Raw genomic sequence first — 85145 nt, 5'->3', positions numbered from 1 at the left:
TTTGGCAATGGATACAATTTAGAGAATTACCGTTGCAAATGGGATTAGATGCAATGCAAGATGCTGAGGCATTGGTTGATATCATGATTTCTAGTTCTCAAATTCGAGATGTTGCTCTAACACTGGCAGTCGAGGCAAGTCATTCTTTCTACGATACATTATTCGTGGCAGCAGCAATTCAATGTGATACTCAGGTGCTGACTTATGACCGGAAACTGGCGGCTAAGTTTGGTGATAGGGTTATATTGCTGGAATAGATATCGCTTTTATTCACGTAATAAACTAGATCCCCGACTTCTTAGAGAAGTCGGGGATCTCAATACTAGGATCGCCTAAAATCATCCTATTCCCAAAAGAGCGATCGCCTAAATCATCCTTTTATCGAAAGAGCGATCGCCTAAAATCATCCTATTATGAAAGAGCGATCGCCCAAAATCATCCTATTATGAAAGAGCGATCGCCCAAAATCATCCTATTATCAAAGAGCGATCGCCTAAAATCATCCTGTTATCAAAAGTTAGAAACTAGAAACTAGATCCCCGACTTCTTTAAGAAGTCGGGGATCTGAAGAAAGTGCGATCAAAAGTGCGATTGCATAACATGAAATAAGCTAGTCAAGCAATAATCTACTTCCGAATAAACGGAACTGGACCACATTTAAGTCTCCCGATTTAGTTTTCTGAAAATCATACTGTCCTCCACCTGCTAGTTGACGCTCAAGTACATACCGAGGATTACGTCCATATTCAGTATAAAAAAGAAAAGTAGAAGCACCAGAATAAGTACCACATTGACGAGAACTTAAATATTGCACCTTACCGTTAAGTTTAAAGCTTGCTTTACCACCACCAGGTATGCTGCTACAGATAACAACCGAATTAGTTGGAATTTGTTGAGCATTGACAGTCAGTGGTACAAATCCTAGCAGAGTGCTGAAAGTAGTCAAAACAGCAGCACAGGCAATCTTACGCATTTGAATAAATCCTTCTTTGATGGCTAATTTGTTGCTTTCACCGATAGTATTTTTCCCCACCAAAAAAATCAATGTGTATCCCCGCAGAAAAATGTGCGAACTCCCGCAAATAAAATTGCGAACATCCGAACCCATCTAAAAACCCAAATCTGATAAGTGTGAGAACATCATTTCTCCACCTGTTCAGACAGCAATTATGAAATTACCTATCCAAACACTGCATATCATCCTCACAGCGTCCTTACTGTGGGGACTCAGTACACCCGCTTTAGCTCAACAAATTTGGTCAGGAACAGGTAAAATTGTCAGTGGTACTGGTGAAGGTGGCACAGTTGGGTTAAAATTGGAGATTACAGACAACAACGTGCAGTTTCTCTCTGGTCCATCAAAAAATGAACCACCATTTCAGCTAAATAACACTACAGATATCAATGGAACTGTAGAAACAAAAGCCGGAACTTGGCAATTTGTCCAAACAGGGAAAGAACTTCCAACTCTTTCTCATTCAAGTTTAATTCTTGACGTAATTCTCTAGGCAGTTTCAATTCTCCATTCAGCGCACTTTCAACTCCTGCTAAAAAATATTTGCGTCGTTCCATCTTATTTACCACCACAAACCCACCGCAGTGATGATTAATAGATTTGACAAATTTGATCATCCAAGCTGGTTCACTGCTATAGATGAGAATATTCAAAGAGGTATAAGTATCAATAATTAACTCTAATAATTCTAAAGAAGATTTAGCCGATTGAGAGCCAGATGGTGAAGCAAATTGTAAATCAAGGACAATTAAATCTGGTGTTTCTATTTTCAGACGTTGTATTGCTTCTTGGGGAGTAGAAGCGATGCTACAAATAGCAGAAGAATCGAATTTTTTCAAAAAATCACAATTATTTTGCGCTACTTCTGGATGATCTTCTACAACGAGAAACCGCATTGGCTTGATATTCATGTCCTGGATGATGATTAGATACGTAGAGCTTACATTAAGCGTGTGTATTTGATCAAGACCTAGATCCCCGACTTCTTAAAGAAGTCGGGGATCTGAAAATTATCGTTTTTTGGCATTTACCGCCCAAGATTACACTAACTAACAACTAACAATTAAGGTAATTCTACAGAATTGGGTTTAGCAATATGTGGTAAACCCCAACCGAGTTTTTCCCGTAAAACACGGAAAAATTCTGGAGATTGTAAGCGAATAAATCGGGCGCTGTAGGGCGATCGCTCCAAATATACTCGATCCTCTGGTAAAACATAACATCCACCATTGCCATCTACCACCATCACCAACCGGGGAATATTCACAGGATAGATATTGACTGGTTCGCTATCGGGAAACACCAAGGCCCTAGAAGCCAGAGAATGAGGACAAATAGGTACTAACTGCAATACAGGCACACCGGGAGTAATTACTGGACCACCTGCACTTAAAGAATAAGCCGTTGAACCAGTGGGAGTAGAAACAATAATTCCGTCAGCCGCAATATCCACAGGTGAATGTCGTCCCACCGCAATTTCAAAATGGCACATACAAGTTAAAGGTTCTCGATGTAGCACCATTTCATTTAAACAGAGGGCTTCCCACTTCACCGTATCTCCCCGCATAACTTTAACGGTGAGCATAGCTCTATCTTCAACCTGATATGCACCCGCCATTGCCTGTTCTAAGGCTTGGGGCAATTGGTTAAGATAAATTTCCGTCAGAAATCCCATGTGACCAGTATTTACTGTCAGCATGGGGATACCAGAGGGGGCTACCAGGCGTGATGCTGCTAATACAGTTCCATCACCTCCTAACACCACAGTAAATTTCATATCTGAGTCAAAGCCAGGGGGCGTAAGACCTTCAATGGGGGTGTGAAAGACAGGACTATCTGGTTGAGAATAGCCCAATATCCCACCGATACTAGCTGTGATGTACACATCCCAACCAGCAGCGGTAAGTTTGTCTTTTAGTTCAATAGCGACACTACTCGCTATCGGTTTAACGTCGTTATAGATAATGCCTGCTTTCGGCACACTCAAATATCCAAGTCTAAGGGCTGTTTTTTATGTATCTCATAGTTACACATTTTGGACTAATGTAACCATAAGTCTCATATTTATTGACTATTGGCTTTAGAAGATTCTTTAAAGGGAGTCTTTTTACTTTTGAGCTTTTTGCTTTTAGCTTTCTCGTAATCTAACTGTTTCAGCTTGTTCATAATCCGGCTGAAATATTCTTGTAGATATACTTCCAGTGTGGTAGTTTGTTGTTTGTCTAAACCAAAAATAGTATATACTTCGTCCATATTTTCTGCGTTTAAAGCTCTTCCACTAGCTAAAACTTCCGTAAAAGCTAATCTATCAGCAACATTCCATCCCCATTGAAAGCACCGCAGTAAACTCCGTACAGCCCGTAATAATCCAATGGGCATTCGTGTAACTTTTGCATCTCTATCAGACAAGCGCTCGCAAAGATTAATAATTTCCTCGGCACTCCAAGCACGAGTTCCCACGACTGGGAAAGCTTGCTTTTCTGTTTCTGGTACTGTCAAAGCCCGCACTGCAAATTTAGCAATATCTTGAGTATCCATGTAGCCAATGGGTGAGGATGTTCCTGTCACCCATACTGGTTGTTTTTCTAAAATAGGTATGCCGTATTGACCAATTAATCCTTGCATAAATCCAGCTAAACGTAAAATTGTGTAGTTTAAACCGGATTCTACTAAGTATGCTTCTGTACATCCCTTAATTTCCATCAGCGGTACATTGGGATATTTATCAGCATCGAGAATGGAAAAGAAGATGAATCTTTCTACACCAGCGGCTTTGGCTGCTTGAATTAATGCTACTTTTCCATCCCAATCTACCTCTTTAATAGTTAAAGAATCTGTAGCACGAGACGTAGCGGCATCAATAACTGCTGTTACTCCCGTCAATGCTTCCGTCAGGGTTTGCGGATTGCACAAGTTTCCTCGTACCAGTTCTGCACCCCATTCTTTCAAAAAAGCTGCTTTTTTAGGACTCCGAACGAGACAGCGGACTTTGTATCCTTCATCAATTGCGCGACGGGCTACTTGTCTTCCCAGAGTGCCAGTTGCACCAACTATTAATAATGTCATGGGGTTGGTTATATATCTTATTGTTTATGAGAAGAATCTTAACAGAATTAGTTATGTAAATAAAAATTTACATCATTTTAATAAAAGATTTAGGAGTTCAGGAGTTCAGGAGTTCAGGAGTTCAGGAGTTCAGGAGTCACCGAGTCAGGAGTCACCGAGTCACCGAGTCAGGAGTCACCGAGTCAGGAGTCACCGAGTCAGGATGAAGAATTAATTTTTTCCCCTACTTCCCCTACTTCCCTTACTTCCCCTACTTCCCCTACTCCCCTACTACCCCTCTACTCTTCTGCGCCTTGAATTTTGAGTAACAAAGCACCGATCGCCCAACCTACGAAGATTAGACCGAAAGATAGCATAGCTGCATTTAATATTTCGCTGCCCATTTGCTGTAATGCTCCTTTGTGGATTGTTGATTTATGTTTCCTGTTTTTCAGACCGCTGAATTTGATTTGAAGGCTCAAATCTTATTTTCAACTTTGAGGATTCAGATAAACTGGGTCTATCAGAATTATTGAGATTAAACCTCTATCAATAATTCTAAACCAATTTAGGGATGATATTCGGGGATAGACGACGATGGGCAGGGATACAAGATCATGATTAATCAAGATAAACGTCCGCGTTTGGTGCTGACAGTGGGAGATCCGGCGGGTATTGGTTCTGAGGTAATTTTGAAGGCTTTGGCTGATCCTGAAGTTACTCAGAATTGTGATGTGGTGGTGGTGGGGAATAAAATTTTATTAACTCAAGTTTATGAAAATATCAGTAAAAATATTGATAATTCCCTCTTTTTGGTAAATCCTGCTAATTTGTCTGTAGTTGATGTGCCTAGTGCTGGTGAAATTATTACTGGTGTGGGGAATGCAGCTAGTGGTGCGGCGAGTTTTGCTTATATGGAATATGCTATATCTCAAACTTTGGCGGGTGAGTTTGATGGAATTGTTACCGGACCTATCGCTAAATCTGCTTGGAAGGCTGCTGGTTACAATTATCCAGGACAAACGGAACTTTTAGCCGCAAGGGCTGGTGTGGAGCGTTTCGGGATGTTGTTTGTGGGGCGATCGCCTTTTACTGGTTGGACTCTGCGGGCTTTACTTGCTACCACACATATTCCTTTACGTCAAGTAGCTGAGGCATTAACACCGCAGTTGTTGACACAGAAATTAGATTTGCTAGTGGAGTATTTAGAAAATGATTTGGGGATTAAAAATGGGAGAATTGCGATCGCCGGGTTAAATCCCCACAGCGGTGAAATGGGACAACTAGGAACGGAAGAAATAGATTGGTTAATTCCCTGGCTGGAGTCAGAACGCCAAAAACGCCCCCATTTACAGCTAGAAGGACCTATCCCCCCAGATACAATGTGGGTGAAACCGGGTATGGCTTGGTATGGTAATTCTTCAGTTAAAAATCCCGCTGATGCTTACTTGGCACTTTATCACGACCAAGGTTTAATTCCCGTGAAGTTGATGGCTTTTGATCGGGCTGTCAATACTACCATTGGTTTACCGTTTGTGCGGACTTCCCCAGATCATGGTACAGCTTTTGATATTGCCGGCAAAGGCATTGCTGACGCAACAAGTATGAAAGCAGCGATTAATTTGGCGGTTGAAATTAGTCGGGAGGGGTAGAAACAGGAGTGTCAAAGGAAAATAAAAAAGGTGAGCCTATTCAGCCCACCTAACAAAATTAAAAAATATTCCGTGAAGATTAACGTGACATACTCCACACACTCCCTTTCAGGTGAGTGTGGGCTTCTCGGCGACTCTTCTATGAAGACATTAACCGAGCTTTAAAGCCCTATGCCCTAGGGACTTTTTGAGATAATTTTTAACTCTTTTGATAGGCTGCTTTTGGTGCATTTAATTGAGTTACACCTACTGTTGAAAATTATATCAAATATTTGAAAAAAAATCAAGAAAGTGTTCATTCCGCACTTCGTGCCGCTTGCGCTAACATCGCCCAACAACACTGATTAAGCTGCGCTTAATTTTGCTCGTTGGGCAATTCGTCACTTACGCGTATTCATCTCGTCACCTCCCTATCGGGTAAGTGAGAGGCTTCTACTGTTTAACCTAACAATGCTTTGGCTTTAGCTAAAACATTATCAACAGTGAAGCCAAACTTCTCCAAACAAATACCACCAGGAGCAGAAGCACCAAAAGTATCAATACTTACTGTGTCGCCTTCACTACCTGTATATTTGTGCCAACCGAAGCTACTAGCAGCTTCTACTGATAGACGCTTAGTAACAGCTTTTGGTAGAACAGATTCTTTGTAAGCTGCATCTTGTGTATCGAACAAGGTAGAAGAAGGCATAGAAACTACACGAACCTTCTTACCGACCGCAGTTAATTTTTCTGCTGCACTTACACAGAGGCTGACTTCTGAACCAGTACCAATCAAGATGATATCTGGTGTACCTTGGCAATCAACAATTGTATATCCACCCTTAGCGACACCTGCAATGGATGTACCTGCCAAGTTAGGAACGTTTTGACGAGTGAACGCCAATAAAGTGGAAGCGTGTGCTTTAGACTTCTCAATTGCGACTTTGTAACCACCAGAGGTTTCATTTCCGTCAGCAGGACGAATTACGGTTAAATCAGGAATGGCACGCAAAGAAGCAAGGGTTTCAATAGGTTGGTGAGTAGGACCATCTTCACCTTGACCAATGGAGTCGTGAGTCATGACCCAAATTGAACCAGCTTCAGAGAGCGCAGCCAAACGGATAGCAGCCCGCATATAATCTGTAAAGATGAGGAAGGTTGCACCGTAAGGAATCAAACCTGAGTTATGCAATGCCATACCATTACAGATTGCACCCATTGCGTGTTCCCGTACCCCAAAGTGGATGTTACGGTTGGCGAAATGTCCTTTTTGGAAATCCCCAGCACCTTTGAGTTCTGTGAGGTTGGAGTGGGTTAAGTCAGCAGAACCACCAATTAATTCTGGTAAAACAGCCCCGAGTTTGTTGAGACAGTTTTCTGAGTGTTTGCGGGTGGGTAATGCTTTGTCTTCGGGTGTGTAGGTAGGTAATACTTGGTCCCAACCGTCTGGTAATTTGCCAGTAATGAAACGGTCAAATTCCGCTGCTTCTTGGGGGTATTTAGCTTTGTAGTTAGCATAAACTGTATTCCATTCGGATTCGTAACCTGCACCGCGTTCTACTGCTTTACGAGCATGATTTAGAGCATCTTCAGGAACTACAAAGGCATCATATTCCCAACCTAAGTTTTTGCGGGTAGCGATGGTTTCTTCAGGACCCAAAGCCGCACCGTGAATACCAGCGGTATCTTGTTTGTTAGGAGAACCATAACCAATGGTGGTTGTCACCTTAATCATGGTGGGTTTGTCGGTGACGGCTTTTGCAGCTTCAATCGCTTTGGCAATTCCAGCTAAATCGGTGTTACCGTCTTTAACGTGGAGAACGTGCCAACCGTAAGATTCAAAGCGTTTGGAAACGTCTTCGGTGAAAGCTACATCTGTAGAACCATCAATGGAGATGTGGTTGTCGTCATAAAGAGCAATCAGTTTACCTAATCCCCAGTGTCCAGCAATGGAAGCAGCTTCACCGGAAATCCCTTCCATGTTGCAACCATCACCCAGAAGTACATAAGTATAATGATCAACTATCTTAGCATCTGGTTTGTTGAACTTAGCAGCTAGGTGTGCTTCTGCTACTGCTAAACCCACTGCATTGGCAATTCCTTGACCTAAAGGACCTGTGGTAACTTCTACACCGGCTGTAACAAAATTTTCGGGGTGGCCTGGGGTCTTAGCACCCCATTGACGAAATTGCTTGATGTCGTCTATGGTAACGCTATCGTAGCCAGTTAAGTACAGTAGGGCATACTGCAACATTGAACCATGACCAGCGGATAAAACAAAGCGATCGCGGTTGAACCACTGAGGATTTTTGGGGTTATAGCGCATGAAGCTATCCCAAAGCACAAAAGCCATTGGAGCCGCGCCCATAGGTAGTCCAGGGTGTCCCGATTTAGATTTTTCTATGGCATCTACAGCCAAAAAGCGGATCGAATTAATACAAAGTTCTTGGATGGATTGGGTTGCAACAGCCATAATCTCTTATTGTTAACGACGGGTTAGGACTCTTTTTAGCTTGTTCTGGTTGGGTTCATTATCAAGTGATCCCACTTTTCTCATCATCCCATTCCTAATTGTCAATGGACAAGGGGGATATTGTGAGTTTTTGGTGATGAATAAAGCCAATAATTTGATCTTGCTGTTCCCAAAGCGTGGCATAAGCCATACTAACGGTTCAGCAAAGGATGATCTCTATCATACTTGCCACAGGTTCACTTCTAAAAAGCCAACCAGTAACAAAATTACAGTAGGAGTTCAGGAGGTAGGGGCGCAGGGCCTGCGCCCATTCAGGAGTATGGCTAACGCCACGCTGCGCTATCAGGAGTTCAGGAGTTCAGGAGGTAGGGGCGCAGGGCCTGCGCCCATTCAGGAGTATGGCTAACGCCACGCTGCGCTATCAGGAGTTCAGGAGTTCAGGAGTTCAGAAGGAAGAAATTTCTCCCCTACTCCCCCTGCTCCCCAACTCCCCCAACTCCCCCAACTCCCCCAACTCCCCCAACTCCCCCAACTCCCCCAACTCCCCCAACTCCCCTGCCCCCCTGCCCTAACAGCGATAGGATATTTTTTATTTGCAAATCACTAGAGAGTAAATTTCTTGAATGCCAGGGTAACATTATGACCACCAAAGCCAAAAGAATTAGATAAAGCCACCTCGACTACCTGATCACGGCTAGTATGGGGAACATAATCTAGGTCACATTCAGGATCAAGATTTTCGATATTGATGGTGGGGGGAATTTTGTTATGAGCGATCGCCAAAATTGTCGCTACAGCTTCAATCCCACCAGAACCACCTAACAAATGTCCTGTCATGGATTTAGTCGAACTAATCGCCACCTTATAAGCATACTCCCCCAAAGCTTTCTTAATAGCAGCAGTTTCATTCACATCATTAGCTTGTGTACTAGTTCCATGAGCATTGATATAACTAACCATTTCCGGTGTCAGCGCCCCATCTTTTAAAGCTAATTCAATTGCTCTAGCCGCACCTAAACCACCGGGAACAGGCGAAGTCATGTGATAAGCATCACAGGTCATCCCGTAACCGACAATTTCCCCATAAATCTTTGCACCACGACTAATGGCGTGTTCCAATTCTTCAAGAATTAAAATTCCTGCCCCCTCACCCATAACAAAGCCATCCCGATCCCGATCAAAAGGACGACAAGCATGGGCTGGATCATCATTGCGAGTTGATAAAGCGCGAGCAGCCGCAAACCCCGCCACCGACAAAGGTGTAACTGCCGCCTCACAACCACCGCAAATCATCGCCTGGGCATATCCGCCTTGAATTTGACGAAAAGCATCGCCGATAGAATTAGAACCAGCAGCACAAGCCGTTACAGAACATGAATTTGGACCTTTTGCACCCGTATGAATTGCTGTTAATCCTGCTGCCATATTGGCAATCATCATGGGAATCATGAAGGGACTACAACGATCCGGTCCGCGATTCAAGTAAGTGGTTTGTTGGTCTTCTAATACCTTAATTCCACCAATACCAGAACCGATGATCACACCAACTTGTTCTGCATTGAGATCATTAATCACCAAACCTGCATCTGCTACAGCTTGAATAGCTGCCGATACACCCAATTGGGCAAACCGATCCATCCGCTTGGCTTCTTTGCGTTCTAAATAACTCTCTGGATCAAAGTTTTTAACTTCACCCGCAATGCGGCAACTATGTTTAGACGCATCAAAAGCAGTGATATAGTCAATTCCATTGCGTCCGCTTAATAATCCTTCCCAATATTCAGCAGATGTGTTACCAATAGGTGTAATCGCACCCACACCTGTTACAACAACGCGATTACGTTTATAGTCTGTCATGATTACATTAAATATGGCGAAAAAGCAGCAGGGGGAAACAATTAAGAGTGCTGAGTTCCGAGTTAAGTATCCTTAGCTAAGAGTATACTATTTGCTCAATATTATGACTTTTGGGGTTTTTCTCGCAGTCAAACTTACAGTTTAGACACTCAATACTCATGTACCGGCGGGTTTATCCAGTTAATCTGTGTACCTTCAAAATTTCTCTTTAAACCCGCGATACCGATTCATAGCTTGTTTATGCTGACGCAGCAACTTGCCTGTTGATGTAGTCTACTGCGTCTTGAACAGATGCAATCTTTTCAGCAGCTTCATCAGGAATTTCTATCTCAAATTCTTCTTCCAAAGCCATAACTAGTTCAACAGTATCCAAAGAATCAGCACCTAGATCCTCCATGAAAACAGATTGCGGTCCAATCTTTTCAGCCTCTACACTGAGTTGTTCAGCGACAATTGCTTTAACTCTTTCAAAAGTTTCTGTTTGGCTCATAAATAAAAGTCCTTAACAAGTTGCTATGATTTGCTCTAAATGCACAAAGTTTTTTTGGGCATATACATCTTATCGGAAAGAGTGAACCTGAGTATAGGTTCTATCATTAAAACTGAGGATTAAATATTAGGGAGATCCTGAAAATCTAGAGATAGAGAGTTGAATAACCCAATTAACTTCCAATAAATGCCCATTACATCTAAAACATTAAACCTAATATAATTCTATGCTATCTAAGACGCTAAAATACGCTTATTATCCAGGCTGTGTAGCTCAAGGAGCTTGTCGAGAACTGTATATATCAACCCAATCTCTCACCCAAGCCTTGGGTATTGAACTCGTTGAACTGAAAAAAGCCTCTTGCTGTGGTTCAGGGACATTTAAAGAAGATTCTCAACTACTAGAAGATACCGTTAATGCCAGAAATATCGCCTTAGCAGAATCATTAAATCTCCCTTTACTCACCCATTGCAGCACTTGTCAGGGTGTCCTTGGTCATGTTGACGAACGTTTAAAAGAATGTCAATCAACAAATCCCGACTATCTCAACAAAGTGAATGGCTTATTACAAAAAGAAGGCTGTTCACCCTATCGGGGGAGTACAGAAGTTAAACATCTTCTTTATGCTTTAGTCGCAGATTATGGTTTAGAAGAAATTACCCAGCGAGTCACCAAAAAATTAAGCGGATTAAAATGTGCAGCTTTCTATGGTTGTTATCTACTCCGCGCTCAAAAATCCATGCCCTATGATGATCCTTTTGCACCGGAAGCAATGGAAAATGTATTTCGGGCAGTAGGGGCGACACCTGTATATTATCGTGGCAGAACTCAATGCTGTGGTTGGCCTTTATCCAGCTACGCGACAACCGAATCTTTCCAAATGGCGGGAAATCATATCCAAGAAGCTTTAGCGAATGGTGCTGATTGTATTGTCACACCATGTCCTCTGTGTCATTTAAATTTAGATTCTCGTCAACCAGAGGTAGAAAAGGTAATTGGTCAAAAATTAGGTTTACCAATCTTACACCTACCCCAATTGATTGCTTTAGCTTTAGGTGTCAGTCCCAAAGAACTTGGTTTAGACAGACATATAGTATCCACAAAACCCATTTTAGAAAAATTAGGTTGGTAAAATATCACCGAGAATTTAGATCCCCGACTTCTCTAAGAAGTCGGGGATCTGTGGATCACTCATTTTTACCAATCACCGATTTCTGATATTCTTCCTCACTAATTAAATCCTGATTGTTTTCTACCCGATCTAAAAATACTAATCCTTCGAGATGATCATACTCATGTTGAAAAATTCGGGCAACAAAATCAGTTAATTCTTGTTTTTGTAAATTGCCATAACGGTCTGTATATTCAACTTCAATTGTTTGATATCTAGGAACTAAACCCCTAATTCCAGGAACACTTAAACAACCTTCCCAATCTTTAACCACTTCTGAAGAATTGGCAACAATTCGGGGATTGATCATTGCTGTTGCTTGCATTTCTGGCGCATGGGGATATCTGGCATTAGGACGGGAAGCAACGATAAATAAACGGTATGATGCTGCTATTTGTGGTGCAGCAATTCCCACCCCATTAGCTTGAGCAACTGAGGTAATTAATTCATCAATGAGGTTTTGAATTTCTTGATTTTGAATATTCTCAACCGCAGCAGCTTTTTGTCGTAATATCGGATTACCTAATTTAATGATTGGTGCTAATTTATTCATTATGTTTCAAATCTATTTTTTTTAATTCCTGTTTCCATCCTGTTCATCCTTTAATCGGTGGACATCCTGATATGGCTTGCGCCACGCTTCGCTATCAGACAGTTTTATTTCAATTTAAATAGATCACCGCTTTTTGAAGTGATAGTGATTATATCATTGATGATGTGCGATCGCCCTCCGATTGCGTCGCCTTCTACCTCGCACCGTCATGAATGCCGTAAGGTGTTACTTTACGCATTAAAAAAAGCGAGACAAGAAGTGGCTTCCGTGCCGTTCGCTCTTTTCTGTGAAATAATTAGGGCTTGCTAAATAAAGCTAAAACCATTGTAAACTTTACCTATTAGCCGGGAAATATGGCTTACGCCAGTAGATGTCAAGTTGCTATTTCCTAATCCCATAAAACCACAAAAAAGGATCATGACAATGAGTACAGAATATCATGTCCAACTTATTCAAGCAGGTAACACCCAAACCTTAACAATTCCTCAAGAATTAAACCTATCAACAACAGAAGTAATTATCCGACAAGAAGACGGAAAACTGATCATAGAACCCTATCAAAAAAAATCCCTCCTGGAAATTTTTGCCACCTTAGATGATATTGAAGAAGATTTTCCCAATGTTGATGAAGGATTATTACCCCTAGATAATATTGAACTGTAAAAATGTCTTATTCTTACTTACTCGACACTAATATACTCTCTGATTTTATTAAACACCCAACAGGGAGAATTTTTTCTCAAATTCAAGATGTTGGTGAAGAAAAAATTTGTACCAGTACTAAGTAGGTTGGCGTTGAAAATTGTCGTTATGGCAAGGCAAAAGGCAAGAGGCAAGAGGCAAGAGTGAAGAGGGTTTGGGCGATTTTACGTTTCTTTACACAGTTTGGTTTTATTGTGTTCACCTACTTATTGTAGCTTGTGAATTACGATTTGGCGCGGAAAAAAGTAATTCATTCCGATTAAAACAAAGAATTGAACTAGCTTTTAGCATTATTCCTGTATTGCCATTAATGGCGGATGTAGATCATAATTATGCCACAATTCGCACACATTTAGAACGTCAAGGAACGCCCATTGGTAGTAATGATTTATTGATTGCTGTGCAAGCGTTCACTCTAAATCTAACTCTCGTTACTGCCAATGTTCGTGAATTTTCTCGCGTTCCTAATTTAAAAGTAGAAAACTGGCTTAAATCTGATTAAGAAAGCTATGAGAAATGAAGAATAAACACAAAAATCACGTGAATTATACTCAACACGGCTTAATTATTTTATTTAAGCGGGTAGGGGTAAAGCAAGAGCTTCATTGGTGTCAACTTAACGTGAAAGCCTTGTAAAATATCAGTTTCACCCTTTCTCGTTCCCATACTCTGTATGGGAATGAATTCTAGAAGGCTCTGCCTTCTATGAAAACAGAGGCAGAGCCTCTGTAATAGCATTCCCAGTCAGAGACTGGGAACGAGATATCATCAGGATTTGAGCTTAAGTTGACACCAATGAAGCTCTTGCTTTACCCCTACAAATCTAGGTTTTTCGTGATTTTATAAAAGTCCATGTCCCAACCGTTTTGAGGATAAAAATTTCGGCATTTCCCTTATAATATGGCGATCGCCATCTGGGCTATTAGCAACGCCAAGTTTTATCAGTTTTGAGAATCTGGGCAGGAAATCCGGGACAACTTACTAAATATCAATTTTCTTTGTTAATTGGTAAAGGTGCAGGTTTAACTAAGAATTCAGAAATTTTGCCATTACGCTCTACTTGCACTTGTAAAGGAATACCAACTTGACTATTTTCTACTATTCTTTGCACCTCATCAACTTTCAAAACGGGTTGATTATTCATACTTTTGATCACATCTCCTGGACGTAATCCAGCAGTGGCTGCGGGTGAGTTAGGAACAATCCTCACTAATAGAATCCCTTGATTTGCAGATAAATTTATTTTCTCTCCAAATCGAGCAATGATTTTTTCCTTAATTTCTGGCGTTAATGTTACCATTTGTATGCCCAAATAGGGATGATCAACTCTACCTTTAGCAATTAGTTCTTCGGCAATTTTTTGGGCAGTATTAATAGGAATCGCAAAACCTAAACCTTGAGCGCCTTGAATAATTGCTGTATTCATGCCAATGACTTCACCACGAGCATTTAGTAATGGTCCACCAGAATTACCAGGATTAATTGCTGCATCAGTTTGCAGATAATCAACACGCTTATCACTAGCGCCAATATCACTACTAGAACGATCTGTGGCACTGATAATTCCAGAGGTAACAGTATTATTTAAACCCAAGGGATTACCAATAGCGATAACTGCTTCTCCGGGTTGCAAAGTATCAGATTTACCTAAAGCTAGACTGGGTAAATTATTGGCATCAATTTGAATTACTGCCACATCTGTTACCGCATCTTCACCTAATACTTTACCTTTAAAAGTTCGTCCATCTTTCAGGGTAACTGTTACCGAATCAGCACCGTCGACAACATGAGAATTAGTTAAAATTTGCCCAGATGAATTAATGATAAATCCCGAACCGCTACCTCTTTCTACTCTTTCTCTTTGTTGAGAAGGGATTCTATTGCCAAAAAAGCCGCGAAAAAAGGGATCAGAAAATTCGTCTATGGGGCTAATTGCTGATGTGCAAATGCCTGATTTAGAGACGAGAATGGCAATTCTGCAAAAAAAAGCTGAGTATGAAAATATTCGTTTACCACGAGAGGTGGTTGAATACATCGCTTCTAATTGTACTTCTAATATCCGTGAGTTGGAGGGGGCGTTAATTCGAGCTTTGGCTTATATTTCTATTTGGGGTTTACCTATGACTGTGGAAAATCTGTCACCGATTTTAGGCACTCCTAGTCAGAAAATAGAAACTACTCCTGAGATAATTTTAAATATAGTTGCAGATGCTTTGAATGTTTCTATTGAGGATTTGAAGGGTAATTCCCGTCGTCGAGAAATAAGTTGGGCTAGGCAAATAGGAATGTATTTAATGCGACAACTTACGAATTTGAGTTTACCCAAGATAGGGGAGGAGTTTGGGGGTAAAGATCATACGACGGTGATGTATAGTTGTGAGAAAATTACCCAGTTAAAGGAGAGTGATCAGAGTTTAATTCAAACTTTACACCAATTGAGCGATCGCATCCAAATGGCTACTACCAAAAATAGAATTAATATCGTTGATGTTTTCCACAACCCAAAAAACTAACTTATCCCATTAAAATCTGCACTATTAAGTCCGAATTTTAAGAAAAATATAATAAATGATTAATTTATATTTAAAATTGCCGCCAAAATCCAATTTTTTGCCGCAAAACTGTGGAAAACTTTAATTTATTACTTATCGGTTTCATGAAGTATTATGATTTTGGGAAAATTTAGGATAGTTTTTCCACAGTTTTTCCACAGGCAACTATCCAGATTATTTGTTTTTTTATATCATGAGTATTGACAAATGGATGAATTTATGAACGCTGCAATTTTCCAGGCTAAACAAGGTAGACAAGAAGGGGGAATTCCCATTGGCTCTGTTTTGGTTAAGGATGGTAAAATTGTCGGACAGGGACACAATAAGCGCGTCCAAGATGGTGATCCTGTAACTCATGCGGAGATTGATTGTCTCCGTAATGCGGGCAGAATTGGTAACTACAGAGGTACAATACTCTACTCTACGTTAATGCCTTGTTATTTGTGTGCCGGTGCTGTGGTGCAATTTGGGATTAAAAAAGTTATTGCTGGAGAATCCAAAACTTTTCCTGGCGCTAGAGAGTTTATGGTATCTCACGGTGTGGAAGTCATAGATCTAAATTTAGATGAATGTGAACAAATGATGAGTGAATTTATTACAACTAACCCGGAACTTTGGGATGAGGATATTGGGAGATAGGAGTCAGGAGGTAGGGGCGCAGGGCCTGCGCCCATTCAGGAGTATGGCTAACGCCACGCTGCGCTATCAGGAGTTCAGGAGGAAGAAGAAATGAATGAAAATTGACACTCTCAGGGAGCCAAGCCACTGAGCTTTACGCTTGCCGGATATTCCTGTAAAATTGTCCAAAAACCTATTACCCATTACCTATTACCCATTACCTATCACCCATTTATTTGACCCCACAATTAAAATTGAGAAATTAGTGTCAATTTTCTCCAGTTGCGTTATGATGGCGATCGCAAGCCTAAAAACCTTGTCGGCTGGATATTGCCACGACTGTTCAGCATAAATAGCGTCTAGTAGTGGTAATTACCGTACAAAACCGAATTCCCAAGCATCTTACTCTTGTTAGTTATGGTATAGTGAAGAAGTTAGAACTAGCTTTACCAAACTATAATTGCTCTACGCGCAGGTAATAATTGCAAGCGGAAGGCTGTTTTGATCAAGAATTTACACACAAAAATCTGAAATACACCGAGTTTATGATTCAGCAAGTAATTCACCCAATGGTGAAATTGCAGCGCAACGTGCAATCACTCGTAGAATCCAATATTATCAAACCCAATGATAGGATTTGGAAGATTGCCTTACTCTATGGCGATGATTGGCAACATTGGAAACAGGAGTTGCTGGACTTTGGATTTAGCACCCAAGATCCAATTGGCGATTTATTAGCGGTAGAAAAGTGGGACGACGATTAAACATCTAAATTAGATTGGCTATATCTAGGATAGATTTGACGTAGATACACCTACCTCCAGCAATGATAGAACTTTATCCTTGTTTTTATGGTGGGTGCAATTTCTTCGTCACCCGATTTTGGATTGACGATTTTGGACTTCGACTTCGCTCAGTCGAACGATTTTGGATTGACTCCACCCTCAAGTGTAGGGCTGGAAAATTTTGGATTTAGAATTGACGTTAGCGAAGCGTACGCAGCGCAGCGAGTATTTTTCCATCAGTAGAGGACGGAGACTGATACCAAATTTTTTAATCTAAAATCTAAAATCTAAAATCTAAAATCTAAAATCTAAAATCTAAAATTCCCCGTCCAAACACACACTCAAGAATTTTTATTAAGGTAGGTAAATTATGGTTCAAACCTTACCTAAAACCCAGTTAGTAACCTTTGAAGAGTTTATTAAATGGAAACCAGAAGGCGGATTTTATGAACTGCATGATGGGGAAATTATTGAGATGAATCCACCATTAGGAAAACACGAAAGCAGAACCGGGGTTTTAACTATAGAATTGGCTATAGAGTGCCGCCGCTTAAATCTTCCCTATTTTATTCCCAAACAGGCATTAGTTAAACCACCAACAACGGAATCAGCCTATTGTCCAGATGTTTTGTTGATAAATTCCACAAATCTAGTCAATGAACCGCTTTGGGAAAAAAAAGCAACAGTAACTCAAGGTGATTCTGTGCCATTAATCATCGAAGTGGTGAGTAGCAATTGGCGAGTTGATTACTATAGAAAATATAGTGATTATGAAGAAATGGGAATTAAAGAATATTGGATTGTTGATTATCAACCCTTTGGTGCTGGTAAATTCGTGGGTGAACCAAAACAACCTACCATATCAATTTGTTCTCTAATTGGTGATGAGTATGAAATTAACCATTTTAGAGACAATGAGCCAATAATTTCCCGCACTTTTCCCGAATTGAACCTAACCGCTAACCAGATTTTGCTAACTACTGATTGATATTAATGCCTGAGCCAACTCCTTTGCAGTATGATAGCGATCGCGTGGTAAAGGTTCTGTCACACAATCAATTACCTGTCTTAATTTATCATTAATGGTTGGTATCCCTTTAACCTCAAAGCGAAAATTACGCCCCCTTTGCCGATAAAATTTTAAAGGATTTTCCCCAGTTAATAAAAAAATTAACGTCGGACCAATAGCATACAAATCAGATTGGGTAAGCGGTTGTCCCCGTTCCTGTTCAGGAGCGCAAAAACCCTCAGCGCCGATTCTTGTCCCTGGTTTTGTGCCAATTTCCTTAACAGCACCAAAATCCAATACAACAATACTATTATTACCACTTCGCACCATCAAATTAGCCGGCTTAATATCCCGGTGAATTAATGGCGTTTGTTGGTGATGAAGATAATCTAAAATATCACAAGTTTGGATCATCCAAGCGATCGCTTGCTTCGGAGTTACAGGTCCAGTTAAGCGAATCCGTTTGTCTAAATCTTGTCCATGAATTAACTCCATAGCCAAGTATTTTTTACCATCTTCCACGAAGAAATCATAATACTTGGGAACTCCCCCATGATTAAGATGCTTGAGAATACTAGCCTCTCGGATGAATAACTCTTGAGCTTTGGGAATTTTCACCATATCAGCATTCATCTGCTTAATTACCAGTAATTGTGGTACACCAGTAATTTCACCAACACCATCCCAAGCTAAATAGGTAGTACCCATACCACCCTTTCCCAAAGTGCGTAATACCTGATAATGACGAATAGTCTTTTGCACCAAAATTGGTTGACCACAGTGAACACAAAACACATTTTGAGGATGATTCCCTTCGTGAGTACAACCAGCACTGGAATATTCTGGAATTATCTTTTGATTAATTTCTCCATTTCCTGAACCTGAAGCTGGGATAAGTAGAGGAGATAATTCCTGAACTTGTACCTTGAGTACAGGACCACCCTGAGCTAATTGCAGCAAAGAATTATCAGCAACAATAGATTTAGTAACCAAAAAGCCATTAAGGAAAGTGCCATTAGTTCCATGACTAATTAACTCCCAATCATCCCCTCCAGCATTAGTAACTAATTTCAGTTCTAAATGATACCGAGAAACTAAATTGTCAGCCAAAACAACGTGATTATCTACCGCGCGACCAATACGAACGACGGTAGAACCCTCAAAGCACCACTGTTTCAGCGGTGTTTTTGTGCTTTTTTCTAATAGGGTCAAAGTAATCACAATACAACCTAAAATTTAAGATCAAAAAACTAATTTTAGAAGCAACTTTGCTGAGATGGTCGGACTTTTACTCGCACCAGTATAGCTGTAATATTGTCATGACCATTGTGTTCATTACCCAATTCAATTAAATTTTGAACCCCTGTGACTAAATTACTAGAAGAACTTAATAAGGGTTGGAGATGGGTTTGCCAATGAGTTTCTAAGCAGTCATTATCTGATAAACCATCTGATACCAATACTAGAAGCATATCTTTATTGATATCAAACAACATCACATCAGGATAGACAGAATCTTCGTTGCGTGGACCCAAAGCTTGGGTAAGTTGATAAGCATCTGCACGTCCATAGGCAATACTAGGTTCTATACCCCTAGCAATTTCTCGTTGACCAACTTCATGGTCTATAGTTATTTGTTCTAGTCCTTGCTTGCGAGTCAGCCAATAAAGACGACTATCTCCCACATGAGCAATTGCCGCTTGATTATCTTGAATTAGTAGCATGACCAAAGTAGTACCCATGCGACCAATACCAGAACGAGCTTCTTTTTGATTAAGCTCATAAATAGCCTGATTAGCCAGATAAACTGCGTGAAGAATAGACTCCTTGCGAGGCAATTCTGTATCTACCCAAGTTTCTTGAAAGTATTGACGGATAGTATTTACCGCTAATTGACTAGCTATTTCACCTCCAGCATGACCACCCATACCATCACAAAGAATATATAAACCTTGTGTTGTAACTTGACTATTTCCTGGTAACTCTATCTTGTGAACTTGACTATCAACACCAAAATAGTCCTCATTATGATCACGTTGACGACCCACATCAGTAGCTGCTGCATATTCCACGCTACTTAGCTGCATGGATAAAACTAGAGTTAGGGCTTCATCACTTTTATTTTTTGTATCATCACCTAGTGCCAAGACAGGTGATGAAGTTGGTTGTTCCTGATGACATTCTTCTGCTATTTCTTGTAAATGCGATAGCAATTGCGCCAGAGTTTGAATATTCCCAGATTCCACATACTCTAACATCTGCACCACACAATCCAATGGAGTGTGTTGGGATTCTCTAAACAAAGTTTGCCACATCCGACCCAAACTTTTAAGAGTTAAAGCTTGTTGTCCATTCTCTCGTATTTTCGTCAAATCTAAAACTTCGGGTGGTTGTGGTGTCAGTAACGGTGTCTCTATATATAGCCGTTGTAATATCAGAGTTTGGTCTTCATCTAAGCGCAAGTTCGACAACTCCAACAAACTTTGGCGACAATTTACAGTTTCTAACAACTCCCAAAGTTGAGTCATTTGATAAAACCAATGTAAAATCTCCAACGGACTTACTGTATCTCGTCGCAAAACATCAAGCAACGTCGGGAAATTGGATCTGTCTTCTAACAAGACTACTTGAAAATGATCTTGCTGCCAAGCATCATGAATAGTTGGTATTCCTGGGTTCTTATCTACCTGCAATTTTAGATAAGCTTCCGCCAGACCTGGAATTGTCTTTATATCCATCTTGGTTTCGTGCAAAAGCATTGCCCCAATCAGTGACATTTCGTAAGGTTGACAATCTAGAACCTTGACTTCTATATAATCCGCAAATTCTTGTGGAGATTCTAACAAGCGATAACGTTGCCAAGGATCTAAATAAGCATCTAAAACAAATTTGGATAACAGACCAGAATCTCCGCCATCATCCGCTATATTTTCTAGATTTTGGCTTAATTTCGCAGTTTCCGCCACAACAGAAACTACCTTATCCACTGCCTGAGTAATGAGCGCGTACCAAACTGTGCTAGATTCTGCACCACATTTATAACAATACTGTGCATCTAAAGCCATATCGGCACTACATTCAGAGCAGATTTTATGAGCTAAGGATATACCACAGCTTTGACAGAACTTATTACTATCACCGTTTTCAAATTTACACTGGGGGCAAATCAGCATAGTCGGACTTCCTTGATTTTCTTGGTAAGGTGCTTTTAGCTACAAATATTCAAACAGTCCACAATTAAATAACTAGGGTTTGCTGATAGCGTAGCGTGGCGTAAGCCATAAAAGTTGTCTGTGAGGGCAGGGAACAGGGAACAGGGAACAGGGAACAGTTTTAACTGTCTGGATATCCTCAATTTTCCAAATCCGACAAAGAAAAATGCACCTATTTTGAGACACCATCAGCCAAAACCTTGCACTTTTTTGTGATAAAAATCCGCGAAACCCTTATTAATAAATGGTTTTAGCTTTATTTAGCAAGCCCTAACTAAAATTAAAATTATGTAACCCAAGAACTAAGTGCTATTGTTGACACTCTTTTTGTATACTGATACTACAGTACCTTAATCTATTTTTCCGGTTAATGATTTAATCTTGTGACTTCTAAGGGAGTGAGTTCTCGCCATTGTCCTGGTGCTAAATCATCTAATTGAATATTACCAATACTTATCCTAATTAACCGCAAAGTCGGAAAACCCACAGCAGCAGTCATGCGACGGACTTGGCGATTTTTACCTTCAGTTAAGGTCATTTCTAGCCAAGCTGTGGGAATACTTTTCCGAAATCGAATGGGGGGAATACGTTGGACTACGGATGGTTCTTCTAACAATAACCTAACTTGAGCAGGACGAGTCCGGTAATCTTGAATTTCTACCCCACTTTGTAGCTGATGAATTGCATCAATATCAGGAATACGTTCCACCTGCGCCCAATAAGTACGTTGATGACCAAAGCGCGGATGTGCTAGACGATGCTGTAACTGTCCATCATTTGTTAGTAACAGTAACCCCTCACTATCCCAATCTAAACGCCCCACAGCATAAACATCGGGAACATCTATATACTCTTTCAGCGTAATATGTTTGGGACTTTCTTGAGTAAATTGGCTCAAAACCCCATAGGGTTTGTGAAAAATAATATACCGATTATTCATAAAATATAGAAGGATTCAGGAGGTAGGGGCGCAGGGACTGCGCCCATTCAGGATTCAGGAAAAAGAAGAAAGGATTAATAAACATCAATTATGACAATTAGCAAAATCAGCCGCAGATCCTTTTTATTTCTGGGTGGGGCAACCTTAGCACAAGGATTAACCTTAACATTACCTAGTTATGCTCAACCAGTCCAAGTAAACAAAAGTCAAATTAATGGTATCCCTTTTTATCAAACCATAGTTGATCTCACAGATCCAAAAACCTTGATTACAATGGGTTTAGCCAAAAATGCCAGCTTTGCCAACACCATTCAAAAAACCAGTGGTGATGAAGAATTTAGTAAATTAGTAGCGCGTTATAAGGCCACTGTGGTTGCTAATGGCACATTCTTCGCCAAAAATCCTCAAAAAACAGTGATGGGTAACATGGTAGCTGGGGGAAAATTTGTCAAATACAGTCGCTGGGAAAATTTTGGGACTACCTTGGGATTAGGAGTCGGCAATAAACCAGAAATGGTAACAGCCAGAGTAGAGGGTAAACCGCAATGGAATAAACATTGGTTTTCCCTAACTTGTGGACCGAGATTATTGCGACAGGGCGAAATATGGATAAATCCCAGTATTGAAGGCTTTAAAGATCCTGTTGTTTTAGGCAATAGCGATCGCACAGCCATTGGTTTTACTCAGGATGGCACAAAGCTGATTTTAGCCAATTTTGAAATTAACCTCACTTTACAGCAGGAAGCAGAGGCAATGAAAGCGATCGGTTGTTATGAAGCTATGAATTTAGATGGTGGAGCATCCAGAGCCTTAGCCAACAAGACTAATATTGTAGTTCCCGCGGGTAGACCTTTAACCAATGTAATCGTCATTTATGATGCCACAAATCCCGCTCCCACAGCCTTAGAACAGGCATGGCTGAAGTTTCAAAAAGGAGAACACCCTTCCATACCTGCCTCGTAAATAAGGCACGGTTCAGGAATTAGAGGAATAATTACCAATTAGCCAGCCCTTGATTACGGAGTCAGGGGTATAGTATTTAATTTTTAATGGGGTTTGACGGCAAATACGACTATAAAGTTACGGTTCACCCCAATTCCTGAAAGTATTAATTCCCATACATTAGTCAATGTGAAAGCACATAAATCCATGAAACCACTAGACATAATTTATAAAATTCACCGTTCCCCTGACGGTTCGGTAAACCACCCTACATGGAATGGCTACCACTGAGTTTATTTCTATTTCTTGCCCTGGGTAGCCTAGTTTGGGATTGTCTTCCCAGCAAAGCCATCAGTTTCTTTTTGGGCAACTGATTGTTATTAGCAGTTAGTTAATGCAATTTTATATTCTCTCTGAGTTCATTTAGTAATTTTATACGGAGCAAACACCCAAAATGGCAAAAGTAGTTGGAATTGATTTAGGAACGACTAACTCCTGTGTGGCAGTAATGGAAGGTGGTAAACCCACTGTTATTGCTAATGCGGAAGGTTTTCGGACAACACCCTCGGTAGTTGCATTTGCTAAAAATGGCGACAATTTAGTGGGTCAAATCGCTAAACGCCAAGCGGTAATGAACCCCGAAAATACTTTTTATTCAGTGAAACGCTTTATTGGTCGTCGTTTCGACGAAATTACCAACGAAGCTACAGAAGTTTCTTATAAAGTTCTCAGCAGTGGCGGTAACGTTAAGGTAGATTCTCCTGGTGCTGGTAAACAATTTGCTCCTGAAGAAATTTCTGCGAAAGTTCTCCGCAAATTGGTTGAAGATGCTAGTAAATACCTGGGTGAAACTGTTACCCAAGCTGTAATTACCGTTCCCGCTTACTTCAACGACTCTCAGCGTCAAGCTACTAAGGACGCGGGAAAAATCGCTGGTATTGACGTTCTCCGCATTATCAACGAACCTACCGCCGCTTCCCTAGCTTATGGCTTTGATAAAAAGAGCAACGAAACTATCCTGGTGTTTGACTTGGGTGGTGGTACTTTCGACGTATCCGTTCTAGAAGTAGGTGACGGTGTATTTGAAGTATTATCAACATCCGGTGATACTCACCTGGGTGGTGACGACTTTGATAAAAAAATCGTTGACTTCCTAGCTGAACAGTTCAAAAAAGACGAAGGTATTGACCTCCGTAAGGACAAACAAGCTTTACAACGTCTGACTGAAGCCGCAGAAAAAGCCAAAATTGAACTTTCTAGCGTTACTCAAGCGGAGATTAACTTACCATTTATCACTGCTACTCAGGACGGTCCCAAGCATTTAGATACAATTCTGACTCGCGCTAAGTTTGAAGAACTCTGCGCTGATTTAATTGACCGTTGCCGCATTCCGGTGGAAGATGCGCTCAAAGGTGCGAAGTTAAATAAGACCAATATTGACGAAGTTGTTCTCGTTGGTGGTTCTACCCGGATTCCCGCAGTTCAAGATGTGGTCAAACGGGTGTTAGGTAAAGATCCTAACCAAAGCGTTAACCCTGATGAAGTGGTAGCTGTTGGTGCTGCTATTCAAGCGGGTGTCTTGGCTGGTGATGTTACAGGTATCTTGTTGTTAGACGTAACACCATTATCTTTGGGTGTAGAAACCTTGGGTGGTGTCATGACTAAGATTATTCCTCGCAATACTACAATTCCTACCAAGAAATCAGAAGTGTTCTCTACTGCTGTAGACGGACAAACTAATGTGGAAATTCACGTTCTCCAAGGTGAGAGAGAATTCGCCAATGATAACAAGAGTCTAGGAACTTTCCGTTTGGATGGTATTCCTCCTGCTCCTCGTGGTGTTCCCCAAATTGAAGTTACTTTTGATATTGACGCTAACGGTATTCTCAATGTTGCGGCTAAGGATAAGGGAACTGGTAAGGAACAATCTATTAGTATCACTGGTGCTTCTACTCTGGATAAGAATGATGTAGAACGCATGGTGAGAGAAGCTGAACAAAATGCTTCTTCTGATAAGGAACGTCGTGAAAAAATTGAACGCAAAAACCAAGCTGATTCTTTAGCTTATCAAGCTGAAAAGCAGTTGGAAGAGTTGGGTGATAAAGTCCCTGCTGCTGATAAGACTAAGGTTGAAGGTTTAGTTAAGGAAGTGCGGGAAGCTGTTGCTAAAGAAGATGATGCTCAAATCCAGAAGTTGACGCCAGAATTGCAACAAGCTCTGTTTGCTATTGGTAGCAATATCTATCAACAAGCTGGTGATGCTGCTGGTGCTGCTGGTACTGAACCTCCAAGCGGTGGTTCTGCTCCTTCTGGTGATGATGTTATTGATGCTGATTTCACTGAAAGCAAGTAGTCATAAATTCTCATCAAGGACGGTGAACCCCCGTCCCTACACGATTAATACCCACCTAGCGCAATAACTGGATGGGTATTTTTTAATGGTAATTAAATTAGTTATTGCGAGATAGTGATTATTAATAAACCCAGTTGCTTAAAAATTCTATTTGTCCCTGCATACCTTGCGTTGATTTAGTGCTAGAACGTTGTCAGCAGCGTTAGTATCTGAGTGCATCACGACCCCATCATGTCCGGTAAACTTGTCACCATTTCTACTACCCGTTAAGGTACTAAATCTGGAGTCAAGTTGTGACGCGCATATACTTGAGCAAGGTTAAGGTGACTTATCCGGCGGGCAATTTCTTCAGCATTTGCACCTTGTTTGTAAAGAATAACCACCCGACTTACAGAAGTTTTAGTCCCTGTAATCATGGGACGACCATTATTCACACCTGGAGAACAGGTTACTAGCGTACCAATGTTAGTAGCAGTTGCCATAGTTGACGGAATTACTTGCTTATTTTACTTCACTTTAGTCTATCATAAGCGTTTCAGCTAATAAGAGACTTCCAATTAAAAAAATATCCTAAAATTTCTTGTGGTGCGGGCATACTATGGCTAACGCCACGCTTCGCTATCGACAAGCTCAGTACAAGTCTTGCCCGCTAATAATACAAGGACGGGCATCCCACATCCCACAAGATTGGATAGCGAGGCGCTGCTGCAAGCAGTTCATCTTTTTTGTGGAGTTCTCTAATGCAAATTGCTTCTTAATAAGTAGTGAGACAGAATTAATTACACAATGTCATTGCGTAATCGTTGCGTGGCGTTAGCCATATGGAACGAAGTGAAATGAAGCAATTCCAAGGGTTGTGATTGCTTCCCTTCGCTCGCAATGACTGTAAATATTTTTGTCCAATTACTTATCAAATCAAAGGCACAAAAAAAGAGGTCTTTTTAGACCCCTTCCAAAATCAAAATAATGTTTGATTTATAGAAATTAAGACAAACCAGCATTAGTACCTTGTTTACCGGTTGCTAATTCCACTTTAACAATCTTGCCACCCATTTTTTGAATCCGTTGTTGTTCACGGAACCAATTTTCATAAGGAACTAACTTAGTAAAGTAAGTATTTTGTAATTCGCGTTGGGTGCGAGTCCGAGATAGGCTAGGAACACAAGCAGTTACTTTAAATAAACGAGCCATTTTGTTTTAAATCTCCTGATATTGTTTGGGAAACTTTTTTATCTCAAATGTCTTGAGTGAAAATCTTTAATTTATCTGTAAGGATTTAGCTATCAGTGGTCAGCTTTTCTAAATTCTATGCCAAAAACTATATTTGATTACTTATCAATATATCAAATATTGTGACTCCTGACTCCTGACTCCTGACAATTATTTTTTCCAAGGCTGGAAATCAACCATCAGCACCAGACTGATAACACTTACAATCAATTAGCAAGAGAACCTTCTAGCAATCATGATTGATCTCCAGACCTTAATAATGCCGCACCTACATCACTAAGTGCAAAGCTAAGTCCTAGCTCAAGCCAGAGGAGATATAGTCGAAGTAAACGCCCATTTCTTTACCAGCGTCAGGACCAACCAAACTAGCAGTTACTTCCTTCATAGCACTGATAGCTTGAATTGTAGCGCCTACGGGTACTCCCAAGGAGTTGTAGGTTTCTTTCAAACCATTTAATACACGCTCGTCCAAAATGGAAGCGTCGCCAGCCAACATAGCGTAGGTAGAATAGCGCAAGTAGTAATCCAAGTCACGGATACAAGCTGCGTAACGACGAGTGGTGTACATATTACCACCGGGACGGGTGATGTCAGAGTACAACAAGGATTTAGCTACAGCTTCTTTAACGATCGCAGCAGCATTAGCACTGATGGTTGTAGCTGCACGAACGCGCAGTTCACCAGTAGCGAAGTAGCCTTTTAGCTTTTCGAGAGCAGCGGTATCAAGGTATTTACCTTGAACGTCTGAAGAATTGATAACGGAGGTAATTGCGTCTTGCATTGTTGTTTTTTCCTTATTTCCAACCTTATTGCTACAGTTTTAGTTTGAGCCGAGTTACAGCTAAAACTTACTGCATTGCACCAACAACGTAGTCGAAGTAAGAACCAGCTTCACCGGAGTCTTCAGCAGACAACAAGGTAGCAGCAACGTTCTTCATAGCGGCAACGCCACCAGCAACTGCATCAATGGGAGTACCCAAAGATTTGTACATTTCGCGTACACCAACGATACCGATTTCTTCGATGGCTGTAACATCACCAGAAACGATTCCGTAGGTAACGAGACGGAGGTAGTAGTCCAAGTCACGCAAGCAAGTAGCTGTCATTTCTTGACCGTAAGCGTTACCACCGGGGGAAACAACGTCAGGACGTTTTTGGAACAGTTGGTCGCCAGCTTGCTTAACAATGCGCTCGCGGTTTTCGGTCAATACTTGAGCGATGCGGAGACGTTGTGCGCCACCTGCAACAAAACCTTTGATTCTATCTAATTCACCGGGGCTGAGGTAGCGAGCTTCCGCATCAGCATTCACGATGGCTTTCGTGACGATACTCATTAATGGATTCCTCCAAAACTAATGGAACCAGAATTTGATTAAACTGGTACGACTTTACGTGGTTGATAGTGACTTGACAACTTGGTTGACATTTTTAGCCAGATTGTCTGGATTTGGTGTAAACCAGGTGGAAAACTCAATTACCTCCCGCAAAATATTGTCCAGTATTATGTTGAGCATTTATTACTGCTCTTAATATTTTGTAACACTTATTTTCAGATTTGCTCATTCTCAGGGAACAGGGAACAGTAAACAGGGGAACAGGAAACAGGAAACAGGAAACAGGAAACAGGAAACAGGAAACAGGAAACAGGAAACAGGGAACAGTAAAAAGCCTGTGAAATCCAGATTAAACAGTCTTTTCTGAATCATGAGGGAGAAGAAAGGAAGAATTATCTTTTGCCTCTTGCCTCTTGTCTCTTGTCTCTTGCCTCTTGCCTCTTGCCTCTTGCCTCTTGCCTTCTTCCTGTCACCTGTCACCTGTCACCTGTCACCTATCTATTAGGAAGACCACCTGTTAAAACAGAAGGAGATAAGCTAGACCAGGATTGCTTCACTAGGTCGGCTTCAGCTTGAACACTGCCTAAATAGTTACCTGCTGGTAAAGATGGATAGCGTTTGTAGGGAACAACGTCTTCACCAAAGTAACGAGCATACTCAGGACTGTTAACAATTGCCTCTACTGCTGCCCGTAAACCGCTATCAGCCAATAGTTTGTTGTACTGACGGATTTCGCCCTGAGTAGCGGGTGCGCGTCCCAAGAGGTGACGGAATAGGAATTCAATTACCTTGGTGTTGGGATAGGGGGTGTAGAACCGTTTGCGATAGATTTCGGAACTGGCTAGTTCGAGAACAAATTCCCGCACGGTAATTTCGCCGTTACGCAATTTGCTGTCTAAGTCAGAACGGCGGAAATAAGCAGGTACTTGACCGCTAAATACGTCCATAACTTGGATATAGATAGCATTGATGACCTGATTGGTTTCTGGGGAATTTGTGCCAGTGGTAGCACGGTAAATCCGGGCTGGTTTGCGACGGCTTGTACCGACACCAACTTCTACAGATTGACCACGACCATCGTTGAAAGAACGACCCAATTCAATAAACAAGGGTTTTGTCTTGTCCATTTTCTTGGCTTGGGCTGCTAAATCTGCGATCGCCTTCGCTAGAATTGGCGTATTCTCAGTTTTAATCCGTGGCTTCACAGTTGCAAAACTAGGAACAACCACATCATCATTTTGCTTGGTTAACTGGTTGTAAAGCTTCTCAGTATTGGGGAAATTAGCCGCAGGTAAAGTGGGGAAGCGACGGAAAGGAACGGTATCTTCACCAAACACCTGACCATATTCAGCACTTTCAACCATCGCGCTAATAAAAGCACGAATCCCTTGAGTAGCTAAAATTTGGTTGTATTTACGAATTTCTGCTTGGTCAATAGGAGCGCGACCCAAGAAATGCTTAGTTCCCAACTCAATTACTTTTGTATTGGGGTAAGGGGTGTAGAACTCTTTCTGATACAGGCTAGAGTAACCCAAACCTTGAATAAATTCCTTAACGCTGATTTCACCGTTCACCAACTTACTTTCTAGAACTGTAAACTCGTTCTTAGAGATGTAAGGAGCAATATCGCGCTCGAAAATCTGCCGATAAGCACCGCTAATCACAATTTCCGCCGCAACCTTGTCATTTTTAACTGCTGTCAGTTTAAAGACTTTGGTTTGCTCACGTTGCTTAGTAACACCTTGGTTAATGCGGAAATCAATATCTGGTTCAGTCCGCATTTCTGTGACTGCACCCAATTCCACAAAGCGAGGAGTTTCTTGTTTTTCAACATTTGCCACATCTTCGCGGATAGTCCCCACACGTAATTGACGTAAAGACACACCCGCAGGAGTTAGATAGCGCTCGTAAGGAACAGTATCTTCATTAAATGCCTGGCTGTATTCATCACTGTCAAGAATGGCATCAACCACTGCATAGAAGCCCTTCTTCGCAGCAATGTCAAAATACTTGTTGTTTTCTTCCCGACCGTAGGTAGGACGACCTAATAAGCGACGGTGAATATATTCAATCGCTTTACAGACATAGAGAGAAGTCCAGTACATCTTGCGGAATAAATCCGACTTCGCCAACATCCGCACAAACTCGCGGACGGTGATATCGCCGTTTTCCAGCTTAATTTCTGCAACCTTCAGACGTTGACCTTCGTAAACATCACGACCGAAAACTTGCAGGTAACAAGCCTTAATTACCGCTTGGGTAGAACTTTCGGAGAACTTGACACTTACACCCTTGGCAGCCTTTTTACCAATAGTTCCAGGTAACTGGTCTAACTTGAACACCTTAGCGCCCAAAGTACCAGGAGCAACACCACGCGCACCAGGGTTGCTGAGTTGGTTATTGATACCAGGTCCTTGGTGAATCAAGATCCGACGGGTATCCTTACTGAATGGTGCAGGGCTGCTGCTGGGGTTGCGGGTTTCTTTCGGGAAAATTGCCCCAAATTGGATTTCCAAGGGGTCATTACCAGAACCGTAGGGATGTTGGTCAGGTAATGGTTGTTCGTAAGCAGCAAAAGTTGTAATAAACTGAGGAACTTTCCGGAAAGGCGCACTGTATTTAAACAGATCCTGCTGTTGTCCCCAGTTACGACATTCTTGGGCTTCTTGACCCAGACCCCGAATGTAGGGAACTGTTTCTTCACCAAAGTAATCGCTGTATTCGGTAGAATCTACCAAAGCATCAACTAAACCGGCTAAACCTTTAAGTGAGACAATGGCAAAGTATTTTTGCACTTCCTCCCGGCTACTTGGACCCCGTCCTAAAATGTGACGGAAAGCCAATTCAATCACCCGGCTATTAATAAAAGGCTGGTAAAACTGTTTTTGGTAAAGGGGGGATTTAGCTAAACGGCGAATAAACTCCCGCATGGAGATTTCGCAATTTTTAACTTTAGATTCTAAGTCAGAAATAGACAAGCTATAAGCACGGGTAATATCGCGCTCAAATACTTGACGGTAAGCCGCTTTGATGATTTCAGTTTTCTCGCTAGAAGACAAACCTGGCTTCATGGCGTACTTAGGACGACGTTCTGCGGCAACAGCGTAAATTTGTGGCAGTTGTAACCCTTGTTGGTCGCCGGAAGAACGTTGACGAACTTTAGTAGAAGGTGTTGGTGCTTTAAATTCTGTCAGCAACACATTCATGTACTCAGTCACAATTTCTGTGGCTGCGGCATCTTTACGGAAATAAGACAGGGACGCTGCTTTAATTTCCTGCAAAGCAACGATGGTTGCTTCCCCAGAACAAGCATTTTCAATAATTTCCCGCAAACCTCTGGTATTTACAGAGATGATGTTGGGGTCGCCAGCGACAATGGCGTAGGTGGCATAGCGCAAGAACCAGGACAAGTCCCGTAAGCTCTTGGCCATGTTGCTAGGCCCATAACGAGCAACGTTAATGGGTCTGAAGCCTGGAGGTGTTGGTCCGCCAGCAGAAGTATTGAAGATAGAACGGAGGTTTTCAAAGAAACCACCACTACTTTCAACGTAGGTGACTGTTCCTAGTTTCATGCCCTCTTGGACATTAACACCTGCGCCGACCATCGCCAATTCTCGTTCTTGGGGCTTTTCGAAGAAAGCCATTGGTGAACCACCAATGAAAATCCGGTTAGCCGCACGAGAAACGATAATTTCGGAATTGTCGGTCAAAATCTTGGCAATTTCTAACCGCTTTGCACCGGAGGCAAAATAGCTGCTAAGTTCACTTAGTTCACCTCTTCCCAAAAAGCGGTCTTGTTGTTCCGCTTGGGAAATGGTAGAGACAGGTAAGGTTTGATATAGTTGCGGACGCGCAACTGAGCTTCCACCGCTTGCCTTAACACTCATGGGTTTTTTAAGACTCCTATCATAACTGTTTATGTGTTAAGCCTGAGTTATTTATTTTAAGGCTTGACATTTGTGCGTATCTATGAATTTTACGCCTATAAAACCCAGTAAATTAACTCGGTCAATTTTTAGATTAGAACGTTTTGCGTTTACGCTGTTGGTTTATTAAGAAGTATGTCGAATCTGTAATCTAAATTTTGATATTCAAGAAGATATATACTTGGATTTTCTTGGCTGAACACAGATTTTATCCCAAATTCTGCACCAATTTAATTCTTAAACTTATTTATACAGCCACAAATAGACCGCAGACAAAAATGAGAAAGGCTATGTTGATAACAGGTTGGTAAACCCCTACCTTATTTTTACTAACATCAGCATTAAATTACGTAAAATTAAGATAAATAAGTAAAAATATGACTCAATATACTGAGATAGTGTTGGTGGCTGATTCTATCTTCATTTCTCACTCCTGACTGGGCGCAGACCCTGCGCCCCTACCTCCTATCCCTAAGTAGGGTTTGCTGATAGCGTAGCGTTAGCCATACTCCTAGTACACTGTGGCGTAAGTGAATGAACCATTCTAAATCCTCCAAAAGCCTATACTGTCTTCATTTTGACTTTTGACTTTTGACTTCCGCCTTGCGGTACTAGGCCTCACAGACAACTTTTTCAGCAAACCCTAATTATGGCTTGCTAAATAAAGCTAAAACCATTTATTAATAAGGGTTTCGCGGATTTTTATCACAAAAGAGTGCAAGGTTCTGGCTGATGGTGTCTCAAAATAGGTGCATTTTTCTTTGTCGGATTTGGAAAATTGAGGATATCCAGATCGTTGAAACTGTTCCCTGTTCCCTGTTCCCTGCCCTCACAGACAACTTTTTCAGCAAACCCTAATTAGTTAAATTTTTACAGATTCCTGAGACTCTACATTGATTGTTTGTAAATAGTCTTCTTTTTGAAAGTAGTAATAGCTATGGGGTTCATTTTTCACAATTACACCATTAACTACCTGTCCTAAGACATTTTGACCAGATTTTGCTAATAGTTCTTTAGCAAAAGTCGCATTCACAGAATCAACTACACCAGGACGCACTACTAATAAAACACCATCAGCCATTTGTCCTAAAGTAACAGCATCAGCAGCCACATTTAAAGCTGGTGTATCAACAATGACAAAATCATACTTATCCGAGAAGTTAGCCATTAAAGTTGCCATGCGTTGTGAGTCGAGAAGAGATGCTGGACTGGGAGGAACTATGCCAGAAGTCAAAATATCTAAATTAGGCATGACTTTTTTAATTATCGCAGTAATTTCTTCCTGTTTGAAAATTAAATTACTTAAACCTTGATTATTTATTACGTCCCAAATTTTATGCTGAACTGGACGGTGCAAATCTCCATCTATTAATAAAACTTGTTTATCCATTTGTGCCATTGCTGTAGCTAAATTAGCTGCTACTGTTGATTTACCTTCCTTGGGTACAGAACTAGTAACAATAATAACTTTTAACTCTTTATCAGCACTGATAAAATTAAGATTTGCCCTCAACATTCGGTAAGCTTCACTAATAGAAGAACGAGGAAAATCTCGAATTATAATTCTTTGACTATAGGATTCATCTGCTTCATTATTTTTAGAGGTTCTTTTCCACTTGGTAGCGGTAGGGATAACTCCTAACAAGGTTAATTCTAGTAATTCTTTGGCTTCATCAATAGTCTTAATAGATTTATCCTTCATTTCTAGGATGTATATAGTCATAATAGCTGCCAATATACTCAATAATGCTGAACTGAGATAGGAAATTATGACAGAAGAAATAGGTTCATCAGGAACTTGAGCTTCGGATATTCTACTTGCATTGCCTAAGTTTTGATTTTCAGCTATTCTACTTTCTTGGAGTTTCTGAAGTAATAAAGAATAGGTAGATTGTCCTACTTGAAGTTTACGTTCTAATTGACGCTGTTGTTCTTCTAATTTAGGTAATGTATTCAATCTTTGTTTATAGGTAGATTGTAATTGTAATAAAGAATTAGCTTGATTGGCTAAACCTAGACGGTTGGATTCTAATTCTACGAGTTTACTAGAGAGTTGTTGCTGTAAAGCACTCAATTGTAAATTGTCTTCTGCTTGTAGTTTATTTTTACCTATGGACTGATTTATCCTTTTGTCAATAACCTTGTTTAGAGAAGCAACTTTATCTTGTAGATCTATGATTTGTGGATGATTTTCCTGTAAAATTGTTTGTCTGTTTGCTAGTTGTGATTGTAGTTGTTGGATTTCTCTAAGAATATCTTGAATTCCAGAGATTTGGCTAATAGAAGTCATTGTTAAGGCTTGTTTTGGGTTCATTCCCAATTGCTGAACAACTACTTGATACTGTGACTTAACATTAGCTAATTGAGATTGAGTATCGTTGATCCTTAATTGTAAATTACCAATAACTCGTACTGCTTCAGTAGCTTCTTCTTGTAAGGAAATAATTTTGTTTTTTTCTTTAAAATCTGCTAATTCAGATTCGGCTTGACTGACTACTAATTCGGCTTTGGGTAATTGTTTTTCTATGAATTTACGTCCTGCGCTTGCTTCGGCTCGCCGTGAAGACAGATTTTGCTCTAAATAAACTTTAATTAGTTCATTTACAACTTGGGCGGCAGTTTTGGGATTAGTATCGTTGTAGCTAATTTGGATAACATTAGTGCCTTTAACTTCTCTGACAACAAGATTTTTGAGAAATAGCTTAGGTTTTAGGGTAAAACCTTGACTATCTTTGAGATTTAGTCGTTTAATAGTTTTTTCTATAATAGGGTAAGAAGTTATTACTTCTACTTCTGTGTTGAGTGGGTTATTTTGTTCCATTAAAGGATCTAATTTGCCTATTTCTGCACCTAATCCTGTGATAGATGAGGCTGTATTGCTTCTTTGAAACCGTAATTTACCTTCTGCAAGATAAATAGGTTTTTTCAAAGATGCAGCTAACTGTGCTATGATAAAAACGGAAATAGTAATTAATAAAGTGGCAAGCCAACGACGCTTGAGAATTGTCCAGTATTTTTGTGGTGATATAGAAGATTGTTGTAGTTCCATAATAAATTAACTCTTTTATGTATGTTTTTCAAGTTGTGGAGTGAATGGTTTTAATGGCATTAATTACTCTTGCTAAATCTTCGTCCGTTAAATTAGAACCAGAAGGCAAACAAAGACCATGTAAAAATAAATTTTCGGCGACTTTACCACCAATACATTCATATTCAGAAAACACGGGTTGCAGGTGTAATGGTTTCCATACAGGACGAGCTTCAATTTGTTGTTTAGCAAGTTGGATGCGAATGTATTCTCGATCTGCACCAAAAGCTTCTGGGGTGATTGTTAAAGCCGTTAACCAGCGAGTAGAATAGCCAAAATTAGCTTCGGGCATAAATTCTATTCCTGGTAGATTTCCCAAAGTAGATTGGTAAATTTCAAAGTTGCGCCGTCTAGCAGTTACCCTTTCATTTAAAACCTGTAATTGACCTCGACCAATACCTGCTAGAACGTTACTAAGACGATAGTTATATCCTATTTCTGAATGTTGATAATGGGGGGCAGGATCGCGGGCTTGAGTTGCTAAAAATTTGGCTTTGGTAATTAGTTGATCATCATCAGAAACTAGCATTCCTCCACCGGATGTAGTGATAATTTTATTACCATTGAAGGAGTAAATACCAAACCGCCCAAATGTACCGGGAGAAAGGCCTTTGTAGGTAGCTCCTAAAGCTTCGGCGGCATCTTCAATTAACGGAATATTATATTGATCGCAAAGTTTGATAATAGGTTCAATGTCTGCACTTTGACCATATAAATGTACGACTATAACTGCTTTGGGTAATTTACCAAAATAGGCGCGTTTTTGTAAAGCTTCCTGCAACAAATCTGGGTTCATATTCCAGGATATGCGATCGCTATCAATAAAAACTGGTTTCGCCCCTAAATAAACAATTGGATTAGCGGTAGCTGCAAAGGTTAAGGTGGAACAAAAAACCTCGTCTCCTCTGGTGACTCCAACTAATTGCAAAGCTAAATGTAAAGCCGCAGTTCCCGAACTCACAGCAGCCGCATAACTAGCACCAGTAACTTGACAAAATTCCTGTTCAAAAGCATCAACATGGGGACCTATAGGGGCAATCCAATTAGTGTCAAATGCTTCTTTGACAAATGCTAATTCGTAATTTCCTATGTGGGGGGTTGAAAGGAGAATTGGTTTATTCATCTGTATGACCTAAATAATGTGCTTGCTGCTGAGTAACTTGCATTTGCCATTGAGGCATTTTCCAGTGTTTAAATCAAACTCGTAGTGATGACCTAGACAGCGGAAAATTCCTCCGGGTAAAACCTCTCCTACTTCCTGCAAGTCAAAACCTGCATGGGGGCAATGGCGCTGTACTAAGTAATTATTTCCCTCGGCATGAATTGTCATTTGCTCTTGGGAATCCATGGAGTTTTCGTAATCCTCTACAGCTTGTAGAGATTGGGGACAAGCAAATTTTAAGAGTCCTAAAAGATGGTCGTTGTAGATGTCTGGATTTCGCCATACCTGAAATCGCAAAGACAAAAAGAAGTCTTCCCAAGGCAAGGAACCATCTAACAAAGAAGGCAGCCATCTTGATGCAAAACGGTATCCATAGCTGCATTCACTCATCTCGTCATATACCCCTTCTAAACCTGGTCGAAAATCAACTGCCCATTTTCCCCCACCAGGTCCTGTGATATCAAAGCCAACTCGCATCCTGATTTTGCTGTTGAAGTAAGGACTCATGGCCAAAAGACGCTGGAAATAGTCGCGGAATGGTAAGTAAAGAGATTCGGTAGGTTGAGGATAATGAGCCTTTAATGCTAGAAGATTGCCAGTTCTAGTTTCAGCATAGTTTTTTAGGTAAGCAGAGCGATCGCTAAAGCGAAAATCATCCCAGATAGGATCGGCTGCTTTTTGATTTGTAGTAATATCAAAAGCATCACCTGGTAGCAAAATCATAGTATTCTTAATTCCCTCCTGCCCTAGCCAGTCTACTACCTGCTGTTGATCTGGGAAAATTCCGGCTTCGATCTGTGCATTTACCCAAGTCAGTTCTGAATCAAGGAAACAGGGAGGACCGGCACAGGGGATAACTGTTACTGGTTCAACAATAGCGATCGCCCGTTCCATGTACTTAAATTTAGCTAGGCGCTTATTCTGGGAAAGTTCTCTTTTACGTTCTTCGGGGTACTCATAACAAATGGGATACCAAGAAGCCCCTGCTCCTTGCAGTGCTAACACATCAATTACTCCACCTACTTTGTTACGGATGCTGCTAAGTTGAGATCCTGACAAGCGAGCATCATTGAGATTAAGTAGAGTCTGCCCATCAGCAACAATGACCACCGCTGAGTCATGGTTCATTGGTGACTGTTCTGATACAAAGAAAATACTAATACTTCCAGCTATTTCTATTGGTTGCCACTGAGGTAATTCGATAATTTCCTTTAAACCAGCAGCAGCAATTTTTCTCTTTAAGACTGGTGAGGGATAGTGAGGAATAATAATAAGTGTATTTGCTGGTATTTGGGACAAAAACCAAGGGTCAAGGTGATCTAAATGCTCATGAGAAATAGCGATGGCCGTTGGTTGCAGCAGTGAGGGGGTGATCAAATGTTGGTTAGCTGGGTACTGAAACCATGAACCCAGAAACGCCCCTTCTGGTGAAAACCAAGGATCAATCAGCACTCTAGCATTTCGAGTTTCTACTTGTAAGCCTGCATGACCGAGAGAAATAATTTTCATACGGAATAGGGAATAGGGAATGTGTAGGGTTAATTCTCCGTAGTTACGCTGATCCTCTTTTGCCTCTTGCGTTAATTGTACTTTGCAATTTTTTATCCTCAATTTATGCCATTGTGGAGTGTATTAGTCTTTACAAATTAGTTTCCGTATTAATGAGAAGCACGATAAGCCGGAAAGAAATCTGATTTTAATAGCTGTTCGGGATGGATATTTAAGTATTTAGCTTGCAAATTGACTAGATGATAGTAATTATCTTCATCTGTGATTAAGCGCATAGTTAAAAAAGGATGTCTTTGTTGAGAAAACCCGGCTTTAAAGCGATAAAGATTGTCTTGAACACTGCCAACTCCTCCTCCCAAATGAAGTACCTCGTTACCATGCTCTTTTGCCCAAAAGCGAACATGATCAAACATCAACTTACTAGGAGCTTCCTTGAGGAAATCGGACTTTGTTCCTCCTAAATGATATTGAACAATACCACTACATTCTGTAAATAAACCAACGCAAGCAATTTGGTTATCCTGTTCAACAATACATAAATGAATTAATTTTTCTAATAGAGAAAGCTGGCGAAAGTAATTATCATCAAAATAATAGTATTTGCTTGCTCCTACTCTATCCATTGTTTCCTCATAAATAGCTATAAAATTGTCAAGATTATCCTTGAAATTAACTATTTTAGCCTGAAAACCACGTCGTTTACATCTATTAATTTTATTTCGATGTTCAGGCTTTGTTTGCTGCCAAATTTCTGCTTCAGAAAGCTTCAAATTAATTGAAACTGTGTTACTATTGATTTGAAAAATTTCAGATGTAAAAATCTCATTTAATTCTTGATTAAGAATTGGATGAAGACGGAAAAAAGCAGAACAAATTTTTCTGGATTTCAGAACTTCTTTGAGTTGCTGCATTGCTAGATTGAGGAAATCTACTGATTGCATAGCTGTCTCACTCAGTAAAATTCCAGAATAGCCATAGGGTGAAATAATATCAAAAATTTCTCCTATGGTTAATTCTCTATTAATATGAATATCACAAGATCGCAGGAGATATGGAATGAAAAATATTTTGTCATAATGGCTAATAATTATAGCTTCAGGTACAGCTTGAATCCGCCTTGCTTCTAATAATAAATATTCAGGTAAATGGTAAATATCATGCCGTAATTTTCTGAGCGTTTCCAGCCACAATGGATTAGCTACATCAATGATTTTAATTTTCATCATAGGAGTGTGGTTTATTTAAAATGGATAGTAAACTAAGTAGGTGAATACAATAAAACCAAAGTGTGTAAAGAAAAGTAAAATCGCCCAAAGCTTCTTCACTCTTGCCTCTTGCCTTCCCATAACGATAATTTTCAATGCTAACCTACTTACTAATTTAAATTCGCTTTAAATTATTACTGCTTTGCGGAAACAACTGGGCTGGACTACCAATATAGACACCCATCTCTTTCGTACTCTTTAAAATCAATGATCCTGCACCAATTACAGACTCTTTTGCAATTACAATTCCGTCTCTAACTGTTGAATTACCACCAAAAAAACAGTATGGTTCGACAGTAACATAACCGGAGATGAGAACATGGGAGGCAAGAAAACAGTGATCTTTAATAACTGTATGATGTCCAATATGATTACCACTCCAAATAATGACGTTGTTTCCAACTTCTACAAATGGTTGAATTACGTTGTTCTCCATAATGAAGCAGTTATCACCTATAACTAATCCAGTCCAGATGCTGGCTTTAGAACTGATATAACTAATTAATCTGTATCCCTTCTCTTTTGCTTCATAATATTTAGCAGCTCTCAGTTTATTAACTTGTCGATAGCTAATTGAGACAAACATTTTGTATTCGTCTGGTCGAAATATGGACTGGACATCTTCAAAAGGCACTATCGGTAGACCAAATAAACTTTCTTCTTGTATGTGAGAGCGATCAACAGTAAATCCTACAACTTCATACGGTGAATCATAAGTTAGATAATAGTAAACTACACTTGCTATTTGTCCATTACCAAACAAAACTACCTTATCCATTTTTACTTACCTATGTAAATGAAATTTGTACATATTTCTCAATCAGTCCTAATCAAAATAAGTAGGTGAACATAATAAAACCAACCTGTGTAAAGAAACGTAAAATCCCTGAAAACTTCTTTACTCTTAGAGGGTGTTTGAAAAGTTATGGTTGATGTATCAAATATTTTTTACCCCTCCCTAACCCTCCCCTTGTAAAGGGGAGGGAACTGGATTTTTATTGTTTCCCCTCTTTACAAGGGCAAAGGGGGTAGCAATGTGATGAAAATTACGGAATACCACTTTTAAAACATCCTCTTACCTTGCTATAACGACGATTTTCAACGCTAACCTACTTAATTACATAGGCGTTACAATTAAATCTTCTACTTCAATAATGATGCTACTTAGAGACAAGCCTACTCCAAACCCAGTCAGACACAGCCGACCACTAATTTTATTAATTCCTTGATTTAAGGCATAGCGATTAATAGCAATTGGGATAGATGCACTACTGGTATTACCTATTCCTTCTACCAAAATGGGAACTTTTTCTTCACTAAGCTTTAATTTTTTACGGATATAATCAACCATAAATTTATTAGCTTGGTGAAATATAAATAAATCAATATCTTCATTGATTAAATTACAATTTTTTAAAGCTAAGTTGACAAGTTCAGGAACTTCCTTAATTGAAAATGAGAAAACAGCAGCACCATCCATAATTAAATCATTTTCACTTCTGTGGCTGCCGTCTTCTTGGATTTTTACAATTTTTGTATGTTCTGTAGTTGGTTTTTTCATACCACCAGCAGGAACTATTAATTTATTATAATCATCAGCAATAGTTCGCCAGCAAGCTGTTAGCCCTTTCCCTTGTTTATCAAATTCTAAAAGACACGCGGCTGCTCCATCTCCAAATAACAACCGCTCTGTTTTATCTTGGGGATTTACTAACCTTGTCAGTGTATCTCCTACCACCAAAAGTCCACATTTAATATCACCATTATTAATTAATTTTCCTAGCACAATTAGACCATGGGTAAATCCGGCACAACCAGCATTTATATCTAGTGTCAATACCTTTGTCTCTAATCCTAATTGGTGAGATAACAGAAATGAATTTCCAGGAATTAAATAATCTGGAGTTTGGGTAATACATACAAGACAGTCTATATTTTCTTTCCTAATATTTGTAGTTTTTAAAAGGTTTTCTACAGCTTGTGACATCAGATTAAAAGCTGTTACTCCCTCACCCGCAACTCTTCTGCTGTAAATACCAATTGTTTGACTAACTCTTTCTATTTCTTCATAACCTAACACATCAGATAATTCATGATTAAATTCAGTTTCTTGAGGTAAAGCGATCGCAATACCTCGCATACTGATATTAGGAATACTTGTTTTATTCATAGCATCTCCTTAACTTGAGAACGAATTTTTTTGTAGCGATGATTGTGATGTTCATTAGAATTTAAGCAAACTTTAACTGGAATTTTGTAACTTTGTAACTTTGGTTGACAATAGGATTGAATGAGCTTTCTCATTTTCCGTTCATCAATTGATAGGTCTATTGGTTTAACTACAGCAACAACTATATTTCCCGTAATTGCATTTGGTTCACCAAAGACTGTTACTTCATCAATTTCCGGCATTTGGATTAAAATATTCTCTATTTCTTGTGGAAATACTTTCAAACCACCTACAATAATCATTTCTGATTGACGACCAAGTATTTTGAAGTAATCCCCTTTCATTTCAACTACATCACCTGTATTCAACCAGCCTTGATCATCAAACGGATAGGGAGAATTTAAATAACTAACCATAGCTGAATTAGTTTTGATCCAGAGAATATTATCTACTATTTTCACCTCGTAATCTTCCCCACCTAATTTAACCCATTTACTATCAGAACTTTCACTTTTAGTGGGTAATATTCCTAATTCTGATAGTCCATAGGTTTGCTTTAATCTGACACCAGGGAAAGCATTAGCTAGGGCAGTTAATGTATTTTCTGGCATTACTTCTGTGCCATAGCTGATGATTTTCAAAGAACTTACATCATAATTTTTATAAGACTCAGACATCAAAAGTAAATTCAGAAAAGTTGGAGAAACTGGTAACAACTCTATCTGACAATTTTCGATTAGTTGGCAAATATTTTCCGGTCTTCTATCATTAGCTAATAGTGTTGTTCCTCCATTAGATAATTGGTATAATAAAGTATTGATTCCTCCAATATGATCCAGGGATAAAAATGCCAATGTATTAAAACTTTTTCCACCTTTAGTATATTTGGATAATAATTTTTCACAATCGTGAAGCATTCCTTTTGGCGTTCCTGTAGAACCAGAAGAGAATAAAATAATTCCCGCAGATTGCTGTTTTATAAAATCAGTCAGAATCTGATTATTTATAACGGCTTTCAAATCTTCTATTACCAACGTTTCTGACTCTTCAATTGACAAAAGATACCGAATATTTGCTATATCAAAATATCTATTTTGTTCTTGCTGGTTAATTACACCTAAAGGGACTAAGATATTCTTGAGCCAAATGAGTGCGAAGAATAAAGCTATAATTTCCGGGGAATAATCTCCTCGAAAACCAACAATAGATTTTTCTATGCCTTCCTCTGATAAAACATAATACCAATATTTTATCCGTTCTAATAACCAGTTGTAACTATAGTTTCGATGATTCAAGATTAAGGCATTTTGCTCACCATAATCTGCAAAATAGGATAAAAATCTCTCAAGATTATTCATGAAACACCTCCAAGATAAATAACTTGTCCTGTAATGTATTGACTGGCTTCACTAGCAAAAAAATCAATAACATTTTCAACATCTGGAAATTCACCCAAACGGCTTAAAGGCATTTTATTAACAAGACTTTGAATTTTTTCTGGAGATACTTTAGCAATCAAATCTGTCATAATTGGTGAAGGTCCAATCACATTAACTGTGATGCCAAATCTGGCGACTTCTCTGGCAAAAATCTGGGAAAATTGTTCAATAGCTGCTTTGCTAGATGCGTAAATTGCCTCTCCTTCAATGTTCATAGGAACAGCAACAGAACTAAAGTTAATAATTCTGCCATAGTTTTTCTTCATCATCAGCTTGGTACTTTCGCGCGACATATTGAAAACACCAACTATATTGATATCAAGTATTTCTTTGGCAACAGTTTCTGGCATCAACAGAGAAGGATTCATTGACGCTATACCTGCATTATTAATCAGTATATCTAAACGGCCAAACTTTTTTCTAATTTCTTTTAGAACTCCTTGAACATCATGAATATTAGTCACATCACCTCGATAATGATAGTATTGATTGTGCTGCAAAGATGATTCAGAACGAGCAAAACCACAAACAATAGCTTGTTGCTCTAAAAAATGTTTTGCTAAATGAAGTCCAATACCTTTAGTTGTTCCAGTAATTAAAACAATGCGGTCTTGATAAAGACTATTCTCAACATTTTTCATAACAGATTACCTACTATATAATCTGTCAATGTACTAATGGATAAAAATGGACTTTTACCCTGAGACATAGTATGCTCATTGGCTAGGGTAATATTCAGATCAAATGTATCTGCGATATATTCTTCTATGATGACAATAATGTTAACAACGTGCATAGAATCAAAAGGCGAATTTCCTCCTAAAATCCTCATTTTTTCATCTATATTTTCAGGTAAATTAATATTTGACTTATCTCCAACTTCTTGAAATGCTTTTTTGATTATTTTAACAACTTCTTCCCTGTTTACATCTAACATATTATTCTCCTTTTTTATGAAAATTACTTACAACTAATTATTTGATTTTCATTCACACAGACAAGATCAATGAGGTCTTTAATCGTTTTACTCTCGACAATAGCATTGACAGGAATAGGTCGGTTAGCATAACTATCAATGATTGATATTACCGATAATATAGCCACTGAGTCCCACGCATCTCCTAAGTTTTCTAGCACTGTTTCTTCCATAAGATTCGCACTGTTAATTTCCAGATGATTTCCTAAAATTTCCAGCATCTTTTGGCGATTTATCATATTTACTCCTAGAAAATTCTCTTGTTTTAAACCTTTAGCTAATAAGTGCCTATCTACATTTATTAATTAGAGGGTGTTTGAAAAGTCATGATTGCTGGATCAAATATTTTACCCCTCCCTAACCCTCCCCGATGCTTTGGGGAGGGAACTAATTTTTCCGGTTTCTCCCCAAAGCATCGGGGGGATTAAGGGGGGTAATTTAACTTGTAGCCATAACCCAACACGCCTGACCATCTTCCCTCTAATGTTGGGTTATGCCTTCGGGACGCTATGCGAACACTTCGTTCAACAACCTACAAAAATTAAATTAATATTCTTGTCTATAAGGGAAGCGGTAGAACCACAATTACAAGATAATATACACTAAATACTTTGAAATAATCTTGTCAGTTTGGCACGATTTTGATCAAGAAATCACTGAATATAAATTGGAAAGTTAAAACCTCAAACTTATGGTAGAACATAATTTATACCGCCATTATGCAACGCTAAAAGTTCTCTATTTTTGTAACTACATCAATATCACTACTTAAGCCAGTCCAGGGTTCTAAGATTTCCGTTAATTGCAACAATGCAATCGGTGGTAACTCAAATTGCTAGTTGTTTAATCAAAGCTAGAAAATGGGGATGCTGATCAGAAATAGGGCAAAAATTCAGAGATTTTTAAAATCAAACTTAATTCCTGATCCTGATTTCTGACTCCTATTCCTAACTAGCAACTTAGATTAATATTGATCTGGACATAGCCACGAGATCAACTTTGCTATTATTAGATTTATTCACAAAAGGTTGCACTGAAATCTGCTGGGCGAGATCGGTTATAGTTGGATATCGGAACAAGATAATTAAGGGTAAATCCACATTAAATGCTGAGAGAATTTCCCTAATTAATGTAACTGCCACTAAGGAATTACCCCCTAGATGAAAGAAATTGTCTTGAGTTCTCACTTGAGGTATCTGAAGCACTTTTTGCCAGATTTCCATGAGGGTTTGCTCAATATCGTTTTTAGGTATTGTTGTATTTACACTATCCTCAGCCTGAACAACTAATAGGGGAGCCGGTAAAGCCTTGCGGTCAACTTTATGATTAGGAGTAAGGGGAAATTTCTCTAGAACAACAAAGTTAGAAGGAATCATATACTCAGGCAATAGAGAGAGCAAGTATTCTCGCATAGTTGCATGAGATGGCTGATACCCTGGCTGTGGGAGTAGATAGGCTACAAGGCGCTGATCTCCGGGTATATCTTCACGAACGATAATCACGGCTTCCCGAACTGCTTCATGGCGGCTTAAAATCGTCTCAATTTCTCCCAATTCAATCCGGTGTCCCCGCACTTTTACCTGGAAGTCCATCCGTCCTAAGAATTCTACATTGCCATCTCTTCGGTAGCGAACTAGGTCGCCAGTCCGGTATAAACGAGCAGTGGCATCATCACTAAAGGGATTAGGTACAAACCTTTCCTGGGTTAATTCTGGTCTGTGCAAATAGCCCCGTGTCACCCCTTTACCGCCGATATATAGTTCACCAGGGACACCAACAGGCACATTTTGCTGATTCTTGTCGAGAATGTATAACTCAGTGTTGGCAATAGGACGACCCAGGGGAACTATACCATCAACTTCAGCTAGAGTATGGGTTGCTGACCAAATGGTGGTTTCGGTCGGACCATACATATTGTGAATCTGTCCGGGAATAATTTGCTGAAGTTGATTTGCTAAAGCTTCAGTCAAGGCTTCACCACCAACCATCATTTGCCGAAGTTGCCCCATAGCTTCGCGGTTAGCTGTTTCTGCCATCAATAAACCCGCCATAGAAGGGGTACATTGCAGGTGTGTTACTTGATGACGTTTGATCAGATCAGCTATAGATTCAATTTTGCCCTGTTCCCGATTCCTGATTCCCTCTTCCTTCCTGTTCCTTCCTGTTCCCGATTCCCTGTTCCCGATTTCCTGTTCCCTGTTCCCTGTTCCCTGTTCCCTGATTTGATAATTAGCCCGTGTCTTCAATTCATTCAGCAGGGGTAGTTGAGATAGCACCGTATCCGTATCTACCCCATAGTCAATCAGACAGGCGATTTCATTGACACCAATGGCTTTAATCCGATCAACCATCTGCAAACAGGTGTCCACTGTTCCAAATAGAGCACTAGTTTCAAAGTACCGTTCAAAGGAGAAATCTAGGACTTCCGCCATATCTGGGTCAGATAGATGAGATACTGCAAACTGTCCTTTGTCGTTGGTGGTTTTCTGTTTAAAAGTGGGGAAAGACCAAGCTGCAAGCTTGATTAAATCGAGGGAACTAGCTAGGTATTGCCGCATGGGCTGACGGACAATCTCTTTGACACTATCATCACTTTCTCCCACAAAAGTATGTATCATCAGGCTGACAATGCCTTCGCCAGAATGTCCGTTTTCTGTATAAGCCTGGCGATAGATGGCAATTTTGGCGGCCAACTCGTCTAAACTTTGCCCCAGTAAGTGCGTCAAAATATTAAAGCCTCTCGCACCTGCCATTTGGAAGGTTTCGGGGTTGCCGGCGGCTGTAATCCAAACGGGAAGGGTGGGTTGAATGGGACGAGGTAGGGTTTGCACCTCGATGATTTCTCCTTTACCGTTGGGATAGGGTAGGGTTTCTCCGCGCCAAAGTGCCTGTACCTCCTCGATTTGCTGGAACATAATTTCCTTGCGCTTCTCGAAGGTTTGGGGAGAGAGGATAAAGTCATTGGGTTGCCAGCCAGTACCAAAGGATATTCCTACCCGACCGTGAGAAAAGTTATCTACTAAAGACCAATCTTCTGTGAGTCGCACGGTATTATGTAGGGGGGAAATACAGCTACCTGCACGAATTTGGATGTTTTTGGTGGTCGTGGCGATCGCTGCACTGCTGACTACAGGATTGGGGAATAAGCCACCAAAGGCATGAAAATGACGTTCTGGAGTCCAAACTGCCTTAAACCCGTTGGCATCAGCAAATTTAGCTCCTTCAAACAAGAGGCGATACTTTTCCGCTGCATCTTGCCCTTGTTCATGGCTAGAAAAGTAAAAGAGACTAAAATCGGTATGTTGTAATTTATTTACAGCTATGGGTTGTTGGGACTTAGACTGCTGCCGTTCTTGCTTGGGGTTATAGATAACTACTTTAAATCCCCTAGCCAATGTCCAGAACAGTTCCAAGACAGAAATATCAAATGACAAACTTGTAACTGCTAACCATACTCCCGGTGGTTCATGGTCAATGACAGCATCCATACCCGTGAAGAAGTTAGCCACGTTACGATGTTCTACCATCACACCCTTGGGTTTCCCTGTAGAACCGGAGGTGTAAATTACATAACTCAGATTTTCGGGTTTAACTCCACTATGAGGATTCGTGGTGGGTTGTTGAGTAATTTCTGCCCACAGCACTTCGGCTTCGCTCAGTGACCGCGTATCAATGGGGATAATGCGGGTCATCCCCAGATCCCCGACTTCTTTGAGAAGTCGGGGATCTTGATCAAGTTTTTCCTGGGTTAAGATGACGGTCGCTTGGGAATCTTCTACCATGAAAGCCAGACGATCTGGGGGGAAATCGGGATCAAGGGGAAGATATGCCCCACCGGCTTTGTGAATTGCCAATAAGCCGATCATCATTTCTAGCGATCGCTCGATCTGAAGACCGACGATTACATCGGGACCAACCCCCTGTAGCCCTAGATAGTGGGCTAATTGATTGGCTTGTTCATTTAATTCTCGGTAAGTTAATTCTCGGTCTTGAAAGGCTACAGCGATCGCATCAGGAGTCCGCTCTACTTGTTCCGCAAATAAATCATGAATACATTTATCTGTGGGGAAGGGTTCGGCTGTGTCGTTCCAATCCACCAAAATTCGCTGTTGTTGGGCAATAGAAAGCAGTGGTAATTGATGCAGAGATTGTTGAGGATCTTCTATACAAGCGGTGATTAAAGTTTGAAGTTGCTGAACAATGGCTTTAGAGTCAGTGTTATTGAGTGACCCAGTATGCACTAATTCCGGTAAAGTTCCATCTTCATAAGCCACCAAAGCTATAGAAGCTCCCAGGGAGTGCCAATCTAGTTGATCAGGAGACGCAACAAGAGCGATCGCCACAGGCAGAAAATTATCATCGCTACCTCCATTCCCATCACCATGCAATTGTGGATAACGTCTCAACAGCGTATGTCTAAAGCTACCCAGACGAACGGCATCATCTAGGGCTTTTTCAAATCGCTGTTGAAAATCATGGAAAGACTCATTAACCTGCACTTCGACTTCGCTCAGTGACCGAGTTTGCACGCGAATAGGAACTCGTTGGGCAAATATTTCGGGGGCAATACTGCGCTGTGCATCGGTTTGCAGTCCCAGATCAAATTCCATTTCGGTTGTCAGTCGCGCACAGTAAGCAGCAAACATAGACAACAGAGATTTAGCTGCTACCTGCGCTGTTAACGACAAAATAGAATAGCGGTACATGGAGATATAAGTACGGTCACTGAGCGAAGTCGAAGTGAGTGTTTGACCAGATGTTGCCAATGGTAAATAGGGATGTCTAAAAGGAGCAAGCTGCATCAAACGTTCTGCCCAAGATTGCTCATGACGACAGATTGCCGCATTCCTCTGGCTAATTGCCTTTCTTGTCTTGGTATCAATTGCCGGTAAGATATCACCAACGCGCACACCATAATCTTCTTCTAACTGTTCTGGGGAAATATCCTTGCCGTTTAATGTGGTTAAACGACTCAACTCAACAGCCCCATCTATGGTAGCGATACACATCCCTTGGGAATCTAGTTTCAGCACTTGTCCAGGAGTACCGTAGTCAGATGTCATTAACCGGGCAGACCCCACAACAATTACTCCGCCTGGTAGCCAGGTTTTGGTCAGACCAAGTTCATTGCGAGTTGGACCAAAATCTAAAGCTTTGACAAGATTGCAGATATCTTTGCTACTAACATCATAAGAGATCACAGAGGCAGCATCTGGGCGATCGCTGGGACTAAAATAACTCCGTTGAGAGAGGTCTTGGGATAATGGCTTGATAATATCTATTGCCAGTTCTTGTACCAGTTCCTCGAAGGAGTTAACTGCTGCATTAAAGCAGTTAACATTCAAAGTAAAAGCCGTATCATCTGGCTCAATTGGAACTATTCTTTGCTTGAAGATGGGACCTGCATCAACTTTTGAGACAATTTCGTGCCAGGTAACTGCGTGTTGGGTTTCACCGTTCAGCAAAGCCCAAGAGGTCGCATACAAACCAGCATACTTTGGCAATGGCGCATCATGGTAGTTGATGCTTGCTTTTTTTGCCCGTCCAATTACATCCCCAGGAATGATCCATTGGGTGTTATTGATACTAAAAAGATAATCGTACTCAACGCCCAGGAGTGTTTTGTGAAACATGGAGCGAGAGGCGGCGTGGGTAATGCTATGTTCCTGAGACCACTTTTGCAATGAATTATCTGTTGAATACACTCCCAGCACTTGCCAGCCTTTCTGCAACAAGATTTTCAAGCAACTCAAAGCCACAATACCATCGCCGACAACAAAACAGGAAAAGCTGGACATAATTTATGTATCCTCATAAATCTGACACAAATCTTCTGAGTATGAATGAGAGATTTAGATAAGTAAGTTAGCGTTGATAAATTTATTTGCGGACAAATTAAGCCAAAAACTCTCTAAAAAAAATTCACTTGCCAGAATTTTACAAATTATTGAAATGATGGCTTTATATAATATTTGGTAACAGCAATCTTCAAGATTATTAGATATTCACTAAATTACTTGGCACGTCAAATTTTGCAGTTTCTCCTGGAGAGTAAACAGCCTCATCTTCCGTATTAGAAAGAATTATTGATCCCGCACCAATAATATTTTCCTTGCCGATTTTGACGTAATTTCTGATAGTAGCATTCAAGCCAATGAAAGTATATTCTCCTACGTTTACTCCACCACCAAGCACGACATGAGAAGCAATGAAACAGTGATCATTAATCACAGAGTGATGCCCAATATAATTTCCACCTGTGAGAATACAGTTGTCACCAATGATGCTGAAAGGTTCGATAATGTTGTTTTCCAAAATTAAGCAGTTTTCACCTACGGTTGTGCCATGATAGTATGCCTTAGAACTAACATAGGAAATAAAACTATATCCCCTTTTTTTAGCATTATAGTATTTTTCTGCCCGCAACTTATTGAGATTTTCATAACCAAGAGGAATAAACAGTTTGTATTCTTTGGGTGAATAATATTTTTCTAGTTTTTGATAGGGTACAACTGGTAAATTATGGAAACTTTCTGCTTGAATATGGTCTTCATCAACAGTAAATCCAACTATCTCATATTCAGAATCGTGCTTGAGATAAAAGTAAATAGTTTCTGCAAAAGGCCTGTTTCCAAAAATAACAACTTTGTCCATAAAATTCTCATCCTTTATTTTAAGTAGGTGAACACAATAAAACCAAAGTGTGTAAAGAAAAGTAAAATCGCCCAAAGCTTCTTCACTCTTGCCTTTTGCCTCTTGCCTCTTGCCCTCCCATAACGACAATTTTCAATGCTAACCTACTTATATCTAAACCTGACCTTTAAAATCTCCAGCAGTTGCATATCCTTCCTGATTGATATTTTCACGCTTCAGCACTTTCCAGACTGTTAACAAGAGGATTTTGAAATCTAACCCAAGACTCCAATCGTCAATATAGGAAACGTCTAACTTAAATTTTGTTTCCCAGCTAATAGCATTGCGTCCATTGACCTGAGCTAATCCTGTGATACCAGGTAACACTTCATGTCGTCGTGCTTGTTCGGGAGTATAAAGTTCAAGATACTCCACACGTAAAGGACGTGGACCAACAAAACTCATATCACCTTTGAGAATATTCCACAGTTGAGGAAGTTCATCCAAACTAGTTTTTCTCAGAAATTTACCAAAAGATGTCAAGCGTTTTTCATCAGGTAATAAATTACCTTCCTCATTTTTTTCATTGGTCATAGTGCGGAATTTATAAAAGTTAAAAACCCGAGCATCTTTACCTGGACGAGGTTGGTTAAAAATAACCGGACGACCATCATGTAAATAAAGAGCGATCGCAATTACTAGCATTAAGGGAGAAAGAATAATTAAGGCTATAATCGCCATAAGTTTATCTAATCCAGACTTAATCAATCTGCTGATTAGATGATGCCTTTGAAAATTTTCAGTCATCATGGATAAACCTTGTATTTAAAGTAATTAAAAACCGCTCAAAACCTGGATTAAACCCAGGAGAATTTTCCAGATAAAACTCAATGCAGAGATGTTGCTTAATCTTTGCATATCTGTTTTATTTGAATTATAAGGAGATTTTAATTGGCATTAGTAGTTTGTTCTAACTTGCTAATTGTTAGCAATAATAGACGAATTTTTAGCCATCATCTAGTCATTTCGGCACTGCTTTTCAGCAACTGATATTAATTTTGATTCAAGTAGTGATACAGTATTAATTACACAATGTCATTGCGTAAGCGTTGCGTGGCGTTAGCCATATGAAACGAAGTGAAATGAAGCAATTCCAAGGGTTGTGATTGCTTCCCTTCCCTCGCAATGACTGTAAATATTTTTGTCCAATTACTTAAACACTGAATTATTAACAACAGAATCCCCATTTCCCATGAGTTTAATAATCAGTTAATTAGGTGAACACAATAAAACCAAACTGTGTAAAGAAACGTAAAATCGCTGAAAACTTATTTACTCTTGCCTCTTTACTCTTGCCTCTTTACTCTTGCCTCTTGCCTCTTGCCCCTTGCCTCTTACCTCTTGCCTCTTTACTCTTGCCTCTTGCCTCTTGCCTCTTGCCTCTTTACTCTTGCCTCTTGCCTCTTGCCTCTTGCCTCTTGCCTCTTGCCTTGCTATAACGACAATTTTCAACGCCAACCTACTTAATGCTTAATTCTTGATAGTATTTTGTCAGTCTTTCAAATACAAAATCTTCATTATATTCGGTTGTTACTCTTCTCCGTCCTTCATTACCATAGGCTTGCCGCAATTCGGGATTAGATAACATAATTGCCAATGCCTCGGCTAATTTATCACTATCTTGAGAAGGCACAATTAAACCTGTTTTTTCCTGTAATACTGCTTCTCGACATCCCCGAATATCTGTAGTCACAACTGGTAAACCCATCGCCATCGCTTCTAAAATAGATCGGGGTAATCCTTCATGAGTAAAAGTAGGTAAAGTAAAGACATCTAAAAGACCTAAAACTTCTGGTATATCTTGGCGTTTGCCTGTGAGTGTAACGTGATTCTCAATTCCCAGATTGCGAATTTTTGCTATTAGTTCTGTTTGGAAAGGTTCAGGATCTGAACTAAGTTGACCACCAATTATCAGAATATGTAAATTAGGAAATTTATCCACTAATTTAGCAGTAGCTTCTATCAGGTATCCACCACCTTTTTTTCGAGTTAACCGCCCAATTGTACCAACAATTAAATTCGCGGTTGTTGGAATACCTAAAGATTGCCGTAATTCACTCTGATGAATGGGATTGAGTCGCTCACGGTGGAAGCGATCAATATCTATACCGTTACCTAAATAAGCCAGTTTTTCAGGTGGACAAAGACCGAGTTTTTTAGCAGTGCTAATATCTTCATAATTTTGGCTGAGAATTAAATCAGTGATTAAAGCAGTCAGCTTTTCAACTATAAAGTAAAAGTAATACTGGGTAGGAGTGGATAGATCATGAAATGGCAGTCCATGGGAAGTGTAAACAATTTGTTTAACCCCAGCAATTTTAGCTGCAATCCGTCCTAAAACAGCAGCAATTGGTGTATGGACATGGACAAGATCATATTGATTTTGCCGAATAACTTTTACAAGGTGATAAATACTTTTTAAGTTGGAAACTAACGATATCTTGCGGTTAATTTTCACAGCATATACTGTGTATCCATTCTTTTGTAATTTTTCTACTGCCTTTCCTGGAGAACAGGCTATACCAACCTCAAACTTTTGCGATAAAAAGTATTTTATCTGAGGTAGTAAAAGTCCCTCCGCCGTATCACCAATTGCACAAATATGTAAGATTTTCATATTTCTGTCTGTGGTCTTTGCTATTATTAAAATTTATAGAAACAGGGGATTTTTTAAACTTGGTAATATGAACGATACCATTTCACAAATCGCTCGATTCCCACCTCAATTGAGGTATTCGGTTTAAAACCCACATCTGTTACTAAGGCATCAACATCGGCATAGGTTGCTGGCACATCACCAGGTTGCATGGGAAGCAAATTTTTCTCTGCTTTGATTCCCAAGCAATTTTCTAAGGTTTCGATAAAGTGCATTAATTCAATCGGCTGATTATTACCGATATTGTAATTTTTGTATGGTGCATAACTTGTAGCAGGATCTGGTGCATTTTCTGACCAATGAGGATTTGATACAGCCACTTGATCAAGAACACGAATTACACCTTCCACAATGTCATCAATATAAGTAAAATCACGCTTCATTTTACCGTAATTAAAGACATCAATTGGTTGTCCTGTTAAAATTGCTTTAGTAAACAGAAACAATGCCATATCAGGACGACCCCAAGGTCCATAAACTGTAAAAAATCGTAATCCCGAAGTCGGCAAGTCATACAAACTACTGTAGGTATGTGCCATTAATTCGTTGGCTTTTTTGGTAGCTGCGTACAAACTCACGGGATGATCTACATTGTCATGAACGGAGAAGGGAATTTTTGTGTTTGCACCATAAACTGAACTGGAAGAAGCAAATACTAAATGTTGGACGTTTGTATGCCGACAACCTTCGAGAATATTCACAAATCCCACTAAATTACTATCTACATAAGCATGGGGATTTTTTAAGGAATAACGGACTCCGGCTTGTGCAGCTAAATTAACGACTTTATCAAAACTAGATTGAGCGAATAATTTGGGGATGCCTTCTCGGTCTGCTAAATCCAATAAATGAAAGCTAAAGTTGGGGTTTGCTAAAAGTTGCTCTAATCTGTCTTTTTTTAAGGTAACATCGTAGTAATCGTTGAGGTTATCTAAACCTACAACTTGATCACCTCTTTCTAGTAAGCGTTGACTGAGGTGAAAACCAATAAAACCAGCCGCACCTGTAACTAAAATTTTTGCCATAATTTCACCTTTTATAAACTCCAATAATTAACATTTGTCGGTATATCCCCAGGTTCAAATATTGATTTGATATCCATGAAGATTCCACCTGGACGAATATGAGCAAATAGTCTCTCTGCTGGCATTTCTAAATATTCTTGATGGGGAACTGCTAAAATTAAGGCATCAAGATATGTAAGTTCTTTCCAATCAGATAATTGAATACCATATTCATGGACTGCATGACTATTTTCCGCTAAAGAGTCATGTACTAGGGGGTCAATCCCAAATTGTTGCAATTCATGAATGATATCGGGAATGCGACTATTTCTTAAATCTGGGACATTTTCTTTAAAGGTAAGTCCCAAAATCCCCACTCGCGCATTTTTGATTGTCACATTGGCTTCTACAAGCAGTTTCACCAACCGACTCCCTAAGAATTGACCCATGTTGTCATTAATCCTTCTACCGGCGAGAATTACCTGGGGATAATAACCAACTTGTTGGGCTTTGGCTGTGAGATAGTAAGGGTCTACACCGATGCAGTGACCCCCCACAAGACCTGGAGTGAAGGGTAGAAAATTCCACTTTGTCCCCGCAGCGGCTAAGACATCACGGGTGCGAATATTCAGGCGATCGCAAATTATTGCTAGTTCATTCATCAAGGCAATGTTAAGATCTCGTTGGGTATTTTCAATGACCTTAGCCGCTTCAGCTACTTTAATTGATTGAGCGCGGTAAACACCAGCTTCAACAACAGTACCGTATACATTGGCGATTTGTGCCAATGTTTCTGGGTCTTCACCTGCGACAACTTTAACAATTTTTTCTAAGGTATGAGTTTTATCACCTGGGTTAATTCGTTCGGGAGAATAGCCTAATTTGAAATCAACGCTCTGTTGTAAATCAGATACCCGCGCCAGAACACTACCACAAACTTCTTCTGTAACTCCTGGGTAAACGGTGGATTCATAAACTACAACATCACCTTTTTTGAGGACTTTACCGATGGTTTCTGAGGCTTTAATCAGTGGAGTCAAATCAGGAACACGATTATTGTCAATTGGCGTAGGGACGGCGACAATAAAGAAGTTACAATCAGCTAAATCAATTGGATCACAAGTTATTTTGAGAGATGTATTTTTGAGTTCATCACTGGCAACTTCACCTGTGAAATCTATGCCTTGATTTAATGCAGCAATTTTTTCCTGATTAATATCAAACCCAATTGTATTGGGAAATTTTTTGGCAATTGCTAAAGCCACAGGTAAACCGACGTAGCCAAGACCAATGACTGCGATCTGATTCATGTTTCTATTTCCTTAAGGGAATTTGAAAAATTTTTGCTTGTTTAACAGGTGTAAAGATTGATGATTTATTCCTAATTTCCGGCTGATTTTTCAGCTAACCAAGCTTGGAACATGAGTATAACCCAGAGATGATGTTGCCAATTGCGATCGCCATTTTGGTGTTCATCCCACTTTTGCCGAATTGGTTGAGGATGAAAATACCCTTCTCTTCGCAATCGAGACTCATCCAGCAAATCTTCTGCCCATGCTCGTAAAGGTCCACGCAACCATGCACCAATCGGAATACCAAAACCCATTTTTGGACGCTCAATTAATTCCCTGGGTACGTACTTATATAAAACCTGTCGTAACAACCATTTACCTTGATTACCACGTATTTTCATGGATAGGGGGATTTGCCAAGCAAATTCCACAACCCGATGATCTAAAAAAGGTATGCGACCTTCAAGACTCACACCCATAGTGGCACGATCTACTTTCACTAAGATATCACCTGGCAAGTAGCTGATTAAATCCAAGTACATCATGCGTTCTGTGAAATTCGGTAAATTTGCCCACAAATTGCCATCACTAAAAACTGTGCTGAGTTGAGAACTATCAATCACAACTTTTTCTGGTTCTTGCAAATGGGATACCAAATCCGCATACATAGTATCGGGGTGGGAAACTGCTAAAATGTTTGCTAACTTATGTAATTTATCGCCAAAATTCAATTTTGCTGGCAATATGGTATTTATAGGTTCAAAACCTCGATTCCAAGTCTGGGCAGAAACACTGGTTAAAGCTTTGGCTGTAGAATGACGAACTGTTTGCGGTATCCAGCCGATCTTCTGCCAGATACTACTTGCCAAAAAATAGCGCTTATATCCAGCAAATAATTCATCACCCCCATCACCAGAAAGACTGACGGTGACATGATTTTTGGCAAGTTGAGATACTAAGAATGTGGGAACTTGGGAAGGATCGGAAAATGGCTCGTCATATAAACTTGGTAGTTTGGGAATTACTCCCATAGCTTCCTCTGAGGTGACATAAAGTGACCTATGGTCTGTACCCAAGTGCTGTGCCACAGACTTAGCATATTCAGCTTCGTTATAGTCTTGTTCGTGAAAACCAATGCTGAAAGTTTTCACAGGTTGCTGACTTTGAGCCTGCATCAAAGCCACAATTGTCGAAGAGTCTATCCCACCTGATAGAAAAGCACCTAAAGGGACATCTGCCAGCATTCGCATTTTTACGGCATCTTTTAGTAGCACCTCTAAATGTACTATAGCTTCATTTTCTGACCCTGTGAAGGGATAAGCAACACCTGATTCTGCGGCAGTTTTTGCAGACCAATAGGGTACTGGCTGAGGGTGAATTGCCGTCCCATTCAAACTTAGAAGAGTTGCGGGTGGTAATTTATAGATGCCTTGATAGATGGAATAAGGTGCAGGAATATAAGAAAACCGGAGGAATAAAGCCAAGGCATCACGGTTGATTTCGGGTTGAAAATCAGGATGGACTTTAAAAGCTTTTAATTCTGAGGCAAATATAAAAGTATGACCGCACCAACCATAATATAGTGGCTTTTCGCCGATGCGATCGCGTCCCAAATGTAAAACCCGTTCTTGACGATCCCATACAGCAAAAGCAAACATCCCATTAAAACGCTTGGTTGCTTCTAAAACTCCCCATTCACAGATGGCTGATAACATTACCTCTGTGTCAGAATGACCGCAAAAGCTATATCCAAGACTTTGTAACTGCTTTCTTAATTCTGGGAAATTATAAACTTCACCATTGAAAACAATTACATACCGACCATCGCTAGATATCATCGGTTGATGTCCTTGCGGTGAAAGGTCTACTATAGATAGTCGCCGATGTCCTAAAGCAATGCCGACCTCTCCATCAACCCAACTGCCACCATCATCTGGACCACGATGAATTAATGACTTTGACATTTGCTGCACAATTATTGGTAGATAATCGGTGCTAATTTGTCGAGATATATCCCAAAAACCAGTGATTCCACACATAAATATTGTTTTAGTTTATGCTTTTTACTTCTTTTTGTGCATTCAGCCAATCTTGCGTACTTTTTCGTACATAATTGTAGAAAGCAATTTGCCTTTCCCGAAGTATTTCATTTGTGTATTCTTTGGCTTTCTCTAGGTTACGGGCTGACATTCGAGCCATGCGTTCTGGGTTAGTCACAACTTCCCGAATTTTGCTAGACAAAGCAGCAACATCACCAGGTGGCACTATATCCTCTGGTGCTAGTAGTTCAGGAATGCCCGCTACTGTAGAACCAATACATGGTAATGCCCGTGCCATTGCCTCGATCATTGCTCTGGGTAAACCTTCTTGATAAGATGCTAAGATAAACAAATCCGCCTGATCCAATTCATCCCGCACAGCTTTTCCTGCGGATAACTGACCCCGAAAATTTACATAATCTCCTAAATTTAATTTCACTGCTCGCATTTCCAATTCTTCTCGATGCTTACCATCACCAACAAGAACTAGTTTAAGTTTCAGTCCCTCCCGTATACAATTAGCGACAGCATCAATTAACACATCTGGTGCTTTATAAAGTTGTGCTAATGTGCCGATAAAGACAATGGTAAAAACCTGATTTTGCTGTTTAGGTAAGCGAGGAACAGAGACAAAAGCCTCATGAGATAAATCTATACTTGAGTAATGTGTGGAAAAAGCATCTTTTCCTGGTGGATACCGCTTTTGGAGAGCGCACTCAGTGACATAGGCTGCACCACAAGCTCTAGCACATTGTCGCCGCAAGATTCGAGGGGATCGCCAGCGGAAAAACGGACGCAAAGGGTGTTTAATCGAACCAGGTGCAAAGACATCATAGGGATCACCAACCACTTCTAGACCGTAGGGATGATTCGTAGCCCGTAGTTTAGGTTCAATACAGGAAGCAATGGTCGAACTTACCCTCAAAATTACGGCATCTTCTGTATTTACAGCTTGTTGGGCAGCACGTTTAACCATGATCGATCGCCATAAATACTGCATAGGTCCAATGTAATAGGGAATAGCAGCAAAAGAAATGCGATCGCCATTGGACTCCCTCCAATCAGAGGGCACTGAGAGGACATCCTGAACACGGGCAACCACCCGCACATGATCAAAAACCTCTAGATACCTCTGCCAAAATGAATATGGAAACTGAGTATGTGTCCAGACAATCCCATCTGGTGTCCGATTAAAACGATGTTCAAGTGCAACGACAACTTTCATAAGGATATGTAGGGGCAAACTTTCATAAGGATATGTAGGGGCAAACGGCCGTTTGCCCCTACTCAAAGACAAAGCGGACTGGAAGTGTCAATTTTTAATTAATACAAGAATTACGTAAAAACATTTTCTCGTAAATAGATGCAATCACCTGAGCATGAAACTGTTGAGAGCGGCTTTTTCCGTTTTCAGAAAATTTCAGCTTTAATTCTGAATCTGTTGTTAGCAGTTTAATAACAGCTTCTGCTATAGCTTCCACATTTGCCGGAGGTACAAGAATACCATTGACACCATTTTCAATAATCTCCCCTGGACCATAGGGACAATCTGTGGCAATCACGGGAGTACCACAGGCCATAGCTTCTACAATCACATTTCCAAAACCTTCATAGAGAGATGACAGCACAAAAATATCTGCCGCTGCCATATATTTGTATGGGTTACTTTGAAAGCCTAGTAACCGGACACAATCATTTAATCCTAGTTGTTGAATCTGTTTTTCTAGCATCCCGCGCTGTTTCCCTTCCCCAATAATCCACAAATGTACTGGGATGACTTGCCGCACCTGTGCTAAAGCATCAATCAAATAGGAAAAACCTTTTTGATCAGTCAGTCGTCCACAGGCGACAATGAGCGGTACGTTTGCTGGTAAATCTTCCTGATGGATAGACTCTTTGGCACCACTCAAGACCCTACTATCCCAGCCAGCGTTATAAATTACATCTAATTGATTGCTAATATGAGGACACAGCGTCATTAAATCCTCTGCTACACCCTGAGAAAGCGCAATTATCTGATCAGCTTGTGGATAAAGTCTGGGAATTAGTGATAACGTCAGCAAGTTAGTGATATGCCAATAGGGTTGATGCTCAACAGTGGGAGGATTCTGAACACAGAGAATAACTTTTGGACGAGTCGGCAGTGTACTAGCAGCTAAAACTGCGACGACATTGGCGTGATCCATAATTGAGCAGAGAATATTAGGCTTTTGGTCCTGGATAAGTTGGCGAAGTGGAGCTATTGAGCGAATATTGCGGATGACGCTGGAATTAGTTTTTCCTGTATTTAAAAAATGCAATTTAACATACTTAGGTAAGTCAGATTCATAAGAACCACCAGACCGGGATAAAGCTAGAGAAAAACGAAACTTTTGAGGATCAAGGTGATTGATGATTCGTAATAAATGCATCTCTGCACCACCACCACCAAGGGTGGGAACAAAGAATAGTATATGTATTCGATGATCAAATTTACTTTGTGGTTGGTTCATGGGTTTTATTTACTTTTTGCTCGAAATGACAACAGTCCAAATACACGGAGAAGTACTACAGATGAAGTGAGAGAAATCATCCCACGGATTATTCCCGGACCAGATGGTTCGATTAGATAGAGGGTGATTACATAGGGAACTATCATTGAAGTTTGAGTGGCATAATTGCGGAAAGTCCAAACTAGCCATTTATGGAAAAGGCCAAATGCAAAGAAAACTATAAATACACCAGGAACACCAAAATTCCAATAGGCTTCAAGAGTAGGTTCAATGGGAATACCTATATCTAAATCAAAAAATGTATTGCCAACAACACCATCTACTAATCCAGGCTTGCCTGGCCAAAGTCCCCGGGGAATCAGAATTGTTAGGGCAGCTAAATAGGATCTACCATAGAGAAAATCAACCTGATTAGGTACTAAAGCTAAAATGGGAATTTCACCGCTGCCATCTCCACTTCGTGATCCTAATTCATCTGTTGCCAAGCCGAAAATAGATTCTGTTGAAGAGGGTTGATTTAATTTATCCCAGTTGATTTCTCCACTCCAGGTACTGTTTCTGAAATCTCCTAATATACCTATTAGAAACAATCCGATTAAAGCAAAAGTTAGGATTTGAGTGAAGGCAACTTTGCGATCGCGGATCATAGATACCATCAACCCAAAAATGATGAAATAAATAACACTTGAACGAGAGCCTCCACTTAAAAAATTAATAACAAGTGAACTTAATGAACATATCCAGAATAGTCCTTGAAAATGAGCTTTAGGATCTTTTGCTAACCATATTAGGCAGGCAATAGCACCAAATTGAATCAAAAATTGCCAGTAGAATTGACCCGCCAGTGTTGCCCGTCGTCCTTGTCCCCAAGAGAGGATGTGTGCAGCAATTCCACCTTGAATTTGCATATAAGCTGCACAGGCTACGATAGAGAAAATTACTACACACAAAACTTTCAGTTTTAGATGACGAGGTGGCAAAAAGGTTAATTGTAAATTACCAAATCTCAGAGAGAAGAAGAAACCACAATAGTAACTAACTAGACCAACTATACTAAGAAATATGTTATCAGCTAATAAGAAAGTTAAACTTTCACTATTCCAATTCGGTAGAGCTATATGTGCTTCAAGTCCATTTATATAAATAGGAGTCTTACGTATTTCATGGATCAGAGTTAGAACAATATTGAATATTAAAGGATGAAACCATCCATAGGAAGGTTGATAAAAAATAAGAGGTATGAGTAGGAGTAAAAAATTTACTACCAATCCTAAATTGACCCATTGTAAGGCAACTGTAGACTTTGGGTTAAAATATACTTGAATAACTACAAAGAGTAAATAAATAACAATGATGGCAATTAGTAGAATTCGGTGAGGCCAGTGCATAGGAACAAAGGGTGATTCATTATTGTATCTATGACTGTCAGTTTTTAATTTTGTTAGTTCGGAATTATTCATTTTTCTAACTCATTTATTTTCTGCTCAGGACAAAGCTGTTTGTAAGTTTCAATGAGTTTATCTACACCCATATCCCAATCAAATGCCTTTGCTTGTGTCCTAGCTGCAATTGCCATAGCATGGCGCTCTTCCTCATTGACAACCAGAAAACGTATTGCCATTGCCAGACTGAGTGCATCTCCAGCAGGTATGAGTTTACCAGAAACTTCATTTTCCACAACAGTTGGGATTCCACCCACATTAGAAGCAATGATAGGAAGACCAGCAGCCATTGCTTCTATAAGAACAGTAGCAAAAGCTTCGTAATAACTGGCTAAGATAAATATATCTGCACTCTGGTATTCTCCAGGAATATGAGTGGGTGATACTGCACCAGCAAACTCAACCCGGTTACTAACACCAAGACGTTCTGCCATATCTCGTAAAAACAACTCATAATCAGGAGATCCACTACCAATAATGCGAAGACTAACTGGAAGATCGAGCAGATGAGAAATTGCCTCAAGGCAAATTTCAATTCCTTTCAAGGGAATTAAACGAGCAACTGTGAGTAAGGCAATTGGTTTTAGGTGAGGGACTGATTCAATGACTCCTTGTTGATAATCCGCAGATTTACGGGCTGCGGCAATTGCTTCAAAAGGTTGCAATTTAGTAAAATTTGGCAGGAGTAATATCTTATTATTAGAAATAGAAAAATGCTGCACAAGGCGTTTTTGATAAAGTGGTGTAGTCGCCCAAATGCAATCATAAACTGAGAATAAAAACCCTTGGAGTAACTCCAGTACAAAAGTATATAACTGTTGAGGTAGATTCTTAGCAGAAACGTTAATCATTTTATCTTGATTAATTATATCCCAAACTAAGTCTGAACTATACTTTACAATTGATGGAATTCGATGAAACCGAGCAATAATACCAGCCATTATCGTTAAATTGAAACTCATAGTTTGCATATGTAAAACAGTCGGTTTAAACTCGCTAATAATACGATTTATCTCATAATAAATTCGTGTATTACGCACTATTTTATCTAGCCAACTCTGACGTGAAGTTTCATCAATAAAGCTTATGGGTATTCCATCAATTATTCCACTAGAATTTGGATCACCATAAGTAATAATATGTACATCAATATTTCTAGATATCAAGTTACGTGCAATATGTTGGGTTTGCGCTGATGGACCGCCTATTTTAGGAGGATATACACCGGAAACTAATAATATCTTCATTTTCATGAAACCTCTTAATTTATTATTTAACTACGCTTTAACAACTTTAGCAATCTAAATGGTAATAATAAAGCCTTGGTTGTAAGTATTGCATTTGTTCTAGTTTTTTTCCAAAAAAGAAAGCAGAAATAGTTAGCAAGCGAAGCAGATACCAGAGTTGCAATTGCTGCTCCAATTCCTTGGTAAAGAGGTATGAGTAATAGATTGAGCATAATATTTGCCGCTAATCCTACTAGTTTCGCGTATAAATTAAAATGTTGCAGTCCCTCTGTAACTATCCAATTGCTCATCACTTCTCCTTGAAATGTAAATAGAGAAGTAAATATATAAATAGAAAGAATAGGACTAGCTAGTTGATAATTATCTCCATACAGTAGCTTTATTAAAAACCCTGACAAGGGAACTATTAAAATTATAATAGCATAGGCGATAAGACTAGTGAAATCATAAATTTTCTGTAGCTTCTTTCTGTATGTAGATTTGCTAAGGCTTTGAGCCTTAATCATACTTGGATATAATGAAGAACTAATTATAAGGGGTAAAAAAGACAAGGATTCGCAGAGAATCACTGCGCTAGAATAAATTCCAATTGAACTATGACCAACCATACTTCCTAACATCACCTGATCAAGTGAGGCATAAATTAAAATAGCTGTGCTTGATAGAAATTGAGGATATGACTCTCGGATCAAATCTTTTATTGATTGAAAATCAGTTCTCCAATTTCTAATGTTTTGATGATCTAGTTGATAATAAAATATTAATCCAGTTGCATAAATTATTGTTTCTAAACTAATAATACTAGCAAATAAAAACAGAGGTGCTTTAAATATAATGAGGAAGATTTTTATAATCGTTATGATCAAAAAAGATAAATTACTAGCTAATACTTGAAATTTAGATTTAACTTGAGATTCAAACCAATTTTCAATTGGCTGGAAAGAATTAAATATAAATTTAATAGCTACAATTGCAACTAGTAGATGAATATAAGAAGACTGGGGATATATTATCTTAATAAACGTTATTGACAATGTGGCTGCCAGGATTCCACCAATAATTTGAACAAGAAAAGCTGTGCCTAATATCTTATCCTTAGATACTGGTTTTTGAACTAAATCTCTGGTGACAATTTTGCCCATTTGTGAAGTGGATAGTGGCAAAAAGAAACTGGAAAAAGCCAAAGCATATTGAAGTGTACCAAACTTGTCCGGTCCGAGATAACGTGCTACTAATGTTCCCATGCAAAGACTTATAAATAATCTAAAAACTTTTCCCACGAAAAGCCAACCTGTATTACCGATAATTTGACGATTTTCTGGATGAAAATCTTTGACTATTTTCCTGAATTTGAGCAAGTAATTAAACACTAATATTTTTTTTATCTTCATCATTTGCTTTAAGTAGGTTAGCATTCAAAATCGTCGTTATGGCAAGGCAAGAGGCAAGAGTGAAGAGGGTTTGGGCGATTTTACTTTTCTTTACACAGATTGGTTTTATTGTGTTCACCTACTTACTCATTTTTGATAATTTTTTATAAATTATGTGATTCACAAAGAATTATGCTTGCGACTACGAAAGTTCCAAGATGTTTCATAACCATCTACACAGGCTATCCATTTATTTTCATCAATTTTATGAGGATCTATATTATGCATTCCTATTTTATTCCAGCCTCTGCCGCTTCCTTTAATAATTGAATCTTTGCTGATTTGTTTCTCTTCGTAATTTTTAGTTGTTAGATCGGTTATTTCAAATGCTCGAACTTGATTACCATATAAATGTTCATCATCTTGAGTATATCTAACGATTTTGCCATCCGATACTATGACTCTACCTCCTGGTCTAGCAATATTTTTGTTGCCCTTGATGACCGGACTTTTAGGATGTTCAATCCAAGTTTCTAAAAGATCATTTGCATAGTACAAATATAAAACATCGCTACTTTTTACTGAAGTCAAAAGCCACCAATAATCCTGAAAGTAAAAAACAGAAGCATCAGAATATTTATCACCAGACATTAAATCTTTAACAAAAGTCCATTTCGTAGGAAAATCCACTGCTTTATAGAGGCGAATAGAGTTGACTTCATTGCTTTCTGGAATCAGATAATACTCATTATTCCACTTAAAAACATATGGATAAGATAAGTGAAAATATTCATCAATCACAACTTGTTGATAAGTCCAACTAAAACCATCAGTGCTAGTTGCTAGGGCGATATCACCCTTCTGATCATCAGCATTCATGACTTCAAAAAACATATACCAAATCCCATTTTCATTGATCATAAATGGGTCGGCGACGAACTCGGCTGGCACATCTTTTACATCTTTAGCAGTCAAAACTGGGTTGTTGATATTTTCAGGAGCAACAAAATCTACAAGAGATGTGCCTACATAAATTCCAATTGACCAATTTTCTTGCTTTTTTACAAATTGTTTGATAAATTTTTTGGCAAAATTCATATCTATTAATCTCCGAATATTTAATGCAGTTTCTAATTCTAAGAAGTTGTTTCAGGAGGTAGGGGCGCAAGGCCTGCGCCCATTCAGGAGTATGGCTAACGCTACGCTATCAGCAAACCCTACTTAGATAAATCATAGGAAACCATAGAAAATTTCTCATTCTTGTTACCACCCAACCGAATATTCTTTTTCCGACTGAATCCATGCTTGCCAACTTCTAAGTTATAGATACCTTCTGGTAGATAAACTACTGCCACCTCGGCGGGAACAATAACCTCTAGAACCCTATTTCCGTTCTGCGTCACCTTCATTGGCGTACCAGCTTTACCTACTGCCACCTGTAAACGGCTGATTTTTTGCCGTGCTAATGCCAGGCGCAAAAATGCTTGTCCTGCTTGACCCCCTTCCATCCGCATGACCTTTTCGCCCCGTTGCAAGATCCGATTCCCCAAGTTTTCTGCTGCCTCTAGGATTTCTTTATCTCCACTGGCTTCATAGGCTGCCACAAGGATGTCGAGAAAGATAGTCTGCTGTTGATCTAAGTCATACTTATTGACCATCTTTCCTTGCTCAATATATTCCGGTACGAATCCATCCTTTCCCATATTCAGCAAATTATCCCACGCTTGCTTGAACCGCTGAATGTACTTAGCGTCTTTGGTGGCACGATAGGCTTGAACCAGGATATAGAGAGTATTGTATTTACCGTCACCATAAAGCTGATTCACAGCGGGCTTCCCATCGGGATTAAGCTTGCGGATAAAGTGACCCCACTGCTCGACCCATGCCTTGTCGTACCATACATTCGTTACTTCCATTGCCCTATCTAGATATTTCTTTTCACCCGTCAGTTCGTGGAGATCAAACAGTTGCCGCACGTAGTATAGGGTGTCTGTATCGCTAGACCTTTCCTCTGGACGAATGAAGGCTTTAGTAGGGGTGAATTGCTCTTCTAGTAAAGCCAGATGCTGGTTCATTTGGTTATCCCAAACAAACTCTAATTTCTGATTTGCCCATTTTATAAACTTAGGATCACCAGTTTTCTGGGACAAATAGGCTAACCCATTAGCTACCGCACCGTAATCCTGTGTTAGCGTCAGTTTACTCTTTGGCTGACCATCTTTCACCTCTACCCAGCCCCACATCCCACCCTTCTTTCCCGACTCCAGGTTAAAGTCAAAGTACTTGATAGTTGCTTCCGCCAAGGCTACACACTTTTTCAGTAGATTTAAGTCGTTAGGAAACCACTGGCAAATTTCAACTCCTTTACTTACTAACGCCACAGGTTGCTTGTTCCCTGTACTCATTTTGGAGAACTGATCTGGCGAGTCATAGGAGAAGGGAATTAGTCCTGTATTATGATTGCGATTAGAAAAGAAAGACTCAGCAAATAAACCCATCATTGCTTCGGCAGGCTGATAATCTAGTGACTTAAGTGCGATCGGCAAGTAATTGTCTAAGTGACCCCGGAGAAGATGCTTACCTGTTTTAGCAATCTCACTCCAGTATCTATCCATGATGTCAAAGCCAGCTATGAGAAACTTATCCCCGGCGATATAGTAAGCCTCTTCTTTGCCGCCTGCAAGTTTGATATGAGTTAGGTCTAGAGCATATCCTCCTAAACTCTTGGGGTAATACCACAAAATCATCACAGTAGCTAACAATAAAATCACAATAAATTTTTGGGAACTTTGCTTCATCTTCAATTGCCTTGGATAGGGATAATTCTTTCTGGTCTTTGACTATATCCTTGAACTTTGTAGTGTTTATATCTGAATTATTTATTATTAATTACACCCCTTGTGGCTCAGTATTTGCCAAAATATTACTATTGGCAATTGGGATGAAAACAGTATTTATTTCAGGATCTCCTAAGCCATTTTTTTCTAAATATTTAGGCTCGTAACCAGTTACCAATTGTGACAGCAATGCCATAATCGAATCAGCATCATTCTTAGCTGCTACTCCTAGCAATCTTTCTACTGTAATATCCAAATAACTAGGAAGAATCTGGCTCGCATTTTTCACAACTAACAGTTTTTCATGCTCCGTCTTTTCATACTCTTCTCCCTCAACAAACAACTCTTCAAATAACTTTTCTCCTGGTCTTAAACCCGTAAATACTATGTCAATATCTTTGTTAGCCTCATATCCCGAAAGATGGATTAATTCCTTCGCCAAATCCACAATTTTCACAGGTTCACCCATATTTAACATTAAAACTTCACCACCACGACCCAGAACAGATGCTTGTAAAACTAGTTGTACAGCCTCCGGTATAGTCATGAAGTAACGACAAATATCGGGATGAGTAACTGTAATTGGTCCACCGGCTAATATCTGTTTTTGGAAAGTGGGAACTACACTACCTCGACTCCCTAAAACATTGCCAAAACGCACAGCTACATAGGATTTACCACTTCGTTTTGCTGCTTGTAAAACTAGCATTTCAGCTACTCTCTTACTCGCACCCATTACATTGGTGGGATTAACTGCTTTGTCTGTGGAAATCATGACAAAATGTTCGACATTATATTGCAGTGCTACCTGTAGTAAATTTCTTGTGCCAATGACATTATTAGTAATTGCTTCTGCGGGATTTAATTCCATCAAAGGGACGTGTTTATGAGCAGCAGCATGAAAAATTACATCCGGTTTAAATCTCTCAAAAGCGTGTTCCAATCTGGACGGCACCCGAATATCAGCAATGAATGTATAAATCTGCGGTATATTGATGACTGATTTACCATTATTTTTGAGAATTTGGATTAGTTGTTCTAGTTCTTGTTGGATATTGAAAACAGAATTTTCTCCATGTCCAATCAGGATGATTTTAGCTGGATGACAACGGAAAATTTGCCGACATAGTTCGCTCCCAATTGATCCTCCTGAACCTGTAATTAAAACTGTTTTATCTTTAATAAATTTAGACACCCTTTTAATGTCTATATGAATAGCTTCTCGCCTGAGTAAGTCTTCAATTTTGATATCTCTAATACTATCCAATCGGACACGACCATTGAGGATTTCATGTATTCCTGGTAAAGTGCTAGGTTGGACTCCATTGGCTTGACAAATATCAACAATTTCTCGAATAATTTGTCCAGAAACTGTAGGCATGGCAATAATAATTTTCTGAATTTTTAATGTTTTGATTACCTCGGAAATTTTATAGCGATCGCCCAATACCGGAATTCCCCGTAAATGTATATGCTTTTTTTTGATATCGTCATCAATAAAGCCTACAGGATAAACCCCAGACTGGGGATTTCTTTGCATATCTTCCACAAGAGAAACCCCCGCATTACCCGCACCAATAATCAGCACTCTCTCCCTATGCTTAGATATTTTCTGTCTATGATTTACCCTTTCTACAACCCGCACACTAAACCGTAGCGCAATCACACAAATACCAGAAAGTATTCCCTCCAAAATCGGTAGTGATTGCGGAAGATTACCTAATAGCATATTGAATGTTTTATCCAATATATTAAATAGAGTTGTTTGGATGACTATCACACCCATCATCAACATGACTATATAGATTACTTCCTCAATACTTGCATATCGCCAATAGCGTTTATAAAAACCACAGCCCCAAAAAACAATTAGTTTAACTACTAAAAATAAAATTGTAGCAACTTCTAACTGTGAAATATATTCTTGCAAATTCAGATCACCATCTAAACGCAAGGATAATGCTAATAATGGTGTCATCGCAAAAATAGTAATATCAAAAATAAACCAATGTCTATTTCTAACTTTACTTAATTGATTTGATAAGGTTTTAATTGTTTTCTGAACAGTAAAATGAGAGACGAAAAATAGGATATTCACATCAACATCTCCAGGAAAATATATGAAATCTTTTCACTAGATAAACACCTGAGATTTTAATTGTTAATCTCAAAGACATGACACGCAATGCTAAAGCGAACAACCCAACCTACCATATAATGAATTTTCAGGCTTAACCGAGCAGTATTGCCTTCCAATCACCCTCTTAAATAATTAATTATGTGGTGATTTACAAAAATAAATCTTCACCAATTAAATGAAAATGCCATAGCGTTGATAAATATCAACTAAACATAAACATTAATGTATGGGTTATTATTTTTTATCTTGAACTTATAGAGGTTTTATCAAATTTCCACTGCTTAAGTCATGCCAGTTTGACACAAATTCCCTATTAAATAAAAATAATAGCAGCAAGTATAGTGTTTACACCATATCTGCTGCTTGATTGGAGCGAAAACTCCGATTGTTGACTTTTAATCCAACTATTAAAAATCCATAAACAGCCTGTTGAATTTGCTGTGTGAATTTTTAATTACTAATGTTTAATTCTGTTTTGCGGTACTAGACTTTTGCTTGTAACGACTTCAGTAATTCAGTATTCACACCCGATTCACGAGTCAGAGAAATTTTACCTGTGCGAGCAATTTCTCTCAATCCAAATTTCTGTAGCACTTGCACAATCGCCACCATTTTACCAGGATCACCAACAACTTCCAAGGTCAAAGAATCTTCAGCCACATCTACAATTCGCGCTCGGAAAATCTGAGACAATTCAATAATCTCCGAACGATTAATGCTAGTAGCATTAACCTTGAGAAGCATCAATTCTCTTTCTACACAAGGAATTTCTGTAATATCCTGCACTTTGAGAACATTAACCAACTTATATAGTTGTTTAGTAAGTTGCTCAATAATGCGATCATCGCCAGGGACAACCATCGTAATTCGGGATACTCCATTCTGTTCCGCAGGTCCCACAGCCAGGCTTTCAATATTAAAACCCCGACGAGCAAATAAACTAGCAATGCGGGATAGAACCCCCGCTTCATCTTCCACAATAACTGACAGCGTATGTTTCATCGGCGACTAAAGGAGCATGACATGAACGCAGACCGGCACTCATGACTGCAAAGCGAGTTTCTACTACGCTGCATTGTCGGTCTGAATTTTTATTTTATACTTAATAATTGCAATCATTCCGTTCCTGTGGAAAAGTTATCTATAAGAATAATATTTAATTTTTGTATCCCTTAGAGACTTCCAAATAAAAAAATGTCCCAAAACTGATGCAAAAATTCTCTCTCTGTGTACTCTGTGCCTCTGTGGTTCGTTTCTTGGGATAATTTATTTCTTGGAAGTCTCTTACGGGAGGTATCAGCCATAAATATCCGTAAGATGTGTTGGCGACAGAGTAATACAGCATGATCATAAATATCTAACTCTTAGCAGGAATATTACTAATTTAGATATATCTATTTTCAAAGGTAGATGCAGCCTTTAAATTAACGCCATATATTGTCATCAGCGGTGAAAATTGACAGGAACAAAGTATTTATGGGTTGGTTACAAAGAATGTTTGGCTTAGAAAAATCGGAAAGCGCCCAAGTTAATCCAAATTCTAGCTATGATGCTAATACACAAACCATAGAGCCAGAACGTATAGGACTAAATGGAGAATATGATCAAAGTGGTTTAGCCAAGCGAGTAGCATTAGCATTTGATCAAGATCCTGACCTTAATGATATTGATACTCTCTGGGTTGCTCAAACAGGTAGCATTGTGGTACTAAAAGGTCAAGTTCCCACTCAGGATATTCTTAATCAACTAGTTGCCGTAGCTCACACTGTTGATGGCACTACAGATGTTGATACTACACAAGTTAATTTAAATTAGATTAATTAGGGTTTGCTGAATAAGTTGTTGATGAGGACAGGAAGTAGGGGTAGATGTTTACCAATTACCCATTACCCATTACCAATCCAATCTAAAATCGCCTGGTTAACTTGTTCTGGTGATTCGTCATGGGGACAATGACCGACATCTTCCAGATATAGCAATTGCAATCTTTTATTGTAGCCCACAAATTGATTTGCTAGTTTTGGCGGCACAAATCGGTCTTTTGTTCCCCAAATTAACAGCATAGGAATTGTTAAGTTTGGTAAAATTTTCTTGACACTAGGACTAAAGTTAATCCCTGTTGTGGCTTTGAACAAGGCTCTGAAGGCACGAGCAGATCCCCTATCCTGGGGTGGTCCTGCTAAAATATCTATAAGTTCATCAGTAATAGCTTCGGGATTGGCATAAGCTAAACTAGCCCAAGGGCGCAGCACACTAGGACGACGCACAAAATAAAATATCGGTTTCAATATTAATCTGGAAGTAAATATACTTTTAATCCCGCTGACAAGAGGTTGCAAAGCAGTCGGAATCATTTCTTGTTCCAAATTAGGATCAGGTAAACTGATCATCACTATCCCCTGTGTCATGTCAGGATGGTTAGCGGCTGCGACTAGAGAAATCAGTGAACCGATGGAATTACCCACCAAAACCACTGGTTGACGGATAAAAGTTTTCCAAAAATCGTAAACCTGCTCTACCCACAATTCCACATTGTAGTTAGTTGCAGCTTTTTCCGAAGCCCCAAAACCAATCATGTCCAAAGCGTAAACCGTGTGAGACTTACCCAAAACCTCTAAATTATGTCGCCAATGACCAATCGAAGCGCCGAAACCATGAAGTAAAATTAAGGGTGTTGTTCTTGCATAATCATGGGGAGGACGAATATAAGTATAACGGGTTTGCCAACCACGCCACACCCAATCCCTTTGATTACCAACTCTTTGCTGCCAATCTCTTGCGGTAGTCACAGTTATCTCTTAGTGATTAGTTGGAAACTATTAATTTTGTGCGTTCTTTCTTAATATGTTACATTATATTTGGTTAGCTTCAATGTATACCTAATTTTGCTATCATAGAAACATCTTCTAGATATCATACCTCTATGTATCTCAGAAGAAAATTGTAACAATAGTTATTAGTGTCAAGTATCATGTAATTTACATTAAATAATGCAGTGGAATCAACTCAGAGTCAGGCTATACAGTCAACGACTTGATCGAACTTCTCTTATAAATTTGCTACACTAGAGAGGGATATTCATTTTCCAATTCTGAGTTACTGTTGTATTTTGCCTTCAATGGCATATCAAACTAAACTAACTAAATCAAGACCAGTCCAAAATCTTAACTAAAGAGCTGCCACTAATCATAATGCCTGTGATTGAGAAAAAAAGAACTCGCGATCTGCCCCAAATTAACGAACGGATTCGCTTCCCGAAAATTCGGGTGATTGACACTGATGGCGCACAACTGGGAATTATAACTCCGCAGGAAGCGATACAATTAGCAGAGGAAAAGGAATTAGACCTAGTGCTAATTAGTGACAAGGCTGATCCGCCAGTATGTCGAATAATGGACTATGGGAAATATAAGTTTGAGCAGGAGAAGAAGGCGCGGGAAGCCCGGAAGAAGCAGCACACAGCTGATGTAAAAGAAGTGAAGATGCGCTACAAGATAGAAGAACATGACTATAATGTGCGCGTTAAACAAGCCGAACGCTTCCTCAAAGATGGCGATAAAGTTAAGGCTACTGTGATGTTCCGAGGGCGGGAAATTCAACACAGTGACTTGGCAGAAACGTTGCTTAAACGAATGGCTACGGATTTAGAGCCTTTTGGTGAACTTCAGCAAGCACCTAAGAAAGAAGGGCGGAATATGATGATGCTGATTTCACCCAAAAAATAATCTTGTCAACAACCTAGTACCGCAAGGCGGAAGTCAAAAGTCAAAAGTCAAAAGTCAAAATGAAGACAGTATAGGCTTTTGGAGGATTTAGAATGGTTGGTTTATTTACGCCGTTTTGTACTAGTACAGGCTGGCGTAAATAATATGACTATTAAAAGCTCCGAAAATTTGATTGATTAAGGGCTTGAAAATGGTTCGTTCACTTACACCGTGTTGTACTAGTGCTTATGGCTTTAAAGCTCGGTTAATGTCTTCATGGAAGAGTCGCCGAGAAGCCCACACTCACTTGTTCGCGCAAGCGTGCCGCAAGGCATAAGGGAGTGTGTGGAGTATGTCACTAATAGGATCTAAAATTGACCCCAGGGAAATTTTTTCCATTCCCTCAGCATTCATCCATAATTAGATTTATGTCAATTTATTCTAAAATGATAGTCCTGACGGCTGAGTGGGAAAAATAATCCTCAGTTGTTCAGGACTTTTCCTATGTTATGAAACAAGAGTCACCGGGTACTATTAAAGCACAGGAAAGTTTATGGGTGAATCTAGTACAGCATGGCGCAAATAAAGCAACCATTCTTAATAGCCATTACGGGTTGGGGTAAATAAATTTCATGCTGTTATTGATGAATCGTTTCTGGGCGCAGACCCTGCGCCCCTACTTTTTGAATTTTTCATGGTCAGAATCTACTAGTACAGCTTGGCGGAAATAATATGACTATTAAAATTTTCTCTGTTCTCTGTTAAGAGTTTCCTGCCTTCACGGTTATATCATGCTAAAGAACAGGGACGCGATCGCTATTCTATGGCAGAATAGGGTATTGCCCAGAGTTTTTGCTAATTACCAAATTATTTGCTAATATTTTTCAAAAGATAATATTAAAATTAAGGTAAATTTGTACCACTATGTTAACATCCGCAATTGATACTAAAGATGTAAATGCTATGCAATCGGTACTGGAAGGGGTGGTAGTGTGCGATCGCTCTCCCTGGGGACTTATCCGTATTTCTGGCGATGATCGTCTTCGCTTCTTACACAATCAAAGCACTAATGATTTTCAATCTCGCAAACCTGGTCAGGGCTGCGATACTGTGATGGTGACATCTACAGCCCGCACGATAGATTTAGTCACTGCTTATGTCTTAAATGATGCTGTTTTATTATTGGTTTCCCCTAACCGTCGTCAGGAACTTATGAAATGGTTAGATCGGTATATCTTCCCTGCTGATCAGGTTAAATTAACTGATGTGACAGAAGAAACAGCAATATTAAGCCTCATTGGACCCCAAAGTCATGCTGTTATCGAAAAATTGGGGGCTGGTGATTTAATTGGTCAACCAAATGGTACTCACATTTTGGTTGATGGGGTGATAGTTGCGGTGGGTAGCGGCTTGGCTGCACCCGGATATACACTGATTTTAGCCCGCGCTGAAAAACAAACATGGTGGGAGAAAATACTGGAATTGGGGGCTGTGGAATTGGGCGATCGCACTTGGGAAATGTTACGAATATTACAAGGTCGTCCCGCTCCCGATTCGGAACTCACGGATGATTATAACCCCTTGGAAGTGGGCTTATGGCAGGCAGTTTCCTTTAATAAAGGTTGTTATATCGGTCAAGAAACCATTGCCAGACTTAATACATACAAAGGTGTAAAACAATACCTTTGGGGAATTCGTCTTAGTGCTGCGGCTGAACCAGGAACAGTAATCACCATTGGCGAAGAAAAAGTAGGTAAACTTACTAGCTATACAACCACTCCTGATGGTCATTTTGGACTAGGTTACATCAGGAGTAAAGCTGGTGGAGTTGGCTTAAAAGTGCAAGTTGGAGAAGCAGCAGCAGAAATAATTGCTATTCCCTTTGTCTCCCACGAATATCCATCAATTCATGTCTAAGTAATTGGACAAAAATATTTACAGTCATTGCGAGCGAAGGGAAGCAATCACAACCCTTGGAATTGGTTCATTTCACTTCGTTCCATATGGCTAACGCCACGCAACGCTTACGCAATGACATTGTGTAATTAATTCTGTCTCACTACTTATACTGCAAACGGTTCATAGTTTAACCAAATATGAAACCCCTCTGGTAAACCTCTCCCCGCAACGGGGAGAGGCTTTGAACCTTGTTCTTTGTATGACAAAAAAGTCCAGCTTCTAGCCGTTTTGAGTCTAATTGTCCATTACCCATTTCCCCTACCTGGACACAATTCATCTATCCAAGAAGGCAAAATATTGCTATGAGTAGATGAAATCCGGGTAATATTTGGGCTGGGAAATCCCGTAGTTATGAATCGTTTATTTATTTGTTCCCTTCCCAATCCTAGAGGCAGCTTAACTGAAGAATGGTCATGAATTGGTGTAGCAACTGCAATCACAGAAATGCCTGTAGTCATTTTCAATAACACCTGTTTATGTTTTTTGGGTACAGGTGAATCTGTCAGGACTATATGAGCCGGAGAGGTACTAACAATCTCATTTTTGGCGGTAGAATGCTGGGATTTTAATAAGTTTAGCTCCTGTTCAGGATTGAAGTGTAAACACAAAGCTACAATTATCTGATCAGGATCATTGTTTAAATCCAAAATGAAAGGGAGAATTTTTTTTAACTCTGGTTCTAAAGTAGATAAAGTCGCTAAGATGTAACCAGAAGAAGGTCGGCGAATACCATAATAATCTTTCCATATCCGCATTTTCACTAGCCAAGAACGATTTTGTTCGTAATAAATTAGCCACTTCTTTTTTAATGATTGACGTAAATGCTGAATATCCATTCATTCCCTCACTTCTTACTGTACCAAATTACAGCATTTATATATTTTCAGTGATCTTTATCCCTGGGGATGAAACCGATAATAAAGCATTTTCTTCACTCTTTTACCACCTAATAAATGTTGTTCCACCAATCTGGGTACTTCTTCGGGTAACACCCGACAATACCAAACCATTTCGGGTAAAACTAGCACCATTGGACCATTACCGCATTGACCTAAGCAGCCACTAGATGTAACTGTCACATTAGGTATAGGTAAATCGTGTAAAGCTGCTAAAACTTCCTTTGCACCTTGTTTTCTACAAGTACGATGTTGACATACTTTTACAGAAATCAGAAGAGGCTGTTCCTGGGTTTGGATATTTGATATTAATTCATTCATCGCCTTTTTGACTATAAACGCCAGTTATTTAGTAAGTAGGTTAGCATTGAAAATCGTCGTTATGGCAAGGCAAGAGGCACTCATGCAAGAGGCAAGAGTGAAGAGGGTTTGGGCGATTTTACTTTTCTTTACACAAATTGGTTTTATTGTGTTCACCTACTTATTAGTGAATAACCCAAATCTTGAATTCTTTGATAATGAGATAAATTACCTGTAACTAAGGTAAGATTATGACTAATAGCAATAGCAGCAATCATGCAATCAGGATAACCAATCCTCTTTCCTGTTATTTCTAAATCAGCATAAATTTTTCCGGCTAATACAGAAGCTGTTAAATCAAAAGATAATATTTCCTGTGAAATTAGGATGTTTAAAAATTGCTGAAGACGTTCTTTTTGCTGACGTTTCTGCCATCCTTCGACAATTTCCATAACTGTAATTGCAGAAATTGTATATTTCTCAAACTGGCTTAAGTAAATATCGGCTTTGGCAATAATCTGAGGATTTGCCCGTTTAATAATTTCTGAAAGAATATCAGTATCAAGTAGAGATTTCTCTACTTTATTCATTTTATCAACTATATCCTCTTTTTTCCATTGCCTCAACGACAATTTCATCAACGATTTCTGGAACATCCGCATATAATCCCATTAAGGGATCTTTCTTTTCCTGAATTTCTGCTAAACGTTCAATTACTTGAGTAATCAATTCTGATAACGTTGACTGATTGACTATTGCAATAGTTTTTGCCCGTTCAAAAGTCAGTCTATCTAATTCAAGTTCTATTTTTTCCATGATGGATTTACCCCTTAGTTAGGAAAACGGACAACGGTAATAATTCTGATTATATCATTTCGATCAGTAATAACTGTTGACCGTTCCCTGTTTTTACCCGCTAGTAACTTTTTTATCCAGACGTTCAGCCAGCCATAATTTAATAATAGAATCAGAAGTAACACCCAAACCCTTAGCTTCATGTTCTAAAGCTGCAATCATCCAAATTGGGAAATCAATATTAATTCGTTTTTGTTCATTACCAGGAAAACCGTCACCACCATCATCAACTAAGCAAAAACAGCCACCAAAACCGGAATTACCTCCTCGTCCTTCCTTGCCTTAAAAATAGGCTAAATCGCCACTATCATACTATATGTTGTATATGTGGCGATCGCTAAAAAATCCTAACTGATCACTAACACTAAGAGACTTCCAAATAAAAAAATGTCCCAAAACTGATGCAGAAATTCTCTCTCTGTGTACTCTGTGCCTCTGTGGTTCGTTTCTTAGGATAATTTATTTCTTGGAAGTCTCTAATCCTTTACTGGCTAACCATGCACTATTAAATATCCGTGATTGATAGCGAGATCCACTGTCACATAAGATAGTCACAATAGTATGTCCTGGACCCAATTGTTTAGCTAAAGCCACAGCCGCACCGACATTAATTCCTGTTGAACCACCCATTAATAAACCATCTTTTCTTAATAGTTGATAAACAACACGCAAGGCTTCAGAATCATCAATTTGGATGGCATCATCAATGGGTGCGCCTTCCATATTAGCAGTAATCCGACTATTCCCAATACCTTCAGTAATAGAATTACCTTCGATTTTGATTTCCCCAGTTTTGATATAGCTATATAGTCCACTACCTAAAGGGTCAGCCACCACACATTTAACGCCAGGATTTTGTTCTTTTAGGTACATTGCCACACCAGCATAAGTACCACCCGTACCAGTGGATGCCACCCAGCCATCTATTTTACCATGAGTCTGTTGCCAAATCTCTCTACCTGTGGTTTCATAATGGGCAATACGATTGGCTAAATTATCAAATTGATTAGCCCAAATGGCGTTTTCCATTTCTGCCGCAATTCTACCAGATAGTTTGACGTAATTATTCGGATCTTTGTAAGGTACAGCAGGAACAGGACGAACTTCCGCACCCAGGGTAGTTAAAGCATCTATTTTTTCTTGGGATTGGGTATTGGGAATAAAAATCAAGCATTTATAGCCTTTGACATTGCAGATATGTGCCAGCCCAATTCCCGTATTTCCCGCTGTTCCTTCTACTACTGTACCACCGGGTTTGAGAAGTCCTTTTTTTTCTGCATCTTCGATAATATACAGCGCAGCCCGATCTTTGACAGAACCACCAGGGTTCAGATATTCGGCTTTGGCTAAGATCTCACAACCTGTTTCTTCGCTAAAACTGTTTAAACGAATTAATGGGGTGTTACCAATTGTACCAACAAATCCATTTTTGATATCCATTTTGCATCTACCTGAGTTTTTCCCGATTTGCTTGCAGCAGCGCTTCGCTATCAAATTTTGACATTTCTAGCCATTTTTATGTGAATGAACCAAATCTTGATTTTGTTTCCCGCAAAGTCGCTAAGAGGGTGTTTGAAAAGTCATGATTGCTGTATCAAATATTTTACCCCTCCCTAACCCTCCCCTTATAAAGGCTACGGTGTACACACAAGTTATCCTGGCAGAGGTTTCAGCCTTTTTTCATCCAGGAATTTAAGCTTCACGACCGCATAATTTCATTGTGCCGATTTCTGATTCTTTCTGGACTACCTGTAGGAATTGCAGCAATTAGTTTTTGGGTGTATTCTTCTTTGGGGTGGAGATAAATACTTTCAGATGTCCCTGATTCCACTATTTTCCCTTGATTCATCACCAAAATGCGATCGCTCAAAAATTTGACTACACTTAAATCATGGGAAATAAAAATGTAAGTTAGTTGAAAATCCTCTTGTAATTCTTTCAATAAATTTAAAACTTGCGCTTGCACAGATACATCTAAAGCTGAAACAGATTCATCACAAATAATAAACTTAGGATTTAAAGCCAAAGCGCGAGCAATACAAACCCGTTGACGCTGACCACCGGAAAACTGATGAGGATATTTTTTCATATCATTCGCACTTAAACCCACTCGTTCCAACAATTCCACTACCCTAGCTTGTCGCTGTTGTTTCGACTTCCCCACCCCATGAATCAACAGAGGTTCTACAATCGCTTCCCCAATCTTCATCCGGGGATTGAGGGAACTAAAAGGATTTTGGAAAATAATCTGCATTTCCCGTCGTAAATGCTGCAAACTTTTCCCAGTCAGGTGAGTAATATCCTGTCCATTAAATAATATTTTACCGCTCATCGGTTCGATTAATCGCAGCAACGTTCTCCCTAAAGTAGTTTTACCGCAACCAGATTCTCCCACCAATCCCAAAGTTTCTCCCGGAAAAACATCAAAGGAAACCCCATTTACAGCCTTATGGTAACGTTTTGTGCTGCCAAATACTCCCTTGACTGGAAAACCCACTTCTAAGTTACTAACGGACAATAGAGGTAGTTGTGAACGAATATTTGCTAATCTTGCGTTAATCTCTTCCCCAGTAATTTCCGCTGGTTGTGCAGGTTCTTTAGTCTGAATTGTCACTTTTCCAAATTCATCTTCTGTTACACTCATGTAATCAGAAACAGTCAGTAGTTTGTGGGGACGACGATTCAGACTAGGACGACAAGCTACAAGTCCTCTTGTATAGGGATGTTGGGGGTTATTGAAAATTTGTGCTGCTGCACCATATTCGACAATTTTACCTTTATACATTACCGCTACTTGGTCAGTAATTTCCGCAATTAACCCCAAATCATGGCTAATAAAAATCATTGCCATATTGCGGCTTTGTTGCAGTTCGTATAACAATGCTAGAATTGTCGCTTGCACAGTTACATCTAAAGCTGTAGTTGGTTCATCAGCAATTAATACAGATGGATTACAGGAAATAGCCATTGCAATCATGATTCGTTGCAATTGTCCTCCAGATAGCTGATGAGGATATCTTTCCAGCATAGCTTCTTTGTGTTCTTTCACCAACTGTGCCAATTTAAAACTACCGGGTGCAGACAAATCATGATCAAGATACTGTTCCTCAATTTGTTCATCACTAGGTAAAAGTTTAACTTCTTGCAACCCGGCGATCGCAATTCTTTTTGCTTCAGTTGCATTCACATTTTGATGGCGCATAATAGCTTCTTGCAACTGAAACCCGATACTATAAACTGGATTTAAAGAACTCATTGGTTCTTGAAAAATCATCGCAATATCACCACCTCGATAAAGCTGCATTTCGTCAGGTGATAATGCTAATAAATCCAACGGTTGTCCACTTGTCCGAGAAAATAAAATTTCCCCTCCATTCACTTTTCCCGGATATTGCAACAAACCCATAATTGCTAAAGCCGTAACTGACTTTCCACTTCCCGACTCTCCCACTATTCCTAAAGTCTCACCCTGATGTAGCTGAAAGCTAATATCATCAATAGCTTTTACTTTACTGCTATCACTGATAAATTCAACTTGTAGATTGCGAACCCCTAAAACTATTTCTTTCATAACACCAATTACCAATTACCAATTTACAACTTCCGCAAAACATCTGGTAGCAATTGTCCTGGAAGTTTAGACAAAGCTAAATTTTGTCCTTGAATTCCTAACTCATTGTGAAAAGTACGAATTGTGTTAACAATATAACCGATTGTTGTTTGATAGTTTTCTGTTTTTCTATTAAATCCACTGAGCGCGTGTAAATGATTTTCTAAAGCAGCTTCTAAATGTTGAGACAGTGTTTTTTTGTCACCATTAAAAGATAAATTTGTCACTAAATCATGATGAGCTAATGCTAAATTATTGTGTGTCACATATAAATCAAAATTTAAAGGCAGATTACTAAATGAGTGAGCTATATTCACAGTTTCTTCATAGGCATTAATACATAATTTTATGAGTTTTTGTTGATCTTCCTTTGTTGTTTGCGGCTGATTTGCTAAATGCCAGTAAGCGATACCCAGATTATTTTGAGTAGCAGCATAGGCTTGGGGAACATCAGCAGATGTCCGATATTTTAGTGCTTCATTATAAACCTGAATTGCTAACTGGAGATTTTCTACTGGTTGTTCATACTGGGAAAGATTCCAATAAGCAGTACCAATATTATTTTGAATCATGCCATATTTTAGGGGTTCATCTGTCGGTTGATAGTGAATAACTGCTAATTTATAAGCAGCGATCGCCCTTGTCAAATGTTCCACAGGCTGATTATACTGTCCTAGATGCCAGTAAGCTGTACCTAAATTATTCTGACAAGCAGCATATTTTAAAGGTTCTATATCCTCCTGTCGGTAACGCAACGCCTCATCATAAGCCACAACCGCAAAACTCCAGTTTTCCACCGCGTCAGCAAACCTAGCCAAATCACCATAGGCAGTACCCAGGTTATTTTGAATACGAGTATAAGTTTCCGGCTGAGTATCACCTGTAATCAACTTGAGTGCTAACTTATAAAAATCTATCCCTTGCTGAATATAAATCTTTGCTTCTTCAGAATTATCGGGGATACGGTGCAACATCCAGTAAAGAGTCCCCAAATCATTCAAAACATCTGGAAGTTGTGGAGAACTTTCATCATAACTAACAGCCTCCTGATAAGCTAGAATTGCTATCATTAGATTTTCCGCCGTTGCTTTTCCTTCCTCAATCTGCAACCGATAGAAATTACCAAGATTCTGATAAGCTATCCCTAACTCTTCCTCCTTAGCCTTTTGAATATGTAACTGTTCAATTTCTCCAAGTATTTGTTGAATTTGATCACTATTATCAGCAGTTATTGTTTCCTTAATTAATCCTTGCAACTCCTGATTAATATGAGATAAGGCAAGTTCGCGCTGATTATTCGTAATTTGAGGAGATGGAACAGGAGATTTTTCTGGTATTTCTGTGCTTAAATATGTAGTTGTTGTTAAAGGTAAATCAGGTTTATTTGTGGCTTTAATGTCTGGAGAAATTTTTTCCTCATTCACAATTAAATTATCTAAATTTTCTCGTTCTAAACTACGGGAGTCAGCCACAACCTCTGAATAACCCCTATTATCTATAGTTGGTGTCGGTTCTCCCTCAAAGACAAATACACCCGTGCGACAATGCCAAAATTTGGGTGCTGATTGCTGAATTGCCGACAACCAAGGACGAGAAACCCAAAATAACAAACTAGATTCTAAAAAGCGACTAGATTTATAACCAGATAAATGTTGTTCACTTAAATGGAGATAATTCAAAAATAAACGTTGGACTGCTACTGGTTCTTTAGTCAGCATTTCCACCCCCACAATCTGAAATCCTGGAATTGGTAAAGGACGACCAGGATTCTCTGTTGAACCTCCAACCAGTGGAGGTGGGTAATTAGCTAACCATTGGTTAATTTGCGCGATGGGATTAGGATCACTGAGATTTAATCGTATTGTCACCAATCGTGGATAGGCTGGTGTGCTAAAGTCTCCCACATTATCTCGTTGATATAAAACCTTGCCCACTGGATAAGCAAGGGTCGAGTGTAAACGTGCTGCTATCCGGTTTCTTAAGTGTAAATCATCACATATAGCAAATAAAATTTGTCTACGTAAACCCAGACTCAGAGCAAGTTTTAGGCGTTGATATACTTGCCGATTCAAACCAGTGTTTTCTGTGTGGACAGTTTCATTCACGCTTGTATTTAGTTGGGTTTTACCCCTTGTTTCTGTATACATCCCGACTGAATAAATTAAATATTAATGTCACATCTCATAATTTGGATTTTCACGGAGATGCTCTCTTTTTCAGGATGAATCAAGTTTTACGGGCTAGAATATCAAAAAAAAAGACTATAATTATACTTGTATTTTGCCATTCTAGCAAAAAATCAGGCTCTTGATCAAAATAAGAACCTGAAATCAGAAAAGGCTATTAAAGGGCAGTTTTTCAATTAGCTAACATTAGAGACAGTGAAAGCGACAAAAATTACCCCTCCAATTAAAAGCACCGCTGCAATTCCTAAAATAATATAAGTACGCTTTTGGGAGTTTGTTGGTGGTTCAGCTTGATAAAGCTTGGGTTCTTTAGCAAAGTTATTGAGAAGACCACCCTCTTCGTTTGTGTAAGGCATGAAGTGATTCCTTATTATCTTTCTTTACTTAATGTTAAATAAATTTTACAGCACTCTCATAAAAATAAAAAAATAATTACATGAATCTAAAGAAGTCAGGAGTCAGGAGTAAAACTGGCTTGCTGTCTGGCTTTGAATTTAGATCCTGTACCTCATTAATCTGCAATCCGCGGTATCTTGACAAAATAGACAATTCATGTATTATTTTGTGCTATTCCACTTCACCTGACTGCTAATTCAGGAATAAGTAGGTGGACGTGAAATAACCAAAATGTGTAACGATATGTAAATTAAATAAGGTGCAAAAGTAGGGTGTGTTAGCGACAGCGTAACGCACCATTCCAGGTTACATCAGAATTGCAGGTTATTAAATTTGCGTTCCTAACGATATGTAAATTAACCTTTATGCCTTATTGTGGTTGAGTTTTAGTCATTTTACAAAATGAATTATATTTTGATTTTCCTCCGCCCACCTACTTAGAATTCATTCCTAATTGAATGCGAAGTTCATTTGTCATCAAATTTTTGTTAAACTGTTCATAGTGATTTTTATTTTTGAATCTCAATCAAAACACCATAATTATGCAAAGAATTTCTATAGAAAATTTTGGACCAGTGAAAAAATTTGAGGCTGATGTTACGGATATAATGCTGTTAATTGGACCCCAAGCAAGTGGAAAAAGTACAATTAGTAAATCAATTTTTATATTTAAATCTCTGAAAAATGAAATTCTTACTTACATTTATGTGTATGTGAATGCTCTAGAAAATTTATCTTTATCATTAGATAACACAATAAATTACATAAAAAGCAAATTCTTCACATATTTTGGAATTGAACCAGACCGTAAAGGATTTAGTCTAAAATATCAATACTCAAATGAAAAATATATAACCATTTCTGGTTCTAGTAGATACAATCAAGAAATCAAAATTAGTTCAACACTTGAAAAAGAATTAAATCTGCTAGTTATAGAAATTTCAAATTACAAAATAATCTCCAAGGAACAACGGAAGAAATCTAAGTCATTAGAAGAATTACGAGAACTAGAATCAGAAAAAAGATTACAATTTAACCATTTTAAATCCATCGTTTATAATATTTTTGAAGAAACACACTCTCCTGTATTTATTCCTGCTGGTAGAAGTTTGATGTCTACATTAGCTGAACAATTACAGCATATTAATAACCCAGATACTTTCAACTATTTCACGAAATTTTTAGATACTTTAGACTATTTTACAAAATCTTTTGTTGAGCGAATCAATTTATTAAGATACAACTTTACGGTTGATTTAAATAGCCTCATTCAAATTGAAGATATTGCTTCAGATACAGGTATTGATTTATCAAAATTATTGAAAAAAATCCTCAAAGGTGAATATAGATTTAATTTTGATGGTGAACAAGAAAGAATTTATTTTAATAATGAAAAATATGTTAAATTACAATATGCTTCTTCAGGACAACAAGAATCTGTCTGGATTTTATTGCTGATATTTCGATATATTTTAGATGGAACGAGTGTATTTATGGTTTTTGAAGAACCGGAAGCACACCTTTATCCTGAAACTCAAAGTGATATTGTGGAACTGATTGGTTTATTAGCAAATGTTTATAACAATCAAATAATTATAACCACCCATAGTCCTTATATTCTATCTGCTTTCAATAATCTTTTATATGCTTATCAAGTGGGTACAAATAAAGTTGGTGATGAAAGAGAAGCCGTAGAAAGTATTGTTAATAGTAAAAGTTGGATTGATCCTGATCGCATTTCAGCTTACTTTATCTCAGAAAATGGCTATGAATCAATTATTGATGAAGAACTAAAATTAATTCAAGCGGAAAAAATAGATAGTGCATCCAGTATAATTAATGACAAATTTAATGACTTGTTCAATCTGGATGAATAACTATGTGTAACGATTTTTTTCGAGAAAGTGAATGTCAGGAATTTTGTGATTCAAGAAAAACCATAGTTGTCAAAGATTCTGGGAATAAACAAGAGTATAGAGTCACCAATAATAACGGTAAAGAAATTTGTAAGATTAAGGTTGATGGGTGCTTAATTAAAGAATCTGAAAGATGTGATTACCTAATCTTGTCCTGTGAAGATAAATCAGCGTTTTTTGTAGAGTTAAAAGGACATGATTTAAAAAAAGCAATAGTACAAATAGATTCATCTCTAACTAACCTGATGACTGAAATAAAAGAATTCAAAATTTATGCACGCATTGTCTTAAATAGAAATCCAACTCCTGATATTAATAGTTCTGTAGAAATTAAACTTAAGAACCGTCTGAAAAAACATAATGGTAAAGATTCTGGTGATCTGATTAAGTATAAAAGTAAGGTCTTAGAAGAAAGTATTTGAACAGCATACAAACTTCTACTCCCAACAATCTACGAATATTTTTTGATCTGATGATATGCGGTAGCATAATCTCAAAATAGATTAAAAAACCTTATTTTCTCAGAAATTCTATTTTACCTGACTGCTAATTCAGGAATAGAATTCATTCCTAATTGAGTGCGAAGTTCACTAATGGGGACATTCCAAAACTGATCCCATTTTTTGGAGATAAATTTGACGGGAGTATGAGAACCTAGATAGGG

At 39.2% G+C, this 85145-nt stretch carries 69 protein-coding genes and 2 pseudogenes; 17 read left to right on the top strand and 54 right to left on the bottom strand.

Annotated elements, in window-relative coordinates; genetic code table 11:
• Nucleotides 1-257: type II toxin-antitoxin system VapC family toxin (locus FJR37_RS04030; RefSeq protein WP_168465358.1), on the top strand; the 257-nt coding region annotated here is incomplete at its 5' end.
• 353 nt (nucleotides 258-610) lie between these two features.
• Here FJR37_RS04030 and FJR37_RS04025 read toward each other — a convergent pair.
• Nucleotides 611-973 carry a hypothetical protein gene (locus FJR37_RS04025; protein WP_217355181.1) on the bottom strand — a complete coding sequence of 121 codons (363 nt, stop codon included), beginning with the start codon at nucleotides 971-973 and terminating at the stop codon, nucleotides 611-613.
• Nucleotides 974-1169: 196 nt separating this feature from the next.
• Here FJR37_RS04025 and FJR37_RS04020 point away from each other — a divergent pair, with 196 nt between their 5' ends.
• Nucleotides 1170-1508 (top strand): hypothetical protein, encoded by a 339-nt coding sequence (locus FJR37_RS04020; protein WP_168465356.1) that lies wholly within the window; start codon nucleotides 1170-1172, stop codon nucleotides 1506-1508.
• Here the strand turns inward: FJR37_RS04020 and FJR37_RS04015 are convergent.
• The 4 genes from FJR37_RS04015 to FJR37_RS04000 form a co-directional block, all read right to left on the bottom strand.
• Nucleotides 1402-1926 (bottom strand): response regulator, encoded by a 525-nt coding sequence (locus tag FJR37_RS04015; RefSeq protein ID WP_174763383.1) that lies wholly within the window; start codon nucleotides 1924-1926, stop codon nucleotides 1402-1404. The two genes, FJR37_RS04020 and FJR37_RS04015, sit on opposite strands and share 107 nt — an antisense overlap.
• Nucleotides 1927-2078: 152 nt before the next feature.
• On the bottom strand, nucleotides 2079-2996 hold the full coding sequence (locus FJR37_RS04010; RefSeq protein ID WP_039199560.1) for an NAD(+) kinase: 918 nt from the start codon (nucleotides 2994-2996) through the stop codon (nucleotides 2079-2081).
• Between the two features lie 83 nt (nucleotides 2997-3079).
• Nucleotides 3080-4081: an SDR family oxidoreductase gene (locus tag FJR37_RS04005; RefSeq protein WP_039199559.1), complete on the bottom strand. Its 1002-nt coding sequence runs from the start codon at nucleotides 4079-4081 to the stop codon at nucleotides 3080-3082.
• 278 nt (nucleotides 4082-4359) lie between these two features.
• On the bottom strand, nucleotides 4360-4464 hold the full coding sequence (locus tag FJR37_RS04000; RefSeq protein WP_039199595.1) for a PetM family cytochrome b6-f complex subunit 7: 105 nt from the start codon (nucleotides 4462-4464) through the stop codon (nucleotides 4360-4362).
• Between the two features lie 213 nt (nucleotides 4465-4677).
• On the opposite strand from FJR37_RS04000, the gene pdxA reads away from it, so the two are divergent.
• The gene (gene pdxA / locus FJR37_RS03995; RefSeq protein ID WP_168465355.1) at nucleotides 4678-5712 is read left to right on the top strand and encodes a 4-hydroxythreonine-4-phosphate dehydrogenase PdxA; all 1035 of its coding nucleotides are present in this window, start codon (nucleotides 4678-4680) and stop codon (nucleotides 5710-5712) included.
• A gap of 439 nt (nucleotides 5713-6151) precedes the next feature.
• On the opposite strand, the gene tkt is transcribed toward pdxA, so the two are convergent.
• From tkt to acpP, 3 genes are all read right to left on the bottom strand, one after another.
• Nucleotides 6152-8164, bottom strand: a complete 2013-nt coding sequence (tkt, locus tag FJR37_RS03990) for a transketolase (RefSeq protein WP_039199555.1) — start codon at nucleotides 8162-8164, stop codon at nucleotides 6152-6154.
• Between the two features lie 603 nt (nucleotides 8165-8767).
• Nucleotides 8768-10021: a beta-ketoacyl-ACP synthase II gene (gene fabF / locus FJR37_RS03985; RefSeq protein ID WP_168465354.1), complete on the bottom strand. Its 1254-nt coding sequence runs from the start codon at nucleotides 10019-10021 to the stop codon at nucleotides 8768-8770.
• Nucleotides 10022-10259: 238 nt separating this feature from the next.
• Nucleotides 10260-10511, bottom strand: a complete 252-nt coding sequence (gene acpP, locus FJR37_RS03980) for an acyl carrier protein (RefSeq protein ID WP_039203395.1) — start codon at nucleotides 10509-10511, stop codon at nucleotides 10260-10262.
• 226 nt (nucleotides 10512-10737) lie between these two features.
• Between acpP and FJR37_RS03975 the strand changes: the two genes are divergently transcribed.
• Nucleotides 10738-11643 carry a CoB--CoM heterodisulfide reductase iron-sulfur subunit B family protein gene (locus FJR37_RS03975; protein ID WP_168465353.1) on the top strand — a complete coding sequence of 302 codons (906 nt, stop codon included), beginning with the start codon at nucleotides 10738-10740 and terminating at the stop codon, nucleotides 11641-11643.
• A gap of 55 nt (nucleotides 11644-11698) precedes the next feature.
• Here FJR37_RS03975 and def read toward each other — a convergent pair whose 3' ends face one another.
• Nucleotides 11699-12235: a peptide deformylase gene (def, locus tag FJR37_RS03970; protein WP_168465352.1), complete on the bottom strand. Its 537-nt coding sequence runs from the start codon at nucleotides 12233-12235 to the stop codon at nucleotides 11699-11701.
• A 423-nt stretch (nucleotides 12236-12658) separates the two neighbouring features.
• Here def and FJR37_RS03965 point away from each other — a divergent pair, with 423 nt between their 5' ends.
• Nucleotides 12659-12898 (top strand): antitoxin, encoded by a 240-nt coding sequence (locus tag FJR37_RS03965; RefSeq protein WP_039203409.1) that lies wholly within the window; start codon nucleotides 12659-12661, stop codon nucleotides 12896-12898.
• Nucleotides 12899-13091: 193 nt separating this feature from the next.
• Nucleotides 13092-13439, top strand: coding sequence for a PIN domain-containing protein (locus tag FJR37_RS03955; protein ID WP_254434503.1), 348 nt, complete (start codon nucleotides 13092-13094; stop codon nucleotides 13437-13439).
• A 486-nt stretch (nucleotides 13440-13925) separates the two neighbouring features.
• Here the strand turns inward: FJR37_RS03955 and FJR37_RS03950 are convergent, their stop codons facing one another.
• A complete protein-coding gene (locus tag FJR37_RS03950; protein WP_254434501.1) occupies nucleotides 13926-14972 on the bottom strand; it encodes an HhoA/HhoB/HtrA family serine endopeptidase in 1047 nt (348 codons plus the stop codon).
• Here FJR37_RS03950 and FJR37_RS03945 point away from each other — a divergent pair.
• The 4 genes and pseudogenes from FJR37_RS03945 to FJR37_RS03930 all read left to right on the top strand — a co-directional run.
• Nucleotides 14857-15450, top strand: a pseudogene (locus tag FJR37_RS03945) (helix-turn-helix domain-containing protein); the annotation flags it as partial. The gene FJR37_RS03950 and the pseudogene FJR37_RS03945 overlap by 116 nt on opposite strands.
• A 246-nt stretch (nucleotides 15451-15696) precedes the next feature.
• Nucleotides 15697-16128 (top strand): nucleoside deaminase, encoded by a 432-nt coding sequence (locus tag FJR37_RS03940; protein WP_039203391.1) that lies wholly within the window; start codon nucleotides 15697-15699, stop codon nucleotides 16126-16128.
• A 524-nt stretch (nucleotides 16129-16652) separates the two neighbouring features.
• Nucleotides 16653-16871, top strand: coding sequence for a DUF4327 family protein (locus tag FJR37_RS03935; RefSeq protein WP_027402742.1), 219 nt, complete (start codon nucleotides 16653-16655; stop codon nucleotides 16869-16871).
• A 391-nt stretch (nucleotides 16872-17262) separates the two neighbouring features.
• Nucleotides 17263-17880, top strand: coding sequence for a Uma2 family endonuclease (locus tag FJR37_RS03930; protein ID WP_039203390.1), 618 nt, complete (start codon nucleotides 17263-17265; stop codon nucleotides 17878-17880).
• Here FJR37_RS03930 and FJR37_RS03925 read toward each other — a convergent pair.
• The 3 genes from FJR37_RS03925 to FJR37_RS03915 form a co-directional block, all read right to left on the bottom strand.
• Nucleotides 17866-19122: an FHA domain-containing serine/threonine-protein kinase gene (locus tag FJR37_RS03925; RefSeq protein WP_168465349.1), complete on the bottom strand. Its 1257-nt coding sequence runs from the start codon at nucleotides 19120-19122 to the stop codon at nucleotides 17866-17868. The two genes, FJR37_RS03930 and FJR37_RS03925, sit on opposite strands and share 15 nt — an antisense overlap.
• Before the next feature lie 35 nt (nucleotides 19123-19157).
• Nucleotides 19158-21074 carry a serine/threonine phosphatase gene (locus FJR37_RS03920; RefSeq protein WP_168465348.1) on the bottom strand — a complete coding sequence of 639 codons (1917 nt, stop codon included), beginning with the start codon at nucleotides 21072-21074 and terminating at the stop codon, nucleotides 19158-19160.
• A gap of 406 nt (nucleotides 21075-21480) precedes the next feature.
• On the bottom strand, nucleotides 21481-22053 hold the full coding sequence (locus tag FJR37_RS03915) for an rRNA large subunit pseudouridine synthase E (protein ID WP_039203387.1): 573 nt from the start codon (nucleotides 22051-22053) through the stop codon (nucleotides 21481-21483).
• A 90-nt stretch (nucleotides 22054-22143) separates the two neighbouring features.
• Between FJR37_RS03915 and FJR37_RS03910 the strand changes: the two genes are divergently transcribed.
• Nucleotides 22144-23016, top strand: coding sequence for a phosphodiester glycosidase family protein (locus tag FJR37_RS03910; protein ID WP_039203386.1), 873 nt, complete (start codon nucleotides 22144-22146; stop codon nucleotides 23014-23016).
• A gap of 433 nt (nucleotides 23017-23449) precedes the next feature.
• Nucleotides 23450-25348, top strand: coding sequence for a molecular chaperone DnaK (dnaK, locus tag FJR37_RS03905; protein WP_039203385.1), 1899 nt, complete (start codon nucleotides 23450-23452; stop codon nucleotides 25346-25348).
• 266 nt (nucleotides 25349-25614) lie between these two features.
• Here dnaK and FJR37_RS03900 read toward each other — a convergent pair whose 3' ends face one another.
• The 31 genes from FJR37_RS03900 to ilvN form a co-directional block, all read right to left on the bottom strand.
• Nucleotides 25615-25830: a DUF433 domain-containing protein gene (locus FJR37_RS03900; protein ID WP_081981507.1), complete on the bottom strand. Its 216-nt coding sequence runs from the start codon at nucleotides 25828-25830 to the stop codon at nucleotides 25615-25617.
• Between the two features lie 502 nt (nucleotides 25831-26332).
• Nucleotides 26333-26539, bottom strand: a complete 207-nt coding sequence (locus FJR37_RS03895; RefSeq protein ID WP_027402734.1) for a phycobilisome linker polypeptide — start codon at nucleotides 26537-26539, stop codon at nucleotides 26333-26335.
• Nucleotides 26540-26873: 334 nt separating this feature from the next.
• On the bottom strand, nucleotides 26874-27359 hold the full coding sequence (gene apcB / locus FJR37_RS03890) for an allophycocyanin subunit beta (RefSeq protein ID WP_027402733.1): 486 nt from the start codon (nucleotides 27357-27359) through the stop codon (nucleotides 26874-26876).
• A 67-nt stretch (nucleotides 27360-27426) separates the two neighbouring features.
• Nucleotides 27427-27912, bottom strand: a complete 486-nt coding sequence (gene apcA, locus FJR37_RS03885; RefSeq protein WP_039203384.1) for an allophycocyanin subunit alpha — start codon at nucleotides 27910-27912, stop codon at nucleotides 27427-27429.
• Between the two features lie 494 nt (nucleotides 27913-28406).
• Complete coding sequence (locus FJR37_RS03880; protein ID WP_168465347.1) at nucleotides 28407-31799, bottom strand: phycobilisome rod-core linker polypeptide; 3393 nt, start codon at nucleotides 31797-31799, stop codon at nucleotides 28407-28409.
• 901 nt (nucleotides 31800-32700) lie between these two features.
• On the bottom strand, nucleotides 32701-34887 hold the full coding sequence (locus FJR37_RS03875; RefSeq protein ID WP_174763382.1) for a polysaccharide biosynthesis tyrosine autokinase: 2187 nt from the start codon (nucleotides 34885-34887) through the stop codon (nucleotides 32701-32703).
• Between the two features lie 28 nt (nucleotides 34888-34915).
• Nucleotides 34916-36049, bottom strand: coding sequence for an aminotransferase class I/II-fold pyridoxal phosphate-dependent enzyme (locus FJR37_RS03870; protein ID WP_039203381.1), 1134 nt, complete (start codon nucleotides 36047-36049; stop codon nucleotides 34916-34918).
• A 9-nt stretch (nucleotides 36050-36058) separates the two neighbouring features.
• Nucleotides 36059-37597, bottom strand: a complete 1539-nt coding sequence (locus tag FJR37_RS03865; RefSeq protein WP_168465346.1) for an MBL fold metallo-hydrolase — start codon at nucleotides 37595-37597, stop codon at nucleotides 36059-36061.
• A gap of 149 nt (nucleotides 37598-37746) precedes the next feature.
• Nucleotides 37747-38823, bottom strand: coding sequence for a GNAT family N-acetyltransferase (locus FJR37_RS03860; protein ID WP_371416092.1), 1077 nt, complete (start codon nucleotides 38821-38823; stop codon nucleotides 37747-37749).
• Between the two features lie 154 nt (nucleotides 38824-38977).
• The gene (locus FJR37_RS03855; RefSeq protein WP_039203376.1) at nucleotides 38978-39640 is read right to left on the bottom strand and encodes an acetyltransferase; all 663 of its coding nucleotides are present in this window, start codon (nucleotides 39638-39640) and stop codon (nucleotides 38978-38980) included.
• 339 nt (nucleotides 39641-39979) lie between these two features.
• The gene (locus FJR37_RS03850) at nucleotides 39980-41032 is read right to left on the bottom strand and encodes a 3-oxoacyl-ACP synthase III family protein (protein ID WP_039203375.1); all 1053 of its coding nucleotides are present in this window, start codon (nucleotides 41030-41032) and stop codon (nucleotides 39980-39982) included.
• Nucleotides 41029-42390, bottom strand: coding sequence for a long-chain fatty acid--CoA ligase (locus tag FJR37_RS03845; RefSeq protein WP_168465345.1), 1362 nt, complete (start codon nucleotides 42388-42390; stop codon nucleotides 41029-41031). The genes FJR37_RS03850 and FJR37_RS03845 overlap by 4 nt, the downstream gene beginning before the upstream one ends.
• A complete protein-coding gene (locus FJR37_RS03840; protein ID WP_168465344.1) occupies nucleotides 42387-43112 on the bottom strand; it encodes an SDR family NAD(P)-dependent oxidoreductase in 726 nt (241 codons plus the stop codon). Before FJR37_RS03840 ends, FJR37_RS03845 begins: the two co-directional genes overlap by 4 nt.
• The gene (locus FJR37_RS03835) at nucleotides 43109-43408 is read right to left on the bottom strand and encodes a hypothetical protein (protein ID WP_052149996.1); all 300 of its coding nucleotides are present in this window, start codon (nucleotides 43406-43408) and stop codon (nucleotides 43109-43111) included. Before FJR37_RS03835 ends, FJR37_RS03840 begins: the two co-directional genes overlap by 4 nt.
• 23 nt (nucleotides 43409-43431) lie before the next feature.
• The gene (locus FJR37_RS03830) at nucleotides 43432-43686 is read right to left on the bottom strand and encodes a hypothetical protein (protein WP_168465343.1); all 255 of its coding nucleotides are present in this window, start codon (nucleotides 43684-43686) and stop codon (nucleotides 43432-43434) included.
• Nucleotides 43687-44406: 720 nt separating this feature from the next.
• Entirely contained in the window at nucleotides 44407-49245 is a 4839-nt protein-coding gene (locus FJR37_RS03825) for a MupA/Atu3671 family FMN-dependent luciferase-like monooxygenase (protein ID WP_168465342.1), read from the bottom strand.
• Between the two features lie 199 nt (nucleotides 49246-49444).
• Complete coding sequence (locus FJR37_RS03820; RefSeq protein WP_039200926.1) at nucleotides 49445-50101, bottom strand: acetyltransferase; 657 nt, start codon at nucleotides 50099-50101, stop codon at nucleotides 49445-49447.
• A gap of 153 nt (nucleotides 50102-50254) precedes the next feature.
• A complete protein-coding gene (locus FJR37_RS03815) occupies nucleotides 50255-50890 on the bottom strand; it encodes a sugar transferase (RefSeq protein WP_168465341.1) in 636 nt (211 codons plus the stop codon).
• 709 nt (nucleotides 50891-51599) lie between these two features.
• Nucleotides 51600-52757: a glycosyltransferase family 4 protein gene (locus FJR37_RS03810; protein ID WP_168465340.1), complete on the bottom strand. Its 1158-nt coding sequence runs from the start codon at nucleotides 52755-52757 to the stop codon at nucleotides 51600-51602.
• Nucleotides 52758-52810: 53 nt separating this feature from the next.
• On the bottom strand, nucleotides 52811-53821 hold the full coding sequence (locus FJR37_RS03805; protein ID WP_168465339.1) for an NAD-dependent epimerase: 1011 nt from the start codon (nucleotides 53819-53821) through the stop codon (nucleotides 52811-52813).
• Between the two features lie 11 nt (nucleotides 53822-53832).
• Entirely contained in the window at nucleotides 53833-55110 is a 1278-nt protein-coding gene (locus FJR37_RS03800) for a nucleotide sugar dehydrogenase (protein WP_168465338.1), read from the bottom strand.
• Between the two features lie 71 nt (nucleotides 55111-55181).
• Entirely contained in the window at nucleotides 55182-57131 is a 1950-nt protein-coding gene (gene asnB, locus FJR37_RS03795) for an asparagine synthase (glutamine-hydrolyzing) (RefSeq protein ID WP_039202503.1), read from the bottom strand.
• Nucleotides 57132-57141: 10 nt separating this feature from the next.
• Nucleotides 57142-58356, bottom strand: a complete 1215-nt coding sequence (locus FJR37_RS03790; RefSeq protein WP_168465337.1) for a glycosyltransferase family 4 protein — start codon at nucleotides 58354-58356, stop codon at nucleotides 57142-57144.
• 94 nt (nucleotides 58357-58450) lie between these two features.
• Nucleotides 58451-59623 (bottom strand): glycosyltransferase, encoded by a 1173-nt coding sequence (locus tag FJR37_RS03785; RefSeq protein WP_168465336.1) that lies wholly within the window; start codon nucleotides 59621-59623, stop codon nucleotides 58451-58453.
• Nucleotides 59624-59628: 5 nt separating this feature from the next.
• Nucleotides 59629-61083, bottom strand: coding sequence for an O-antigen polymerase (locus tag FJR37_RS03780; protein WP_168465335.1), 1455 nt, complete (start codon nucleotides 61081-61083; stop codon nucleotides 59629-59631).
• Entirely contained in the window at nucleotides 61080-62312 is a 1233-nt protein-coding gene (locus tag FJR37_RS03775) for a glycosyltransferase family 4 protein (RefSeq protein ID WP_168465334.1), read from the bottom strand. The genes FJR37_RS03780 and FJR37_RS03775 overlap by 4 nt, the downstream gene beginning before the upstream one ends.
• A gap of 26 nt (nucleotides 62313-62338) precedes the next feature.
• On the bottom strand, nucleotides 62339-63706 hold the full coding sequence (locus FJR37_RS03770; RefSeq protein WP_217355179.1) for a flippase: 1368 nt from the start codon (nucleotides 63704-63706) through the stop codon (nucleotides 62339-62341).
• Nucleotides 63707-63862: 156 nt separating this feature from the next.
• Nucleotides 63863-64780 (bottom strand): glycoside hydrolase family 32 protein, encoded by a 918-nt coding sequence (locus FJR37_RS03765; RefSeq protein ID WP_168465332.1) that lies wholly within the window; start codon nucleotides 64778-64780, stop codon nucleotides 63863-63865.
• A gap of 119 nt (nucleotides 64781-64899) precedes the next feature.
• On the bottom strand, nucleotides 64900-66480 hold the full coding sequence (locus FJR37_RS03760) for a hypothetical protein (protein ID WP_168465331.1): 1581 nt from the start codon (nucleotides 66478-66480) through the stop codon (nucleotides 64900-64902).
• A gap of 91 nt (nucleotides 66481-66571) precedes the next feature.
• Nucleotides 66572-68617 carry a nucleoside-diphosphate sugar epimerase/dehydratase gene (locus tag FJR37_RS03755; protein ID WP_168465330.1) on the bottom strand — a complete coding sequence of 682 codons (2046 nt, stop codon included), beginning with the start codon at nucleotides 68615-68617 and terminating at the stop codon, nucleotides 66572-66574.
• A 525-nt stretch (nucleotides 68618-69142) separates the two neighbouring features.
• Nucleotides 69143-69661, bottom strand: a complete 519-nt coding sequence (ilvN, locus tag FJR37_RS03750; RefSeq protein WP_027403392.1) for an acetolactate synthase small subunit — start codon at nucleotides 69659-69661, stop codon at nucleotides 69143-69145.
• Nucleotides 69662-70135: 474 nt separating this feature from the next.
• On the opposite strand from ilvN, the gene FJR37_RS03745 reads away from it, so the two are divergent.
• A complete protein-coding gene (locus FJR37_RS03745) occupies nucleotides 70136-70474 on the top strand; it encodes a phospholipid-binding protein (protein WP_039202494.1) in 339 nt (112 codons plus the stop codon).
• Between the two features lie 71 nt (nucleotides 70475-70545).
• Here FJR37_RS03745 and FJR37_RS03740 read toward each other — a convergent pair whose 3' ends face one another.
• On the bottom strand, nucleotides 70546-71448 hold the full coding sequence (locus FJR37_RS03740) for an alpha/beta fold hydrolase (protein WP_039202493.1): 903 nt from the start codon (nucleotides 71446-71448) through the stop codon (nucleotides 70546-70548).
• A gap of 402 nt (nucleotides 71449-71850) precedes the next feature.
• On the opposite strand from FJR37_RS03740, the gene infC reads away from it, so the two are divergent.
• The gene (gene infC / locus FJR37_RS03735) at nucleotides 71851-72384 is read left to right on the top strand and encodes a translation initiation factor IF-3 (protein WP_015083285.1); all 534 of its coding nucleotides are present in this window, start codon (nucleotides 71851-71853) and stop codon (nucleotides 72382-72384) included.
• Between the two features lie 903 nt (nucleotides 72385-73287).
• Entirely contained in the window at nucleotides 73288-74280 is a 993-nt protein-coding gene (locus tag FJR37_RS03730) for a folate-binding protein YgfZ (protein WP_039202492.1), read from the top strand.
• Nucleotides 74281-74567: 287 nt separating this feature from the next.
• On the opposite strand, the gene FJR37_RS03725 is transcribed toward FJR37_RS03730, so the two are convergent.
• The 9 genes and pseudogenes from FJR37_RS03725 to psb34 all read right to left on the bottom strand — a co-directional run bounded on the left by FJR37_RS03725 (nucleotide 74568) and on the right by psb34 (nucleotide 82525).
• Nucleotides 74568-75158, bottom strand: coding sequence for a DUF5331 domain-containing protein (locus FJR37_RS03725; protein ID WP_039202491.1), 591 nt, complete (start codon nucleotides 75156-75158; stop codon nucleotides 74568-74570).
• 57 nt (nucleotides 75159-75215) lie between these two features.
• Nucleotides 75216-75539, bottom strand: a complete 324-nt coding sequence (locus FJR37_RS03720) for a ferredoxin (protein ID WP_052149939.1) — start codon at nucleotides 75537-75539, stop codon at nucleotides 75216-75218.
• Nucleotides 75540-75691: 152 nt separating this feature from the next.
• Entirely contained in the window at nucleotides 75692-76108 is a 417-nt protein-coding gene (locus FJR37_RS03715; protein ID WP_039202490.1) for a type II toxin-antitoxin system VapC family toxin, read from the bottom strand.
• 4 nt (nucleotides 76109-76112) lie between these two features.
• A complete protein-coding gene (locus FJR37_RS03710) occupies nucleotides 76113-76334 on the bottom strand; it encodes a hypothetical protein (protein WP_027403399.1) in 222 nt (73 codons plus the stop codon).
• A gap of 93 nt (nucleotides 76335-76427) precedes the next feature.
• A pseudogene (brnA, locus tag FJR37_RS27615) lies at nucleotides 76428-76568 on the bottom strand (type II toxin-antitoxin system BrnA family antitoxin); the annotation flags it as partial.
• A gap of 264 nt (nucleotides 76569-76832) precedes the next feature.
• On the bottom strand, nucleotides 76833-77813 hold the full coding sequence (locus FJR37_RS03700; RefSeq protein WP_039202489.1) for a cysteine synthase A: 981 nt from the start codon (nucleotides 77811-77813) through the stop codon (nucleotides 76833-76835).
• Between the two features lie 259 nt (nucleotides 77814-78072).
• Nucleotides 78073-79944 (bottom strand): ABC transporter ATP-binding protein, encoded by a 1872-nt coding sequence (locus FJR37_RS03695; RefSeq protein ID WP_039202488.1) that lies wholly within the window; start codon nucleotides 79942-79944, stop codon nucleotides 78073-78075.
• A gap of 23 nt (nucleotides 79945-79967) precedes the next feature.
• Nucleotides 79968-82130, bottom strand: a complete 2163-nt coding sequence (locus FJR37_RS03690) for a tetratricopeptide repeat protein (RefSeq protein WP_168465329.1) — start codon at nucleotides 82128-82130, stop codon at nucleotides 79968-79970.
• Between the two features lie 215 nt (nucleotides 82131-82345).
• A complete protein-coding gene (psb34, locus tag FJR37_RS03685) occupies nucleotides 82346-82525 on the bottom strand; it encodes a photosystem II assembly protein Psb34 (protein WP_015083315.1) in 180 nt (59 codons plus the stop codon).
• Nucleotides 82526-83107: 582 nt separating this feature from the next.
• Here psb34 and FJR37_RS03680 point away from each other — a divergent pair.
• Both FJR37_RS03680 and FJR37_RS03675 read left to right on the top strand, forming a co-directional pair.
• Nucleotides 83108-84442, top strand: coding sequence for an AAA family ATPase (locus FJR37_RS03680; RefSeq protein ID WP_168465328.1), 1335 nt, complete (start codon nucleotides 83108-83110; stop codon nucleotides 84440-84442).
• Between the two features lie 2 nt (nucleotides 84443-84444).
• A complete protein-coding gene (locus FJR37_RS03675; RefSeq protein ID WP_039202588.1) occupies nucleotides 84445-84903 on the top strand; it encodes a hypothetical protein in 459 nt (152 codons plus the stop codon).
• The last annotated feature ends 242 nt before the right edge of the window (nucleotides 84904-85145 follow it).

This window comes from Aphanizomenon sp. UHCC 0183 (genome assembly GCF_009712065.1).
In the GTDB taxonomy this organism is placed as follows: Bacteria; Cyanobacteriota; Cyanobacteriia; order Cyanobacteriales; family Nostocaceae; genus Dolichospermum; species Dolichospermum heterosporum.
Note: the sequence above shows the minus strand (reverse complement) of the source record. Positions and strands in the feature narration are given on the sequence as shown.

What these genes read in the sequence shown, in the direction of transcription:
- FJR37_RS04025 (WP_217355181.1), bottom strand. Translation starts at nt 973, where the DNA reads ATGCGTAAGATTGCCTGTGCTGCTGTTTTGACTACTTTCAGCACTCTG.
- FJR37_RS04020 (WP_168465356.1), top strand. Translation starts at nt 1,170, where the DNA reads ATGAAATTACCTATCCAAACACTGCATATCATCCTCACAGCGTCCTTA.
- FJR37_RS04015 (WP_174763383.1), bottom strand. Translation starts at nt 1,926, where the DNA reads ATGAATATCAAGCCAATGCGGTTTCTCGTTGTAGAAGATCATCCAGAA.
- FJR37_RS04005 (WP_039199559.1), bottom strand. Translation starts at nt 4,081, where the DNA reads ATGACATTATTAATAGTTGGTGCAACTGGCACTCTGGGAAGACAAGTA.
- FJR37_RS04000 (WP_039199595.1), bottom strand. Translation starts at nt 4,464, where the DNA reads ATGGGCAGCGAAATATTAAATGCAGCTATGCTATCTTTCGGTCTAATC.
- pdxA (WP_168465355.1), top strand. Translation starts at nt 4,678, where the DNA reads ATGATTAATCAAGATAAACGTCCGCGTTTGGTGCTGACAGTGGGAGAT.
- tkt (WP_039199555.1), bottom strand. Translation starts at nt 8,164, where the DNA reads ATGGCTGTTGCAACCCAATCCATCCAAGAACTTTGTATTAATTCGATC.
- fabF (WP_168465354.1), bottom strand. Translation starts at nt 10,021, where the DNA reads ATGACAGACTATAAACGTAATCGCGTTGTTGTAACAGGTGTGGGTGCG.
- acpP (WP_039203395.1), bottom strand. Translation starts at nt 10,511, where the DNA reads ATGAGCCAAACAGAAACTTTTGAAAGAGTTAAAGCAATTGTCGCTGAA.
- FJR37_RS03975 (WP_168465353.1), top strand. Translation starts at nt 10,738, where the DNA reads ATGCTATCTAAGACGCTAAAATACGCTTATTATCCAGGCTGTGTAGCT.
- def (WP_168465352.1), bottom strand. Translation starts at nt 12,235, where the DNA reads ATGAATAAATTAGCACCAATCATTAAATTAGGTAATCCGATATTACGA.
- FJR37_RS03965 (WP_039203409.1), top strand. Translation starts at nt 12,659, where the DNA reads ATGAGTACAGAATATCATGTCCAACTTATTCAAGCAGGTAACACCCAA.
- FJR37_RS03950 (WP_254434501.1), bottom strand. Translation starts at nt 14,972, where the DNA reads ATGTATTCAACCACCTCTCGTGGTAAACGAATATTTTCATACTCAGCT.
- FJR37_RS03940 (WP_039203391.1), top strand. Translation starts at nt 15,697, where the DNA reads ATGGATGAATTTATGAACGCTGCAATTTTCCAGGCTAAACAAGGTAGA.
- FJR37_RS03935 (WP_027402742.1), top strand. Translation starts at nt 16,653, where the DNA reads ATGATTCAGCAAGTAATTCACCCAATGGTGAAATTGCAGCGCAACGTG.
- FJR37_RS03930 (WP_039203390.1), top strand. Translation starts at nt 17,263, where the DNA reads ATGGTTCAAACCTTACCTAAAACCCAGTTAGTAACCTTTGAAGAGTTT.
- FJR37_RS03920 (WP_168465348.1), bottom strand. Translation starts at nt 21,074, where the DNA reads ATGCTGATTTGCCCCCAGTGTAAATTTGAAAACGGTGATAGTAATAAG.
- FJR37_RS03915 (WP_039203387.1), bottom strand. Translation starts at nt 22,053, where the DNA reads ATGAATAATCGGTATATTATTTTTCACAAACCCTATGGGGTTTTGAGC.
- FJR37_RS03910 (WP_039203386.1), top strand. Translation starts at nt 22,144, where the DNA reads ATGACAATTAGCAAAATCAGCCGCAGATCCTTTTTATTTCTGGGTGGG.
- dnaK (WP_039203385.1), top strand. Translation starts at nt 23,450, where the DNA reads ATGGCAAAAGTAGTTGGAATTGATTTAGGAACGACTAACTCCTGTGTG.
- FJR37_RS03900 (WP_081981507.1), bottom strand. Translation starts at nt 25,830, where the DNA reads ATGGCAACTGCTACTAACATTGGTACGCTAGTAACCTGTTCTCCAGGT.
- FJR37_RS03895 (WP_027402734.1), bottom strand. Translation starts at nt 26,539, where the DNA reads ATGGCTCGTTTATTTAAAGTAACTGCTTGTGTTCCTAGCCTATCTCGG.
- apcB (WP_027402733.1), bottom strand. Translation starts at nt 27,359, where the DNA reads ATGCAAGACGCAATTACCTCCGTTATCAATTCTTCAGACGTTCAAGGT.
- apcA (WP_039203384.1), bottom strand. Translation starts at nt 27,912, where the DNA reads ATGAGTATCGTCACGAAAGCCATCGTGAATGCTGATGCGGAAGCTCGC.
- FJR37_RS03880 (WP_168465347.1), bottom strand. Translation starts at nt 31,799, where the DNA reads ATGAGTGTTAAGGCAAGCGGTGGAAGCTCAGTTGCGCGTCCGCAACTA.
- FJR37_RS03875 (WP_174763382.1), bottom strand. Translation starts at nt 34,887, where the DNA reads ATGGAACTACAACAATCTTCTATATCACCACAAAAATACTGGACAATT.
- FJR37_RS03870 (WP_039203381.1), bottom strand. Translation starts at nt 36,049, where the DNA reads ATGAATAAACCAATTCTCCTTTCAACCCCCCACATAGGAAATTACGAA.
- FJR37_RS03865 (WP_168465346.1), bottom strand. Translation starts at nt 37,597, where the DNA reads ATGAAAATTATTTCTCTCGGTCATGCAGGCTTACAAGTAGAAACTCGA.
- FJR37_RS03860 (WP_371416092.1), bottom strand. Translation starts at nt 38,823, where the DNA reads ATGATGAAAATTAAAATCATTGATGTAGCTAATCCATTGTGGCTGGAA.
- FJR37_RS03855 (WP_039203376.1), bottom strand. Translation starts at nt 39,640, where the DNA reads ATGGATAAGGTAGTTTTGTTTGGTAATGGACAAATAGCAAGTGTAGTT.
- FJR37_RS03850 (WP_039203375.1), bottom strand. Translation starts at nt 41,032, where the DNA reads ATGAATAAAACAAGTATTCCTAATATCAGTATGCGAGGTATTGCGATC.
- FJR37_RS03845 (WP_168465345.1), bottom strand. Translation starts at nt 42,390, where the DNA reads ATGAATAATCTTGAGAGATTTTTATCCTATTTTGCAGATTATGGTGAG.
- FJR37_RS03840 (WP_168465344.1), bottom strand. Translation starts at nt 43,112, where the DNA reads ATGAAAAATGTTGAGAATAGTCTTTATCAAGACCGCATTGTTTTAATT.
- FJR37_RS03835 (WP_052149996.1), bottom strand. Translation starts at nt 43,408, where the DNA reads ATGTTAGATGTAAACAGGGAAGAAGTTGTTAAAATAATCAAAAAAGCA.
- FJR37_RS03830 (WP_168465343.1), bottom strand. Translation starts at nt 43,686, where the DNA reads ATGATAAATCGCCAAAAGATGCTGGAAATTTTAGGAAATCATCTGGAA.
- FJR37_RS03825 (WP_168465342.1), bottom strand. Translation starts at nt 49,245, where the DNA reads ATGTCCAGCTTTTCCTGTTTTGTTGTCGGCGATGGTATTGTGGCTTTG.
- FJR37_RS03820 (WP_039200926.1), bottom strand. Translation starts at nt 50,101, where the DNA reads ATGGACAAAGTTGTTATTTTTGGAAACAGGCCTTTTGCAGAAACTATT.
- FJR37_RS03815 (WP_168465341.1), bottom strand. Translation starts at nt 50,890, where the DNA reads ATGATGACTGAAAATTTTCAAAGGCATCATCTAATCAGCAGATTGATT.
- FJR37_RS03810 (WP_168465340.1), bottom strand. Translation starts at nt 52,757, where the DNA reads ATGAAAATCTTACATATTTGTGCAATTGGTGATACGGCGGAGGGACTT.
- FJR37_RS03805 (WP_168465339.1), bottom strand. Translation starts at nt 53,821, where the DNA reads ATGGCAAAAATTTTAGTTACAGGTGCGGCTGGTTTTATTGGTTTTCAC.
- FJR37_RS03800 (WP_168465338.1), bottom strand. Translation starts at nt 55,110, where the DNA reads ATGAATCAGATCGCAGTCATTGGTCTTGGCTACGTCGGTTTACCTGTG.
- asnB (WP_039202503.1), bottom strand. Translation starts at nt 57,131, where the DNA reads ATGTGTGGAATCACTGGTTTTTGGGATATATCTCGACAAATTAGCACC.
- FJR37_RS03790 (WP_168465337.1), bottom strand. Translation starts at nt 58,356, where the DNA reads ATGAAAGTTGTCGTTGCACTTGAACATCGTTTTAATCGGACACCAGAT.
- FJR37_RS03785 (WP_168465336.1), bottom strand. Translation starts at nt 59,623, where the DNA reads ATGAACCAACCACAAAGTAAATTTGATCATCGAATACATATACTATTC.
- FJR37_RS03780 (WP_168465335.1), bottom strand. Translation starts at nt 61,083, where the DNA reads ATGAATAATTCCGAACTAACAAAATTAAAAACTGACAGTCATAGATAC.
- FJR37_RS03775 (WP_168465334.1), bottom strand. Translation starts at nt 62,312, where the DNA reads ATGAAGATATTATTAGTTTCCGGTGTATATCCTCCTAAAATAGGCGGT.
- FJR37_RS03770 (WP_217355179.1), bottom strand. Translation starts at nt 63,706, where the DNA reads ATGATGAAGATAAAAAAAATATTAGTGTTTAATTACTTGCTCAAATTC.
- FJR37_RS03765 (WP_168465332.1), bottom strand. Translation starts at nt 64,780, where the DNA reads ATGAATTTTGCCAAAAAATTTATCAAACAATTTGTAAAAAAGCAAGAA.
- FJR37_RS03760 (WP_168465331.1), bottom strand. Translation starts at nt 66,480, where the DNA reads ATGAAGCAAAGTTCCCAAAAATTTATTGTGATTTTATTGTTAGCTACT.
- ilvN (WP_027403392.1), bottom strand. Translation starts at nt 69,661, where the DNA reads ATGAAACATACGCTGTCAGTTATTGTGGAAGATGAAGCGGGGGTTCTA.
- FJR37_RS03745 (WP_039202494.1), top strand. Translation starts at nt 70,136, where the DNA reads ATGGGTTGGTTACAAAGAATGTTTGGCTTAGAAAAATCGGAAAGCGCC.
- infC (WP_015083285.1), top strand. Translation starts at nt 71,851, where the DNA reads ATGCCTGTGATTGAGAAAAAAAGAACTCGCGATCTGCCCCAAATTAAC.
- FJR37_RS03730 (WP_039202492.1), top strand. Translation starts at nt 73,288, where the DNA reads ATGTTAACATCCGCAATTGATACTAAAGATGTAAATGCTATGCAATCG.
- FJR37_RS03725 (WP_039202491.1), bottom strand. Translation starts at nt 75,158, where the DNA reads ATGGATATTCAGCATTTACGTCAATCATTAAAAAAGAAGTGGCTAATT.
- FJR37_RS03720 (WP_052149939.1), bottom strand. Translation starts at nt 75,539, where the DNA reads ATGAATGAATTAATATCAAATATCCAAACCCAGGAACAGCCTCTTCTG.
- FJR37_RS03715 (WP_039202490.1), bottom strand. Translation starts at nt 76,108, where the DNA reads ATGAATAAAGTAGAGAAATCTCTACTTGATACTGATATTCTTTCAGAA.
- FJR37_RS03710 (WP_027403399.1), bottom strand. Translation starts at nt 76,334, where the DNA reads ATGGAAAAAATAGAACTTGAATTAGATAGACTGACTTTTGAACGGGCA.
- FJR37_RS03700 (WP_039202489.1), bottom strand. Translation starts at nt 77,813, where the DNA reads ATGGATATCAAAAATGGATTTGTTGGTACAATTGGTAACACCCCATTA.
- FJR37_RS03695 (WP_039202488.1), bottom strand. Translation starts at nt 79,944, where the DNA reads ATGAAAGAAATAGTTTTAGGGGTTCGCAATCTACAAGTTGAATTTATC.
- FJR37_RS03690 (WP_168465329.1), bottom strand. Translation starts at nt 82,130, where the DNA reads ATGTATACAGAAACAAGGGGTAAAACCCAACTAAATACAAGCGTGAAT.
- psb34 (WP_015083315.1), bottom strand. Translation starts at nt 82,525, where the DNA reads ATGCCTTACACAAACGAAGAGGGTGGTCTTCTCAATAACTTTGCTAAA.
- FJR37_RS03680 (WP_168465328.1), top strand. Translation starts at nt 83,108, where the DNA reads ATGCAAAGAATTTCTATAGAAAATTTTGGACCAGTGAAAAAATTTGAG.
- FJR37_RS03675 (WP_039202588.1), top strand. Translation starts at nt 84,445, where the DNA reads ATGTGTAACGATTTTTTTCGAGAAAGTGAATGTCAGGAATTTTGTGAT.